Annotated in this window: 98 protein-coding genes and 1 riboswitch (2 of these 99 running past the window's edge); of the genes, 62 read left to right on the forward strand and 36 right to left on the reverse strand. The window is 73.5% G+C overall.

Translation table 11 applies throughout. The features are described from left to right. Window positions 1-457: the 5' portion of a response regulator transcription factor gene (locus tag Asera_RS23745; RefSeq protein ID WP_030447415.1), read on the reverse strand. Its footprint begins 245 nt before the window's first position; only the first 457 of its 702 coding nucleotides appear in the window; the start codon lies at window positions 455-457; its stop codon lies beyond the left edge, outside the window. Between the two features lie 278 nt (window positions 458-735). Here Asera_RS23745 and add point away from each other — a divergent pair, with 278 nt between their 5' ends. After that, window positions 736-1,758: an adenosine deaminase gene (add, locus tag Asera_RS23750; protein ID WP_030447416.1), complete on the forward strand. Its 1,023-nt coding sequence runs from the start codon at window positions 736-738 to the stop codon at window positions 1,756-1,758. Window positions 1,759-1,788: 30 nt separating this feature from the next. Here add and Asera_RS23755 read toward each other — a convergent pair whose 3' ends face one another. Beyond that, window positions 1,789-2,646, reverse strand: a complete 858-nt coding sequence (locus tag Asera_RS23755; RefSeq protein ID WP_030447417.1) for a spermidine synthase — start codon at window positions 2,644-2,646, stop codon at window positions 1,789-1,791. A 100-nt stretch (window positions 2,647-2,746) separates the two neighbouring features. Between Asera_RS23755 and Asera_RS23760 the strand changes: the two genes are divergently transcribed. From Asera_RS23760 to lon, 5 genes are all read left to right on the forward strand, one after another. After that, complete coding sequence (locus Asera_RS23760) at window positions 2,747-3,559, forward strand: TrmH family RNA methyltransferase (protein ID WP_030447418.1); 813 nt, start codon at window positions 2,747-2,749, stop codon at window positions 3,557-3,559. A 235-nt stretch (window positions 3,560-3,794) separates the two neighbouring features. Then, on the forward strand, window positions 3,795-5,915 hold the full coding sequence (locus Asera_RS23765) for a putative bifunctional diguanylate cyclase/phosphodiesterase (protein ID WP_051802517.1): 2,121 nt from the start codon (window positions 3,795-3,797) through the stop codon (window positions 5,913-5,915). 58 nt (window positions 5,916-5,973) lie between these two features. Beyond that, window positions 5,974-6,885, forward strand: coding sequence for a 2-hydroxyacid dehydrogenase (locus tag Asera_RS23770; RefSeq protein WP_030447420.1), 912 nt, complete (start codon window positions 5,974-5,976; stop codon window positions 6,883-6,885). A gap of 175 nt (window positions 6,886-7,060) precedes the next feature. Then, the gene (gene trxA / locus Asera_RS23775) at window positions 7,061-7,438 is read left to right on the forward strand and encodes a thioredoxin (protein ID WP_030447421.1); all 378 of its coding nucleotides are present in this window, start codon (window positions 7,061-7,063) and stop codon (window positions 7,436-7,438) included. Between the two features lie 257 nt (window positions 7,439-7,695). Then, complete coding sequence (gene lon / locus Asera_RS23780; protein ID WP_051802518.1) at window positions 7,696-10,056, forward strand: endopeptidase La; 2,361 nt, start codon at window positions 7,696-7,698, stop codon at window positions 10,054-10,056. Window positions 10,057-10,163: 107 nt separating this feature from the next. Here the strand turns inward: lon and Asera_RS23785 are convergent, their stop codons facing one another. Beyond that, window positions 10,164-10,598 carry a hypothetical protein gene (locus tag Asera_RS23785; protein WP_212804716.1) on the reverse strand — a complete coding sequence of 145 codons (435 nt, stop codon included), beginning with the start codon at window positions 10,596-10,598 and terminating at the stop codon, window positions 10,164-10,166. A gap of 209 nt (window positions 10,599-10,807) precedes the next feature. Here Asera_RS23785 and Asera_RS23790 point away from each other — a divergent pair, with 209 nt between their 5' ends. Together Asera_RS23790 and Asera_RS23795 are read left to right on the forward strand one after the other, a co-directional pair. After that, window positions 10,808-12,826 carry a family 20 glycosylhydrolase gene (locus Asera_RS23790; RefSeq protein WP_035297354.1) on the forward strand — a complete coding sequence of 673 codons (2,019 nt, stop codon included), beginning with the start codon at window positions 10,808-10,810 and terminating at the stop codon, window positions 12,824-12,826. Window positions 12,827-12,938: 112 nt separating this feature from the next. After that, window positions 12,939-14,216 carry an alpha/beta fold hydrolase gene (locus Asera_RS23795; RefSeq protein ID WP_211255641.1) on the forward strand — a complete coding sequence of 426 codons (1,278 nt, stop codon included), beginning with the start codon at window positions 12,939-12,941 and terminating at the stop codon, window positions 14,214-14,216. 49 nt (window positions 14,217-14,265) lie between these two features. Here the strand turns inward: Asera_RS23795 and Asera_RS23800 are convergent, their stop codons facing one another. Both Asera_RS23800 and Asera_RS23805 read right to left on the reverse strand, forming a co-directional pair. Further along, window positions 14,266-15,303: an alpha-hydroxy acid oxidase gene (locus tag Asera_RS23800; RefSeq protein ID WP_035297356.1), complete on the reverse strand. Its 1,038-nt coding sequence runs from the start codon at window positions 15,301-15,303 to the stop codon at window positions 14,266-14,268. A 71-nt stretch (window positions 15,304-15,374) separates the two neighbouring features. Further along, entirely contained in the window at window positions 15,375-18,254 is a 2,880-nt protein-coding gene (locus Asera_RS23805) for a glycoside hydrolase family 2 TIM barrel-domain containing protein (RefSeq protein ID WP_030447427.1), read from the reverse strand. A 133-nt stretch (window positions 18,255-18,387) separates the two neighbouring features. On the opposite strand from Asera_RS23805, the gene Asera_RS23810 reads away from it, so the two are divergent. Continuing rightward, entirely contained in the window at window positions 18,388-19,416 is a 1,029-nt protein-coding gene (locus Asera_RS23810; RefSeq protein WP_030447428.1) for a S66 family peptidase, read from the forward strand. 112 nt (window positions 19,417-19,528) lie between these two features. Here Asera_RS23810 and Asera_RS23815 read toward each other — a convergent pair whose 3' ends face one another. Beyond that, window positions 19,529-21,634, reverse strand: coding sequence for a transglycosylase domain-containing protein (locus tag Asera_RS23815; protein ID WP_084132044.1), 2,106 nt, complete (start codon window positions 21,632-21,634; stop codon window positions 19,529-19,531). Between the two features lie 302 nt (window positions 21,635-21,936). On the opposite strand from Asera_RS23815, the gene Asera_RS23820 reads away from it, so the two are divergent. From Asera_RS23820 to Asera_RS23840, 5 genes are all read left to right on the forward strand, one after another. After that, the gene (locus Asera_RS23820) at window positions 21,937-23,562 is read left to right on the forward strand and encodes a glycoside hydrolase family 10-like protein (RefSeq protein ID WP_051802522.1); all 1,626 of its coding nucleotides are present in this window, start codon (window positions 21,937-21,939) and stop codon (window positions 23,560-23,562) included. Between the two features lie 207 nt (window positions 23,563-23,769). Beyond that, a complete protein-coding gene (locus Asera_RS23825; protein ID WP_030447431.1) occupies window positions 23,770-24,276 on the forward strand; it encodes a SigE family RNA polymerase sigma factor in 507 nt (168 codons plus the stop codon). Beyond that, complete coding sequence (locus Asera_RS23830; protein ID WP_035297358.1) at window positions 24,273-25,112, forward strand: hypothetical protein; 840 nt, start codon at window positions 24,273-24,275, stop codon at window positions 25,110-25,112. The genes Asera_RS23825 and Asera_RS23830 overlap by 4 nt, the downstream gene beginning before the upstream one ends. Window positions 25,113-25,155: 43 nt before the next feature. After that, window positions 25,156-26,214 (forward strand): LCP family protein, encoded by a 1,059-nt coding sequence (locus Asera_RS23835; protein WP_030447432.1) that lies wholly within the window; start codon window positions 25,156-25,158, stop codon window positions 26,212-26,214. 231 nt (window positions 26,215-26,445) lie between these two features. Next, entirely contained in the window at window positions 26,446-27,519 is a 1,074-nt protein-coding gene (locus tag Asera_RS23840; protein WP_084131976.1) for an LCP family protein, read from the forward strand. A 72-nt stretch (window positions 27,520-27,591) separates the two neighbouring features. On the opposite strand, the gene Asera_RS23845 is transcribed toward Asera_RS23840, so the two are convergent. Genes Asera_RS23845 through Asera_RS23855 form a run of 3 tightly spaced genes read right to left on the reverse strand, consistent with a single transcriptional unit; the run spans window position 27,592 to window position 30,356 of the window. Beyond that, window positions 27,592-28,638, reverse strand: a complete 1,047-nt coding sequence (locus Asera_RS23845; RefSeq protein ID WP_030447434.1) for an ABC transporter substrate-binding protein — start codon at window positions 28,636-28,638, stop codon at window positions 27,592-27,594. A gap of 37 nt (window positions 28,639-28,675) precedes the next feature. Further along, window positions 28,676-29,563 carry an ABC transporter permease gene (locus Asera_RS23850; RefSeq protein WP_244844002.1) on the reverse strand — a complete coding sequence of 296 codons (888 nt, stop codon included), beginning with the start codon at window positions 29,561-29,563 and terminating at the stop codon, window positions 28,676-28,678. After that, window positions 29,553-30,356, reverse strand: coding sequence for an ABC transporter ATP-binding protein (locus tag Asera_RS23855; protein ID WP_030447436.1), 804 nt, complete (start codon window positions 30,354-30,356; stop codon window positions 29,553-29,555). The genes Asera_RS23850 and Asera_RS23855 overlap by 11 nt, the downstream gene beginning before the upstream one ends. 207 nt (window positions 30,357-30,563) lie before the next feature. Here Asera_RS23855 and Asera_RS23860 point away from each other — a divergent pair, with 207 nt between their 5' ends. From Asera_RS23860 to Asera_RS23875, 4 genes are all read left to right on the forward strand, one after another. Beyond that, a complete protein-coding gene (locus tag Asera_RS23860; protein WP_244844003.1) occupies window positions 30,564-32,231 on the forward strand; it encodes a sensor histidine kinase in 1,668 nt (555 codons plus the stop codon). Next, entirely contained in the window at window positions 32,225-32,884 is a 660-nt protein-coding gene (locus Asera_RS23865; RefSeq protein WP_030447438.1) for a response regulator, read from the forward strand. Before Asera_RS23860 ends, Asera_RS23865 begins: the two co-directional genes overlap by 7 nt. A 163-nt stretch (window positions 32,885-33,047) precedes the next feature. Then, a complete protein-coding gene (locus Asera_RS23870; RefSeq protein ID WP_157034942.1) occupies window positions 33,048-33,620 on the forward strand; it encodes a hypothetical protein in 573 nt (190 codons plus the stop codon). Between the two features lie 98 nt (window positions 33,621-33,718). Then, the gene (locus tag Asera_RS23875) at window positions 33,719-34,720 is read left to right on the forward strand and encodes a phosphotransferase family protein (RefSeq protein WP_035297360.1); all 1,002 of its coding nucleotides are present in this window, start codon (window positions 33,719-33,721) and stop codon (window positions 34,718-34,720) included. 3 nt (window positions 34,721-34,723) lie between these two features. On the opposite strand, the gene Asera_RS23880 is transcribed toward Asera_RS23875, so the two are convergent. Next, the gene (locus tag Asera_RS23880; RefSeq protein WP_030447441.1) at window positions 34,724-35,422 is read right to left on the reverse strand and encodes a TetR/AcrR family transcriptional regulator; all 699 of its coding nucleotides are present in this window, start codon (window positions 35,420-35,422) and stop codon (window positions 34,724-34,726) included. Between the two features lie 112 nt (window positions 35,423-35,534). On the opposite strand from Asera_RS23880, the gene Asera_RS23885 reads away from it, so the two are divergent. Next, window positions 35,535-36,431 carry an NAD-dependent epimerase/dehydratase family protein gene (locus tag Asera_RS23885; RefSeq protein ID WP_035297362.1) on the forward strand — a complete coding sequence of 299 codons (897 nt, stop codon included), beginning with the start codon at window positions 35,535-35,537 and terminating at the stop codon, window positions 36,429-36,431. A gap of 114 nt (window positions 36,432-36,545) precedes the next feature. Next, window positions 36,546-37,445, forward strand: coding sequence for a UTP--glucose-1-phosphate uridylyltransferase (locus Asera_RS23890; protein ID WP_030447443.1), 900 nt, complete (start codon window positions 36,546-36,548; stop codon window positions 37,443-37,445). Window positions 37,446-37,527: 82 nt separating this feature from the next. Here the strand turns inward: Asera_RS23890 and Asera_RS23895 are convergent, their stop codons facing one another. Both Asera_RS23895 and Asera_RS23900 read right to left on the reverse strand, forming a co-directional pair. Beyond that, window positions 37,528-38,319: a class I SAM-dependent methyltransferase gene (locus tag Asera_RS23895; protein WP_211255650.1), complete on the reverse strand. Its 792-nt coding sequence runs from the start codon at window positions 38,317-38,319 to the stop codon at window positions 37,528-37,530. Between the two features lie 69 nt (window positions 38,320-38,388). Further along, window positions 38,389-38,982 carry a DUF4396 domain-containing protein gene (locus Asera_RS23900; protein ID WP_084131979.1) on the reverse strand — a complete coding sequence of 198 codons (594 nt, stop codon included), beginning with the start codon at window positions 38,980-38,982 and terminating at the stop codon, window positions 38,389-38,391. Window positions 38,983-39,201: 219 nt separating this feature from the next. Here Asera_RS23900 and Asera_RS23905 point away from each other — a divergent pair, with 219 nt between their 5' ends. Both Asera_RS23905 and Asera_RS23910 read left to right on the forward strand, forming a co-directional pair. Continuing rightward, window positions 39,202-39,798: a TetR/AcrR family transcriptional regulator gene (locus Asera_RS23905; RefSeq protein ID WP_030447446.1), complete on the forward strand. Its 597-nt coding sequence runs from the start codon at window positions 39,202-39,204 to the stop codon at window positions 39,796-39,798. Window positions 39,799-39,915: 117 nt separating this feature from the next. Further along, window positions 39,916-40,755 (forward strand): alpha/beta hydrolase, encoded by an 840-nt coding sequence (locus Asera_RS23910; protein WP_035297364.1) that lies wholly within the window; start codon window positions 39,916-39,918, stop codon window positions 40,753-40,755. Between the two features lie 23 nt (window positions 40,756-40,778). On the opposite strand, the gene Asera_RS23915 is transcribed toward Asera_RS23910, so the two are convergent. Continuing rightward, window positions 40,779-41,513 (reverse strand): SDR family oxidoreductase, encoded by a 735-nt coding sequence (locus Asera_RS23915; protein ID WP_030447448.1) that lies wholly within the window; start codon window positions 41,511-41,513, stop codon window positions 40,779-40,781. 89 nt (window positions 41,514-41,602) lie between these two features. Between Asera_RS23915 and Asera_RS23920 the strand changes: the two genes are divergently transcribed. The 7 genes from Asera_RS23920 (at window position 41,603) to Asera_RS23950 (ending at window position 48,260) form a co-directional block, all read left to right on the forward strand. Further along, window positions 41,603-42,199, forward strand: a complete 597-nt coding sequence (locus Asera_RS23920) for a TetR/AcrR family transcriptional regulator (RefSeq protein ID WP_030447449.1) — start codon at window positions 41,603-41,605, stop codon at window positions 42,197-42,199. A 121-nt stretch (window positions 42,200-42,320) separates the two neighbouring features. Further along, complete coding sequence (locus Asera_RS23925; protein ID WP_030447450.1) at window positions 42,321-43,595, forward strand: ABC transporter substrate-binding protein; 1,275 nt, start codon at window positions 42,321-42,323, stop codon at window positions 43,593-43,595. Then, on the forward strand, window positions 43,592-44,560 hold the full coding sequence (locus Asera_RS23930) for a carbohydrate ABC transporter permease (protein ID WP_212804718.1): 969 nt from the start codon (window positions 43,592-43,594) through the stop codon (window positions 44,558-44,560). Before Asera_RS23925 ends, Asera_RS23930 begins: the two co-directional genes overlap by 4 nt. Before the next feature lie 61 nt (window positions 44,561-44,621). Next, window positions 44,622-45,485 (forward strand): carbohydrate ABC transporter permease, encoded by an 864-nt coding sequence (locus Asera_RS23935; protein WP_030447452.1) that lies wholly within the window; start codon window positions 44,622-44,624, stop codon window positions 45,483-45,485. Window positions 45,486-45,663: 178 nt separating this feature from the next. Continuing rightward, window positions 45,664-46,083, forward strand: a complete 420-nt coding sequence (locus Asera_RS23940) for a hypothetical protein (RefSeq protein ID WP_030447453.1) — start codon at window positions 45,664-45,666, stop codon at window positions 46,081-46,083. An 83-nt stretch (window positions 46,084-46,166) separates the two neighbouring features. Further along, complete coding sequence (locus tag Asera_RS23945) at window positions 46,167-47,426, forward strand: sensor histidine kinase (protein ID WP_244844004.1); 1,260 nt, start codon at window positions 46,167-46,169, stop codon at window positions 47,424-47,426. A gap of 183 nt (window positions 47,427-47,609) precedes the next feature. After that, complete coding sequence (locus Asera_RS23950; protein ID WP_030447455.1) at window positions 47,610-48,260, forward strand: response regulator; 651 nt, start codon at window positions 47,610-47,612, stop codon at window positions 48,258-48,260. A 129-nt stretch (window positions 48,261-48,389) separates the two neighbouring features. On the opposite strand, the gene Asera_RS23955 is transcribed toward Asera_RS23950, so the two are convergent. The 3 genes from Asera_RS23955 to Asera_RS23965 all read right to left on the reverse strand — a co-directional run bounded on the left by Asera_RS23955 (window position 48,390) and on the right by Asera_RS23965 (window position 53,511). Next, a complete protein-coding gene (locus tag Asera_RS23955; RefSeq protein WP_030447456.1) occupies window positions 48,390-50,351 on the reverse strand; it encodes an ABC transporter ATP-binding protein in 1,962 nt (653 codons plus the stop codon). Then, window positions 50,348-52,081: an ABC transporter ATP-binding protein gene (locus tag Asera_RS23960; RefSeq protein WP_030447457.1), complete on the reverse strand. Its 1,734-nt coding sequence runs from the start codon at window positions 52,079-52,081 to the stop codon at window positions 50,348-50,350. The genes Asera_RS23955 and Asera_RS23960 overlap by 4 nt, the downstream gene beginning before the upstream one ends. Before the next feature lie 239 nt (window positions 52,082-52,320). Then, complete coding sequence (locus tag Asera_RS23965; RefSeq protein WP_244844005.1) at window positions 52,321-53,511, reverse strand: MalY/PatB family protein; 1,191 nt, start codon at window positions 53,509-53,511, stop codon at window positions 52,321-52,323. Window positions 53,512-53,630: 119 nt separating this feature from the next. Between Asera_RS23965 and Asera_RS23970 the strand changes: the two genes are divergently transcribed. Continuing rightward, the gene (locus tag Asera_RS23970; RefSeq protein ID WP_030447459.1) at window positions 53,631-56,459 is read left to right on the forward strand and encodes a DEAD/DEAH box helicase family protein; all 2,829 of its coding nucleotides are present in this window, start codon (window positions 53,631-53,633) and stop codon (window positions 56,457-56,459) included. 142 nt (window positions 56,460-56,601) lie between these two features. Beyond that, a riboswitch (ZMP/ZTP riboswitch) is annotated at window positions 56,602-56,682 on the forward strand. Between the two features lie 32 nt (window positions 56,683-56,714). Further along, window positions 56,715-57,965 carry a serine hydroxymethyltransferase gene (locus Asera_RS23975; RefSeq protein ID WP_030447460.1) on the forward strand — a complete coding sequence of 417 codons (1,251 nt, stop codon included), beginning with the start codon at window positions 56,715-56,717 and terminating at the stop codon, window positions 57,963-57,965. A gap of 31 nt (window positions 57,966-57,996) precedes the next feature. Here the strand turns inward: Asera_RS23975 and Asera_RS23980 are convergent, their stop codons facing one another. Continuing rightward, a complete protein-coding gene (locus Asera_RS23980; protein ID WP_030447461.1) occupies window positions 57,997-59,280 on the reverse strand; it encodes an ABC transporter ATP-binding protein in 1,284 nt (427 codons plus the stop codon). A gap of 173 nt (window positions 59,281-59,453) precedes the next feature. On the opposite strand from Asera_RS23980, the gene Asera_RS23985 reads away from it, so the two are divergent. The 3 genes from Asera_RS23985 to lysS all read left to right on the forward strand — a co-directional run bounded on the left by Asera_RS23985 (window position 59,454) and on the right by lysS (window position 62,947). After that, window positions 59,454-60,191, forward strand: coding sequence for a YaaA family protein (locus tag Asera_RS23985; protein ID WP_030447462.1), 738 nt, complete (start codon window positions 59,454-59,456; stop codon window positions 60,189-60,191). A gap of 89 nt (window positions 60,192-60,280) precedes the next feature. After that, on the forward strand, window positions 60,281-60,616 hold the full coding sequence (locus Asera_RS23990) for a rhodanese-like domain-containing protein (RefSeq protein ID WP_030447463.1): 336 nt from the start codon (window positions 60,281-60,283) through the stop codon (window positions 60,614-60,616). Between the two features lie 525 nt (window positions 60,617-61,141). Further along, window positions 61,142-62,947: a lysine--tRNA ligase gene (lysS, locus tag Asera_RS23995; protein WP_084131985.1), complete on the forward strand. Its 1,806-nt coding sequence runs from the start codon at window positions 61,142-61,144 to the stop codon at window positions 62,945-62,947. A gap of 128 nt (window positions 62,948-63,075) precedes the next feature. Here the strand turns inward: lysS and Asera_RS24000 are convergent, their stop codons facing one another. Further along, window positions 63,076-64,032, reverse strand: a complete 957-nt coding sequence (locus tag Asera_RS24000) for a GlxA family transcriptional regulator (protein ID WP_030447465.1) — start codon at window positions 64,030-64,032, stop codon at window positions 63,076-63,078. 121 nt (window positions 64,033-64,153) lie between these two features. Between Asera_RS24000 and Asera_RS24005 the strand changes: the two genes are divergently transcribed. From Asera_RS24005 to Asera_RS24020, 4 genes are all read left to right on the forward strand, one after another. Then, the gene (locus tag Asera_RS24005; RefSeq protein ID WP_030447466.1) at window positions 64,154-65,053 is read left to right on the forward strand and encodes an NAD-dependent epimerase/dehydratase family protein; all 900 of its coding nucleotides are present in this window, start codon (window positions 64,154-64,156) and stop codon (window positions 65,051-65,053) included. 82 nt (window positions 65,054-65,135) lie between these two features. Then, window positions 65,136-65,462, forward strand: a complete 327-nt coding sequence (locus tag Asera_RS24010) for an antibiotic biosynthesis monooxygenase (RefSeq protein ID WP_030447467.1) — start codon at window positions 65,136-65,138, stop codon at window positions 65,460-65,462. Then, the gene (locus Asera_RS24015) at window positions 65,459-66,205 is read left to right on the forward strand and encodes a pyrimidine reductase family protein (RefSeq protein WP_030447468.1); all 747 of its coding nucleotides are present in this window, start codon (window positions 65,459-65,461) and stop codon (window positions 66,203-66,205) included. The genes Asera_RS24010 and Asera_RS24015 overlap by 4 nt, the downstream gene beginning before the upstream one ends. Before the next feature lie 106 nt (window positions 66,206-66,311). After that, window positions 66,312-68,120, forward strand: a complete 1,809-nt coding sequence (locus Asera_RS24020; protein WP_244844007.1) for an ATP-binding protein — start codon at window positions 66,312-66,314, stop codon at window positions 68,118-68,120. A 76-nt stretch (window positions 68,121-68,196) separates the two neighbouring features. On the opposite strand, the gene Asera_RS24025 is transcribed toward Asera_RS24020, so the two are convergent. The 3 genes from Asera_RS24025 to Asera_RS24035 are packed head-to-tail and all read right to left on the reverse strand — an operon-like array spanning window position 68,197 to window position 70,402. Further along, on the reverse strand, window positions 68,197-68,892 hold the full coding sequence (locus Asera_RS24025; RefSeq protein WP_030447470.1) for a GntR family transcriptional regulator: 696 nt from the start codon (window positions 68,890-68,892) through the stop codon (window positions 68,197-68,199). After that, the gene (locus Asera_RS24030) at window positions 68,883-69,641 is read right to left on the reverse strand and encodes a maleate cis-trans isomerase family protein (protein WP_030447471.1); all 759 of its coding nucleotides are present in this window, start codon (window positions 69,639-69,641) and stop codon (window positions 68,883-68,885) included. The genes Asera_RS24025 and Asera_RS24030 overlap by 10 nt, the downstream gene beginning before the upstream one ends. A 41-nt stretch (window positions 69,642-69,682) precedes the next feature. Continuing rightward, entirely contained in the window at window positions 69,683-70,402 is a 720-nt protein-coding gene (locus tag Asera_RS24035) for a maleate cis-trans isomerase family protein (RefSeq protein ID WP_212804720.1), read from the reverse strand. Window positions 70,403-70,500: 98 nt separating this feature from the next. Between Asera_RS24035 and Asera_RS24040 the strand changes: the two genes are divergently transcribed. Genes Asera_RS24040 through Asera_RS24050 form a run of 3 tightly spaced genes read left to right on the forward strand, consistent with a single transcriptional unit; the run spans window position 70,501 to window position 73,600 of the window. Next, window positions 70,501-71,589, forward strand: coding sequence for a D-2-hydroxyacid dehydrogenase (locus Asera_RS24040; protein ID WP_084131989.1), 1,089 nt, complete (start codon window positions 70,501-70,503; stop codon window positions 71,587-71,589). Continuing rightward, complete coding sequence (locus tag Asera_RS24045) at window positions 71,586-73,058, forward strand: amidase (RefSeq protein WP_084132048.1); 1,473 nt, start codon at window positions 71,586-71,588, stop codon at window positions 73,056-73,058. Before Asera_RS24040 ends, Asera_RS24045 begins: the two co-directional genes overlap by 4 nt. A 35-nt stretch (window positions 73,059-73,093) precedes the next feature. Then, window positions 73,094-73,600, forward strand: coding sequence for a DUF3830 family protein (locus Asera_RS24050; protein WP_212804722.1), 507 nt, complete (start codon window positions 73,094-73,096; stop codon window positions 73,598-73,600). 247 nt (window positions 73,601-73,847) lie between these two features. Here Asera_RS24050 and Asera_RS24055 read toward each other — a convergent pair whose 3' ends face one another. Continuing rightward, complete coding sequence (locus Asera_RS24055) at window positions 73,848-75,101, reverse strand: aspartate aminotransferase family protein (RefSeq protein ID WP_030447476.1); 1,254 nt, start codon at window positions 75,099-75,101, stop codon at window positions 73,848-73,850. A 153-nt stretch (window positions 75,102-75,254) separates the two neighbouring features. On the opposite strand from Asera_RS24055, the gene Asera_RS24060 reads away from it, so the two are divergent. Then, window positions 75,255-76,760: an NAD-dependent succinate-semialdehyde dehydrogenase gene (locus Asera_RS24060; protein ID WP_051802524.1), complete on the forward strand. Its 1,506-nt coding sequence runs from the start codon at window positions 75,255-75,257 to the stop codon at window positions 76,758-76,760. A 3-nt stretch (window positions 76,761-76,763) separates the two neighbouring features. Here Asera_RS24060 and Asera_RS24065 read toward each other — a convergent pair whose 3' ends face one another. Continuing rightward, entirely contained in the window at window positions 76,764-77,531 is a 768-nt protein-coding gene (locus tag Asera_RS24065; protein WP_051802525.1) for an ACT domain-containing protein, read from the reverse strand. Between the two features lie 226 nt (window positions 77,532-77,757). Between Asera_RS24065 and Asera_RS24070 the strand changes: the two genes are divergently transcribed. From Asera_RS24070 to Asera_RS24085, 4 genes are read left to right on the forward strand one after another with little or no spacing between them, the layout of a single operon-like run. Continuing rightward, the gene (locus Asera_RS24070; protein ID WP_030447479.1) at window positions 77,758-78,900 is read left to right on the forward strand and encodes an exonuclease SbcCD subunit D; all 1,143 of its coding nucleotides are present in this window, start codon (window positions 77,758-77,760) and stop codon (window positions 78,898-78,900) included. Further along, the gene (locus Asera_RS24075; protein ID WP_030447480.1) at window positions 78,900-81,350 is read left to right on the forward strand and encodes an AAA family ATPase; all 2,451 of its coding nucleotides are present in this window, start codon (window positions 78,900-78,902) and stop codon (window positions 81,348-81,350) included. The genes Asera_RS24070 and Asera_RS24075 overlap by 1 nt, the downstream gene beginning before the upstream one ends. Window positions 81,351-81,389: 39 nt before the next feature. Then, window positions 81,390-82,436: a hypothetical protein gene (locus tag Asera_RS24080; protein WP_035297371.1), complete on the forward strand. Its 1,047-nt coding sequence runs from the start codon at window positions 81,390-81,392 to the stop codon at window positions 82,434-82,436. Then, on the forward strand, window positions 82,433-83,344 hold the full coding sequence (locus Asera_RS24085; RefSeq protein ID WP_030447482.1) for a DNA-3-methyladenine glycosylase family protein: 912 nt from the start codon (window positions 82,433-82,435) through the stop codon (window positions 83,342-83,344). Before Asera_RS24080 ends, Asera_RS24085 begins: the two co-directional genes overlap by 4 nt. Before the next feature lie 33 nt (window positions 83,345-83,377). Here Asera_RS24085 and Asera_RS24090 read toward each other — a convergent pair whose 3' ends face one another. Continuing rightward, window positions 83,378-83,746: a hypothetical protein gene (locus Asera_RS24090; RefSeq protein ID WP_030447483.1), complete on the reverse strand. Its 369-nt coding sequence runs from the start codon at window positions 83,744-83,746 to the stop codon at window positions 83,378-83,380. Next, on the reverse strand, window positions 83,743-84,723 hold the full coding sequence (locus Asera_RS24095; RefSeq protein WP_030447484.1) for an SseB family protein: 981 nt from the start codon (window positions 84,721-84,723) through the stop codon (window positions 83,743-83,745). Before Asera_RS24095 ends, Asera_RS24090 begins: the two co-directional genes overlap by 4 nt. Before the next feature lie 300 nt (window positions 84,724-85,023). On the opposite strand from Asera_RS24095, the gene Asera_RS24100 reads away from it, so the two are divergent. Further along, window positions 85,024-86,097 (forward strand): ATP-dependent DNA ligase, encoded by a 1,074-nt coding sequence (locus tag Asera_RS24100; RefSeq protein ID WP_030447485.1) that lies wholly within the window; start codon window positions 85,024-85,026, stop codon window positions 86,095-86,097. A gap of 52 nt (window positions 86,098-86,149) precedes the next feature. Here the strand turns inward: Asera_RS24100 and Asera_RS24105 are convergent, their stop codons facing one another. Next, window positions 86,150-86,908: an SDR family NAD(P)-dependent oxidoreductase gene (locus Asera_RS24105; RefSeq protein ID WP_030447486.1), complete on the reverse strand. Its 759-nt coding sequence runs from the start codon at window positions 86,906-86,908 to the stop codon at window positions 86,150-86,152. 171 nt (window positions 86,909-87,079) lie between these two features. On the opposite strand from Asera_RS24105, the gene Asera_RS24110 reads away from it, so the two are divergent. Beyond that, complete coding sequence (locus tag Asera_RS24110; protein ID WP_030447487.1) at window positions 87,080-88,060, forward strand: malate dehydrogenase; 981 nt, start codon at window positions 87,080-87,082, stop codon at window positions 88,058-88,060. Window positions 88,061-88,112: 52 nt separating this feature from the next. On the opposite strand, the gene Asera_RS24115 is transcribed toward Asera_RS24110, so the two are convergent. The 4 genes from Asera_RS24115 to Asera_RS24130 are packed head-to-tail and all read right to left on the reverse strand — an operon-like array spanning window position 88,113 to window position 95,276. Continuing rightward, window positions 88,113-89,102, reverse strand: a complete 990-nt coding sequence (locus Asera_RS24115; protein ID WP_030447488.1) for a LacI family DNA-binding transcriptional regulator — start codon at window positions 89,100-89,102, stop codon at window positions 88,113-88,115. A gap of 7 nt (window positions 89,103-89,109) precedes the next feature. After that, window positions 89,110-91,911: a GH116 family glycosyl-hydrolase gene (locus Asera_RS24120; protein WP_051802526.1), complete on the reverse strand. Its 2,802-nt coding sequence runs from the start codon at window positions 91,909-91,911 to the stop codon at window positions 89,110-89,112. Further along, entirely contained in the window at window positions 91,908-93,563 is a 1,656-nt protein-coding gene (locus tag Asera_RS24125) for a fucose isomerase (RefSeq protein WP_030447490.1), read from the reverse strand. Before Asera_RS24125 ends, Asera_RS24120 begins: the two co-directional genes overlap by 4 nt. 45 nt (window positions 93,564-93,608) lie before the next feature. After that, window positions 93,609-95,276, reverse strand: a complete 1,668-nt coding sequence (locus tag Asera_RS24130) for an FGGY-family carbohydrate kinase (protein WP_084131991.1) — start codon at window positions 95,274-95,276, stop codon at window positions 93,609-93,611. A gap of 456 nt (window positions 95,277-95,732) precedes the next feature. On the opposite strand from Asera_RS24130, the gene Asera_RS24135 reads away from it, so the two are divergent. Genes Asera_RS24135 through Asera_RS24150 form a run of 4 tightly spaced genes read left to right on the forward strand, consistent with a single transcriptional unit; the run spans window position 95,733 to window position 99,505 of the window. Beyond that, entirely contained in the window at window positions 95,733-97,025 is a 1,293-nt protein-coding gene (locus tag Asera_RS24135) for an ABC transporter substrate-binding protein (RefSeq protein WP_211255642.1), read from the forward strand. After that, window positions 97,022-97,960, forward strand: coding sequence for a carbohydrate ABC transporter permease (locus tag Asera_RS24140; protein WP_030447493.1), 939 nt, complete (start codon window positions 97,022-97,024; stop codon window positions 97,958-97,960). Before Asera_RS24135 ends, Asera_RS24140 begins: the two co-directional genes overlap by 4 nt. Continuing rightward, window positions 97,945-98,811: a carbohydrate ABC transporter permease gene (locus Asera_RS24145; protein WP_051802527.1), complete on the forward strand. Its 867-nt coding sequence runs from the start codon at window positions 97,945-97,947 to the stop codon at window positions 98,809-98,811. The genes Asera_RS24140 and Asera_RS24145 overlap by 16 nt, the downstream gene beginning before the upstream one ends. 46 nt (window positions 98,812-98,857) lie before the next feature. Next, complete coding sequence (locus Asera_RS24150; RefSeq protein WP_051802528.1) at window positions 98,858-99,505, forward strand: hypothetical protein; 648 nt, start codon at window positions 98,858-98,860, stop codon at window positions 99,503-99,505. A gap of 143 nt (window positions 99,506-99,648) precedes the next feature. Here Asera_RS24150 and Asera_RS24155 read toward each other — a convergent pair whose 3' ends face one another. Next, window positions 99,649-100,077 carry an OsmC family protein gene (locus Asera_RS24155; RefSeq protein ID WP_030447496.1) on the reverse strand — a complete coding sequence of 143 codons (429 nt, stop codon included), beginning with the start codon at window positions 100,075-100,077 and terminating at the stop codon, window positions 99,649-99,651. Window positions 100,078-100,296: 219 nt separating this feature from the next. On the opposite strand from Asera_RS24155, the gene Asera_RS24160 reads away from it, so the two are divergent. The 3 genes from Asera_RS24160 (at window position 100,297) to Asera_RS24170 (ending at window position 103,565) form a co-directional block, all read left to right on the forward strand. Then, window positions 100,297-100,716 (forward strand): YciI family protein, encoded by a 420-nt coding sequence (locus tag Asera_RS24160; RefSeq protein ID WP_030447497.1) that lies wholly within the window; start codon window positions 100,297-100,299, stop codon window positions 100,714-100,716. 28 nt (window positions 100,717-100,744) lie between these two features. Beyond that, window positions 100,745-102,010, forward strand: coding sequence for an RNA polymerase sigma factor (locus Asera_RS24165; RefSeq protein ID WP_030447498.1), 1,266 nt, complete (start codon window positions 100,745-100,747; stop codon window positions 102,008-102,010). A gap of 262 nt (window positions 102,011-102,272) precedes the next feature. Continuing rightward, window positions 102,273-103,565, forward strand: a complete 1,293-nt coding sequence (locus tag Asera_RS24170) for a citrate synthase (RefSeq protein ID WP_030447499.1) — start codon at window positions 102,273-102,275, stop codon at window positions 103,563-103,565. 97 nt (window positions 103,566-103,662) lie between these two features. Here the strand turns inward: Asera_RS24170 and Asera_RS24175 are convergent, their stop codons facing one another. Beyond that, complete coding sequence (locus Asera_RS24175) at window positions 103,663-104,547, reverse strand: carbon-nitrogen hydrolase family protein (protein WP_051802555.1); 885 nt, start codon at window positions 104,545-104,547, stop codon at window positions 103,663-103,665. A 108-nt stretch (window positions 104,548-104,655) separates the two neighbouring features. On the opposite strand from Asera_RS24175, the gene Asera_RS24180 reads away from it, so the two are divergent. From Asera_RS24180 to Asera_RS24200, 5 genes are all read left to right on the forward strand, one after another. Continuing rightward, a complete protein-coding gene (locus Asera_RS24180) occupies window positions 104,656-105,798 on the forward strand; it encodes a CaiB/BaiF CoA transferase family protein (protein WP_030447501.1) in 1,143 nt (380 codons plus the stop codon). Between the two features lie 66 nt (window positions 105,799-105,864). After that, on the forward strand, window positions 105,865-106,470 hold the full coding sequence (locus Asera_RS24185; RefSeq protein WP_030447502.1) for a DUF1707 SHOCT-like domain-containing protein: 606 nt from the start codon (window positions 105,865-105,867) through the stop codon (window positions 106,468-106,470). Window positions 106,471-106,542: 72 nt separating this feature from the next. After that, on the forward strand, window positions 106,543-107,115 hold the full coding sequence (locus Asera_RS24190) for a TetR/AcrR family transcriptional regulator (RefSeq protein WP_030447503.1): 573 nt from the start codon (window positions 106,543-106,545) through the stop codon (window positions 107,113-107,115). Between the two features lie 100 nt (window positions 107,116-107,215). Further along, window positions 107,216-108,427, forward strand: a complete 1,212-nt coding sequence (locus Asera_RS24195) for a hypothetical protein (protein WP_084132050.1) — start codon at window positions 107,216-107,218, stop codon at window positions 108,425-108,427. 76 nt (window positions 108,428-108,503) lie between these two features. After that, window positions 108,504-109,238, forward strand: a complete 735-nt coding sequence (locus Asera_RS24200; protein ID WP_030447505.1) for an SDR family oxidoreductase — start codon at window positions 108,504-108,506, stop codon at window positions 109,236-109,238. 181 nt (window positions 109,239-109,419) lie between these two features. Here Asera_RS24200 and Asera_RS24205 read toward each other — a convergent pair whose 3' ends face one another. The 3 genes from Asera_RS24205 to Asera_RS24215 all read right to left on the reverse strand — a co-directional run bounded on the left by Asera_RS24205 (window position 109,420) and on the right by Asera_RS24215 (window position 112,374). Next, window positions 109,420-110,742, reverse strand: a complete 1,323-nt coding sequence (locus Asera_RS24205; protein ID WP_211255643.1) for a GAF domain-containing protein — start codon at window positions 110,740-110,742, stop codon at window positions 109,420-109,422. Window positions 110,743-110,992: 250 nt separating this feature from the next. Then, entirely contained in the window at window positions 110,993-111,781 is a 789-nt protein-coding gene (locus Asera_RS24210) for an enoyl-CoA hydratase/isomerase family protein (RefSeq protein WP_084131993.1), read from the reverse strand. A gap of 365 nt (window positions 111,782-112,146) precedes the next feature. Beyond that, window positions 112,147-112,374 (reverse strand): helix-turn-helix domain-containing protein, encoded by a 228-nt coding sequence (locus tag Asera_RS24215; RefSeq protein WP_030447508.1) that lies wholly within the window; start codon window positions 112,372-112,374, stop codon window positions 112,147-112,149. A gap of 132 nt (window positions 112,375-112,506) precedes the next feature. On the opposite strand from Asera_RS24215, the gene Asera_RS24220 reads away from it, so the two are divergent. Further along, the gene (locus Asera_RS24220) at window positions 112,507-113,730 is read left to right on the forward strand and encodes a hypothetical protein (RefSeq protein ID WP_084132052.1); all 1,224 of its coding nucleotides are present in this window, start codon (window positions 112,507-112,509) and stop codon (window positions 113,728-113,730) included. 84 nt (window positions 113,731-113,814) lie between these two features. Here Asera_RS24220 and Asera_RS24225 read toward each other — a convergent pair whose 3' ends face one another. Continuing rightward, window positions 113,815-114,810 (reverse strand): ArsR/SmtB family transcription factor, encoded by a 996-nt coding sequence (locus tag Asera_RS24225; RefSeq protein ID WP_030447510.1) that lies wholly within the window; start codon window positions 114,808-114,810, stop codon window positions 113,815-113,817. 55 nt (window positions 114,811-114,865) lie between these two features. Here Asera_RS24225 and Asera_RS24230 point away from each other — a divergent pair, with 55 nt between their 5' ends. After that, window positions 114,866-115,343, forward strand: partial view of an MFS transporter gene (locus tag Asera_RS24230; RefSeq protein WP_051802530.1) — the 5' portion only. The gene runs 800 nt beyond the window's last position; only the first 478 of its 1,278 coding nucleotides appear in the window; its start codon is at window positions 114,866-114,868; the stop codon falls past the right edge of the window.

The raw sequence follows: 115,343 nt of genomic DNA on the forward strand, positions 1-115,343 counted from the left end.
GCGACACCTCCACCCCGCCGAGGGTGCAGCGCCGGGCCGAGGAGTCCACCACCAGCTCGCCGACCCGCAGCGCCTGCTGGTGCGGCGGTGCCGGGGCACCGCGGCGCAGGTGGGCCCGGATCCGGGCGAGCAGCTCGGCGAACCGGAACGGCTTCGTCAGGTAGTCGTCGGCGCCGGCCTCGAGGCCGACGACGACGTCCATCTCCTCGCGCCGCGCGGTCAGGATCACCAGCACGCACCCGGGCTGGGCGGCGCGCAGCCGCCGGCACACCTCGACCCCGTCCAGGTCCGGCAGCCCGAGATCCAGCAGCACCAGGTCGAACTCGCCGCTCGCCGCGGCACCCAGCGCGTCCCGCCCGGAGCGCACCCAGCGGACGTCGTGCCCGTGCGCCCGCAGGCCCGGCTCCAACAACCCACCGATCGTGGCGTCGTCCTCCACCACGAGCAACCGCGCCATGCTGGCCACCCTACCGGCCGGCCCCGCCTCGCTGGTCGCGGTCGACCCGGGCGGCGAACCCTCCCCGCCCATCACCGCTCCGGTCACCGGTGCAGCACCTCCTGGCGTCGTGCTCGTGTGCCGTCAACGCTAGGTGCCCGAAGGCAAGGGAACGGTTATCCGGCCGCAAGAGCCACGACGGCCACGGGATCCGGTCATCCGGCGGTGAAGCGCCGATATCGCCGCTGCGGGCGGCAATCCGGTCGCGCCCCGGCGCGGCCGGCCGTACCGTCCGGCGGGTGAGCGCCCTGACCCGACTGCCCAAGGCCGAACTGCACGTCCACCTGGAGAGCACGCTGCGCCGGGACACGCTGCTGGAGCTCGCCGCACGCAACGGGGTGCGGGTACCGGCCGACACCAGCGGGCACCGGTTCACCGGCTTCCGCGACTTCGGCGACCACGGCACCGCGGTACGGGCCTGCCTCGTCACCGCGGCCGACTTCCACCGGATGGCGGTCGAGTTCTGCGCCGACGCGCTGGCCCAGTCCATCCGGTACGCCGAGGTCACGTTCACCGCCGCCGCGCACGAGGAACGGCTGCACGCACCCGGCATGCCGCTCGCCGCGGTACTGGACGGGCTGGCCGAGGGCCGCGACCGGTACGGCGTGGTGACCCGGCTGATCCTGGACCACTCCCGCCGGCGGGGCGTCGACCGGCTGCGCCGCACCGTCACGCTGGCCCGTACCCACGCGCCGGCGGTGGCGGCGGTCGGGCTGGCCGGCGACGAGTCGTACCCGCTGGCCCCGTTCGCCGAGGTCCTCGACGAGGCGGCCGACGCCGGCGTGGCGCTGGTGCACCACGCCGGGGAGACCGCCGGGATCGCGAGCATCGCCGAGGCGGTCCGGCGCGGGCACGCGGCCCGGCTCGGTCACGGCGTCCGGATCCTGGACGACGACCCCGCGCACGCCGACCTGCTCGCCGAGGTACGCGAGCGGGGCATCGCGCTGGAGGTCTGCCCGTCGTCGAACGTCGCGTTGGGCGTCGTCGACTCGTTCGCCGCGCACCCGCTGCCGGCGCTGTGTGCGGCCGGCCTGGCCGTCACCGTCAACACCGACATCCCGGCGGTCGTCGGCACCACGCTGAGCAGCGAGTACCGGCGGATCGCGGACGCGTTCGGGTTCGCCCCGGCGCGGCTGGCCGACCTGGCGCGGGCCGGCGTCGACGCCTCCTTCGCGCCGCAGCCACTGCGCGCGACGCTGCACCGCGACATCGACGCCTGGTGTGCCGCGTACGCCCCCGCCGCGCCGCAGCCCGCCGGGTGACGCCGACGCTCCACTGTGGACCGGATGCGGTCAGCGGCGGGCGAAGGGGGCGGCGGGCGGGGCGGGGCTGTCGGTGGCGGTGGCGTCGGTGACCGGCCGGGTCCGGCCCACGAACCGGTCCAGCTGCTCGCCGGCCATCACCCGGGCCGGGAACGCCGCGCCGGCGCCGCGCCGGGTCAGCTCGGCCACCGGCAGCGGCCCGTCGGCCGCCGCGAGCACCAGGTTGCCGAACCGGCGGCCGCGCAGTACCGAGGCGTCGGAGACCAGCAGCGTCTCGGCGAACACCGCGCGCTGCGTCGCGACCTGGCCGCGGGTGAAGGCGCAGCCGGCACCGTCGGCCACGTTCTGCAGGTAGCAGCCGCCGGGACGCAGCACCCGCGCCACCGCGGTCAGGAACTCCACCGTGGTCAGCCCGACCGGGATCGCGGTGCCGGCGAAGACGTCGGCGATCACCACGTCGAAGCTGCCGGCCCGCATCGTCTCGACGGCCTCGCGGGCGTCGCCGATGCGGATCCGCGGCCGGCACTCGCGCGCCAGCGGCAGCTCCCGGCGTACCAGCTCGACCAGCGCGCCGTCGCGCTCCACCACCCGCTGGGCGGAGCGGGGCCGGGTCGCCGCGACGTAGCGCGGCAGCGTCAGGCCGCCGCCGCCCAGGTGCAGCACGCCGATCGGCGCGCCCGGCTCGGCGACCAGGTCGAGCAGGTCACCCAGCCACCGCACGTACTCGAACTCCAGCCGGGTCGGGTCGGCCAGGTCCACGTGCGACTGCGGCGCCGCATCCAGCAGCAGGGTGTACGCGTCCGGCCGGTCCGGGTCCGCCACCAGCTCCGCCGTACCGGTGTCCACCGCGGCGCGCACCACCGCGCCACCCCGCCGTCTGCCCGCCATCCGGCCAGTATCGCCACCGGTCCCGGACGGGTACCGCCGGGGCGATGCGCCGGAGCCGGTAGGTTGCAGGACCGAACCCGGACCCACCCGAAGGAGCGGTATGGCCCACCGTGCGGTCACCAGCCGCGACGCCCGCTTCCAGCAGTGGCAGGCGCTCCTGCACAACCGCACCAAACGCACCCGTGCTGGCCTGTTCCTCGTGCAGGGGGTACGCCCGATCACCCTCGCGGTCCGGCACGGCTGGCGGCTCGCCACACTGCTGCGGCCCTACGGGGGGCGGCTGTCCGGCTGGGCCGCCGACCTGGTGGCGAGCTGCCCGACGACCGAGCTGGTCGAGGTCGCCGGCGACCTGCTGGCCGAGCTGGGCGGCAAGGACGCGCCGGAACTGGTCGCGATCGCCCACCAGCGACCCGACCGGCTGGACCGGCTGCGCGCCGCACCGGACCTGCTCGCGGTGGTGTTCGACCGGGCGGCGAGCCCCGGCAACATCGGCACCCTGACCCGCTCGGCCGACGCGTTCGGCGCCGCCGGCGTGGTCGTCACCGGGCACGCGGCCGACCCGTACGAGCCGCGGGCGGTGCGGGCCTCGACCGGCTCGCTGTTCGCCGTACCGGTGGTACGGGCGGAGCGCCGGGACGTGCTCGACTGGGTCGAGCGGCTGCGGGCCGGTGGCCTGCCGGTGCGGCTGGTGGGTACCGACGAGACCGGCGCCACCGATCTTCCGGCCACCGACCTGTCCGGGCCGACCGTCCTGGTGGTGGGCAACGAGACGACCGGTCTGTCCAGCGCCTGGCGGCAGGCGTGCGATGCGATGGTACGGATCCCGATGGGCGGCTCGGCCAGCTCGCTCAACGCCGCGGTCGCCGGCAGCCTGGTGCTCTACCACGCCGCCCAGCAGCGGGCAGCGGGCTGACCCGCGCCGGTACCGCGGTGTCGCCCGACCGTGATCATCACGGTGGGCCCGGCACAACCGAGGCGGATTATGATCGATCAGGCAGTTGGGACACCACACGGCGACGCCGGATCGGCGGACGCCGACAGCCGGGGGGCAGAGGCGTGACAGGGCCGGGCCGAGCACCGGGCCAGCAACTGGTCGGGCGTGCCGTCGATGCACCCAGCACGCGGTTCGGGCGGATCGGATCCGCGCGTTGAGCGGGCAGACCGGCCGCCGGACGGCAACCGGAACCAGGGCGGGGAGCCGGGCCGAGCGGGTCGCCGCAAGCTGGGCGGCGGCGATCTGGCAGACCAGCGTGGTGCCGGTGGCCCGGGGCGCACTCGCCGACCGGCTCCGGCCACTGGTCGACCAGCTGCTCGCGGCCGAAGCGCAGCCCGACGGCGGCTACGCCGCCGGCACCGAGGTGGGCGGCCAGCTCGTCGCCGAGCACTTCACCGACCCGGAGGCGCTGGCCCGCACGCTGATCGTGCTGGACGCGGCGGTGCCGGCCGAGCAGCGCGGCGAGCTGATCGCCGGCCTGGCCGCCGGGTACACCGCGGCGCTGCGCGGCCGCACCCTGGCCGAGCAGGAGACGATCCGGCTGGCCGCGATGCAGGCGCAGGCCCGCGCGGAGCGCGCGCTGAGTGCGGCGGAGGCCCGGTTCCACGCGGTGTACGCGGACTCCGCCATGGGCATCGCGCTGACCGACCTGGACGGCCGGGTGGTGGCGGCCAACGACGCCCTGCACACGATGCTGCGCACCGCACCCGGCGGCCTCGCCGACCGTGACCTGCTCGGGCTGGTCCATCCGGACGACCGGGACAGCCTGCGGGACATGGTCTCCGACCGGCTGGCCACCGGCACCATCGGCCGGATCCGCACCGAGCGCCGGCTGGTCGCCGACGACGGCGAGCTGCTGTGGGCCATGCTCGCGGTGTCGGTGGTGCGCGACCAGGCCGGCCGGCCCACCTATCTGGTGGTGATGGGCGAGGACAACACCCGCCGCCACCACCTGGCCGACACGCTGTCCTGGCAGGCCACCCACGACACGCTGACCGGCCTGGCCAACCGCACCCTGTTCACCGAACGGCTGCAGCGGCTGTTCGCCCGGGGTACCGGTCGGCTCGGGCTCTGCTTCCTCGACCTGGACGGCTTCAAGATCATCAACGACAGCCTCGGCCACCATGTCGGGGACGAGCTGCTGCGGCACGTGGCCGACCGGATCGCCGCCGCGGCCGGGTCGGACAGCCTGGTCGCCCGGCTCGGCGGGGACGAGTTCATGGTGCTGCGGGCCGATTCGGCCGGCGAGGCGGAGCTGGTCGCGCTGGCCGACCGGATTCTCGCGGCGCTGGACGAACCGATCACCGTGGCCGGCCACGAGCTGTCGGTGTCCGCCAGCATCGGCGTGATCGAACGCGCCACCCTCGGTACCGACGCCGCCGAGCTGATGCGCGCCGCCGACATCACGCTGTACTGGGCGAAGGCGGCCGGGAAGGGCTGCTGGGCGACGTTCGACCCGGAGCGCGACGCGCAGCAGGCGGCCCGGCAGCTGCTCGCCGAGGCGCTGCCCGGCGCGCTGCGCGAGGAGCAGTTCACCCTGTCCTACCAGCCGGTCGTGGACCTCGCCGACCACCGGGTGACCGAGCTCGAGGCGCTGGTGCGCTGGCGTCACCCGCGGCTCGGAGAGCTCGGCCCGGAGGCGTTTCTGGGCATCGCCGAGGAGACCGGGCTGGTCGTGCCGCTCGGCCGGTGGGTCCTGCAGGCCGCCTGCGCGCAGGCCCGTCGCTGGATCGACCGGTACGGCTGGGCGCCGGTGGTGTCGGTCAACCTCACCGTGCGCCAGGTGTGCGCGGCCGACCTGGTCGACGACGTCCGGCAGGCGCTGGCCGCGGCCGACCTGCCCGCCGAGGCGCTGCAGCTGGAGGTGACCGAGCGCGCGCTGATCGGCGCGGAGCCGGTCGCGGCGCTGCGCACCCTGTACGAGTCGGGGGTGCGGATCGTCATCGACGACTTCGGCACCGGCTACTCCAACCTGGTGTACCTGCGGCAGGCACCGGTGCACGGCATCAAGCTGGCCCGGTCGTTCACCGAGAGCTTCAACTCGCCCAGCCATCCGGACCGGGCCGACGTGGCGATCGTGCGGGCGCTGGTGTCGCTCGCGCACACGCTGAACCTGACGGTGACCGCCGGCGGGGTCGAGACCGCCCGGCAGGAGTCCCGGCTGCGCGCGCTGGGCTGCGAGTGGGGCCAGGGCTTCCGGTACGGGCGGCCCGCCGTCGCGGCGCACATCGACCACGTGCTCGCCGCCGGCCGCACCGTGGCACCACACGGCTGACGCGCGCGGGTGCCGGGCGACGGCGCTGCCGGCCGGCCGACCTTCTATGATCGGCAGAATGGCGGAGCACGTACTGGTCCCGTGGCAGATCACCGACGGCGACGGGGGCTGGCCGACCACCCTGCGCGTCGACGTGTGGGACGGGCAGGGCACGCCGCCGGACGTCTCCGACATCTCCTTCTACGTCCTGCCGTACGCGGTGCCCAGCGCCCGCGGCCTGATCACCGCGATGCCCCGGCTGCGGGTGGTGCAGGCGCTGACCGCCGGGTACGAGCAGATCATCCCGCTGCTGCGGCCCGGCGTGACGCTGTGCAACGGGCGGGGGCTGCACGACGCCAGTACCGCCGAGCACGCGCTCGGGCTGATCCTCGCCGCCCAGCGCGACCTGCCGAGGTGGGTGGACGACCAGCGCGAGCACCGCTGGGAACCGCACTACACCCGGTCGCTGGCCGACAGCCGGGTGCTGATCCTCGGCTACGGCTCGATCGGTACCGCGCTGGAGCGCCGCCTGCTGGCCTGCGAGGCGAGCGTGGTCCGGGTGGCGCGGTCGGCCCGGCCGGAGGCGCGGGTGCACGGGGTGAGCGAGCTGCCGGCGCTGCTGCCGCACGTCGACATCGTGGTACTGGTCCTGCCGGACAACGAGTCGACCGAGCGGCTGTTCGACGCCACCGCGATGGCCGCGCTGCCGGACGGCGCGCTGGTGGTCAACGTGGGCAGGGGGCGCACCCTGGACACCGACGCGCTCGCGGCCGAGACCGGGCGGGGCCGACTGCGGGCGGCGCTGGATGTCACCGATCCGGAGCCGCTGCCGGCCGAGAATCCGCTGTGGTCGCATCCGGGTGTGCTGATCACACCGCACGTGGCCGGCGGCTCGGCGACCTTCTACCCGCGGGCGCGCCGGCTGGTCGGCGACCAGTTGCACCGGTTCGTCACCGGTGCCCCGTTGCGCAACGTCGTCCGCGAGGGCTGACCTCCGGGTACGGCGTGCACCGCCGGCCGCCGGCGCCGGAGCCGGCGGGCGTCACGGTCCGCGACGCCTGGCGCCCGGTTCGCGCTACGGTGGACCGACGGCCGCCCGCGCGGGAATGCGCGGGGGCAGGCCACCGTTGTTACCCCCGAGGGGTATCGATCCGGAAGGGGAAACCGTGCCGACCGTCGAGTTGACCAAGGACAACTTCAACAGCACGTTGGAGAGCAACGACACCGTGCTGATCGATTTCTGGGCCAGCTGGTGCGGCCCGTGCAAGATGTTCGCACCGGTGTACGAGAAGGCCGCGGAGAGCAACCCGGACCTGGTGTTCGGCAAGGTCGACACCGAGGCACAGCAGGAGCTAGCGGCCGCGTTCGACATCCGTTCGATCCCGACGCTGATGATCGTTCGGGACAAGATCGTGGTGTTCTCGCAGCCCGGCGCGCTGCCCGAGTCGGCGCTGACCGACGTCATCGACCAGGCCCGCAAGCTGGACATGGACGAGGTCCGGGCCAGCGTCGCGGACCAGCAGGCCAGCGAGACGCAGGCCTGACCTCGAGCCGGCCGACCGCCGGCCACCGCAGCCACCCTCGACGGCGCGGACCCGACTGATCGGGTCCGCGCCGTCGTCGTCTGCACCGCGACGCGCCGAACCCGCACCGGACCGGGGCGAACCGGCTACGAGTTCCGGTTCTGGGCGCCCGGAATGTTCCCCGGCGCACTTGTTCGCTGACGGTGAAACCACCCGGGGAATGAGTCGGGTCGGCTCAAGGTTGACCCGGTCGAGTACGAGGAATGGAGCCCCAACACATGGCTGACCAGACTGCTGACCGCAAGGCCGATTACGAGCTGCCCGTACTGCCGCTGTCCGACACCGTGGTCCTGCCCGGCATGGTCGTCCCGGTCACGCTGGACTCGGAGCGCCAGGCCGCGGTCGACGCCGCCCGGACGGCGACGAAGGCACCCGCCACCCCGGGTCTGCTGCTCGTCCCCCGCATCGACGGGCACTACGCCCCCATCGGCGTCGTCGCCCAGATCGTCAAGGTCGGCCGGCTGCCCGGTGGCGAACCCGCCGTAGTCGTCCGGGCGATGAGCCGGGCCCGCATCGGTACCGGCGTCAACGGCCCCGGCGCCGCGCTCTGGGTGCAGGCCGACAAGATCACCGACCCCGCGCCGAGCGCCCGCACCACCGAGCTCGCCACCGAGTACAAGTCGGTGCTGACCTCGATCCTGCAGCAGCGGGGCGCGTGGGAGGTCATCGACCGGATCGGCGCGATGAGCGACGCCGGTGAGCTCGCCGACACCGCCGGCTACACCAGCTGGCTGGACACCGAGCAGAAGCTCGACCTGCTGTCCACGGTGGACCCAGCCGACCGGCTGGAGAAGCTGCTGGAGTGGGCGAGGACCCACCTGGCCGAGTCCGAGGTCGCTGAGAAGATCCGCGACGACGTGCAGCAGAACATGGACAAGACGCAGCGGGAGTTCCTGCTGCGCCAGCAGCTCGCGGCGATCCGCAAGGAGCTGGGCGAGAACGAGCCGGACGGCGCGGACGACTACCGGTCCCGGGTCGAGGCGGCCGAGCTGCCGGAGAAGGTGCGCACCGCCGCGCTGCGCGAGGTGGGCAAGCTGGAGCGCGCCTCCGACCAGTCGCCGGAGGCCGGCTGGATCCGTACCTGGCTGGACACGGTGCTGGAGCTGCCGTGGACGACCCGCACCACCGACTCGACCGACGTACCGGCGGCGCGCGAGGTGCTCGACACCGACCACGCCGGGCTCGACGACGTCAAGGACCGCATCGTGGAGTACCTGGCGGTACGGTCGCGGCGGGCGCAGCGCGGCCTGTCGGTCGTCGGCGGTCGCGGTTCCGGCGCGGTACTCGCGCTGGTCGGACCGCCCGGGGTCGGCAAGACGTCGCTGGGCGAGTCGGTCGCGCGGGCGCTCGGGCGCAAGTTCGTCCGGGTGGCGCTCGGCGGTGTCCGGGACGAGGCGGAGATCCGCGGCCACCGGCGCACCTACGTCGGCGCGCTGCCGGGCCGCATCGTCCGGGCGATCTCCGAGGCCGGTTCGATGAACCCGGTGGTACTGCTGGACGAGGTCGACAAGGTCGGCGCGGACTACCGCGGTGACCCGGCCGCGGCGCTGCTGGAGGTGCTGGACCCGGCGCAGAACCACACGTTCACCGACCACTACCTGGAGGTCGAGCTGGACCTGTCGGACGTGCTGTTCCTGGCCACCGCCAACGTCGCCGACACCATCCCGCCGGCGCTGCTGGACCGGATGGAGCTGATCCGGCTGGACGGCTACACCGAGGACGAGAAGGTCACGATCGCGCGCGACCACCTGCTGCCCCGGCAGCTGGAGCGGGCCGCGCTGTCCGCCGACGAGGTGGCGCTGACCGACGACGCGCTGCGCCGCATCGCCGGCGAGTACACCCGGGAGCCCGGGGTGCGGCAGCTCGACCAGCTGCTCGCCCGCGCGCTGCGCAAGGTGGCCACCAAGCTCGCGACCGAGGCCGCCGAGCCGCCGCTGACGATCGGCGACGAGGACCTGCGCGAGTTCCTCGGCCGGCCCCGGTTCACGCCGGAGGCCGCGGACCGCACCGCGGCACCGGGCGTGGCCACCGGCCTCGCGGTCACCGGCGCGGGCGGCGAAGTGCTGTTCATCGAGGCGGCGCTGCTGTCCGGAGAGCCGGGCCTGACGCTGACCGGCCAGCTCGGCGACGTGATGAAGGAGTCGACCCAGATCGCCCTGTCGTACCTGCGGGCCAACGCCGACACGCTGGGCGTGCCGACCGGGCCGCTGGCCGACCACCGCGTGCACGTGCACGTACCGGCCGGCGCGGTGCCCAAGGACGGCCCGTCCGCCGGGGTCACGATGACCACCGCGCTCGCGTCGCTGCTGTCCGGACGGCCGGTCCGGTCGGAGGTCGGGATGACCGGCGAGGTGTCGCTGACCGGCCGGGTGCTGCCGATCGGCGGGGCCAAGCAGAAGCTGCTGGCCGCGCACCGGGCTGGGCTGACCGAGGTGATCCTGCCCCGGCGCAACGAGCCCGACCTGGACGACGTGCCGGCGGCGGTGCGCGACGCGCTGCGGATCCACCTGGTCGACACGGTCGACGAGGTGTTGAAGCTGGCGCTGTCGGAGCCGGTCGCGGCGCAGGCCGCCGCCTGACCCCGGGACGACCGGCGGGCGCCGATCCAGCACGGATCGGCGCCCGCCGTCGTCTCTGCCACCCGGAGCCCGGCACCCGCCGCGAGAGCGTGGTGGGCCGCGCCGGGTCAGCGGTTGCGGTGCCGGCGGTCGGCGACGGCCTCGACCAGGAACCCGACCGCCATCCCGAGCAGCCAGAAGTCCTTCGCCAGCGGTACGCCCTGCTCGGTGGGCACCGGGCTGCCCGGTTTGTGCACCCCGGGCGTCCGCAGGTACATGCCGACCAGGCCGGCGGAGAACCCGGCGAGGCCGAGCCCGGCCACCGCGGTCGGCACCACCGGGTTGAGCAGCGCGATGCCCAGCGCGATCTCCGCCTTGGACAGCAGCTTGACGAACCGCTGCGGCTCGATGCCCTTCAGGAACGGGTAGGCGCCGGCGGCCGTGCCGTGGACCGACGCGGCGGTCTGCTCGTCGGCGTTGCGTTTGCTCAGGCCGGAGTTGAGCAGGAAGCCGCCGGCGGCCATCCGGGCCGGCAGGTGCGCGAGCTTGACCGGAAGTCCCATCTGCCTTTCGTACCACCGCGGCCCGGTCGCGGACGGCCAAACGGCGTATCGCCCGACCGGGTTCCCACCGTCCACAGCGGACCGGCAAGCCCGAACGGACCAATCACGCACACCGGTTGACAGCGAACCATGTACTGCGCGAACATGCTGCAAAATCCGCATCACGGCGCAGCTGTGCGCACCAGATGCGAATGGCGACGGGAGGCCGCATGTCCCGCTGGTCCGCTCTCGGTGCCGTCGCTGCGGCGACGGTACTGCTCACCCCGCTGTTGCCGGCACTCGCCGCACCGGCGGCCGGCAGTCCCGCCGAACCGGCCGGCGCCGGCGGTACCACCACCGGGAACGCCGCTCCGGTCACCGTGCCGGCGCTGCGGTCCTGGCGCGGCGGCAGCGGGCGGTGGCGCTGGACCGACCGCAGCCGGATCGTGCTCGCGCCGGGTACCGCACCGCGGCTGCGCGACACCGCGACCACGCTGGCCGGCGAACTCGCCGAGGCGACCGGGCACCGTCCGGTCGTGGTCGGCGGGCCGGCCCGCACCGGCGACGTGGTACTCGCGCTGACGGGCGCGGACGCCACCGTCGGCGACCAGGGGTACCGGATGACGGTCGGCTCGGCGCTGCGGATCGCGGCGCCGAGCGTCACCGGCGACTTCTACGGCACCCGTACCGTGCTACAGGCGATGCGCACCAGCGCGGACCGGCGCAGCGTGCCCCGCGGAACCGCGGTCGACTCGCCGAGCGTCGGCACCCGCGGCGAGATGATCGACGTGGGCCGCAAGTACTACCCGGTCGGCTACCTGAAGCAGCAGATCCGGCAGCTCGCCTGGTACAAGGAGAACACGCTGCACCTGCACCTGTCGGACTGGCGCGGGTTCCGGCTGCGGCTGCCGCAGTACCCGGGCCTCGCCTCCGACGAGGCCTACAGCGTGGCCGACGTGCGGGAGCTGACCGCCTACGCCCGGCGCTACCACGTCACGATCATCCCGGAGATCGACCTGCCCGGGCACGCCACGGCGATCAGCGCGTACCGGCCCGACCTCGCGTTCACCTGCCCGTCGATGTCACGGCCGGACCGGTGGACCGGATCGGACACCGACGGCTGGACCCTGGATGTCACCAAGCCGGAGACGGTCGCGTTCCTGCGCGGGCTGGTGCAGGCGGTCGGTGCCCTGTTCCCCGGCCCGTACCTGAGCATCGGCGGCGACGAGCTGCCGGGCACGGCGAACCAGAACGACTGCCCGGAACTGGTCGACTACCAGCACCGGATGGGCTTCGCGTACCCGGGCGACGTGTTCGTGCACTTCATCGACCAGCTCGACGAGACGGTACGGGCGATGCACAAGTCGACGGTCGTCTGGCAGTGGTGGGACTACCAGCAAACGGTGAGCATCGTGCCGAACCACGACGTGATCGTGGACGAGTGGTTGAGCGAGCCGACCGGTCGCGCGCAGCAGGGCTACCGCACCATCGGCACCCGCGAGTCGACGCTCTACGTCAGTCCTGGGTTCGGCACCCATCCGGGCCAGTACGGCTACTTCGATCCGCGCAGCGTCTACCGCGACTACCCGTTCACCGCGGCGGACAACATCCTCGGCTACCAGATCTCGCGCTGGTCGGACAACGCCGAGGGCCAGCCGGTGTCCTGGTTCGACTTCTGGGCCCGGCGGCCGCTCGCCGTGGTCGCCGACCGCACCTGGGCCGCGCCGACCGGCGGCGACGTGCGCGCCTTCTTCGACCGGTACGACCGGGTCGGGGACGCCGACGTGACCCGCACCGACCTGGCCGCGAACCCGGGCATGCTGTCGTCGGGCGGGTGGCAGGCGAGCGCGACGAGCGCGGAGACCGGCGCCGAGGACGGGGGCGCGGCCAACGCCGTGGACAACGACCCGTACACCATCTGGCACTCCGACTACAGCGACGGCACGCCGAGCCTGCCCCAGCGGTTGACGATCGACACCGGTGCGGCGCAACCGATCTCCGGGTTCCGGTACCTGCCCCGGCAGGACGGCGGGGTCAACGGCCGGGTCGCCGGCTACCGGCTGCTCACCTCGACCGACGGCACCCACTGGACGGTGGCGAGCAGCGGTACGTTGCCGGACTCGCCGACCGAGACCGTGGTGTCGTTCGCGCCGACCACCGCCCGCTACGTGGCCCTGGACGTGCAGTCCGAACACGGGCCGAACGACCGGTACGCCTCGGTCGCCGAGCTGGACCTGGTCCGCGGCTGACCGGTCGGCGCCTCGCCCGCCGGCGACGGTGTGCGACCGGTCACCGGCGGGAGTACCGGGCTTCCCAAACGCCTCTGTTGGTCCGACGGAGACGTTCGGGAGGGGATGCACGATGCGCAGAAGGACGATGCTCGGGCTGGCGGCGGCCGTCGGTGCGGCGGCGGCGACCCCGGCACTGCTGAGCGCCGGCGCGGCGGAGGCGGCGCACCGACCGGTGCGGGAGCAGTACGGATCGGTGGGCGGGGGCCAGCATCCGGTGCACGTCCTGCGGGTCGGCGCGCCTGCCGCCCGCCAGGTGCTGGTGCTGGTGGCCGGGCAGTTCGGGGCGGCCGGCAGCCTGCGCGTGCTGGCCCGGGAGCTGGCCGGCCGGCTGCCCGGTACCCAGGTGTGGGCGGTCGACCGCCGGGAGACGAACCTCGCCGACCTGTCCGAGCTGCGCGGCGGCGACCCGGACCGGGCCGCGGACCGGTACCTGAACGGCCGGTACCGGTCGGTGCGGCCGGCGAGCGCGCCGTACGTCGCCGAGTGGGGCCTGGCCACCGCGCTGTGCGACCTGCGGCGGGTGGTGCGCGCCGCCGGCACCGGCGGCCGGCGGGTCGTGCTCGGCGGCCATTCCTGGGGCGCCACCACGGCACTGGCCTACGCGGCGTGGGACTTCGCCGGCCAGCCCGGGCACCGCCACCTCGCGGGGCTGGTGCTGATCGACGGCGGGGTGCACGACGCGTTCGCCGGCGAGGGCGACGTGTACCGGGTGACGCCGGAGCAGGCCCGGGCCGGGCTCGCCGACATCGCCGCCGGCGCCGTGTTCGACCCGTCGCTGACGCTGGGCCGCACCGAAACCTACGCGATCCTGCAGGTACTCGCCGGCCGGTACGCGCTCGCCGCACCGGACGCGCCGTCCACCCTGGCCGAGCGGCTGCCGGTACCGCTGCGGCCGCCGGGGCCGGTCAGCAACACCGGGCTGCTGCGGTCGGAGTACGTCGACGCGCCGCTGGTGCCGGATCTGAGCGTGAACCCGGCGTACACGTCGATCGAGACGGTGGCGGGCACCCTGGCGGTGGTGCGGCCCGGCGCGTTCGAGTGGTACTGGCCGCAGCGGTTGACGCTCGACCTGTCCGCGGCGGATCCGTTCGCGCGCACCGCGACGACCGAGCTGCTCGGCCTGCGGCTGTGGCACCCGACGACGATCGACGTGCCGCTCTACTCGTTCCAGAGCGGGCTCACCCACGGCACCGCGAACGCGGCGGCCCGCTGGGTCGTCGCGCACTCCCGGATCCCGTCGGCCAGCTACGACGGGGACGAGGCGATGACCCACCTGGACGCACTGTGGGCCGGCCGCAACCCGATGCTTGACACCCTCGTCCCGTTCCTGCGCCGGCTCGAGCACTGACCGGCAGCGGGGCGAGCGCCCACCGTCCGCCGAGGGCGCGGTGGAGATCTCAGCTGGCCGGGGTGACGAGGTCGGCGGTGATGTCGGCGAGGGTGGGGCAGCCGGCGAGGGTCATGGTCTCGCGCAGTTCGGCGGTGAGGGTGTCGAGCACGGTGGTGACGCCGGCGGCGCCGGCGGCGGCGAGACCCCACAGGTACGGCCGGCCGATCAGGACCGCGGCGGCGCCGAGCGCGAGCGCCCGGAACACCGCACCACCGGTCCGGATCCCGCCGTCGACCAGCACCGGGACGTCGATCGCCGCGGCCACCTCGGCCAGCGCGACCGCGGTCGGTACGGCGCCGTCGAGCTGCCGGCCGCCGTGGTTGGAGACGATCACGCTGTCCGCACCGTACTCGACCGCGCGGAGCGCGTCGTCGGCCCGCAGCACGCCCTTGACCGTCAGCGGCAGGCCGAGCTCGGTCAGCCGGGCCAGGTCGGTCCAGGTGAGCGTGCGGTCCCACCGGCTCGCGACGTGCGCCCGGGTGGAGCCGTCGCCGAGATGGGTGGTGACCGCGGCGCCGGGTGGCAGCGGACCGAGGGTGCCGTGCCGGCGGGAGCGTGGCCGGGTCGCCTCGATCGGGCGGTCCAGGGTGAGCACGATCCGCTCGTACCCGGCGGCGGCCGCGTTGCCGACGACCCGGTGGGTGTGCGCGCGGTCCTCGCTGACGTACAGCTGCAGCCAGCGGCGGCCCGGTCCGGTCAGGTCGTGCAGGTCGGTGGTGGCGCTGGTGGCGAGGCAGTACACCGTACCGGCGGCGGCCGCCGCGGCCGCCGCGGCGGTCTCGCCGTCCGGGTGCAGGGCGCGCTGCCGACCGGCCGGGCCGAGCAGCACCGGGGTGGAGACCGGGCCGTCCAGCAGGGTGCCGGTCGTGTCGACGGTGCCGACGCCGACCATCATCCGGGGCCGCAGCCACCAGCGGTCCCAGGCGGCCTCGTTGCCGGTCACGGTGGTCTCGCGGCCGGCGCCGGCGGCCAGGAAATCGCGCGTGGCGGGCGGCAGCAGCCGCTCGGCGCGGTCCCGCAGTTCGGCGATGCTGGCGTCAGGCATGCCGCTAGCATAACGCCCGTACTGCTAGAAGCGGACCGGGGCGCACCCGGCCCGCCCCCGACACCGGGTGGTCAGATCGCGCGCAGCCGTACCTCGAAGGTGACCGGCTCGGCGCGCAGCTCGTAGCGCGGCAGGACGGCGGGTCCGCACGAACCCGAGCCGAGCCCGTGCTGGGCGTGGTCCAGGTTGAGGTGGATCGCGTCGTCGGCGACCAGGTCGACGGTGTGCCGGGCCGCCGCGAGCCGCTCGCTGGTCCAGCGCCGCGCGGTCAGCTCGACGGTCGGGGCGCCCTCGACCCGCAGCCCGTGGCCGGCGTCGTCCAGCAGCGTCGCCCACCGCACCGCGGTGCGGTTGCCGTTCTCCTGCGGGAACACGTACGGGGTCTGCAGCTCGTCCACCGTCGCGCTGAACCGGTCGATCCGCGCCGCCTGCCGGCTGTCCGCGTAGGCCTCGCCCGGCCCGCCGCCGAACCAGGTGACGCGCGCCAGCGCTGCGGGCAGCGCGAGCCGCAAACCCAGCCGCGGCAACGGAAAGGGCCACTCCCCCTCCGGTACCACCGACACCACGACCCGGAGCAGGTCGTCGTGGGCGGTCCACCGGTACTGCACCGCGAGGCCGCGGTCGCGGCTCGCCGCGGCCACCCGGGTACGCACCAGCAGGCCGGCGGCGGTCGCCCGCACCTCGGCGGTGCGGTGGTGCATCCGGTGCAGGCCGGCGGCGGACCAGTCGGCCCGGTACGGCTTGTCGTTGTCGATCGGCGCCCGCCACACGTCCAGCCGCGGCCCGGACAGGGACAGGTCCCCGAGGCCGCGCAGCACGCCGTCGGTGGGATCGAACCGACCCGCACCGAGCTCGATCACCTCGCCCGCCCGGGGCGCCACCGGCGCCACCAGCACCGGCCGGTGCGCCGGGGCGAGCTGGGTCTGACCGTCGCCGAGCACGTGCCCGGCCGCCGCCCACGCGGTGTCGGTACCGGACTCCACCGACACCGTCAGCCAGCACTCGCCGGCGCCGGTCGGCGCCGGCAGGTCCGTCAGCGCCAGCTCGACGCTGCCGCCGGCAGGGATCGGCGGCACCGGAGTCTCGCCGGCCCCGAGCTGCTCGCCGTCCACCGCCACCCGCCAGCGCAGCACCGCTCCCGCAAGCGTCGCATGGTCGTACGTGCTGTGCAGCCGCACCGTGCGCGAACCCGGTGCGGTGCCGGCGAACCCGATCCGTACCGGCTCGATGATCTTGGCGAACTCGACCAGGCCGGGCGAGGGCGTGCGGTCCGGGAACACCAGGCCGTCGACGATGAAGTTGCCGTCGTGCAGTTCCTCGCCGAAGTCGCCGCCGTAGCGAAAGTACTCCCGGCCGTCGGCGGTGTGGCTGCGGATGCCGTGGTCCAGCCACTCCCAGATGAACCCGCCCTGGCAGCGCGGGTGGCGCTCGAACAGCTCCCGGTACTCCAGCAGCCCGCCGGGGCCGTTGCCCATCGCGTGCCCGTACTCGCAGAGCACGAACGGCATGCCGCGGCGCCGGGCGTCCAGGGCGTCGTCGGCGTCCGGATGCCGCGGTTCGGCGTGCCGGCCGATCGCGTCCACCTCGGCGTGCGAGGCGTACATCCGCGAGTACACGTCGACGTGACGGCAGGCGTGGTCGCCCTCGTAGTGGATCGGCCGGGACGGGTCGCGGTGCCGGGTCCACTGCGCCATCGCGCCGTGGTTGACACCGATGCCCGACTCGTTGCCCAGCGACCACAGGATGATGCTCGGGTGGTTCTTGTCCCGCTCCACCATCCGGCGCATCCGATCCAGGTACGCATCCGTCCACTGTGGATCGTCACTGGGGTTGCGCCGCCAGCCGTCGACGCCGAACCCGTGGGTCTCCAGGTCGCACTCGTCGACCACCCAGAAGCCGAGCTCGTCGGCGAGCGCGAGCATCCGCGAGTCCGGCGGGTAGTGGCTGGTGCGGATCGCGTTGACGTGACAGCGCTTCATCAGCAACAGCTCGGCCCGCAGCGTCTCCTCCGGTACCACCCGGCCGAGATCGGGGTGGAACTCGTGCCGGTTGACGCCGCGCAGCAGGATGCGCCGACCGTTGACCAGCAGCACACCGTCCACGATGGACACTGTCCGGAAGCCGATCCGGATCGCGACCTGCTCGGTGTCGGTGGCCAGCGTCGCGGCGTAGAGCCGGGGCTGCTCCGCGGTCCAGCCGGTGACGCAGCCGATGTCGACCGGCTCGCCGGCCGGGTGGTCGGTGATACCGAGCTCCGGCACCGACAGCCGGGCCGGCACGTCGGTGTCGATCCGCAGCAGGCCGGTACCGACGGTGTGGTCGGACTCGCTCGGCTCGAAGTCGGCGTGCACGAAGAAGTCGGTCAGCCCGCCGTCGGGCCGGTGAAGGAGCGTGACGTCCCGGAAGATGCCCGGCAGCCACCACATGTCCTGGTCTTCCAGGTAGCTCGCCGCCGACCACTGGTGCACCCGCACCGCGAGCACGTTGGCCCCGGCGCGCAGCAGGTGGCCCACCTCGTACTCGACGGGCAGCCGGCTGCCGGTGGACCAGCCCAGCTCGGTGCCGTTGAGCCAGACCCGGGCGTGGGAGTCCACCCCGTCGAACCGCAGCACGGTACGCCCCACCGGCCGGTCGCCGGGCAGGTCGAAGGTCAGGCGGTGATCGCCGGTCGGGTTCTCGTCCGGCACGCGCGGCGGGTCGACCGGGAACGGGTATTTGACGTTGGTGTAGCTCGGCTTGCCGTGACCGTGCATCGGCCAGCTGGACGGCACGGGAAGGGTGGCCCAGTCCGAGTCGTCCAGGTCCACCGCACCGGGCTCGGGTGCGTCGATCGTCGGGGAGAGCCGGAACTTCCAGTCGCCGTTGAGCGACAGCGACCAGGCCGTCGAGGCGAAGGCGGCTCGCGGTGGCAGGCTGCCCACGCGGGGTGCCAGGTCCTCGACGTACGACATCGCGCATCCTCCGACACGATCGATCATGTTCCGACGTGGGCCTACGGTAACCGATGACCTGCCGCGGCCACACCGCGACGACCGGCACATCCCGCGCACCGGTACCGGCCGGCACGGCTGCCAGACTGGTGCCATGATCGTCCGCTACCCCCGTCCGCTGCAGCCCGGCGACCGGATCGGCGTCACCGCGCCGTCCGCCGGCGTCGCCGACCCGCTGCGCCCCCGGCTCGACTTCTGCTGCTCGGTGCTGCGCGACCGCGGCTACCAGGTCGTCGTCGGCGACTGCATCCGAGCCGACCGGTACGTCAGCGCGCCGGTCGCCGACCGGGCCGCCGAGCTGACCGGGATGCTCGCCGATCCGACGATCCGGGCCGTCGTGCCCCCGTGGGGCGGTGAACTGGCCGTCGACCTGCTCCCGCTACTGGACTTCACGGCGATCGGGGCGGCCGAACCGACCTGGCTGGTCGGGTTCTCCGACATCTCCACGCTGCTCACCCCGCTGACGCTGCGCACCGGCGTCGCCACCGTGCACGGCAACAACCTGATGGACACTCCGTACGAGACGCCGGCCGGGCTGGTGAACTGGCTGGAGCTCGTCACGCTGCCGGCCGGCGGGTCGATCGAGCAGGTGTCCCCCGGCCGGTACCGGCGGCCCGGCTTCGACGACTGGACGAAGGACCCGACGGTCACCGCGATGCCGCTGACCGAGCCGGGCGCCTGGCGCCGGCTGGACGGCGACGGTCCGGTCGAGGTCTCCGGGCGGTTGATCGGCGGCTGCGTCGAGACGATGTCCGCGGTGGCCGGCAGCGTGTACGGGGACCTCACCGGCTTCGCCCGGCAGTACGCGCCGGACGGGCTGCTGGTGTACGTCGAAGCGGTCGAGGACAACGCGTTCTCGATCGCCCGGCAGTTGCACGGGATGCGGCTGTCCGGCTTCTTCGACGCCGCCAACGCCGTGCTGGTCGGCCGGACCCGCGCGCCGGATGCACCGGGCTTCAGCCAGGGCGACGCGGTGCTCGATGCGCTCGGCGGCCTGGGCGTACCGATCCTCGCCGACGTCGAGTGCGGCCACGTGGCGCCGTACCTGCCGCTGGTCAACGGCGCCCGGGCCACCGTGCGGTACGCCGCCGGCAGCGGCCGGATCGAGCAGACCCTGGATTGAGACCGCGGTCCCGCGCACCGACATGCGGCGCGGCCCCAACGATCCAGGGGCCGACCGGTGGCACACCGGTCGGGCTACCGCGGCGACGAGGCCGCCGGTGCCTGCGGAGCCGTCAGTCGCCGGTGAGCCTGGCCGGTGGGGCGGGCAGTTCGGTCGAGGTGGTGCCCCGCAGGGCGGTACGCATGGTCTGCGCCACCGCCCGGTCGACCGCGGCGGACACGCCGGAGCCGACGTAGTCGGACGGGTCGGACGGGTTCGCGGCGATGCCGGCGGCCGCGATCTGCGGGGTGAACCCGACGAACGTCTCCGTGGCGTTGTTCTCCGAGGAGCCGGTCTTGCCGCCGACCGAGCGGCCGGACAGGATGCTGCCCACCTCGGTCGCGGTACCGCCGTCGCAGTGGCCGCCGGCCGCCTGCTGGCCGACCGGGCAGCGCGCCGCGTCGGCCGCGGCCGCGGCGACCCCCTTGCTCACCGCCCGGTGGCAGTCCGGTCCACCGGCGGAGACCCTGTCGCCGTGCGCGTCGGTGATCGAGACGATCGGCGTCGGCGCGCAGTACTTCCCCTGCGCGGCAACGGTCGCGTACGCGTTGGCCAGGTCCAGCGGGGTGGTGTCCGCGACGCCGAGGGTGAACGAGCCCCACGAGTCGGCCTCGTGCGCGGCCCGCTGGGCGTCGGAGTCGGCGCGGAAGGTGATGCCGAGCTTCTTCGCCATCGCCACCGCCTTGTCGGCCCCGATCTGTTCCTCCAGCCAGACGAAGTAGGTGTTGACCGACCGGCCGAAGCCGGTCCACATGGTGCGGTAGCCGTCCATCCAGGACGGGTTGTCGTTGCCCGGGCAGTAGTAGCCGCCGCAGCTCGCCGGCCCCGAGTCCGGCCACTTCGTCTGCAGCCGGCCGGGCGCGTCGAACCCGGTGGACAGCGGCTTGCCCGCGCTCAGCGCCGCCAGCATGGTGAACATCTTGAACGTCGACCCGGCCTGGTACCCGTCGACGCCACCGCCGCCGGCGATCAGCTGCGCCGTGGTGTTCGGGTACCCGTTCTGGCCGTCCGGGTTCTTCGCCAGGCTGAAGTGCCGGTTGACCGCGAGCGCGCTGACCTTCCCGGTACCGGGCTGCACGACCGCGATCGGCAGCGCGCGGGCGTTGTCGTAGTCGTACACCGACAGCGACTGGTCCAGCGCCTCGCGCTGGGTGTCTGGGTCCAGCGAGGTGACGATCTTGTACCCGCCCTGCCGGAGCGCCTGCTCGCGCTGGGCGACGGTCCGGCCGAACGCGGGCTGCGCGTCCCACCACTGCTTGACGTAGTCGCAGAAGAACCCCCAGTCGTTGTGGTTCGCCGGCACCGACACGCAGTCGTTCGGCGTGGCACTGGGGTTCAGCGCGAGCGGCGACGCCTTCGCCTTCCGCGCCTGGCCGCGGGTGATGTCGCCGGCCTTGGCCATCGAGTCGAGCACGTAGCTGCGACGTTGCAGCGCGGCCTTGCGGTCGCCGGTGACCGGGTTGTCGGCGTCGGGCGACTGCACCAGCCCGGCGAGCAGCGCCGCCTGCCGCAGCGTGAGCCGGTTCGGCGGTACCGAGAAGTAGGTGCGGCTGGCCGCGTAGATGCCGTACGCGCCGTGGCCGAAGTAGGCGATGTTGAGGTAGCGGCGCAGGATCTCGTCCTTGGACAGCCGCTGCTCCAGCGCCGTCGCGTACTGCATCTCCTGGATCTTGCGGCCGACGGTGTCCTTGGTGGCGTCGGCGCGCTCCTGCGGGGTCAGGCTCGGATCGGTCTTGAGCACGTTGCGCACGTACTGCATGGTCAGCGTGGAGGCGCCCTGGCTGACCGCGCCGGACGAGCCGTTCGCCACCAGCGCCCGCAGCACGCCGCGGGGATCGACCCCGCCGTGCTGGTAGAACCGGGTGTCCTCGGCGGCCACGATCGCCTTGCGCATCACCGGCGCGATCGCCGACAGCGACACCGCCTTGCGGTTCTCGTCGTAGAAGGTGGTGATCAGCGTCGTGCCGTCGTTGGCGTAGAGGTAGGACGCCTGGAGGGTGGGCGGTGACTTGAGCGCGGCGGGCAGGTCGTCCCAGGAGCCGCCCGCGGCACGCAGCGCGAGGCCGGACAGCGCGCTGGCCGGGAACGCCACCGCCGCGACGACCAGGCCGGCCGCCACGCCGCACAGCAGCAGGGTCATCAGGCTGGTCAGGCCGGACCGTCGTGCCGTGCTCGGCATCGCCACCTCCGTCGCATCGCGCGTACCTCCCGCAACCCTCTGCCGGCCGCGCCGCCGGCGGCCAGTACTTCACCGGATCGGGAGCTGATTCACTGCCCGGTACCGGCCAGTACTCAGTAACCGGCCCGGCACGGCCGGTTTAGCCGACTCACCCGATTCACCCTCCTGAACCGGTTATGCCGGGCTTGGGGCGTGCCGGACCCGACCCGTTCGGTGTCGAGCCGTGCGGATCGTTGCGTTCCGGGCCGCCGGGCGTGAAACTTCCTTACGAACGTCACCTCAAGGCTTGAAGGGAACTTCAGATGCCCCCGTCAGGTCCCGACCTGCCCGAGCGGTTGCTCGGCACCCCGCTGACCCGCCGCCGGCTCGGTACGCTCGCCGCCGGCACCGCCCTCGCCGCCGGCGTCGCCGCCATCCCCGGCATGCTGCTGCCCACCGCCGCCCGGGCCCAACCGCCCGCCCCGGCCGGCGCCACCGTCGACCCCGACGCGCCGCTGCGGCAGCTGCGCGCGATGTGGATCGCCAGCGTCGTCAACATCGACTGGCCGTCCGCGACCGGGCTGCCCGCCGCCGAACAACGCGCCCAGCTCACCGCCTGGTTCGACCTCGCCGTACGGCTGCGCTTCAACGCGGTGGTGCTGCAGGTGCGGCCGACCGCCGACGCGTTCTGGCCCTCCCCGTACGAACCGTGGTCGCAGTACCTGACCGGCGCCCAGGGCGTCGACCCCGGCTACGACCCGCTGGCGTTCGCGGTCGAGGAGGCACACAAGCGCAACCTGCAGCTGCACGCCTGGTTCAACCCGTACCGGGTGAGCATGCAGACCGACCCGAGCAAGCTGGTGGAGTCGCATCCGGCCCGCCGCCACCCGGACTGGGTCTTCGCCTACGGCCCCAAGCTCTACTACAACCCCGGCATCCCCGAGGTACGGCGGTTCGTCGAGGACGCGATCCTCGACGCGCTGCGCTACGACATCGACGCCGTGCACTTCGACGACTACTTCTACCCGTACCCGGTGGCCGGGCAGGAGCTGCCGGACGCCGACACGTTCGCCACCTACGGCGCGGGCTTCGACGACATCGGCGACTGGCGCCGGCACAACATCGACCTGCTGATCAGCGAGATGTACCAGCGCATCCACGCCCGCAAGCCGCACGTGCAGTTCGGGGTGAGCCCGTTCGGCATCTGGCGCAACGCCGCCAGCGACCCGGCCGGCTCGGACACCGGCGGCACCGAGTCGTACAACGCCAACTACGCCGACACCCGCAAGTGGGTCAAGCAGGGCTGGCTGGACTACATCAACCCGCAGATCTACTGGAACATCGGGCTGGCGGTCGCCGACTACGCGAAGCTCACCCCGTGGTGGGCCGAACAGGTGCGCGACACCCCGGTCAAGCTCTACATCGGCGAGGCGACCTACAAGGTCGGCGCCGCCGGTCAGCCGGCCGCCTGGCAGGACCAGGCCGAGCTGTCCCGCCACCTCGACCTCGACGCGCAGTACCCGGAGGTGGCCGGAAACGTCTACTTCTCCGCGACCGAGGTGCGTGCCGACACGCTCGGCGCGACCAGCCGGCTGGTCGCCGACCACTACCAGCACCCGGCGCTGCCGCCGGCGATGCCGCGGCTGGACCCGCGCGCGCCGGGACGCCCGCAGCTGACCCACGCGGTACGCACCGGCGACGGGGTGAGCCTGCGGTTCCACCCGACCGGGTCGCTGCGCCCCATCAGCTACGCGATCTTCCGGTTCGACGGCCGCGGTGCGCGACCGGTCGTCGACGCCGGCAACCTGATCGCGACGGTACGGGCCACCGGGCACGCGCAGCGCTGGACCGACACCACCGCCGGTACCGGCACGCACAGCTACGCGGTACTGGCACTGAGCCCCACCGAGGTGGCGAGCCCGCTGTCCGCCACCCGTACGGTGCACTGACACCGAGGTCGAACGACTGCCGGGGCGGCCACCAAGCCACCCCGGCAGTGTCGTACCCGGCCAATCCCGGCAGTCCGGCTGGCGATTCTGGCCCGGCCGGTCGAGCGCGCAGCATCGAGCTTGGCGTTTTTTCGGCCCGACGATGACAACCCGCGGCGCGGGCCGGCCCGTGTCTAACCCACACGGGCACGGAGGGAGCACCGCCGGATGGGCCGACGCGACGACGCGTTCACCGCGTACTACCAGGCGCGCGCGGCGTCGATGCGGCGCACCGCGTACCTGCTGTGCGGCGACTGGCACACCGCCGAGGACCTGGTCCAGACCGCGTACACGAAGCTCTACCTCGCCTGGCACCGGGTGTCGGCGCACGACCGGCTCGACCAGTACGTGCGGCGCATCGTGGTGCGCTCCTTCCTGGACGAGAAGCGCCGCGGGTCGCGCCGCGAGTACCCGACCGACGCGGTACCCGACGTCGCGATCGACGCCTCCGCGCCGGAGGAGCGGATGGTGCTCGCGGCGGCGCTCGGCCGGGTGGCGAGCCGGCAGCGGGCCGTGCTGGTGCTGCGGTTCTGGGAGGACCTGTCGGTGGCGGAGACCGCCGAGCTGCTCGGTATCACCGAGGGCACGGTGAAGAGCCACACCGCACGCGGGCTGGAGACCCTGCGCCGGGCGCTGCCCGAGCGCTACTCGATCGGCGCGGGAGATCCGGCATGACCGACCACGAGGTCACCGACCTGTTCCAGCGGGCACTCGACACGCCCGAGCCACCGCTGCCCGATGTCAGCCGGGTGCTGACGGCCGGACGCGCCGCCCGGCGTCGCCGCACGGTCGGTGCGTCCGCCACCGCGCTGGCCGCCGTGCTGCTGGCCGCAGCCGGTACCGCCGGTGCCACCGGCCTGCTGTCCGCCGAACCGTCCGTGCCGCCGCAGCGCGGCATCGCCCGCGGGTACACGCCGCACCCGACGCCGAACGTGACGCACTTCCTGCCGTCCCGCCGACCGAACACGGCGGGGCCGGATCTGCTCTCCCGCGCCGCCCAGCTGCTCGACACCCTGACCCACGCCGTACCGCCGGGCTACACCGTGCCGAAGACGGATCTGGTGCGGTACGGGGGGTTCGGCTACGAGGTGCGCGGCTACACCGCCCCGGCCGGGCCCGCGCGGGCGGACGGGCGCTGGCGGATCGACGCGCACACCGACATCTACCGCGACGGCCGGGCCGGCTCGCTGTGGGTGACCTGGACGAACGGAGTGCGGTACCCGCCCGCTGGCTCGGCGTGCGACGCGACGATCCCGCTGCGGCACACCGGTACGGCAACGCGGTGCTCGATGACGTCGGTGCGCGGCGTGGCGGTCCGGCTGGACGTGCAGGACCTGCCCGACGGCAGCACCGTGCGGTACGCGACCGCGTTCGATGCCGGCCACTGGGTCACGGTCAGCGCCGACCAGCAAGGCGTCCACCCGGGGAAGGCTCCGCTGCCGGCGCCGCCGATGTCCGGCACCGACCTGGCCCGGCTGGTGACCGGGCCGAGTCTGGTCAGCGGTGACTGACCTGCCCGCAGCCGTGCACACCCCTACCGATCGAGGAGTCCCGATGGCCAGCCGACGCCGCATCCGCAGCCCGTGGTGGGCCAGGCTCTGCCTGGTCGCCGGGATCATTCTGGTCCTGGTCAGCGGCGTGAGCTACGCCGGCACCGTGCTGGTGACCGACCGGGTCGACCGGGCCGTTCCGCAGGCGGACCTGCTCGGCGACCACCGCAGGCACACCCCGCACGGCAGCCGGGTCAGCGGGCCGCTGGACATCCTGTTGGCCGGATCGGACCTGCGGCGGTCGTGGCACCGCCACAAGACGGAAAACCCGCGGACCGACACCATCATGTGGTTGCACGTGCCCGCGTCGCACGACCACGCCTACCTGCTGTCGATTCCGCGGGACCTGGAGGTACCGATCCCGTACGACGCGAAGACCGGCATGGGCGGCGTCAGCACCAAGGTCAACGCGGCGTTCGCGTGGGGCATGACCAGCGTCGACGACGTGACCGGTGGCATGCAGAACCTGCACGCCACGCTGCGGAAGCTGACCGGCGCGAGCTTCTCGATGGCGGCATTGGTGAACTGGGACGGGTTCAAGGCGATCGTGGCCGAACTCGGTGGTGTGACGCTGTGCGTGGACAGGACGTTCACCTCGACCCAGCCCACAGTCGGCCACCACACCTTCCGGAAGGGCTGCCACCACTACGACGCCGACCTGGCGCTGGCCCTGGTCCGGGAACGGTACGCCTACGCCGACTCCGACTACGGCCGGCAGCGGATGCAGCAGCAGTTCATCAAGCAGATCCTCAAGCGGGCGACCAGCGCGGGCGTGCTCACCGACCCCACCAAGATCAACAGAGTGATCGGCGCCGCCGGCAAGGCACTGACCACCGACCTCAACGGGTACAAGATGGTCGACCTGGTGCTGGCGCTACGCAAGATCAGCCCGGACAGCATCACCAGCCTGCAGATCGCCCACACCACGCTGCCCAACTACAACGAGAAGCTGGTCGAACCGATCGATGGTGAGCTGTTCCGGGCGATGCGGACCGACAACATGGACGAGTTCGTGCCGACCCACCCGGAGCTGGTGGCACACGGCCGGGGGCTCGGCCGGTGACTCCCTGTACCGTGCCGTCGGCGGTACCCGAACGGAGCGCAACCAGCGGCTCGCCACACGCGTGGTGTGCCGGGTCGCCCCGCGCGGCCGCCGATCCGTACGGCAAGGTAGGAGGCGAACAAAGCGGCACGTCCCGGAGACGGCGACAATGCCGCGTCGCGTGACAACGTGGTCACCCCCCGAAACACCTGACCACGACTCCCCCCACCGCGATGAACAAGGAGTGACCTGATGAGCCGACGCCGCCGGAACCGCAGGCGCAGTCCCTGGTGGACGAAACTGTGCCTGATCGCCGGACTGGTACTGATGATCACCAGTACCGGCGTCTACGCGGGCACCGTCGCCGTGGCCGACAAGGTCAACAACTCGGTCGCCCAGGATGACCTGCTGGGCGACGGCGACAACCGCAACACCCAGCACGACAGCCGGGTGACCGGACCGATCGACATGCTGATGGCCGGCTCGGACATGCGCAAGAGCTGGAAATCCTCCGGCGAGCTGCCCCGGACCGACTCGATCATGTGGCTGCACATCCCGGCCTCGCTCGACCACGCCTACCTGCTGTCGATCCCGCGGGATCTGGAGGTCACGATCCCGGTCGACAAGCGCACCGGCAAGGGCGGGGAGACCACCAAGATCAACGCCGCCTTCCCGAACGGGATGAAGGACGTCAACGACATCAAGGGCGGTATGCAGGAGCTGCACACCACGGTGCAGCAGCTCACCGGCGCCCACTTCAACATGGCCGCGCTGGTCAACTGGGACGGGTTCAAGGCGATCGTGGCCGAACTCGGTGGCGTGACGCTGTGCGTGGACAAGACGTTCACCTCGACCCAGCCGTCACTGGGCCACCACACGTTCCAGAAAGGCTGCCATCACTACAACGCCGACCTGGCGCTCGCGCTGGTCCGCGAGCGGTACGCCTACTCCGACTCCGACTACGGCCGGCAGCGGATGCAGCAACAGTTCATCAAGCAGATCCTCAAGCGCGCCACCAGCGCCGGCGTGCTGACCAATCCCACCAAGATCAACAGCGTCATCGGCGCCGCCGGCAAGGCACTGACCACCGACCTCAACGGGTACAAGGTGGTCGACCTGGTGCTGGCACTCCGCAAGATCAGCCCGGACAAGATCACCACCCTGCAGATCGCACACACCACGCTGGCCGACGGCAACGAGGGCGTCGTCCAGCCGTTGGACGACCAGCTGTTCCAGGCGCTGCGCACCGACAAGGTGGACGACCTGCTGCTGTCGCACCCCGAGCTGGTCAGCAAGGGCGAGGGCACCGGCAAGTCGGCCGGCTGACCGGCCGCGGTGACCCGGCGGCGGCCACCCCGGTGGTACCGGAGTGGCCGCCGCCGGGTCACCGGGCCGTCGTCACTTGGCCTTGTCGACGAACTGGGTGGTGTAGGTCTTCGACAGGTCGACCGTGTCCTGCTTGCCCTTGACGTTCGGCGAGAACGAGCCGAGTACCTTCAGCGAGTTGCGCGCGGCGCTCGGGTCCATCCGGCCGTCGGAATTGAACATGCCGATCGTGCTCTTGACCGACTGGACGTAGAGCTGCTTGCCGCCGTTGGCGTAGTCGGCCGGCATCTTCGCCGCGATCTGCTCGGCGGAGTGCGCGTGGATCCACTTCAGCGTCTTGACCATCGCGTTGGCGAGCTTCTGCACCGTCTGCGGATGCGCCTTGACGTACGCGCAGTCCATGTACAGCGAGCTGGACGGGTAGAGCCCGCCGAGCGCCGCCCGGGTGCCCTGCTCGGTGCGCATGTCCAGCAGCACCTTGCCCTTGCCGGTACTGACCAGTTGCGCCACCGTGGGGTCGGTGGTCATGCCGGCGTCGATCCCGCCGTTCTCCATGGCCGCGATGAACGTCTGCCCGGCGCCGGCCTTGACCGTGGTGTAGTCCGCCGCGGTCAGCCCCTGCTTGCTCGCCAGGTACTGGGTGAGGAAGTCGGTGGACGAGCCGGGGCTGGTGACGCCCATCTTGCGGCCCCTGAAGTCCTTCGGCGAGCGGATCTGACCGGCCTTGTCACTCGCCACCATCTCCACCTCGCCCGGCACGTCGGCCATCTGTACCACCGACTCGACGCACTTGTGCTTGGTCTGCAGGTCGATGGTGTGGTCGTAGAAGCCGACCACGCCCTGCACGTCGCCGGAGATCAGGACGTTCTCGGCCTGCGCGCCGGCCGGCTCGGTGAGCAGCTTGACGTCCAGGCCCTCCTGCTTGAAGTAGCCGAGCTGGTCGGTCAGCTTGGCCGGCAGGTAGATGACCTTGTCGATGCCGCCGACCATGATCGAGACGTGGTCGTCGGCGCCGGCGGCGCCGGCCTGGTCGCCGGTACGCGAGTCGCGGCAGCCGGCCGCCGCGGTGAGGGTGAGCGCCGCCGCCAGCACGGCGCAGACGATGGACCGTGTTCTCATCGAAACTCCTTGCGGGGTAAGGGAACGAGTGTCGCCGTCAGGTCTGCAGCTCGGCGCTCGCGGTCGGGGGGCGCCAGCGCAGCAGCCGCTTCTCGGCGGTGGAGATCAGCCACTCGGCGACCAGCGCGAGCACGGTCACCACGATCATTCCGGCGTAGATGCCGGCCGAGTCGAACGTGCCCTGTGCGTTGTTGATGAGCAGCCCGAGGCCCTTGTCGGCGCCGGTGAACTCGCCGACCACCGCACCGATCAACGCGAAACCGAACGCCGAGTGCAGCGAGGCGAAGATCCACGAGGTGGCCGAGGGCACCACGATGGTGCGCAGTACCGCGATCCGGCTGGCACCGAGGATCCGGGCGTTGTCGACCAGGTTGCGGTCGACCTCGCGGGCGCCCTGGAAGGCGTTGAAGAACACCGCGAAGAACACCAGCACCATCGCGGTGGCGACCTTCGAGGACATGCCCAGGCCGAACCAGATGATGAACAGCGACGCCAGCACGATGCGCGGCACCGCGTTCGCCGCCTTGATGAACGGGGCCGCCACCTCGGCGAGGAACCGGGCCCGGCCCAGCACGATGCCGAGCACGACGCCGGCCACCGCGCCGATCGCGAACCCGAACACCGCCTCCTGCAGGGTCACCGCGATCTGGGTCCAGATCGAGCCGAACGCGGTGCCGTGGCTGAACCAGCCGACCAGCCGGGACCAGATCGCCGTGGGCTTGGAGTAGTAGAACGGGTCGATCCAGTACGTCGCGGTCAGCTGCCAGCCGACCAGCCACACCACCACCGCGGCGAGCCGGACCGCCCAGACCGCGCCGCGCCGCCGGCGGCGGCGAGCCACCAGGTCCGGTACCCCGGCGTCGCGTTGCTCGGCGGCCATGACCACCGCCCCGTCGTCCACTGTGGACAGATGCTCACCCGACACGGCTGGCCTCCTCGCGGGCCCGGGCCACCTCGACCCGCAGGCTCTCCCACACCTCGCGGTAGATCTCCAGGAACTCGGCGGTCAGCCGTACGTCCTCGACGTTGCGGGGGCGCGACAGCGGCACCGCGAACACGTCCTTGACCGTGGCCGGGCTCGCGGTCATCACCACCACCCGGTCGGCCAGCGCGATGGCCTCCTCCAGGTCGTGCGTGACGAACACGACGGCCGCGCCGGTACCGGCCCACAGCCGCAGCAGTTCGTCCTGCATCAGCGACCGGGTCTGCACGTCCAGCGCGCTGAACGGCTCGTCCATCAGCATGATCTCGGGCTCGTTGACGAGCGTCTGGGCCAGCGCCACCCGCTTGCGCATGCCGCCGGACAGCTGGTGCGGGTAGTACTTCGCGAAGCCGGCGAGGCCGACCCGCTCCACCCACGTCGCCGCCGTCGCCCGGGCCGCCGACCTGCTCGCGCCCCGGTACCGGGGCCCGGCCGCCACGTTGTCCAGCACCGAGCGCCACGGCAGGATCGCGTCGTTCTGGAACATGTACCCGACGCCGCGCGGGATCGAGCGCACCCGCTCGCCGCGCACGTACACCTCGCCCTCGCTGGCCGGCTCCAGCCCGGACACCAGCGACAGGGTGGTCGACTTGCCGCAGCCGGTCGGGCCGACCACGGCGACGAACTCCCCGGCGGACACCTGCATGGTCAACTCGCGCACGGCGGTGTGCGCCTGGCCGGTCCCGCTCGGGAACCGTTTGGTGGCACCCCGGAGTTCGATCACGGGGTCGTTCATGGACTTCCCTCCCTGCCGGACCGGTCGCTCTCGTGACCTCGACGACGCCGCCGGCGAGACCGGTGGGCTCGCTCGCCGGGACCGATCGCCGCGCGACTCTTGCCTCGGCGCGGAACGTTAGGTGAACTGGCTCACGTGCGGAACCTTCTCGAAATTGTTCGTTCAAGCAGCGTTAATGCCGTTTCGCGCATTACGCGCGCGCGGCCGGTGCGCCGGCTGGCGCGCATCCGGTTCGCCCGGCAGATCCTGCTGTTCCAGATCTGCGTCGTCCTGCTCGTGGTCGGGGTCGGCTTCGCACTCGTCGGCTGGCTGATGGACCGCCAGCTCACCGACCAGTACGAGCGGCGCGCGCTCGCCGTGGCTCACGCGGTCGCCGCCGACCCGGACATCGCCGACGCCGTCGCGGCCGGTGACGTGCCGGTCGTCAGTACCGATGCCGAACGGGTACGGCACGCCACACACGCACTGTTCGTCGTGGTCACCGACACCCGCGGGATCCGGCTCGCGCACCCGAACCCGGCCGAGATCGGCCACCACGTGTCGACCGACCCGTCCGAGGCGCTCGCCGGGCACGACGTGGTCGACGTGCAGCGCGGCACGCTCGGCTGGTCGGCCCGCGGCAAGGTACCGGTCTTCGCGGCCGACCACCGGGTCGTGGGCGAGGTCAGCGTCGGGTTCGCGGCCGACGACGTGCGGGCCAACTGGTTGCGGGTGCTCGCCGACGCGGCGCTGTTCGCGGGCGGCGCGCTGCTGCTCGGCGTCGCCGGCTCGGCGCTGCTGTCCCGCCGGCTCAAGACCCAGACGCTCGGGCTGGAACCGCGCGAGCTGGCCGAACTGGTCCAGGAGCGCGAGGCGGTGCTGCACGGCGTCGGCGAGGGGGTGGTCGCCACCGACGCCGGCGGGCGGATCACCGTGTGCAACGACGAGGCGGCCCGCCTGCTCGGCAGCCGGCCCCCGGTCGGTGCCCGCGCCGCCGCGCTGGCCCTGCCGATCCGGGTCCGCGCCGCGCTGTCGCGCCGCACCGACCAGGAACGGATGATCGCCATCGCCGGCGACCGGGTGCTCGTCGCCACCAGCCGCCAGGTGCATCGCGACGGCCACGATCTGGGCACCGTGCTGACGCTGCGGGACCGGACCGACATCGAGACGCTGACCCGCGAGCTGGACACGGTGCGGTCGCTGTCCGGCGCGGTCCGGGCGCAGCGGCACGAGTTCGCGAACCGGCTGCACACCCTCGCCGGCCTGCTGCAGACCGGCCACCACGCCGAGGCGGTCGAGTACCTGCACGCGCTGCAGGACGCGCCGACCGAGCTCGGGCCGGCGCCGGACGGGATCCGCGACCCGTACCTGCACGCGTTCCTGTCCGCGAAGGCCGCCGAGGCCGGCGAGGCCGACGTGCGGCTGGGGGTCGCCGACGTCAGCTGGGTACCCGGCCGGGTCACCGCGCCGGTCGCGGTCACCACGGTGGTCGGCAACCTCGTCGACAACGCCGTCCGGGCCGCCCGCCTGGGCACCCGGCAACCCGCGTACGTCGAGGTCACCCTGCTCGCCGACGGGGCCGCGCTGCACGTGTCGGTCGCCGACTCCGGCGACGGGGTACCGGCCGGGCTACGGGCGCAGATCTTCGCCGAGGGGTTCACCACCCGGATCAGCACCGGGCACGGGCTCGGGCTCGCGCTCGCCCGGCAGGCCGCCCGCAGCCTCGGCGGCGACGTCCGCCTCGCCGACGCCGGCGCCGCGGACGCCGGGGTGGGCGGCGAGGCCGGACACGGCGCGGTGTTCGTCGCGCAGCTGCCGGCGACCCTCGACAGCCCCGGCGCAGCTGGTGTACTGGTCGACGGCCGGCAGGCGGGACCGGAGGAGGCGGGGTGCTGAAGGTACTGGTGGTGGAGGACGACTTCCGGGTCGCGGAGGTGCACGTCGCCTTCACCGAGCAGCTCGACGGGTTCACCGTGGTCGGCACCGCCCGTACCGTTGCGGAGGGGCGCCGGCTGATCGCCGAGACCCGGCCCGACCTGCTGCTGCTCGACCGGTACCTGCCGGACGCCTCCGGGCTGACGCTGCTGCACGACGTGCCGGTCGACACGATCATGCTCACCGCGGCCGGCGATGCCGAGACGGTACGCGCCGCGTACGCCCTCGGTGCGCTCAACTACCTGGTCAAACCGTTCACCGCGGAGCAGTTGGCGGACCGGCTGCGCGGCTACGCCCGGTACCGGGCGACGCTGGCGGCGGCCGGCCCGCTGAGCCAGGCCGACATCGACCGGGCGGTCCGGCTGCTGCACGAGGGCGACCGGACGGCCGCACCGAAGGGCCACTCCCCCGTGACCGCCCGGCTGGTCGCCGACGCGCTGCAGGCGGCCACCGAACCGCGCTCGGCCGCCGCCGTCGCGGCCGAGCTCGGGATCGCCCGCGCCACCGCGCAGCGCTACCTCGCCTCGCTCGCCGAGTCCGGTCGCGCCACGATGACGCTGCGGTACGGCACCACCGGACGGCCGGAGCACCTGTACGTCTGGCTGCCCGGCTAAACGGCGGGTTCGAGCCGCGGTCACCGCCGCGCGCCGACCAGCTGCGGCGCCGGTGGGCACAACATGTCGTACCCCCCGCCTAGCCTCTCCCCCATCGGTGCCGCCGTCGGCGGCCGATCGATCCACCGGTGCGAGAGATCGGGGGCGGGCGATGAGGCGATTCGTGGCGACAGTCGAGCAGCGTGACGACGGCTGGGTGGCAACGGTGCCGGACGGCGAGCAGGTGCTGGTGCACGATCCGCGGTCGATCACCTGGGAGCTGCGCGAGCAGCTCGGGGCCCGGCTGGGGTGGTCGAGATCCGGTGCACGGCACGACATCCGCGTCGACCTGGCGGATCCGTCGGGGCGAGCCGTGCACGGTTTCGTGCTGCTGTTCGTGCCGCTGGGGCCGGCTGGCGACTACCGTGCGGTGCGCTCGTCGCCGCCGAGCGGCTGCCGGTGGTTCGGCGCCGAGCTGCCCGGGCTGCGTTGCGTGCGGCCGGGCCCGACCCGGCTCGCCGCGATCGCCGACACGGTGGCGGAGCTGCGGGCGGGCTACGGGCTCGCCGCCGAGGCGAGCGATCTCGGCTTCGAGAAGCTCTGGGAGTGGTCGTCGGATCCCGAGCACGGCACCGACCTGGTCGCCCAGCTGCTGCTGATGGCCGCGCAGCGGGCCGGTCAGCTCGGCATCGGGCCGGGCGAGTTGACCGACTTCCTGCAGGCCGCGCACCCCGGGCCCGCCCCGGCGAACCGGTGACGACGGCCGGCGCGGCGCGCGTCCGCATCGTCCGAAACCTCCTTGGCGCGGTGGTGCGGCCGGTGTCATGATCGCCGTCCGCGAAGAGAGGTGACGGCATGCGCCGGACGGCAGACCTGACCGAGCTCACGCCGCTGGTGCGGGCCGCGACCGGTCGCCGACCGGTGGCGATCCGGCGGCTGGCCGGTGGCTCGAAGAAGGGCGTCTACCGGGTCCGGCTCGACAACGCCGGCGCGGTCGTGGTCTACCTGTGGCGACCCGACGAGGACTTCTGGCCGGCGACGGCACGCCGGAATTGTGGCCCGGCCGACCCGTTCGCGCACGCCAGCGGGTGCCGGCTGTTTCTGGACGCGCACCGCCGGCTGTCCGCGCTCGGCGTCGGGGTGCCGGAGATCCTGTTCCGCGACGAGCGGCGGCGGTGGGTCGACGCCGACGCGGTGGTCGTCGGCGATCTTCCCGGCCCGTCGCTGGAGACGCTGCTGCGGCAGGGTCCGCAACCGGCCACGATGGACGCTCTCGCGGCCGCGTTGGACCGAATGCGCTGCTGCCCGGCGCCGGCGATCGGCAAGGTGGGCCCGGTCGACTCCGGCGTTCGGATCGACGAGACGCGCTGCGAGCGCCTCGTCTACGAGCGCGCACTGGCCGACCTGGCCGACGCGGCGCGGCGCGAGCCGCGCCTCGCCGCCGCCGAGGACCGGCTGGCCGCAACGCTGCGCACGCTGTACGAGAGGGTGGCGCCGCGGCCGCTGGTGGGGCTGGTGCACGGCGAGCTCGGCGGCGACCACGTACTGGTGCGGCCGGACGGCACGCCGGTGCTGATCGACATCGAGGGCGCGATGTACTTCGACCCGGAGTGGGAGCACGCGTTCGCCCGGATCCGGTTCGGCGCGCACCATCCCGATCTGGTGCGCGGGCCGCTCGACGAGGCCAGGCTTCGCTGCTACACCCTCGCCGAACACCTGTCGCTGGTGGCCGGGCCGCTGCGGTTGCTCGACGGCGACGTCCCGAACCGCGCCGCCTTCACCGCGATCGCCGAGTACAACCTGGGCGCCGCGCTGGCCTTCGATCCGGACCGGCCGATGTCGGTGACGCGCGGCTGACGGTCAGCTCAGGCCGATCTGGCCGGCCATGCTGCGGGCCTGGAAGTCGAACCACTCGGCCCGGCGGTCGATCAAGCTGTTGAGCTGGCCGAACAGTTCGAAGCTGATCGCGCCGTAGAGCTGGGACCAGGCGAGCAGGGTGCGCGCCAGGAGGTGCTCGTCCAGGTCGGTCTCGACCCGACGGGCCACGTCGGCGAGCTCGGACCGCAGCGGGGCCGGGAGCGGCGGCTCGGTGACCGGCGCCAGCCGACCGGCGTCGCGCGCCTCGCCGACGATGCCGACCAGCACGTACGGGGTGCGGCTGGCCGGCGCGGTGGTGTCCAGCGGCGCCCGGTAGCCGGGTACCGGACTGCCGAGCACCAGCGCGTACTCGCTGGGCGCGGCCAGCGCCCACCCGCGTAGCGCCCGCGCCACCGCGAGCCACCGGCCGGCGAAGTCGCTGCGTCGCCGGTACTGCGCGTCGGCGGTCTCGGCGGCCTCGCCGAGACCGTTGTACGCGTCGATGATCAGCGCGGTCAGCAGGTCGTCCCGGCTGCCGAAGTACCGGTACAGCGCGGACGAGGCCATACCCAGCTCGCGAGCGATCGCGCGCAGCGACAGGTTCGCGCCCTCGACCGCGAGCTGCGCCCGGGCCGCCTTCTTGATCTCCTCGGTCAACTCGGCCCGGACCCGGGCCCGAATCGACGTGCCACGCTCCACCATGTTGCGAGTATCGCACACAACCGAGAGCAGTGCTCTTGACAGCGAGCAGGAGTTGAGCGAATAGTGGTCTCAAACGAGAGCATCGCTCTCCCTTGTGAACGGAGGAAACATCATGGCTCTGCACGTGATCGTCGGCGGCGGCCCCGTCGGTACCGCCACCGCCCGGGTCCTGCTCGAGCGCGGCGAACAGGTACGCGTCGTCACCCGCCGCGGGTCCGGCCCGGCCGAGGTCGAACGGGTCGCCGCCGACGCGACCGACGCCGACCGGCTCACCGAGCTGGCCACGGGTGCCGTCGCCCTCTACAACTGCGCGAACCCGCAGTACCACCAGTGGCTGACCGACTGGCCACCGCTCGCCTCCGCGCTGCGGGTCGCCGCCGCGCGCACCGGCGCCGTGCTCGCCACCGCGAGCTGCCTGTACGGGTACGGACCGGTCGACGGGCCGATCACGCCGACCACCCCGCTCGCCGCCACCCACCCGAAGCTGCGGATCCGGGCGGACATGTGGCGCGACGCGCTGGCCGATCACGAGGCCGGTCGGATCCGCACCACCGAGGTCCGGGCCGGCGACTACATCGAGGCCAACTCGGTGTTCAGCGCCGTGCTCGGCGCACCGATCCGGGCCGGGAAACGGTGCTTTTCGGTGCTGCCGGTCGACGTGCCGCACACCTTCACCGCCATCACCGACATGGCCCGCACCCTGGTCACCGCGGCGACCACGGAGGCCGCCTGGGGCCGCGCCTGGCTGGTGCCGAGCGCCGCGCCGCTGACCGTCCGCGAACTCGCCGACCGGTACGCGGCGGTCATCGGCGCGCCGCAGCCCCGCATCACCGCACTGCCCTACCCGGTGTTGTGGAGCACCGGGCTGGCCAACTCGTTCCTGCGCGAGATGCGTACCACCTATTACCAGTGGGCGCGGCCGTTCACCATGGACAGCAGCACCACCGAGGCCGCCCTCGCGCTCACCGCCACCCCGCTTTCCACCGTCCTCGCCTCGGTACCGGCCTGATCGGCCCGGGCGGTGCCGCGCGAATCGGGTGGGGCTGGCCGCCGCGGTCGAAACCGGCGGTTGGTAGCGTCTGCGAGCACTCGCGCGTAGTCATCACCGTCGACGAGGAGAACCATGGCAACCACGATTCGTCGGGCAGTCATTCCGGCCGCGGGTCTGGGGTCGCGGCTGCTGCCGCTGACCAAGGCGACGCCGAAGGAGATGCTGCCGGTCGGCGACAAGCCGGTGATCGAGCACACCGTCCGGGAGCTGATCGCATCCGGCATCACCGACATCACGATCGTGGTGTCCGAGGGCAAGTCGCTGATCCTGGACCACTTCCGGCCCAACCCGGCGCTGGTGGCGCGGCTGCGCGAGGACGGCAAGACCGCCTACGCCGACGCGGTGGAGGAGGTCGGCGAGCTGTCCTGGCAGGGCCACATCACCTACCTGGACCAGCACGGGCCGTACGGCAACGGCACGCCGGTGCTGAACGCGGCCCGCAACTTCGGTGACGAGCCGGTGCTGGTGCTGTGGCCCGACGACGTGTTCGTCGCCGCCGTGCCGCGGGCGCAGCAGCTGATCGCGGCGTACGAGAAGACCGGCTGCCCGGTGCTCGCCCTGATGCCGATGGAACCCGCCGACTCGGTCCGGTACGGGGTGCCCACCGTCAACGAGGATCTCGGCTCCGGCCTGCTGCGCATCGGTGGCCTGGTGGAGAAGCCGAACCCGGCCGACGCCCCGTCCAACTACGCCGCGATCGGCGGCTACGTGATCACGCCGGGAATCGTGGACGAGCTGGCCGAGCAGACCCGGCGCTGGTACGAGCACCGGAGCGGCGAGATCTACCTGACCGACGCGATCAACGCCTACGCCGCGCACCACGCGGTCTACGGCAAGGTCATCCAGGGCCAGTGGTACGACACGGGCAACCCGCTGGCCTACCTGACCGCGCAGTTCGCCGCCGCGCTGGCCGATCCCGAGTACGGCCCGCACCTGCGGCGCCTCGCCGCCGAGGCGCCCGACCAGCCCTGACCGGCCGCCCCGTTCGGATCCCGCATCGGCGCGCCAGCCACGTCGCCGGGCTCACCCGACGACGCCCGAGCGGTGCGAGAGCTCAGGCGCGGCAGCGGATCTCGCCGTGCAGCAGGCTCAGCCAGCCGTCCTCGTCGTCGGTCCAGGCACGCCAGGCGGCGGCGATCCGGTCCAGGTCGGCTCGCGTGGCGGCGCCCGAGTCGACCAGCTGGTGGGCCAGGTCGGAGGCGACGATCCGCTCGGCCCACATGCCGCCCCAGTACCGGCGGTCGGCCGGCTCGGCGTGGCACCAGACGCTGGCGCTCGGGGTGATGTCGGTGAACCCGGCGGCTCGGGCCCAGGCGAGCAGGCGCCGCCCGGCGTCCGGTTCGCCGCCGTTGGCGCGGGCGGCGGCCCGGTACAGCGCGAGCCACTCGTCCAGCTCGGGCAGCTGCGGGTACCAGGCGAAGGCGGCGTAGTCGGCGTCTCGCGCGGCGACGATGCCGCCCCGCCGGCAGACCCGGCGCATCTCGCGCAGCGCCAGGACCGGGTCGGCGACGTGTTGCAGCACCTGGTGGGCGTGCACCACGTCGAAGCTGTCGTCGCCGAAGCGCAGGTGTTGGACGTCGTCGACGACGAAGTCGACGTTGTCCAGCCCGCGCCGGCGGATCTCGGCCCGGGCCAGGTCGAGCGCCGGGCCGGTCCGCTCCAGCGCGGTGACCCGGCCGGGCGCGACCAGCTCGGCCAGGTCGGCGGTGATGGTGCCGGGGCCGCAACCGACGTCGAGCACCGACATCCCCGCAGCGAGGTCTGGCAGCAGGTAGCCGGCCGAGTTCGCCGCCGTCCGCCACCGGTGCGAGCGCAGCACCGACTCGTGATGGCCATGCGTGTACACGTTGCTCGTCATGCCCCGACCGTAGTCTCGCGTCCCGCAATACGGAACAGTGCTCTTGTATCTTGAGACTCAGGCGCCATGCCCGTGGTGGTACCGGTGGGCGACGGCGTGGCCGCGACCGCGCGAGATCAGCCACCGGTTGACCGGTGTGGCCACCACGAACGCCAGCGCCAGCGCGATCAGCAGCGACGACCAGAACAGCACCGAGGCGAGCCCGGCGTCCATCGCGCCCGGGATGGCCAGCACGGTGAGGTTGTCGATGATCTCCATGACCACGATCGACACCGTGTCCGCGGCGAGCGCGACCCGCAGCGCGGCACCGACGCCCAGACCGGCGCGCACCATCCCGCGCATCGTCAAGGCGTACCCGAACACGAATGCCAGCGCGATCGACAGCACCACCGTCACGCCGTTGGACAGCCCGAACGCGGTCCCCAGCACCATGCCGAGCACCTCACCGATGGCGCAGCCGGTCAGGCAGTGCAGGGTCGCCTGCGCGGCCGACCGCCAACTGACCGACCGCCATCCGGTCGCCCCGTGCCCAGCAGTCCCGTGCCCCGCAGCCCCGTGCCCCGCGTGACCGGCCGCGGGTTCGTGCATGGCGTGGCCAGTGGCACCGGGGCGAGCCGCCGCCCGGGACGCGCCGCCATGTTCGTCACTCATCTCGAGCTCCCTCACCACGTCGCCGCGCTGGTCCGCGGCACTCCGTGACTATACCCCCCAGGGGTATAGCAGCGACAGGGTTTCCGGGAGACCGTGCTCACGTCCGGCCCGCCGCCGCCGGTGGCCCGTGGCCACGAAGGAGCGAACGTCGGTGCCGAGACACGCATCGGTCGGCGCGAGCGGTGGACAGCAACCGTACGACCGTGCGATTCTGTGCTGATGGCGAAAGGTGCGCAGACCCGGGAGGCGATCGTCGACACTGCCGTCGAGCTCGCCTTCCGGGTGGGACTCGGCGGGCTGACCATCGGCGAGCTCGCCCGGGCCCAACAGATGTCCAAGAGCGGGCTGTTCGCACACTTCCGATCCAAGGAGGCGCTGCAGCTCGCCGCGCTGGCGCGGGCCCGCGAGACGTTCGTCGACCTGGTCGTTCGCCCGGCGCTGACCGCGCCCCGCGGCCTGCCCCGCATCCGCGAGCTGTTCGAGCGGTGGCTCGACTGCGGCCGCGGCGGCGTGCCCGGCGGCTGCCTGTTCGTCAAGGCGGCCACCGAGTTCGACGGCCAGCCGGGGGCGCTGCGCGACCAGCTCGCGCAGGACCACCAGGACCTGTTCGACACGATCGGCCAGATCTGCCGCAGCGGCATCTCGGTGCACCAGGTGCGCCCCGACGTCGACGCCGAGCAGTTCGCGCACGACCTGTACGGCGTGATGCTGGTCTTCTACCTGACCCACCGGCTGCTGGCCGACCCGGCGGCCGAGACGCGCGCCCGGGCGTCGTTCGAGACCCTGGTCGCCGCCGTGCGCACCGAGGCCACCTGACCACGGACGCGAGCCGACTGCGGCACCACACCACCACACCGACCGAGGAGAGCGGCCATGACCACCACGATGTCGCCACAAAAAAGCACGATCGTTCGTACTCACACCGACCTGCGCATGCGAGGTATCCGACTGGCGTTCGGCGCGGCGGAGCGGTTCGCACCGGCACTCGGCGGCCGGCGGGCGGCACTGCTGTGGTGCACCCCGCCGCACGGCCGGGGCCGGCGCCGGGACGACCGGCCGGCGCTGCCGAGCCGGCACGACACGCTGTCGACCGGACACGGCCGCCGGCTCGCCGTGCAGAGCTGGGGTCCGGAGCGCGCCGCACCGGTGTACCTGGTGCACGGTTGGGGCGGCTGGCGCGGCCAGCTCGGGCGCCACGTCGAACCGCTGGTCGCCACCGGCCACCGGGTCGTCGCGTTCGACAGCCCGAGCCACGGTGACTCCGGGCCCGGTGTACTGGGGCCGCACCGCAGTACCGCCCCCGAGATGGTCGACGCGCTCACCGACGTGGTGGCGCACTACGGCGCACCCGCCGGCATCCTCGCGCACTCGCTCGGCTGCGCGACGAGCCTGGTGGCACTGTCCGACGGCCTGCCGGCGGCGCCGCTGGCGTTCGTCGCGCCGGCGGCCGATCCGCTCGCCCGGATCGGCGAGTTCACCGCCGCGCTCGGCGCCGGCGAGCGGGTCGAGGCGGCGCTGCGGCGGCGGCTGGAGGCTCTCGGCGGGCGGCCGCTGGCCGACTTCGCGGTCACCGAGTGGGCCGCACCGCAGCGTCCGCCACTGCTCGTGGTGCACGACCGGGACGACCGCGAGACGTCGTACGAGCAGGGCCGACAGCTCGCCGAGCGGTGGCCGGGCGGCGAGCTGACGACCACGACCGGCCTCGGCCACCTGCGGATCCTGCGGGACGCCGCGGTGATCGACCGGGTCACCGGGTTCCTCACGTCCCGGTGACGCCGGTGCGCCACGCGAACGCCTCAGGCCATGCCGCCGTTGGCGTAGAGCACCTGTCCGTTGATCCAACGTCCCGGGCCGGCCAGGAACGCGACCAGCTCGGCGATGTCGTCCGGGGTACCGAGGCGGCCGAACGGGTTGGCCCCGGCGATCTGGTCGATCAGCTGCTGCGGCTTGCCCTCGAAGAACAGCGGCGTGGCGGTCGGTCCGGGCGCGACGGCGTTGACCGTCACGTCCCGGCCGGCCAGCTCGCGGGCGAGGATCAGGGTCAGCGCCTCGACCGCGCCCTTCGACGCCGCGTACGCGGCATAGCCGGGGGTCGCCAGCTTGGTGATCGAGGTCGAGAAGTTGACGATCGCGCCGCCCGGGCGCAGCCGGCGGGCGGCGAGCTGGTCGACCACCATGGTGCCGCGCACGTTGGTGCGCTGCACCCGGTCGAACACCGCCAGGTCGAGCTTCTCGACCGGGGCGAGCGGCATGATGCCGGCGGTGTGCACCAGCACGTCCACGCCGCCGAACCGCTGCTGCGCGCGGTCGAACAGCGCGGTCATCTGCGCCTCGTCGGCGACGTCGCCGCCGTCGGCCACCGCGGTACCGCCGGCCTCGGTGATCGCCCGGACCGCCTGGTCGGCCGGGGCCTGGTTGTGGGCGTAGTGCACCACGACCGCCAGCCCGTCGGCCGCCAGCCGAGTCGCGGTCGCCTGGCCGATGCCGCCGGACCCGCCGGTCACGATCGCCACCCGTTGCGTTGTCTGCATGATCGCCTCCGCTGTTGTGGACTGTACGTCCACTAATTTGAATGTAGACGCGTTGTCCATATACTGCAAGCACACGTGCGGGAGGCGACATGAGCGAGCAGGCAGCGCTGCGACCGGGGCGAGGGCGGCGACCGGCCGCAGCGGTACGGCAGGCGATCCTCGCCGCCGCCACCGAGCTGCTGTTCGAGCACGGGCTCGCCGCGGTGACGTTCGAGAAGGTCGCCGCGCGCGCCGGTGCCAGCAAGATGACCCTGTACAAGTGGTGGCCCTCCCCCGGCGCGCTCGCCCTGGACGGGTACTTCACCGCGGTCGAGCAGACGCTGGCGTTCCCCGACACCGGCGACATCGAACGCGACCTCACCAGCCAGCTGCACGCCTTCGTCCGGCTGCTCACCGAACGGCCCGCCGGCCGGGTCATCGCCGAGCTGGTCGGCGCCGCCCAGACCGACCCCGATCTCGCCGCGGCGATCGCGCAGCGCTACACCAGGCCCCGGCGGGCGCTCGCGGTCGACCGGCTGACCCGCGCCCAGCGCGCCGGACAGGTGCGCGCCGAGCTCGACCCCGAGGTGGTGGTCGACCAGCTGTGGGGCGCCTGCTACCACCGGCTGCTGCTGCCGGACCTGCCGATCGACGCCGGCTTCGCCGATGCGCTGGTGCGCAACCTGATCACCGGCATCCGGCCGTGACAACCGTCCCACGCATCGAGGATCGGTAACGGCCGGCGCGCACCGGCCGGCCGGTCGAATACAGTCCGGGGGTCGCCACCGTTCCGCCGTGGAGCGGTGGATACAGCGGAGGGGTTGGCCGATGCGGAAGCCGAACGGATTGTCCAGGCGCGGTGTGCTCGCCGGCGCGGCGGGGCTGGTGGCCACCGGCGCACTCGCCGCCTGTGGCTCCAACACCGGCCGCGGCTCGTCCGGCGGTGGCTCGGGACCGACGATCGCCCAGTGGTACCACCAGTACGGCGAGGCCGGCGTCGAGCAGGCGGTCAAGCGGTACGCCAAGGCGTACTCGAAGGCGAACGTGCAGGTGCAGTGGACCGCCGGCGACTACGACACCAAGCTCGCCACCGCGCTGGTCGGCAGCGGCGGGCCGGACGTGTTCGAGCAGTCGGTGGCGAAGGTCGACCAGGTCCGGGCGCACCAGCTGGCCGACCTGACCGACGTGTTCGGTGCGGCGAAGGACGACTTCACCCCGGCGGTGCTGGACGCACAGACCGTCGACGGCAAGATCTACGGCATCCCGCAGGCGATCGACATGCAGATGCTGTTCTACCGCAAGAGCTGGCTGGCCAAGGCGGGCGTGTCGGCGCCGACCACGCTGGCGGAGCTCGCCAGCGCGGCGAAGAAGCTGACCAACAAGAAGGTCAAGGGGCTGTTTTTGGGCAACGACGGCGGTGCCGGGGTGCTCGGTGCGGTACCGCTGTGGTCGATCGGGCAGGGCTACCTGTCCGAGGACCAGCGCAAGGTCGGGTTCGAGGCGGAGGCCGCCGCGCCGGTGTTCGCGGCGCTGCGCACCATGTACAGCTCAGGCAGCCTGCTGCTCGGCGCGCCGGCCGACTGGTCCGACCCGTCGGCGTTCACCCAGGGGCTGACCGCGATGCAGTGGTCCGGGCTGTGGGCGGTACCGGTGGTGCAGAAGGCGCTCGGCAACGACTTCGGCGTGGTCGCCTGGCCGAAGGGCGACGACAGCGGGAAGCCGTCCGTGCCGATCGGCGCGTACGCCTCGACGGTCAACGCGAAGAGCAGGCACGTCGACGCGGCGAAGGCGTTCGCGAAGTGGCTGTGGATCGACAAGACCGGCTACCAGCGCGACTTCGACCTGTCGTACGGGTTCCACATCCCGGCGCGCACGTCGATCGCGGCGAAGGCCGACAAGCTGTCGTCCGGCGCCGGCAAGGACGCCGTCGACCTGGTCCAGCGGTACGGGAAGGTGCAGGCGACACCGGGCTGGACCTCGCCGATGAACACCGCCTACACCGACGCGCTGAACAACATCATCCGCAAGGGATCCAACCCGGAGAGCGAGCTGAAGACCGCGATCGGCAAGATCGACAAGCAGCTGCGCACGCTGTACAAGTGAGCGGCCGCGACGTGACCGGCGGAGACGTGGCGCACGCCTCGGCGCGGGACCGGCGGCGGGCCAGGCGGCACGGCCGGCAGCGCACCTGGCCGGCGTTCTGGGTGTTCGTCGGCCCGTTTCTGGCCGGGCTGATCCTCTTCACGTTCCTACCGATCGTGTGGAGCGCGGTGCTCAGCTTCTTCGACGCGCACAACACGGTCACCCCGACGCGGTTCGTCGGGCTGGCCAACTACGTCGACATGCTGACCAACTCCGACTTCCTCGCGAGCCTCGGCACGTTCAGCGTGTTCGCGGTGTTCATCGTGCCCACCACGGTGGCGATCTCGCTCGGGCTGGCGCTGCTGGTGCACCGGCTCCGGTTCGCCCGGGCGTTCTTCCGGTCGGTGTTCTTCCTGCCGGCGGCCTGCTCGTACGTGGTGGCCGCGCTGATCTGGAAGCTGTCGATCTTCAACGGCGTCCGGTTCGGCCTGGCCAACACGGTGCTCGGGCTGTTCGACGTCGACCAGGTGCCGTGGCTGTCGTCGGCCAGCCCGCCCTGGTACTGGGTGGCGCTGGTGACGCTGCGGCTGTGGCTGCAGGTCGGGTTCTACATGGTGCTGTTCCTCGCCGGCCTGCAACGCATCCCGGGCGAGCTGTACGAGGCGGCGTACGTGGACGGCGCGAAGCCGGGCTGGCAGGTGTTCCGGTACATCACGCTGCCGCAGCTGCGGGCCACCACGGTGGCGGTGGTGCTGCTCAACCTGATCGCCGCGTACCAGGCGTTCGACGAGTTCTACAACCTGATGAGCTCGGCCCGCGGGTACCCGCCGTTCGCCCGGCCGCCGCTGGTCTACCTGTACTTCACCGCGCTCGGCCAGGGCCAGGACTTCGGCCACGGCAGCGCGGGCGCGGTGATCCTCGCGCTGCTGATCGGGATCGTGACGGTGTTGCAGGGCAAGCTGTTCGGCTTCGGCCGGCGGGACTGACGGTCCGGCGTTCGGGGTGGCCAGCAGGCCAAGGCGAGGCCGCCAGGACAGGGAGGGGACGATGGACGGTCCACACGCGGTCGGGTACGCGCGCAGCGCCCGCGGCCGCATCGGCGCGATCGCCCGGTACTCGGCGCTGGTGCTCGCGGCGCTGCTGTTCCTGCTCCCGTTCTACCTGCTGGTACGCAACGGGCTCGCCTCCGACGCCGAGATCACGGCGCCGGACTGGACGTTCTTCCCCACCACCCTGCACTGGGGCAACATCGGCGAGCTGTTCGACGATCCCTCGGTACCGATGGCGCACTCGCTGCTCAACTCGGTACTGGTCAGCGTGGTGCAGACGATCGGGCAGGTGGCGCTGTCGTCGATGGCCGGGTACGGACTGGCCCGGATCCCGTTCCGGCACGCGAATCTGGTGCTCGCGGCGATCGTGGCGACGTTGATGATCCCGGCCGCGGTCACGTTCGTTCCGACGTTCGTGGTGGTCTCCTCGCTGGGCTGGGTGTCGACGCTGCGCGGGCTGATCGTGCCGGGCCTGTTCAGCGGGTTCACCGCGTTCCTGTTCCGGCAGTACTTCCTGAGCTTCCCGAAGGAGCTGGAGGAGGCGGCGCGGGTGGACGGCCTGGGCCACTGGGGCGCGTACTGGCGGATCGTGGTGCCCAACTCGACCGGCTTCATCGCCGCGATCGGCGTCATCACGTTCCTCGGCTCGTGGAACGCGTTCCTGTGGCCGCTGGTGATCGGCCAGGACTCGTCGTCGTGGACGGTGCAGGTGGCGCTGTCGTCGTTCATGACCGCGCAGACGATCAACCTGCACGAGCTGTTCGTCGCGGCCGCGGTGTCCATCCTGCCGCTGCTGCTGGTGTTCGTGTTCCTGCAGCGCTACCTGGTCCAGGGGGTCGCCGAGTCCGGCATCAAGGGCTGAACCGGGCCGTTGTTCGCATCTCGATCAGCCGATCGGTGGAGTGCACCCGCCGATCGGCGGGGCCCGCGGGCCCGCCGCAGCACCGGGTTTCCGGGTGGCTTCGGCGGATGTGGCCGAGCGTTCCCGCTGGGAGCGTTGTGGTGTCCGACATCGAGGTGACGACGGGAGACCCACCACCATGGACACCCAGCAGGCGCTCACCGAACGCCGCACCGCCACCGCCGGGCTCCGGGCCGCCCGCACGCTGGTCGGCGCGTACCTGGCCGTGAGCGCGCTCGCGGTCGCCGCGCTCGTGGCGCTGCACGACCATCCCAGCCTGGTCAACTCCGCCTCGTGGGTACGGGCCAGCATCGTGCTGGTCACCGCCGTACTGATGTTCCTGTTCGCCCGCGGCGCGGTCCGCGGGTCGCGCCGGGCCTGGCTGCGGCTGCGGATCGCCTCCGCGGTGATGCTCGTCGCGATCGCGGTGATCGTGTCGCTGCCCGGCTTCCTGCCCGCGTGGTTGCGCATCGAACAGGGCCTCTGCGGCCTGCTGCTCCTGGCCGTCGTAGTGCTCGTCAACCGGCGCGCCGTGCGTACCGGGTTCGCGGCGAGCTGACCGTGGCCGCGCCCCGCTCGACCACGACCCTGGAGCCCGCCCGCCCGGCTAGATTGGCCCCGGGGGGCGTCGAGGGGGGCAGCGTGGTCGCCGGACGGGTACGGTCCTGGCTGGTCCGCCGGGCGGGCGGGACACCGGTGCTGACCGTGCTGCCGTACCTGCTGCTGGCGTTCCTCGCCGCGATCAGCGTGCCGATCCGGCACGCCGGCGGCCGCTCGCCGGCCGCCGAGCTGGTGCTCGCCGCGGTCCTGGCCGGCTGGATGCTCTGCCTGTTCACCCTGCGGCCGGCCTGGCGGAACCGGCCCGCGGTGATGGCCGTCTTCCTTGCCGGCGTGGTGCTGGTGACCCTGCTGCTGGTGCTGCGGGCGCCCTGGTTCGGCTTCTTCACCCCCGCCGCCTACCTGTACGCCTACCGGCTCGTGCCCTGGCCCGGGCAGCTCGCCGCCGTCGCCGCGGTGGCGGTGGTCGCCGGCACCGCGCAGGCGTACGCGGTGCCGCTGCACGACGCCGCCGGTATCGCCACCTACCTCGCCATCGTGGTGGCCAACGCGCTGCCGATGTGCGGATACGCCTGGCTGCGGCAGAACCTCGACCGCCAGGACCGGCAGCGCCGGCAGGCGCTCGCCGAGGTGAGCGCGGCCAACGAACGGCTCGCGGCGAGCCTCGCCGACAACGCGGCGCTGCACCGGGCGCTGCTCGACCAGGCCCACCAAGCCGGCGTCGCCGCCGAACGCCAGCGGCTGGCCCGCGAGATCCACGACACCATGGCACAGGGACTGACCGGCATCGTCACCCAGCTGCAGGCCGCCGAGCAGGCCGCGGACGAGCCGGCCCGCTGGCGCCGGCACTTCGCCGCGGCGACCGCGCTGGCCCGGGAGAGCCTGACCGAGGCCCGCCGGTCGGTACACGAGCTGCGTCCCGAACCGCTGAGGACCGGCCGGCTGTCCGAGGCGCTGGCCGAGGTCGCCAGCCGCTGGTCGGCCCGCAGCGGGATCGACGCCCGGGTCACCACCACCGGTACGGTCCGGCCGATGGCCACCGACGCCGAGGTGACGCTGCTGCGGGTGGCGCAGGAGGCGCTCGCCAACATCGCGAAGCACGCCGGCGCCAGCCGCGTCGGGGTGACCCTGTCGTACCTGGCGCACGAGGTCGCGCTGGACGTGCGGGACGACGGCCGCGGCTTCGATCCCACCGCGCCGTCGGTACGACGTACCGACGGCGGGTTCGGATTGGTGGCGATGCGGCAGCGGGTCGAGGCGAGGGCCGGCAGCCTCACCATCGAGTCCGAGCCCGGCCTCGGTACCACCATCAGCGCGCGGATCCCCACGGAGCCGGACGCATGACCGACGACGCACTTTCCGCCGCGGAGGAGGCACGATGACCGACGACGCGCTCGCCGCAGCGCAGGAGACGGGATGACCGACGACGCGCTCGCCGCAGCGCAGGAGCCGGCATGAGCGACGACGCGCTCGCCGCGCAGGAGGCAGGATGACCGACGACGCACTTTCCGCCGCGGGGGAGGCAGGATGGCTGCTCCGGTACGGCTGCTGATCGCCGACGATCACCCCGTCGTACGGGACGGGCTGAGCGGCATGTTCGCCGCCGATCCCGGGTTCGAGGTGGTCGGCGAGGCCGCGGACGGCGCCGAGGCGGTACGCCGGGCCGAGGCGCTGCGCCCCGACGTGATCCTGCTCGACCTGCGGATGCCCGGCATGGACGGGGTCACCGCGATCACCGAGCTGGCCCGGCGGCACATCGAGTCGCGGGTGCTGGTGCTCACCACGTACGACACGGACGGGTACGTGCTGCCGGCGATCGAGGCCGGCGCCACCGGGTACCTGCTCAAGGACGCGCCGCGCGAGGAGCTGCTGCGCGCCGTGCGGGCCGCCGCGGCGGGCCGCTCGGTGCTGGCGCCGTCGGTCGCCTCGCGGCTGATGCACCGGGTCCGCACCCCGGCGGCGGAACCGTTGAGCCGGCGCGAGATCGAGGTGCTGGAGCTGGTCGCGGCCGGCACCACCAACCGGGAGCTCGCCGCCCGGCTGTTCATCAGCGAGGCGACGGTCAAGAGCCACCTGCTGAACATCTACACCAAGCTCGGCGTCAACGACCGGGCCGCCGCGGTCGCCGAGGCATTCCGCCGCGGCCTCCTCACCATCACCCCCGACGACCCACCCTGACCGCCAGCCCCCGGCGAAGGTTGATCAAGGGATCGGGTCATCGCGTCCAGGCGCGATGTGCCCCGATCCCTTGATCAACGTCAGGATCTCTTGAGCGAGGTCGAGATTCCTCGATCAACCCATCCGGGGTCAGACCGGGTCGGGGTCGGCGACCGCCTCGGCGAACTGCGCCGCGTACAGCCGGGCGTAGGCGCCGTCGGCCGTGAGCAGCTGGTCGTGCGTGCCCTGCTCGACGATGTCGCCGTGCTCCATCACCAGGATCACGTCGGCGTCGCGGATGGTCGACAGCCGGTGCGCGATGACGAAGCTGGTGCGGCCCGACCGCAACGCGGTCATGCCGTGCTGGATCAGCACCTCGGTACGGGTGTCCACCGAGCTGGTCGCCTCGTCCAGCACCAGGATCGTCGGCTCGGTGATGAACGCGCGGGCGATGGTGAGCAGTTGCTTCTCGCCCGCGCTGACGTTGGAGCTCTCCTCGTCGAGCACCGTGTCGTACCCGTCCGGCAGGGTGCGTACGAACCGGTCGACGTGCGTGGCTCGGGCCGCCTCGACGATCCGCTCCCGAGTCACCCCGTCCACGCCGTAGCCGATGTTCTCGGCGATCGTGCCGCCGAACAGCCAGGTGTCCTGCAACACCATGCCGATCCGGCGGCGCAGCTCGTCCCGGGACATCGTGCGGGTGTCGACGCCGTCGAGCGCGATCCGGCCGGAGTCCACCTCGTAGAACCGCATCAGCAGGTTGACCAGGGTGGTCTTGCCGGCCCCGGTCGGTCCGACGATGGCCACCGTCTGCCCCGGCTCCACCGCGAGCGACAGGTCGGAGATCAGCGGCTTGTCCTTGTCGTACGAGAAGGACACGTGCTCGAACGCGACCCGCCCGGTCAGCTGCTCCGGTCGCTGCGGCTGGGCCGGGTCGGCGACCTGCTCGTCCGCGTCCAGCAGCTCGAAGACCCGCTCCGCGGAGGCCACCCCGGACTGCAGCAGGTTCGCCATCGCCGCCACCTGGGTGATCGGCTGGGTGAACTGCCGGGAGTACTGGATGAACGCCTGCACGTCGCCGAGCGACAGGTTGCCGGACGCGACCCGCAGACCGCCGATGACGGCGACCAGCACGTAGTTGAGGTTGCCGATGAACATCATCGCCGGCTGCATGATGCCGGAGATGAACTGCGCCTTGAACGCCGAGGAGTACAGCGCGTCGTTGTGCTCGGCGAACGTGTCGGAGGCCTGCCGCTGCCGCCCGAACACCTTCACCAGCGCGTGCCCGGTGTACATCTCCTCGATGTGCGCGTTGAGCCGGCCGGTGCTGGCCCACTGCTTGAGGAACTGCGGTTGGGCCCGCTTGCCGATGACCATCGCGACCACGAGCGACACCGGCACCGTCACCACTGCGACCAGCGCCAGCAGCGGCGAGATGTACAGCATCATGATCAGCACACCGACGATCGTCAGCAGCGAGGTGACCAACTGACTGAGCGCCTGCTGCAGGGTCTGCGAGATGTTGTCGATGTCGTTGGTGGTGCGCGACAGCACCTCGCCGCGCGGCTGCGAGTCGAAGTAGCTCAACGGCAGCCGGGCCAGCTTCTCCTCGGTCATCTGCCGCAACCGGAACGCCAGCCGCTGCACCACCGTCGCGGTCAGCCGGCCCTGGCAGACACCGAGCGCGGCGGCCACCGCGAAGGCAAGCGCGGCGAACAGCAGCACCCGGCCGACCGCACCGAAGTCGATGCCCTGCCCGGGCACGAAGTGCATCGCGCCGAGCATGTCGGCGATCTTGCCGTCGCCCCGGGCCCGCAGGCCGTCGACGACCTGCTGCTTGGTCACGGTAGCCGGGAACCGGCCGCCGATCACGCCGCTGAAGATCACGTCGGTGGCATGGCCGAGGATCTTCGGCCCGATCACCTGCAGCGCCACGCTGACCAGCCCGAGCGCCAGGATGCCGAACGCGCGGGCGCGGTCGGGCCGCATCATCCGGATCAGCCGCTTGCTGGAGGCGCCGAAGTGCATCGACTTCTCGGCCGGCATCATCCCGGCCATGGGTCCGTGCCCGCCGCCGGCCGGACGACGGGGAACTGCTCGTTGGTCGCTCATGCCGCCTCCTGCTCGGTGAGCTGAGACAGCACGATCTCGCGGTAGGTCTCGTTGCCGGCCATCAGTTCCTCGTGCGTACCGGTACCGACGACGCGGCCCTCGTCGAGCACGACGATGCGGTCGGCGTGCCGGATGGTCGCGACCCGCTGCGCCACGATCACCACCGTCGCCTCCCGGGTCTCGCCGACCAGCGCGGCGCGCAGCGCGGCGTCGGTCGCGTAGTCCAGCGCCGAGAACGAGTCGTCGAACAGGTAGATCTCCGGTCGCTGGACGAGCATCCGGGCGATCGCGAGGCGCTGCCGCTGGCCGCCGGAGACGTTCGACCCGCCCTGGCCGATCGGTGCGGCCAGGCCCTCCTGCATCGCCTCGACGAAGTCGCGGGCCTGTGCCACCTCCAGCGCGTGCCACAGCTCGTCGTCGGTGGCGTCCGGGTTGCCGTAGCGCAGGTTGCTCGCCACGGTGCCGGCGAACAGGTACGGCTTCTGCGGCACCATGCCGACCGTGCGAGACAGCAGCACCGGGTCGAGCTGCCGCACATCGACACCGTCGATCAGCACCTGCCCGCCGGTGGCGTCGAACAGCCGCGGCACCAGGTTGAGCAGGGTGGTCTTGCCGCTGCCGGTGGAGCCGATGATCGCGGTGGTCTCGCCGGGCCGGGCGGTCAGGTCGATGCCGGACAGTACCGGTTGCTCGGCACCCGGGTAGCCGAACGCGACGTTGCGCAGCTCCAGCTCGCCGTGCACGGTCAGCTCGGTGACCGGGTCGGCCGCGATGGTGACCGTGGTCTCGGTGTCGAGCACCTCCTCGATGCGCTCGGCACACACCTCGGCCCGCGGCACCATGATGAACATGAAGGTCGCCATCATCACCGACATCAGGATCTGCATCAGGTAGCTCAGGAACGCGGTGAGCGCGCCGATCTCCATCCCGTTGTCGGCGATGCGGTGCCCGCCGAACCACAGCACCGCGACGCTGGACAGGTTCATGATCAGCATGACCGCCGGGAACATGATCGCCATCAGCCGGCCGACCGCGAGCGAGACGTCCATCAGCTGGCCGTTGGCCTCGGCGAACCGGCGCTGCTCGTACCCGTCGCGGACGAACGCGCGGATCACCCGGATGCCGGTGATCTGCTCGCGCATCACCCGGTTGACGGTGTCGATGCGCTTCTGCACGGTGCGAAACAGCGGCCGCATCTGGCGGATCACCAGCGTCACGACGACCACCAGGACCGGGACGATCACCAGCAGCAGCGCGGACAGCGGCACGTCCTGGTTGAGCGCCATCAGGATGCCGCCGACACACATGATCGGCGCCGACACCATCAGGGTCAGCGTGATCACCACGAGCAGCTGCACCTGCTGGACGTCGTTGGTGGTGCGGGTGATCAGCGACGGCGCGCCGAACTGGCCGACCTCGCGCACCGAGAAGCTCTGCACCCGGTCGAAGATCGCGGCGCGCACGTCCCGGCCGACCCCCATCGCGGTCTTCGCCCCGAAGTAGACGGCGACCGCGGCGCAGACGATCTGGACCAGCGCGATGCCCAGCATGATCCCGCCGTAGCGCACGATGTAGCCGGTGTCGCCCTTGATCACGCCGTTGTTGATGATGTCGGCGTTCAGCGTCGGCAGGTAGAGCGTCGCGAGCGTCTGCACGAACTGGAACACCACCACCAGCACGATGTTCTTGGTGTGCGGGCGCAAGTAGACCCGCAGCAGTCTGAGAAGCACACCGACCTTCCCCGTAGAAGCTCTATCACGTTAGTCGGACGATATATCGTTAACTGGCCGGCCGGCAAGTCATCGAGTCGAAGAAGATTGCGAGATCGCCCGTCGACGGCTCGCCGCGGCGGCCGAGCCTACGTCGACACGACCGACATCGGCGACAACTTTCTCCCCGCGGCCAGGCAACCCTAGCTCCGGCCTCCGACACCTCGCGGCGCCCCGACACCGCGGCGCCGGAAACGGGTTCAGATCGGCCGTACCGGGCCGGAACCGGCCGGGGCGTGCGCCGCCGCGGCGGCACCCATCCGCCGCACGATCTCGGTCAGGATCGGCGCCGAGGTGGCGAAGTTGAGCCGGACGAAACCGCGGCCGACCGTGCCGAAGGCCGCGCCGTCGTTGACCAGGACCCGCGCCTCGGCGGCGAAGAAGGCGGCCGGGTCGGCGACACCCAGCCCGCGGCAGTCCAGCCAGGCGAGGTAGGTCGCCTCCGGTACCCGGTAGCGCACCGCTGGCAGGTGCTCGGCGAGCAGGTCGGCCAGCAGCCGGCGGTTACCGTCCAGATAGGACACCGTGTCGGCCAGCCAGCCGGAGCCGGCGGCGTACGCGGCGAGGTTGGCGACGATGCCGAGGCTGCTCGCGCCGAGGGTCTGCACGAGCGCCAGCGAGTCCCAGCGCTGCGCGTCGGCCTCGCTGGTCAGCACCACCTGGGCGCACTTGAGGCCGGGCAGGTTCCACCCCTTCGACGCCGACACCAGCGTCACCGAGTGACCCGCCGCCGCGGCCGACACGCTCGCGTACGGCACGTGCGCCGCGCCCGGGTGGACCAGCGGCGCGTGCACCTCGTCGGCGATCACCCGGGCACCCGGGTGCGCGTCGACCACCTCGGCGAGCGCGCGCAGCTCGGCGGCGCCGAACGTACGCCCCAGCGGGTTGTGCGGGTTGCACAGGATCAGCGTGCCGGCGCCGGCGGCGAACCCGGCGTCGATCGCGGCCAGGTCGTAGCCGGGCCCCGCCTCGGTCTCGACCATCGGCACCGGCACGATCGCTCGCCCACAGACGCTCGTCACCTCGAAGAACGGCGGGTACGACGGCGTCGGTACCAGCACCGGGCTGCCCGGCGCCGAGTAGAGCCCGATGGCGAGCTCGATGCCGCGCAGGATGTCCGGCAGCACCCGGATCCGCTCCGCCGGTACGGCCAGCCCCCGCCGGGCGAGGGCCCCGGCGGTCGCGGCCGGCAGCCCGGTGCTCGCGTCGTCCGGCGGATAACCGGTGTAGCCGCGGGCCACCGCGTCGTGCAGGGCCGCGGCGATCGCCGGAGCCAGCGGGTAGTCCATCTCGGCCACCCAGGCGGCCAGCACGTCGGGATCCGCCCGAGCCCACTTGATGCTTCCGCTCTGCCGGAGCTCGTCGATCCGCACGGTGTCGTAGCTGTGCACGATGCCCCTCCCCGCCGCCGGGCGCGGCCGATCCGCCGGGCCGCCGGGGCGGCCGCCCGCCCCGCCGACGGTATCCGCGGCGACCGGGACGGCGCGATGGGACATGTCATACTCCCGGCGTGTCCGACGCCGCCGACGAACTGCGCGCCCGGCGGTTCGGCGGCTCCTGGCGGCGCTACCAGCAGCAGGCGCTGGACGCGTTCGAGGCGGACCGGGCCGGCGGCGACCACCGGTTCTTCGCGGTGCTGCCGCCGGGTGCCGGCAAGACGCTGATCGGCCTGGAGGTGGCCCGCCGCCTCGGCCGCCGGACTCTGGTACTCGCCCCCAACACCGCGGTCGCCGGGCAGTGGGCCGCCACCTGGGACCGGCGGTTCGTGCCCGGCGGGGCACCGTGCGGCACCGACCGCGACCTCACCGGAGCGGTCAACGTCCTGACGTACCAGTCGATCGCGGTGCTGCGGCCCGGCACCGGGGCACCACACCGGCGCGCCACGCTGCGCGGCGGCAGCCACGACGAGCTGCTCGACCTGCTGCACCCCAACGGCCGCGCGGTGATCGAGACGGCCCGCGGGCTCGGCCCGTGGACCCTGGTGTTGGACGAGTGCCACCACCTGCTGTCCACCTGGGGCGCGCTGGTGCGCGCGGTCGTCGACGCGCTCGGCGAGCGCACCGCACTGGTGGGCCTGACCGCCACCCCGCGCCGCTCGCTCACCGGGTGGCAGGCGGAGCTGCACGACGACCTGTTCGGGCCGGCCGACCTGGAGGTACCGGCACCGGCACTGGTCAAGGCCGGCACCCTCGCGCCGTACCAGGAGCTGGTCTACCTGACCCGACCGACCCCGGCCGAGGACACCTGGCTTGCCAGCGAGACCGCCCGGTTCGCGCAGCTGCGGTTCCAGCTGATCGACCACGCCCTCGGTACGGTGCCGCTGCTGGCCTGGCTGTCGGCCCGCGCCGACCGGGCGCACGCCCCGACCGGCGCGCACCGCAACCGGGCCGCGGGCGAGCCGCCTGCCGACGGGCCACGGTTGAGCTGGGCCGCCTTCGAGGCGGCCGAACCGGCGCTGGCCCGGGCGGCGTTGCGGTTCGCGCACGCCGGGATGATCGCGCTGCCGGCCGGCGCGCGGCTGCGCGAGATGCACCGCACCGCACCGGACGCCGACGACTGGGTGGCCGTACTGGGCGACTTCTGCACCGGTCACCTGCAGGCCAGCGAGGACGACCGGGACGTCGCGGCGCTCGCCGCGATCAAGCGGGTACTGCCCGGCCTCGGCTACCGGCTGACCAGCCGCGGCCTGCGGGCCGGACCGTCGCCGGTGGACCGGCTGTGCGGCCTGTCCGAGGCGAAGATCGCCGCCACCACGCACATCCTGGCAACGGAGTCCGCGGCGCGCGGCGACCGGCTGCGCGCGTTGGTGCTCTGCGACTTCGAGCAGCTGCCCGGCCGACCGTCCGACCGGCTCACCTCGGTCCCGCTGAACACGCTGTCCGGGTCGGCCCGGCTGGCGTTCGCCACGCTGGCCGCGGCCGACGTCGACGGCCCGGGCGGGCTGCGGCCGCTGCTGGTCACCGGGGCCACCTTCGCCGCACCGCGGGCGCTCGCGGCGGAGCTGGTCGCGGCGGCGAACCGAGCCGGGCGCCGGGTGGGCACCGAGCCGCTGGACGAGACGAGCGTGCTGCTGACCGGCCTGCCGACCCGGGCGGCGGTCGCCCTCGCCACCGAGTTCTTCGCCGCCGGCCGGGCCCGGGTGCTGATCGGCACCCGGGCCCTGCTCGGCGAGGGCTGGGACTGCCCGCAGGTGTGCGTCACCGTCGATCTGACCACCGCGACCACGGCGACCGCGGTGACCCAGATGCGCGGTCGGGGCCTGCGGCGCGACCCGGCCGATCCGGCGAAGCTGACCGACAACTGGACGGTGTGCTGCGTGGCGGCCGAGCATCCCCGGGGCGACGCCGACTACCTGCGGCTGGTGCGCAAGCACGACGCGTACTTCGCACTCGGTTCGGGTGGGGAGGTCGAGTCCGGCGTGACGCACTGCGACACCGCGCTGTCCCCGTACGTGCCGCCGGACGCCGCGACCGCCGCCGCGGTCACCGCCCGGGCGCTCGCCGCGCCCGCCCGGCTGGCCCGGGTGCGAGACGAGTGGCGGATCGGCGCACCGTTCGCCGGCGTCGAGGCGGCCAGCCTGCGGGTCCGGTCCGAGCGCCCGCTGGGCCGGTCCGCGCCGTGGTTGCCCGGTGCACTCCTGGCGCCCACGGCGCCGGCCGAGCACGGTCCGCGGATCGCGCCGGCGTACCTGGTGGCCGGCGCGGTGGCGGTGCTGCTCGCCGCATCGTCGCTGCTGCTCGGACCGGTCGCGGCGCTGGCCGGCGGCGCTCTCGCCGTCGCCGCCGGACTCGCCGGCATCGCCGTGGGGCTGGTCCGGCGCCACCGGATCCGTACCGGGCCGGACGCGCTGGAGCAGCTCGCCGCGGCGGTGGCGGACGCGCTGCACACCGCCGGCGGTACCGAGCGGGGCGCCGAGGCACTGCGCGTCTCGCCCACCGTGGACGGCGCGCTGCGGTGCGAGCTGACCGGCGTACCTGCGGAGCAGTCGGCCCGCTTCGCCGCCGCCCTGGACGAACTGCTCGCGCCGCTCGCCGAACCGCGCTACCTGGTCGGCCGGCGGGTACTGGTGGCCCCGGCCGGGGCGCGGGGTGCCGTGGCGCTCGCCCTACGCTCGATGGCACGGCGGCCGCTGCCGGGCGCGGTGGCGTGGCACGCACTACCGCGCTGGTGCGCGCGCAACGCGGTGCGCCGCGAGTCGTTCGCCGCCGCGTGGGAGCGGCACGTCGGCCCGGCCCGGCTGCTGGCCGCCGACTCCGTCGAGGGCGCCGCGGTCTGCGAGCTGATGCGCGGCGAGGACCCGTTCGCGATCACCGCCCAGCTGCGCACCGTCTGGCACTGAACCCGTCCGGGCGCCGGCGCCATGCCGGCGGGCACGTCCTCGCGACACCGGTCGAACCCCGGTGCCGCCCGCGGGAGCGCCGGGGCCCGACCGTGGGACCCGCGTGACGGGGGTGCCGCCGGGTGGCGGCGTGGCGCCTATGCTGGCCGTACGCGACTGGCGCGGCAAGGTGGGGCACCACCGGGGAGCGACGTCGGCCGCACCGCGCGCCTGGGTGTGGCAACCACGATCGTCCTTGCCCTCCTGGAGGTGGCAATGTCCGCGTTGCACGACACCGATCCGCAGCTCGCCAGCCTGGTCGACGCCGAGCGGCGGCGCCAGTTCGACGTGTTGCGGCTGATCCCGTCGGAGAACTACGTCTCGCCCGCCGTGCTCGCGGCGACCGGCACGGTGCTGACCAACAAGTACTCCGAGGGGTACCCACACCGCCGCTACTACGAGGGCCAGCAGGTCATCGACCAGGTCGAGGACCTGGCCAACGAGCGCGCCCGGCAGCTGTTCGGGGTCGAACACGCGAACGTGCAGCCCTACTCCGGCTCGCCCGCGAACCTCGCCGTCTACCTGGCGTTCCTGGCGCCCGGCGACCCGGTGCTCGCGATGGGACTGCCGGCCGGTGGGCACCTGACCCATGGCGCGCCGCCGTCGGCCACCGGCCGCTGGTTCGACGCGGTGCACTACGGGGTACGCCGGGACACCGGCCGGATCGACCTGGACGAGGTCCGAGACCTGGCCCGCTCGCACCGGCCGAAGCTGATCATCTGCGGTGGTACCGCGATCCCGCGCACCATCGACTTCGCCGCGTTCGGCGAGATCGCCCGCGAGGTCGGCGCGATCCTGCTGGCCGACATCGCGCACATCGCCGGTCTGGTGGTCGGCGGCGCGCACCCCAGCCCGGTCGGGCACGCCGACGTCATCTCCACCACCACCCACAAGACGCTGCGCGGCCCGCGCGGGGCGATGCTGATGTCCACCGCCGAGCATGCCAAGGCGCTGGACAAGGCGGTCTTTCCGGGCCTGCAGGGCGGGCCGCACAACCACACCACGGCCGCCATCGCGGTGGCGCTGCGGGAGGCCGCGCAGCCGGACTTCGCGCAGTACGCGCACCAGATCGTGGCGAACGCGCAGGCGCTGGCCACCGCGCTGACCGACCGCGGCTACCGGCTGGTGTCCGGCGGCACCGACAACCACCTGCTACTGGTCGACTTGACCAACAAGGGCGTCACCGGCAAGGTGGCGGCGAAGGCACTGGACGCCGCCGGGGTCGAGCTGAACTTCAACACGGTGCCGTTCGACCCGCGCCGGCCGTTCGACCCGTCCGGGATCCGGCTCGGCACCCCGGCGATCACCACCCGCGGCCTCGCCCCGCAGCACATGCCGCAGGTGGCGGAGTGGATCGACCGGACGGTCCGGGCCGCGGCCGACGGCGACGAGTCCGGCTACGCCGACACCGCCGCCCAGGTCCGCGAGTTCCTCGCCGACTTCCCGATCTTCGGCGAGACCGCCTGACGCCACGATCGGCGCGCGCTGGCGGGCGGCGTCAGCGCGACAGCGCGCCGCGGGTGTTGATGCGGTGGCCGTTGCGGTCGAACACGTGCAACTGGGACAGGTCGGCGCGCATCGAGACGACCTCACCGACCTTGGCCGCCGCGTACGGCGGGAGCCGCAACGCGAACTCCGCGACGTGCTGTTCGTGCCGGCCCGGATCGGTCTCGGCCGGTTCGGCGTCCACCGCCGGCTCGGCCGGACCGCCCCGGCGCGCGCGCCACCACCGCCGCAGCGAGCTCTCCACCGGCATGACGGCCTCATGGCCGGCGCCGGTCAACTCGTCCAGGCCGGCGGCCGCGCCACCGACGTCCAGGTACGCGATCGTCTCGTGGCCGAGGTGTTCGGCGTAGCGCACGATCCCGCGCAGCGCCCCCGGTCGGTCCGCGCCGACCGGGGTGACCGCCTCGGCCCGCAACCCGACGATGACCTGCTCGCCGTGGTAGCGAACCAGGTCGCGCACCCGCGGGTCCGCCCAGGGCAGGGCGATGTGCTGGTGGCCCAGATCCAGCAACAGCCGGTCGTCGAGGTAGGCGTACACGGTGGCCCAGAGCAGGTTCATCCGCGGGGTACCGAGGAACGCGGCGACGAACAGCGACTCCGGCGCGCGGTAGGCGCCGTGAGGGGTACTGAGCTGTTCGATCCGGCCGTCACGCAGGATGGCGACCCGGTCGGCCATGGTCAGCGCCTCCGTCTGGTCGTGCGTGACGTAGATGGTCGTCACCCCGATGCCCCGGACCAGGCTGGAGATCTCGGCGCGCAACCCCTGCCGCAGCGCGCTGTCCAGGTTGGACAGCGGCTCGTCGAGCAGGAAGATGCGCGGCTCCCGGATGATCGCCCGGCCCATCGCCACCCGCTGCTTCTGGCCACCGGACAGCTGGCCCGGCCGGCGCTCCAGGGTGTCGGCGACACCGAGCGCGGCGGCGAGGTCGGCGACCCGTTCGGAGACCGCCTCGGGCGCCTGCCGGGCGAGCTTCAGCGGGAAGCCGAGGTTGCCGCGCACCGACATGTGCGGGTACAGGGCGAAGTCCTGGAACGCCATCGCGACCCGGCGCTGCCGGGGCGACCAGCCGTTCGCGATTTCGCCGTCGAATCGGATCAGTCCGTCGGTCGGGTCCTCCAGCCCGGCCACCATCCGCAGGATGGTGGACTTCCCACAGCCGGAGGGGCCGAGCAGCACCATCACCTCACCGTCGGACACCGACAGGTCCAGTGCGTCGACCGCCACGGTCCCGCTCGGGAACGTCTTGGACACTGACTCAAGAGCCAGCGCTGTCATCGGGCCTCCAATACCGCATGGGAACGGCAAAAGCCGCCGAACATACTGTGGCCGCTCTCACAGCACATACAATCAGCCGAACGTGTAGAAGCGAAGTCGTCACTTGCAGCGCGCAAGGTGCACGAATTGGGCGATGGCGGCGACACTCATCGTCGCCGGTAACGTCCACTCCCGTGTTCGTGTTGTTGCCGCCCTCCGAGACGAAGGCGCCCGGCGGTCAGGGCGCCCCGCTGCAACTGGCCCGGCTGTCGTTCCCGTCGCTGGGATCGACCCGCTCCCGGATCATCGCCGCGGTCCAGGCCGCATCGACCGACGTCGACCTGGCCCGGACCGTACTGCGGCTCTCCGCACGCCAGGACGCCGAACTCGCCGCGAACCGGGCGCTCTGGCACTCCCCCACGACACCGGCACTGCTGCGCTACAGCGGCGTGCTGTACGAAGCGCTCGACTACCCGGCACTGCCGGCTCCCGACCGGCGCCGGGCGGACGAGCGGCTGATCGTCGGATCCGCCCTGTTCGGCGCGGTTCGGGCAAGCGACCCGATCCCGGCGTACCGGCTCTCGGCCGGCGTCCGGTTGCCCGGCCTCGGCTCGCTGCGCTCGGTCTGGCGGCCGGTGCTGACCGCCGCGCTGGCCGGCGGGCCCGTCCTGGACCTGCGTTCCTCGGTGTACCAGGCGCTCGGTCCGGTGCCCGACGCGATCACCGTCCGGGTCGTCTCGCCCCGCCCGGACGGCCGGCTCGTCGTCGTCAGCCACCACAACAAGGCGTACAAGGGGCGGCTCGCCCGGGCGATGTGCGCCGCCGACCGGCTCGACGGCATCGAGGACGTCATCCTCGCCGCGAAGACCGCCGAACTGGACGTGACCCGTACCGGCGACAGTGAGCTGCAGCTGCGCACCGAGACCGGCTGACCTGCGTACCGGCGGGTACCCGGACGTCGGCGAAAAGTTCGGCGCAACCGAGGTGTCGCCACGACCCGGCTGGGTACGGTGGCTGTGTGATGCCACAACCCCCGAGCGTCCCCGCCATCGACGTCGACGCGGTCGCCGAGGACACGCTGATCCTCGATGTCCGCGAACCGGACGAGTATGCCGCGGGACACATCGCCAACGCCCTGCACATGCCGATGGGATCCGTGCCGGAGCGGATTCCCGAGTTACCGGACGGACAGCGCATCGTCGTGGTCTGCCGGTCCGGTGGCCGGTCCGCTCGGGTCACCGGCTATCTCCGCCAGGAGGGACTGTCCGCGGTCAACCTGGACGGCGGGATGCGCGCCTGGGTCGCCGCCGGGCGGCCGATGACCACCGACACCGACGCCGAGCCCACCCTGATCTGACCGCGTCGCACCGACGCGGACCCGCGGCGCACGCCGGTCACCGGCGTGCGCCGCACTCGTACCCGGGCTGCGGGCCGCCGCGAGGCGTCTGCCTCGGGACCGACGTGCCGTCGTGCGATTCCGGCCGGGTGACGCGGCCGGGTGACGGCGGCCGACCGGGCTGCGCGGACCGGCCCGAGGTGGGTTACTACAGGCATGATCTGTGCGGCCTGCCGCGAGCGGCGGCACCAGGACTGCAAGGGCCGTGCCTGGTGCGACTGCCAGCACCAGACGACCCCGCCACCGCAGGAACCCGCCACCGGGGCGCCCGGCGAGTGAGCCGGCCGGAGCGTTCTCGTCGTAGGATGGCCGGGATGATCCGAGGCAGCCAGCGCAAACTGCGCCGGGCCCGCGCCCAGGGGAGCTGAGCCAGCACCCTGCACGGCGGTCCGGCGTCCGGTGCTGCCACAGTCACCACCGACACGCCTGCTCGCGGGTCCGGAGCGAACCGCCGGCCCTGCCCGTTCCGGCACCCGCGAGGTCATCGTGTCCCACCCTGCTTCCTCCCCTTTCCCGCCCGCCACCTTCCCGCCTGGCACGCGGTCCGGCCCGGCGGCATCGTCACCCGCGACCGCGACGTCCCCGCCGGACGCCGCCCCGTCGCGTCCGGCCGGCGCGCCGGCGGGCAGCTCCGCCACACCCTCCCCCGGCGACTCCGCCACACCCTCCCGCGGCAGCTCCACCGACTGGGTCGCGCGCGCCGCCGACGACGCGCTGGCCGAGCATCGGCGGCGCGGCGGCGACGGGCTGCTGGTCTGCGCCTCCGGGATCAGCCCGTCCGGCCCGATCCATCTGGGCAACCTGCGCGAGCTGCTCACCCCGCACCTGGTCGCGGCGGAGCTCGCGGCGCGCGGCGTACCGGTGGAGCACGTGCTGTTCCTGGACGACCACGACCGCCTGCGGCGGGTGCCGGCCGGCGTACCGGCGCACTTCGCCGCGCACCTCGGCCGGCCGCTCGCCGAGGTGCCCGACCCGTCCGGCGAGCTGGACAGTTGGGCGGAGCGGTTCACCGCACCGCTGCACGCCGCGCTGGCGGCACTGGGCATCCGGGTGCGCGTCGTCAGCCAGTCCGCCCGGTACGCCGCCGGGCACTACACCGGCGCCGTGCTGGCCGCGATGGCCCGGCGGCAGCGCATCGCCGCGATCCTCGCCGCCGCCCGCGGTACCGACGCCCGTGGTGCCGGCGACGCGGCGAGCGGCGAGCCGGCGGAGAGCTGGCCGTACCGGGTGTACTGCCGGCGCTGCGGCGCCGACGACACCCGGATCACCGGCTACCGGGAGGACAGCACCGCGCTCCGGTACGAGTGCGCGCGGTGCGGCGCCGACGGCTTCCGGCTCGCCGAGGCCAACCACGGCAAGCTCGCCTGGAAGGTCGACTGGCCGATGCGCTGGGCGGCCGAACCGGTCGCGTTCGAGGCCGCCGGCGCCGACCACGCGGCACCGTCCTCGTCGTTCGGCGTCGGCCGGCGGATCTGCGCCGAGGTGTTCGGCGCGCGGCCGCCCTCGTTGCTCGGGTACGGCTTCGTCGGCACCCGCGGCGCCGCCAAGCTGTCGTCGTCCACCGGCACCGCACCGACGCCGGCGGACGCGCTCGCCATCCTGGAGCCGGCGATGCTGCGCTGGCTGTACGCGCGGCGCCGGCCGCAGCAGGCGATCACCATCGACTTCGGTACCGAGGTCACCCGGCTGTACGACGAGTGGGACCGGCTCGCCGCCCGGGTCGCCGCCGGCACGGCGGGCGCCGCCGACGCCACCGCGTACCGCCGGGCCAGCGCACCGGGGCTCGCCGGGCCGCGGCGGGCGGTGCCGTGGCGGCTGCTCACCTCGGTACTGGACGTGACGGCGGGCGATCCGCGCTCCACCGAGCGGATCCTCGGACAGGCGGAGGGGGCGCGGCTGCGGCTGGCCGACGTCGAACCGCGCCGCACGCTCGCGGCCACCTGGCTGGCCCGGCACGTACCGCCGGAGCGGCGCACCCGGGTCCGCGCGGAGCCGGACACCGCGCTGCTCGCCACCCTCACCGACCGCCAGCGGGAGGGCCTCACCCTGCTCACCGCCGAACTCCCGGGTTGCCGCGACCTCGCCGCACTGACCGCACTGGTGTACGGGATACCCAAGCGGCTCAACGGGTTGGCGGCGGACGCAGCGGCCGACGAGGCGGTCCGCGCGGCGCAGCGGTCGTACTTCACCCTGCTGTACCGGCTGCTCGTCGGTGCGGACGCCGGGCCCCGGTTGCCGACCCTGCTGCTGGCGCTCGGCCCGGACCGAGCCCGCCGCCTCCTGACGCCCTAACGTCCCGGCGACCGCGGTCGCGGCGGTCCGGCGACTCCCGGCCGGTCGCCGGACCGCGCGGGCTCCCACCCGGGCCGGGTGCGGCCGGGCGGCTCCGGCGACGTGTGTACCTGCCCGCGCACCCGGGCTCAGGAAGTCGTCGTGGCTGGGGCGGTGCGGTAGCCGGCGCGGTACGAGCTGGGCGTGCGGCCCAGCTCCCGGTGGAAATGCGCCCGCAACGAGTCGGCGGTGCCCAGGCCGGCGCGCCGGGCGACCGCCTCCACCGGCAGGTCGGCGCACTCCAACAGCCGCCGGGCCTCGTCGAGCCGCCGGGCCAGTAGCCAGCGCAGCGGGCTCGACCCGGTCTCGGCGCGGAACCGGCGGGTGAGGGTGCGCACGCTGGTGTTGGCGTGCCGGGCGAGGTCGGTGAGCTGGACCGGCTCACCGAGCCGGGTCAGCATCCACTCCCGGGTGCGGGCGAGCGACGTGGCGGCCAGCACGGCGACCGGCTCCGCCGGCGGTGTCGCCGAGGCCGGACGCGGTGACGCCACCGCCAAGCTGCGAGCCACCGCGCCCGCCACCGCCGCACCGTGGTCACGGCCGACGAGGTGCAGGCACAGGTCGATCGCGGCGGCATGACCGGCGCAGGTGTACACGCCGGCATCGTCGACGAACAGCGCGTCGGTCACCGTGACGTCCGGATGGCGGCGCCGGAACCGGTCGGCCAGCTGCGGGCCGATGGCGACCCGCCGGCCGCTCAGCAGGCCGCAACCGGCCAGCAGGAACGCCCCGGCGCAGGACGGCGCCACCAGCCGGGCGCCGGCGGCATGCGCGGCGGTCAGGGCGGCAGCGACCCGGGGTTCCGGCGACGCGAGGTCGACGCCGCCGGCCACCAGCACCGTGTCGGCGCCGGCCAGCGCGTCCAGGCCCCGGTCGACGGTGAGCCCGAGACCACCGATGCCGTCCACCGGCCCCGGGTCGGCGGCGCAGCAGACCACCTCGTACGCGGCGGCGTCGCCGACCCGGGCCTGGCCGAACACGATGTCGGGAATCGACAGCTCGAAGCTCGTCACCGGCGGAACGGCGACGACGGCGAGACGGTGCATGGCCGGATCCTCCGGGTGGCTGGCCGGCCGACCCGTGGTTGCCGCCGGGTCCGGGCCGGAGTCTGGAAAGGCGTTCGTACCAAGCGAACCACGACCATCCGACATTCGTTCCGGAGGCACCATGTCCATGCACGTCATCGTCGGTGGCGGCGCCACCGCCCTCGCCACGGCCCGGCTGCTGGCCACCGACGGGGACAAGGTCCGCGTCGTGCACCGGCGCGGCGGCCCCGACGAGCCCGGTGTCGAACACGTCGCACTCGACGCCACCGACACCGACGCGCTGACCCGGCTCGCCGACGGCGCCGCGACCGTGTTCAACTGCGCAGCCACCGCCTACCACACCTGGCCGCAGACGATCCCGCCGCTGTTCGGCTCGATCCGCACCGCCGCCGAGCGCACCGGCGCCGGCTACGTCATGCTCGGCAACCTGTACGGCTACGGGCCGGTCGACGGTCCCGTCACCGCCGCCACGCCGCAACGCGCGACCGGGCCGAAGGGCGCGACCCGGGCCGCGATGTGGCGGGAGGCGAAGCAGGCACACGACGCGGGCCGGCTGCGGGCCACCGAGGTGCGCGCCGGCCAGTTCCTCGGCGCCGGCGCCGTGTCGCTGTTCTCCCTGCTGGTCGCCGCCCCGGGGCGGGTCGGCCGGCCGGTGCTGGTGCCCGCCGAGCTGGACCACCCGCACTCGTTCAGCGCGATCGGCGACGTGGCACGCACGCTGGTCGCGGTCGCCCGCGCCGACAGCTCCTGGGGCCGGCCGTGGCTGGCACCCACCATCACGGCGACGATGCGCGAGCTGGCGACCCGGTTCGCGACGCTCGCCGGAGCGCCGCGGCCGCAGCTCGCCACCATGACCGACCGGGAGATCACGCTGCTCGGGCTCACCGACCCGTTCTGGCCCGAACTGATCGAGACCCGGTTCATGGACACCGGCCGGTTCCTGGTCGACGCCGGCGAGACCGAGCGCGCCTTCGGCCTGGCCACCTCCGAGGTCGAGGAGGTGTTGCGCGAGATGCTCTGACCCGCAGCCGCCGCGGCGGCACGGAGACCGGCGCGACCGGGCTCACCGGCGGATGTCGGTCCCCGCCGTTAGGGTGCCGGTCATGGTGATCGAACTGGCGGCGTTCCGGGTGGCGGCGGGCGCCGAGGAGCGGCTGGTGGCGGAGCGCCCGGCAATGCTCGCCGCACTGCGGGCACGGTTCCCGGCCTGCCTCGCCGCGTACCTGACCAGGGAGAACGACGGTTCCTTCCTGGACGTGATCGTCTGGCGGGACCGGGCCGCGGCCGAGGAGGCCGCCCGGCTGGTGCACACCGTGCCGGAGTGTGCCGCGTGGTTCACCCACATCGCGTCGTCGGGCGGGCTGCGGCACGTGGAGGTCGTCGACGCCTGGCCCGGCGCACCGGGCAGCGAGGTCGATGCGCGATCATGACCGGCATGTACCGACTGTGGCCGGAGCCCGACGCGGCGCCGCTGACCGACGATCAGGTGCTCGACTGCTACCTGCCGGCCGACCGGAGCCGCCCGCAGGTCCGGGTCAACTTCGTCGCCAGTGCCGACGGCGCGGTCACCGTCGGCGGCTACTCGGCGGGGTTGTCCGGCGCGGCCGACAAGCGGGTGTTCGGGCTGCTGCGGATGGTGTGCGACGCGGTCATGGTCGGCGCCGGCACGCTCCGGCACGAGGGCTACGGCGCGATGCGGCTGGACGAGCGGCGCCGGGCCTGGCGAAGCGCCGCCGGTCTGCCCGAGTCCCCGCCGCTGGTGCTGGTGTCCAGCCGGCTGGAGCTCGATCCGGGCAGCGAGATGTTCACGGGTGCGCCGACCCGCCCGATCGTGCTGACGCACGGTGGGTCCCCCGCCGACCGGCGACGAGCGTTGTCGCAGGTCGCGGACGTGCTGGTGCACGGCGACGCGGAAGTCGACCTGGCTGCCGCGCTGGTCGAGCTGGCCGACCGGGGGCTGCGCCAGGTGCTGTGCGAGGGTGGCCCGCACCTGCTCGGCAGCCTGACCGAGGCCGATGCGGTGGACGAGCTGTGCCTGACCGTCGCGCCGCAGCTGACCGGGCCGGGGGCGGGCCGCATCACCGCCGGCCCGCCGGCGGCGGCCCGGGCGCTGCGGCTGGGCCACGTGCTCACCGCCGACGACAACCTGCTGCTGCGCTACGTCCGGGCATGACCGGGCGCTTTCTCCCGGCACCGTGCGGGCGGTTCGGCGCGGCGCGGCAGGCGCGGTGCGGCACCATGGGGCGGTACCGCCGGACGAGCAGGGAGTGTCGAGGGTCATGACCCAGGTCCAGCCGAGAGCCGAGGCGGACGACGAGGTGGCGTGGGAGGAGCTGTCGGTCGACGAGCCGGAGATCGATCCCGGCGCGGTCGTCGGCCGCGTTCTGGGTACCGCCGACGCGACGCCGCTGAGCTTCTGGGTCGCCGTCCGGCCGGGCGCCTACCTGCAGCTCGACGACGTGGTGGTGACCGACCGGCAGGTGCCGGGGCGCGATCCGGTGACGATCGCCGGGGTGGTCACCCAGGTGCGGGCCCGGCACGAGGGCGCCCAGTTCGACTCGGACGTGTTCCTGATCTCCGAGGGCACCCTGCCGGCACAGGTGCAGGAGGCGGCCGAGATCACCACCACCCGGCTGGAGCCGGAGATTTACGTGCCGCCGATGCCCGGCGCCGAGGTGCGCCGCGCCGCCGCGGACGAGCGGGCGACCGCGCTGTACTTCGACCGGATGGAGCGCCGGATCGCGCTCGGTACCGGCCGCGACGGCGAGCCGATCTACCTCAACGCCGACTTCCTGGACGGCACCCGGGGCGCCCACGTGTCCATCTCCGGCATCTCCGGCGTCGCCACCAAGACCTCGTTCGCCACCTGGCTGCTCTACTCGGTGTTCGGCTCCGACGTGCTCGGCCCCGAGTCGACGAACACCAAGGCGCTGATCTTCAACGTCAAGGGCGAGGACCTGCTGCTGCTCGACCACACCAACACCCGGCTGGACGACGACCAGCGCGCCGCGTACGCGCGGCTCGGCCTGCCGGCCGGCGCGTTCGCCTCGGTCTCGGTGTTCGCGCCGGCCCGGGCCGGTGACCCGGACGGCACGCCGGACGTGGTCGCCCGGACCACCGGCGTGGACGCCTTCTACTGGAGCATCTACGAGTTCTGCCACGACCGGCTGCTGCCGTACGTGTTCGCCGACGCCGACGACGACCGGCAGCAGTACACGATGGTGGTGCACCAGGTGGCGGCCCGGCTGGCGCGGGACGCGATCGAGGCCGAGGACGGCGCCGCGGTCATCTCCGGCACCGTGGTGCGCAGCTACGACGCGCTGGTGGATCTGCTGGTCGACCAGCTCACCGACGACGACACCCGGTCGGAGTGGGCCGGTTCGGCGATCGGGCTGGGCACCGTCAACGCCTTCATCCGGCGGATGGTGGCGAGCAAGCGCGACCTCGGCCGGCTGGTGCGCGGCGACCTGCCGGCCCGGCGGCCACACCAGATCTCCACCGCCGATGCCGGCCAGCTCACCGTCGTCGACCTGCACAACCTGCCGGACCGGGCGCAGCGGTTCGTGGTCGGCGTGACGCTGCGCACCGAGTTCGAGCGCAAGGAGAAGGCCGGCACCGCCCGGCCGTTGCTGTTCGTGGTGCTCGACGAGCTCAACAAGTACGCGCCGCGGGACGGCACCAGCCCGATCAAGGACGTGCTGCTCGACATCGCCGAGCGCGGCCGCTCGCTCGGGGTGATCCTCATCGGCGCGCAGCAGACCGCGAGCGAGATCGAGCGTCGGATCGTGGCGAACTCGGCCATCCGGGTGGTCGGCCGGCTCGACGCGGCCGAAGCCGGCCGACCCGAGTACGGCTACCTGCCCACCGCGCAGCGCCAGCGCGCGACTCTGGCCAAACCAGGGACGATGTTCGTCGCGCAGCCCGACATTCCGGTCCCGCTGGTGGTGGAGTTCCCGTTCCCGGCCTGGGCGACGCGGCCGTCCGAGGCGGGCGACGCGCCGGCCACGGCCACCCGCTCGGTGGTGCAGCGGGCCGACCCGTTCGCGGTGGTCGGAGCCACGGACGACGAGGACGACATCCCGTTCTGAGCGCCGTGCGGGGCGTTCGCGTGGGCGAGCCGGTGGCGAGCACGCCGTGGTCGACGCGCGTGCTCACCCGGCCCGGTCAGTCGACCAGGTCGGTGAACGGGCTGTGCAGGTCGCGGTCGGGCGCGAGCCGCTGCACCGCGTCGGCCATGTGCGCGTCGATCAGCCCGAGCACCAGCGCCTCGGTACCGTCGCGCAGCGCCGCCGCGATCGCGGTGTGCTCGGTGACCCGGTCGGCCGGGCTGGCGTAGGTGCGGGACAGCTCCCGGATGCACATCCGGGTCTCGATCAGCAGAGTGCGCGCCATCCGGCTCAGCCGGCTGCTGCCGGACGCGGTGACCAGCGCCTCGTGGAACGCGGCGTCGGCGCGACCGACCGCGGGCTGGTCGTCGGCCTCGATCGCGGCCCGCAGCTGCTCGCAGATCGCGTCCAGTTGATCGGCGACCGCGGCCCGGTCGCCGCGGCGCAGGATCAGCCGCGCCGCCGCCTGCTCGATCGCGTTGCGGGTGACGTACACGTCCTGCACGTCGTCGGGCGACAGCTCGCAGACGAACAGCCCGCGGTACCGCTCGGACCGCAGCAAGCCCTCCTCCACCAGCCGCTGCATCGCCTCGCGCAGCGTCCCGCGGCTCACCTCGAACCGGCCGGCCAGATCCGCTTCGCCGAGCTGGTCGCCGGGCGCGAGGTCACCGTCCATGATCGCCAGGCGCAACCGGTCGGCGATGATCGCCGACGTCGACTCGTGGTTGACCGGTTCGACCCGGGTCAGGCCCACCGTGCTTCCCCTCCCCCGGCCCCGGCGTCGCCGGGGTCCGCCTCGAACAGCCGGCCGAGCCGGGCGGCCCGCGGGGTCGCGCCGATCAGCCGGAGCCCGGCCCAGATCGTCACCTGGTTCGCCGTCAGTACCGGCTTGCCGAGGTGCCGCTCCAGTTCGGGCACGAGCGACACGGTACGCATCGCCGTGTCCGGCACCAGGATCGCCTCCGCGTCCGGCCGGTCGTGCGCCACCACCAGCTCCCGTACCGCCTCGTCGGTGAGCCGGCCGACCTCGGCCGCGGTGGTGATCCCGTGGCTGTCGAGGCCGACCACCCGCAGCTCGGCGTCGGCCAGGAACTCACCGAACAGCCGGGCCACCGGTTCCGGGTAGCTCGCCGCCACCGCGACCCGCCGGACGCCCAGGGCCCGGGCGGCGTCGACGAACGCGAACGAGGTACTGGTCGCCGGCACGCCGGCGACCGCCGCCAGCTCCTTCACCTGCCGGGTGGCCCCGTCGGTACCGAACACGAAGCTGCCGCTGGTGCAGGCCCACACCACCGCAGCCGGTTCGTACCGGGCGAGCCGGGCGGCGCCGGCCGCGAGCCGGTGCCCGCCGCCGAGGTCCAGCAGCGCCTCGACGGTGTGCAGGTCCTCGCCGTCGGTGTGTTCCACCGCGAGCCGCCACCGGTCGCCGAGCAGCCGCTGCGCCCGCGGGTAGTCGTCCTCCGCGGCATGGCCCGGGTACAGGAATCCGACGGTGTCGCTCACGGCCGTTCCTCCTCGACTCGACGCTACATTGTCGACAATCGCTAGATGTCGGTCAGCCACCGGCCGGGGCCGACGACCGGTAGCCCCATCCGGCGCAGGCACGCCCACATGGTCAGCTGGTTGGCCGTCAGGATCGGCTTGCCCAGCTCGGCCTCCAGCGGCTCGATCAGGTCGTAGGTGGGCAGGTTGGTGCAGGCCACGAAGATCGCCTCGGCGTCGGGCCGGTCCACCCGCAGCATGTGCTCGGCGATGGTGCGGTAGCTGACCTTCCAGATCCCGCTGCCCAGGCCGAGGTTCTCGCCGGCCACGGTGCGCACCCCGATCTCGGCCAGGAACTCGTGCAGCCGCGCGGTCAGGTCCGCGTCGTACGGCGTGACCACCGAGATGCGGCGCAACCCCAGCGCGCTGAGCACCTCGGCCAGCGCTCCGGAGGTGGTCACCGCATCCGGCGCGCCGGCATCGATGATCACCTTGCGCAGCGCCTGCTCGGCGGCGAGCCCGCTGACGAAGCTTCCCGATGTGCACAGGTAGGCCACCACTTCCGGTTCGACCGGCAGCACGTCGTGGGTCGCGGCGACCACGTGCCGCGCCGTGCTCACCAGCTCCGCCATCCGCAGGCTGACCGGAACCGGCTCGTACGGTGTGCGAGCCAGGTGTAACGACACCTCGGCGGGCACCCACCGCCACAGCTCCCGCTCCAGCGCGAGATCGAAAGGGGCGATCACCCCGATCCCGCGCTGGGCCAGCGGACCATCGAACATCAGCATGTCCAAGGCCGACCCCCGAACGCGCAGCACAGTCCTCCGGGGCTGATCCGCGGATTGTTGACAATCATACGATCCGTTTCTACCGTGTCAATATGGTTCGACCAGCCGATTCGTCGCTCGCTCGGGTGCCTCCTCGGGTGGTCGTGCTCTGCGGAGCCGGCCGGCCGCCCGGCCTGGCCCCGGTGGAGCGCGCCGCCGACGTGCGGTACGTGCCGGCCGACCGGCTGGCCGCCGAACTGCCCGGCGCCGACGTGCTGTTCGTCTGGGACTTCGCCTCCCGCGCGGTGCCGGCCGCCTGGCCGGCGCCCGACGCCGTGCCGGGCTGGGTGCACATCGCCAGCGCCGGTGTGGACAGCCTCGCCTTCGATGCGCTGCGCAACGGCGACACCGTGCTCACCAACTCCCGCGGCGTGTTCGACGCCGCGATCGCCGAGTACGTGCTCGGCCTCGTGCTCGCCTACGCCAAGGACCTGCCCGCCACCCTGGACGCGCAGCGCCGGCGCGACTGGCGGCACCGCGAGACCGAGACGATCGCGGGGCGTAGCGCCCTGGTCGTCGGTACCGGTCCGATCGGCCGCGCGATCGCCCGGCTGCTGTCGGCGGCCGGGCTGCGGGTCTGCGGTGTCGGGCGCAGCGCCCGCCGCGACGACCCCGACCTCGGGACCGTGCACGCCGCCGCCGACCTGCTCGGCGTGCTGCCCGACGCCGACTTCGTGGTGCTCGCCGCGCCGCTGACCGCGCAGACCACCGGGATGATCGACGCCGCCGCGCTGGCCACGATGCGGCCCGGCGCGCGGCTGATCAACGTCGGCCGTAGCGCGCTGGTGCGCACCGACGACCTGGTCGCGGCGCTGCGGTCCGGCGCGATCGCCGGCGCCGCGCTCGACGTGTTCGACACCGAGCCGCTGCCGGCGGACTCTGCACTGTGGACGCTGCCGGGGCTGCTCGTCTCGCCGCACATGGCGGGCGACTTCGTCGGCTCGCTCGAGGAGCTTGCGCGGCTGTTCGTGGCGAACTTCGACCGGTGGCGGCAGGGGCAGCCACTGCAGAATGTCGTCGACAAGCATCTCGGCTACGTGCCCAGCCGTGCCACCGAGCCGGCTGGGGCCGGCCGTCGGGCGGGCGAGGCGGCCGCCGACGGCCCCGGACAGGAAGGGCTCCCGACATGGACCCGGACATGACCGAACCGTCCCGTGCCAACCCGTCCGGCGCCGACCCGGCCGGGCCCACCCCGGCCGGACTGGCCGCCGAGGACGTGCTCGCCCGTACGGCGTCCGAGCTGGTCGCCGGGTACTCCACCGGTGAGCTGTCGCCGGTGGCGGTGACCACCGCGACGCTGCGCCGGATCGAGAAGCGCGACCCCGAACTCAACGCGTACTGCCTGGTCGACGCGGACGGCGCGCTGGACCAGGCCGAACTGGCCGAGCAGCGGTGGGGGCAGGGCAATCCGATCGGGCTGCTGGACGGCGTACCCGTGGCGGTGAAGGATCTGTTGCTGCTCGCCGGCGCGCCGACCCGCCGCGGCTCGCGCACGATCGAGCCGGACCAGCCGTGGCCGGACGACTCGCCGGCCACCGCACGGCTGCGCGAACACGGCGCGGTGCTCGTCGGCAAGACCACCACGCCGGAGTTCGGCTGGAAGGGGGTGACCGACAGCCCGCTGACCGGGGTGACCCGCAACCCGTGGGCGCCGGACCGGACCCCGGGCGGCTCCAGCGGCGGAAGTGCCGCGGCGGCGGCGGCCGGCCTGTGCGCGCTCGCGATCGGTACCGACGGCGGCGGCTCGATCCGGATCCCCGCCGCGTTCTGCGGGATCGTCGGGTTCAAGCCGACGTACGGGCGGGTGCCGGCCTGGCCGGCGAGCCCGTTCGGGCTGCTGTCGCACGTCGGGCCGATGGCCCGGTCGGTCGACGACGTGGCGCTCGCGCTGGACGTGCTGTCGCTGCGCGACTCGCGCGACCCGGCCGCGCTCGCCCCGCCGGTCGGCTCGTACCGGGAGGCGGTGCGCCGGCCGGTGCGCGGGCTGGTCGCCGCGTACAGCGCCACGCTCGGGCATGCGGAGGTGGACACCGAGGTCACCGACCTGGTCGAGCAGGCGGTGGACGCGCTGTCGGTCGAGGTGGGGCTGCGGGTGGAGCTCGCCGACCCCGGCTTCGACGACCCACTCGAGGTGTTCGAGACGCTCTGGTCGGCCGGGGCCGCGCACGCCGTCGCGGCCGTTCCCCCCGAGCGCCGCGAGCAGCTCGACCCGGGTCTGCGCCGGCTCGGCGAGGCCGGCGGCCGGCTGTCGTTGGAGGCCTACCAGACCGCGCTCGACGCCCGCAACGTGCTCGGCGTGACGCTCGGCGTGTTCCACGAGAGCTACGACGTGCTGCTCACCCCGACGGTGCCGGTTCCGGCGTTCGAGGCCGGGCACGACGTGCCGCCCGGTGGCGAGTGGACCCGATGGCCGCAGTGGACACCGTTCAGCTATCCGTTCAACCTCACCGGCCAGCCGGCCGCGACCGTTCCGGTCGGGCTGACCGCCGACGGCCGGCCGGTGGGGCTGCAGGTGGTCGGGCCGCGGCACTCCGACGACCTGGTACTGGCGGTGTGCCGCGCGCTGGAGGCGGTCCGCCCGTGGCCGCTGACGGCACCCGACGCCGGCTGACCGGCGTTTCAGGTATCCATCGACGAGAGGTGGCGATGATGGCGCGGTTCGTGGAGATCAGCCTGGCCAAGCGGGGCGCGGTGTGCGTGGCCCGGTTGCTGGACGCCGAGGCGCCGGCGACCTGCGCCGCGGTGTGGGACGCGCTGCCGGTGGACGGCCCGGCGTACCACGCCAAGTACGCCCGGAACGAGATCTACGCACTGCTGCCGGCGCTCGCGACCAGCCCGCCGATGGAGCATCCGACGGTGACGCCACTGCCCGGTGACGTGTGCTTCTTCGCCTTCGAGGGCACCGAGATCGGCTCCCCGGCGTACGGCTACGACGCCGGCAGCGCGGCACACGGCGGCCCGCAGGTGATCGACCTGGCGCTGTTCTACGGTCGCAACAACCTGCTGATCAACGGCGACCGCGGGTTCGTGCCGGGATCGGTGTTCGCCACCGTCGAGCAGGGCCTGCCGGCGATGGCCGAGGCCGCGCAGGACATGTGGCTGCGCGGCGTCGAGGGAGAACGCCTCCAGTTCCGCCGCCTGGACGACCGGTAGGTCGGTTCCGCCGCCTGGACGACCGGTAGGTCGGTTCCGCCGCCTGGACGACCGGTAGGTCGGTTCCGCCGCCTGGACGACCGGTAGGTCGGTTCCGCCGCCTGGACGACCGGTAGGTCGGTTCCGCCGCCTGGACGACCGGTAGGTCGGTTCCGCCGCCTGGACGACCGGTAGGTCGGTTCCGCCGCCTGGAAGAACGATAGGTCGCCGTCCGTGGCCGGTACGCGCCGGCCACGGACGGCGATCGTCAGCTGGTCGCGTCCGTGACGGCCGCGGACCACAGCTCCAGCGCCTCGTCGATCTCGTCGGCGGTGACCACCAGCGGCGGGATCATCCGGACCACGTTGGAGTAGGCGCCGCAGGTCAGCAGCAGCAGGCCGCGCGCCGCCGCGGCCTGCTGGGCGCGCTGGGCGGTGGCGGTGTCCGGTTCACCGTCGGCGGTGGTGAACTCGCTGCCGACCATCAGCCCCAACCCGCGCACGTCGCCGATCACCGGATGCGCGGCCGCCACCTTGCGGGCGCCGTCGATCAGCCGGCGGCCCTGCTCGGCGGCGTTGTCGACGAGCTTCTCGTCCTCGATCACCGACAGGGTGGCGAGCGCGGCGGCGCAGGCCACCGCGTTGCCCCCGTAGGTGCCACCCTGCGAGCCAGGCCAGGCCTTCGTCATCAGCTCTTCCGACGCGGCGATGCCCGACAGCGGGAACCCGCTCGCCAGCCCCTTCGCGATGACCTGCACGTCGGGCCGGATCCCGAAGTGCTCGTGCCCCCAGTACCGCCCGGTGCGGCCGAACCCGGTCTGCACCTCGTCGAGCACCAGCACGATCCCGTACCGGTCGGCGCGTTCGCGCACGCCCGCGAGGAACCGCTCGTTCGCCGGCACGTACCCGCCCTCGCCGAGCACCGGCTCGACGAAGATCGCCGCGGTGTCGTTGGGTGCCGTACCGGTGGCGAACAGGTAGTCCAGCTCGCGCAGGGCGAAGTCGGTGGCCGTGTCCTCGTCCCACCCGTAGTGGTACGCGTACGGGAACGGGGCGGTGTGCACGCCGGCCATCAGCGGCGCGAACCCGGCGGAGAACCGGGTCCCGGAGCGGGTCAGCGACGCCGCACCGATGGTGCGGCCGTGGAACGAACCGTCGAACACCACGATGTTGGGCCGCCCGGTGGCCTGCCGGGCCAGCCGCAGCGCGGCCTCCACCGCCTCGGAGCCGGAGTTGGCGTAGAACAGCGCGTCCAGCCCGGCCGGCAGCACGGTGCCGAGCCGCTCGGTGAGCTCCAGCAGCGGCCGGTGCATGACGGTCGTGTACTGCCCGTGGATGAGCCGGCCGGCCTGCTCGCGCACCGCCGCCACCACGCGCGGGTGACAGTGGCCGGTGCTGGTGACGCCGATGCCCGCGGTGAAGTCGAGGAAGCCGCGGCCGTCCGGGTCGAACACCCGGACGCCCTCGGCCCGGTCGACGAGCACCGGGGTGGCCTGCTTGAGCAGCGGTGACAGGTGCGCCATGAGTTCCTCCCGAACGAGCCGACGAGCGTATCGTTGGATTGTCGACAATCCCTCTGCCGCCTAGCATGGTCCCCGGACGCGCCGTCGGCAACCGGTCGGGCAGATCCGGCAGTGGTCGACGCGCGCACACCGCGACGACGAAGGGCGAAAGCGATGACAGGCAGCACCATCACCCCGCAGACGACCGCGCACGCCCTCACCGAGCGCGAACGGGAGGTGCTTGCCGCGGTGCCCGGCGAGCTGTTCATCGCCGGGCGCTGGCTGCCCGCCGCCGGCGGCGCCCGCTTCCCGGTACTGGATCCGGCCACCGGCGACGTGCTCTGCGAGGTCGCCGACGCCGGCCGGGACGACGCGCTGGACGCGCTCACCGCCGCCCACGAGGCGCAGGCCGCCTGGCAGGCCACCCCGCCGCGAGAGCGCAGCGAGATCCTGCGCCGGGCGTACCAGCTGCTGGTCGACCGGAGCAACGAGCTGGCGCTGCTGATGACGATGGAGATGGGCAAGCCACTCGCCGAGGCAGCCGGCGAGATCGCCTACGCGGCCGAGTTCTTCCGTTGGTTCGCCGAGGAGGCGGTCCGCATCGACGGTGGGTACGCGACCGCGCCGGACGGGGCCAGCCGGTTCCTGGTGCTGCACCAGCCGGTCGGCCCGTGCGTGCTCGTCACCCCGTGGAACTTCCCGATGGCCATGGGCACCCGCAAGATCGGCCCGGCGATCGCCGCCGGCTGCACCATGGTGCTCAAGCCGGCCGAGCAGACCCCGCTGTGCGCGCTGGCACTCGCCGACATCCTGGCGCAGGCCGGGCTACCGGACGGGGTGCTCAACGTGGTGACCACCAGCCGCCCGGGCGAGGTGGTCGAGCCGATGCTGCGCGACGGCCGGGCCCGCAAGCTGTCGTTCACCGGCTCCACCCAGGTCGGCCGGCTGCTGCTGGCGCAGGCCGCGGACAAGGTGCTGCGCACCTCGATGGAGCTCGGCGGCAACGCACCGTTCCTGGTGTTCGACGACGCCGACCTGGACGCCGCGGTCGAGGGGGCGATGGCGGCCAAGATGCGCAACATCGGCGAGGCGTGCACCGCGGCGAACCGGTTCCTGGTGCAGCGCGGGGTGGCCGACGAGTTCGCCCGCCGGCTCGCCGAGCGGATGGCCGCGCTGAAGATGGGCCGCGGCACCGAACCGGGGGTGGTGGTCGGCCCGCTGATCGACGCCGCCGGCCGGGACAAGGTCACCGAGCTGGTCGCGGACGCCGTCGCCGGCGGCGCGACCGTGCTGACCGGCGGTACCGCGCTCGACGGGCCGGGCACGTTCTACCCGGCGACCGTGCTGACCGGGGTGCCGGCCGGCGCGCGGATCGGGCGCGAGGAGATCTTCGGCCCGGTGGCCGCGATCTCGGCGTTCGACACCGAGGACGAGGCGATCACCGCCGCCAACGACACCGAGTACGGCCTGGTGTCGTACGTGTACACCCGCGACCTGGCCCGGTCGCTGCGGCTCGCCGAGCGGCTGGACGCCGGCATGATCGGGCTGAACAAGGGCGTGGTGTCCAACCCGGCCGCGCCGTTCGGCGGGGTGAAGCAGTCCGGCCTCGGCCGGGAGGGCGGCCGGGTTGGTATCGACGAGTTCCTGGAGACCAAGTACGTGGCGATCCCGGCGCCCTGAGGGTCACCCGGCGCGGTCCAGCCGGCCCGCGACCGGAGTCGACGGGCCGGCGCCGGTGTCCGCGGGCGCCGACGACGCGCCGGCAGCCGGGGACGAGGACGGCCCGCTGCCCATGGCCGGGGCCGGCGGCGCGCCGGTGCCGGCGGCGGGGCCCAGCGGCGCGCCGGTGCCGGCGAGCACCGCGGCGGCGGCTCGGGCCAGCTGGTCGAGGCGGTCGATCTCGGTGCGGTGGAACGCCGGCCCGGTGGTGCGCGCCACGACCAGCACCGCGTCGTCGGTCAGCGGGGCCAGCGCCGCCCGGGTACCGTCCGCCAGCGGGTAGGCGCGGGGCCGGGCCGGGCTGATCGGGCCGAGCGCGGGCGCGACCGGCGCTCGCACGCTGGTCAGTACCGTCGTCGGCGTCGCACCGGTGCTCACCACCGCGGCCCAGTCGGCACCGAACAGGTCGGGTACCGCGTCCACCAGCGTCGCGGCGGCCCGCGGCGGGTCGGCGGCGAGCTGCCCCAGTACCGCGAGCCCGGCCGCGGGCGCCATCTCCCGGGGCCGCCAGGCCGCGAGCACCCGTACCCCCGGGATCGTCTCGACCCGCTCGGTGAGCTGCTCGACGGTCAGCGACCCGAGCCGCAGCGACAGTTCGTCGATGGCCCGGCCCGAGCCGGTCTCCAGCACGCCGACCTGCAGGATGTCGGCGCCGATCACGCCCAGCGTCCAGGCCAGCCGGCCCAGCGACCCGGGCGAGTCGGGCAGCACGACCCGCACCCGTACCAGCATCTCGTCCTCCGCTCCGTCTCCGGTACGGAGTGTGGCCGACGGCTGTTGCCGGTGTGTTGCCGAGCGATGTCCGGCATCGGCCGGCCAGACGCGAGCGGTGGCGGTGGGTGCTGGCGGGAACACGGTCCGGCGCACACCCCGGCATGCCTGCCCGGCCGTGTCGGTGGGTGGGCCTACAGTGCTGGTGCCGGAAGCCGGTACCGGAGCCGCGAGGGGGGCTGTGGCCGTGAAGATCCTGCACACCTCCGACTGGCACGTCGGAAAGGTGCTCAAGGGACGTCCACGCATCGACGAGCACATCCGGGTGCTCGCCGAGCTGGTGCGCATCGCCGAGGCGGAGCGACCCGACCTGGTGATCGTCGCCGGTGACCTGTACGAGACGGCGGCGCCGAGCCCGGAGGCGACCCGGGTGGTGGTGCGCGCGCTGACCGCGCTGCGGCGCACCGGCGCGCAGGTGGTGGCGGTCGCCGGCAACCACGACAACGGCGCGGCGCTCGACGCGCTGCGCGGCTGGGCGGACGCGGCCGGCATCGCGCTGCGCGGCACGATCCGCTCGGCCGACGACCCGGTGGTGACCGGCACGACGGCCGGCGGCGAGGACTTCACGCTGGTGGCGCTGCCGTTCGTCTCGCAGCGCTACGCGGTGCGGGCGAGTGAGATGTTCCAGCTCACCGGCGCGGAGGCGAACCAGACCTACGCCGACCACCTGAGCCGGCTGCTGGACGCGCTGACCGGCTCGTTCCGGGCCGACTCGGTCAACCTGATCACCGGGCACCTGACCGTGGTGGGCGCGACCGCCGGTGGCGGCGAGCGCGAGGCGCACACCATCCAGGCGTACGCGGTGCCCGCCACCCTGTTCCCCAGCTCGGCGCACTACGTGGCGCTCGGCCACCTGCACCGACAGCAGGCGGTGCCCGGTCCGTGCCCGGTGCACTACTCGGGCAGCCCGCTCGCGATCGACTTCGGCGAGCAGGACAACTCCCCCGGGGTGCTGATCGTGCAGGCGTCCCCGGGCACGCCGGCCACCGTGCGCCCGGTGCCGATCACCTCGGCCCGCCGGCTGCGCACGGTCACCGGCACGCTGGACGAGCTGGCCGCGCTGAGCGTCGACGACGACACCTGGCTGCGGGTGTACGTGCGGGAGAAGCCGCGGGCCGGGCTGCGCGAGCGGGTGCAGGAGCTGCTGCCCGGCGCGCTGGAGGTGCGCATCGACCCGGAGCTGCTGGCGCAGGTGGGCGGCACCGCCCAGCGGGTCGGCCGGGCCGGGCAGAGCCCGCGCCGGCTGTTCGCCGACTACCTGACCGAGGTCGGCCACGACGACGCCGCGGTGCGCGAGCTGTTCGACCGGCTGCACGAGGAGGTGGGCTGATGCGCCCGGTCCGGCTGGACGTGGCCGGCTTCACGGTGTTCCGGGACGAGACCACGATCGACTTCACCGGCGCTGAGTTCTTCGTGCTGCTCGGCCCGACCGGTTCGGGCAAGTCGACGGTCCTGGATGCGATCTGCTTCGCGCTGTACGGCACCGTCCCGCGCTGGGACCACCTGCGTTCGGTGGAGAACGCGCTGTCCCCGTCGGCGTCCGAGGCCCGGGTGCGGCTGGTGTTCGAGTCCGCCGGCGTGCGCTACGTGGCGACCCGGGTGTTGCGACGCAGCGCCCGCGGCAAGGTGAACACCGTCCGGGCCGGGCTGGAGCGGCTGCCCGCCGGCCTCGATCTGTCCACCTTGGACGACACCGGGCGAGACGAGCTCGGCGAGGTGCTCGCCGGCACGCCGTCGGAGATGGTCGAGGCGGTCGCCGCCACGGTCGGCATGCCGTACGAGCAGTTCACCACCTGCGTGGTGCTGCCGCAGGGCGAGTTCGCCGAGTTCCTGCACGCCAAGCCGGCGAAGCGGCAGGAGATCCTGGTCAACCTGCTGGGGCTGCGGGTCTACCAGCGGGTCGCGGAGCGGGCCCGGCTCGCCGCCAAGGAGGCCGACAGCGACGTCCGGGCGGCCGAGGCGCTGCTCGCCGACCTGTCCGACGCGACCGAGCAGGCGGTCACCGAGGCGGCCGAGCGGGTGGCGCAGCTGCGGGAGCTGGACGCCCAGGTTGCCGCGCGGGTGCCGGAGCTGACCGATGCCGAGCGCCAGGCCGCCGACGCCCGCGAGGCGCTGGCGGAGCTGGACGCCGAGGGCCGGCTGCTCGCCGGGGTCACCGCACCGGCCGGCGTCGCCGAACTTGCAAGCGGTGCGGAGCGCGCCGCGGCCGCGGTCGGCACGGCGCTCGCCGCGGTCACCGACGCCGAGACCGCCGAGGAGCAGGCGGCACGCCGGCTGGAGGAGGCCGGCGACGCGGCAGCCCTGCGTGTCCTGCTCGACCGGCACCGCGAGCACGACCGGCTCGCCGCCGAGCTGACCGAGGTCGGCCGCCAGATCGAGATGCTGACGGCCGACCGGGACGCCGCCGCCGGGCGGCTGGCCGCCGCGGAGACCGCGCTCGCCGCCGCGGAGGCCGCCGTTGCCGCCGCCCAGACCGCGCAGACCGCGGCGGCGCTGCGGCCCGAGCTGCACGTCGGCGAGCCGTGCCCGGTGTGCGCGCAGCCGGTCGACACCCTGCCGCCGCCGATCGACGCGCCCGCGTTGTCAGCGGCCCGCAACACCGCGAGCAAGGCCCGGGCCGCGCGGGACACCGCGGACCGGGCGGCGCGGGACCGCTCCGGTGCCTGTACCGCCGCGACCCACCACCGCAGCCAGCTCGCCGGCCGGGTCGAGGTGCTCGCCGCCGAGCTGGCCGGCCAACCCACGCCGGACGAACTCACCGCCCGGCTGGCGGGGCTGGACGAGCTGCGTGCCGCACACGCCGCCGCCCGGACGGCGGTCGCGCAGGCCCGCCGCGAGCTGCAGCGGGCCCGGTCGGCGGCCGACGACGCCGACCGGCGGCTACGCACCGGCTGGCGGACCTACGACGAGGCACGGGACGCGGTGTCCCGGTTCGGCCCACCGGCCGCCGACCGGGACGACCTGGCCGGCGCATGGTCGGCGCTGGTCGTCTGGTGCGCCGCGGCCGCCGACGAGCGGCGCGCGGCCCGGGCCGACCGGCTCGCCGCCGCCAAGCGGGCCGCGGCGGCCGCCGACGCGGTTCGCGGCAAGGTCGGCGCGCTGCTGGCCGAGTGCGGGGTCGCCGGCCCGGGCGAGCAGGGCGCCGACGCGGCGGCGTACCAGCTGGTGACGGCGCTGGCGGTGCAGCAGGCCGAGGCCGAGCACCGGCGCGCGGCCGAGCGCGGCGAGCAGTCGGCGGCGCTGCGGGCCCGGCGGGCCGAGCACGTCCGGTCCGCCGAGGTGGCACGGGCGCTGGCCGGACACCTCGCCGCGGACCGGTTCCAGCGCTGGCTGCTGACCGAGGCGATGGACCTGCTCGTCGACGGCGCCTCGACGATCCTGCGCGAGCTGTCCGCCGGGCAGTACTCGCTGGCCTACGACGGCGGGGAGTTCTTCGTCGTCGACCACCACGACGCGGAGCTGCGCCGGGCGGTGCGCACGCTGTCCGGCGGGGAGACGTTCCAGGCGTCGCTGGCGCTCGCGCTGGCGCTGTCCGAGCAGCTCGCCGGGCTGTCCACCACCGCGACCAGTCTGGAGTCGATCATGCTGGACGAGGGGTTCGGCACCCTCGACCCGGGCACCCTGGACACCGTCGCCGCGACGCTGGAGAATCTCGCCGCGCACGGCGACCGGATGGTCGGCCTGGTCACTCACGTGGCCGAGCTGGCCGAGCGGATCCCGGTGCGGTTCGTGGTGCGCAAGGACGCCCGCGGCGCGCACGTCACCCGGGAGAGCACATGAGCATGCGGCGTGATCGCCGGTGAGCGCGGGGGGTGTGCGGTGAGAGTGCACGTCGACGCCTGGGACCCGTCGTACGGGCGGTCCTTCGAGGCGGACGCCGGTGGCGCGGCCGGCCCGGCGGCGGCGAGCAGCGCGCCGGTCGACGCCGCGGTGGAGCGACCGACCGGCGCCTGGGCGCCGCTGACACCGCCCGGTGAGGTCCGCTCCCCGCACACGGTGCTGCTGGTCGACGGGGTCCGCCGGATCGACGCGCGGGTCTGGGTGGAGGACGACGAGGGGGTCGCCCGCCCCGGCGTCTGCGCGTCGTACGCGGCGGGTGCGGTGCGCTGCGATCTCGCCGCCGGCGCGGCCGAGCTGGCGCTGTCGGCGGTGACGCACGGGCTGTTCGCGCCCGGCCCGTCGGTGGCGCCGCTGCGCGCCCACGACCGCGCGGTGTACGTGCCGCACCGGGTCGTCGGCGACGACCCCAGCCAGGTCGACGCGGAGCTGCAGGGCCGGTTGTACGAGCTGGAGGTGCAGGTCTCCCAGCGGGTCCGGGCCGAGGCCGGCAGCAAGGACGACCTGCTCGTGGTGGACGGTCCGCTGCGCGGCCGCACCGGCATGCCGCGCACCCTCGGCTACGCCAAGACGCACCACAAGCAGTACCTCGACGGCGACCTGACCCGGGTGGTCACCGCGCTCGCGCCGGGTCAGCGCACCCCGCTGTTCCTGCTCGGCGGCCAGTGGCACCGCTACTCCTGGTACCTGCGGCTGCCGGCCGGCGCGAGCTCGGCGCCGACCCGCTCGGCACCGATCGGCTCGCCGTGGTCGGGCATCGTCCGGCTGGAGTGTCCGGCCGACTGGTCGCTGCCGGACGCGATCGGCTGGGCGGATCTGTCCGCGGTGACGCTGCCCCGGTTCGCCTCCACCCCGTACAAGGACCCGCGGGCGCCGCAGAACCTGGTGCCGATCGCCGGGCTGGAGCGCCGGCTGCGCGGCCTGCTCGGCGACCCGCGGCTGCTGCTGCGCGGCCTGCGCACCGCGGCCGCCCGCACATCGGCGGCACCGGCCGGGGCGGGCGCCGTACCGGCAAGGACGACGGCGTGACCGCGGCCGACCGCGTCCTCGCCGCACCCGCCCGGTACGACTTCGGCCGCACCGTCGCCGTGCTGCGCACCGGCCGGCACGATCCCACCACGCGGCTGGCTCGTGGCGAGCTGTGGAAGGCGAGCCGCACGCCGGACGGGCCGGGCACCGTGCACCTGTCGTACCGGCAGCCGGCGGTGACGGCGACCGGGTACGGGCCGGGCGCCGGCTGGCTGCTGGAGCGCGCGGATGCGCTGGCCGGGCTGCGCGACGACCCGGCCGGGTTCCTGCCGCTGGCCCGGCAGCATCCGGTGGTCGCCGTGCTCGCCGACGGGATGCCGGGGCTGCGGCTGGCCCGGACCGAGCGGGTGTTCGACGAGCTGGTCCGGGTGGTGCTGGCGCAGAAGGTGACCACCATCGAGGCGACCCGGTCGTACGCGGCGCTGGTCCGGCGGTTCGGTGAGCCGGCGCCGGGGCCGGTGCCGTTGCTGCTGCCGCCGGCCGCCGAGACGATCGCCGCGGCGCCGTACTGGATGTTCCACCCGCTCGGGATCGAGCAGCGCCGGGCCGACACGCTGCGCCGGCTCGCCGCGGTCGCCGACCGGCTGGAGTGCACCGTGCACGAGCCGCCGGACCAGGCCCGCAGGCTGCTGATGACCCGCCCCGGGGTCGGCCCGTGGACCGCCGCCGAGGTGGCGGCGGTGGCGTACGGCGACCCGGACGCGGTCAGCGTCGGCGACTACCACGTGCCCCACCAGGTGGCGTACGCGCTGGCCGGCGAGCAGCGCGGCACCGACCAGCGGATGCTGGAGCTGCTCGCCCCGTTCGGCGGGCACCGGGCCCGGGTGATCCGGCTGGTGGTGCACGCCGGGGTGCAGGAGCCACGCCGCGCGCCGCGGGCAGCGCTGCGCTCCTTCGCCCGGTTCTGAGCGGGCCCCGACGGCCTGACCGCGCCGGTCGGCTCAGAGGTACTCCTCGTGCAGGTCGGCGACCTCGTCGCGGGGCACCCAGGACTGGTAGACGCCGCGGTCGAACCGGTCCAGGCCGAGCCGTTCGGCCTGCGGTGCCCGACCGCCGGTGTACTCGATGCGCAGCCACTGCTCGTGCTCGGCGAGCACCTTGACCGGCTCGTCGCGGTAGCTGCCGGTGGTGATCACGTAGCCGAACTCGTCGAGGTCGGAGAACGGCACGACCCGGCGGTACCGGCCGGCGGTGATCGCCTCGAAGCCGACCCGGTCGGCGCGCTCGGAGTACAGGTGGGCGCCGGCGCTGCTCGGCGCGGCGTCGAACTCGTCGCCCTGCCAGCGGGCGTAGTAGCCGTCCCGGATCACTGCTCCCCCACCAGTTCACGGTTGACCAGCCAGCGCCGCTCGTCCGCGTCGTACACCGCGACGAAGGTGTGTTCGCCGGCGGCGTCGATGCGCCACATCTCCGCCTGGTGCGGCAGCCGCATGCTGTGGATCTTGTACTCGGGGATGGTCAGCCGGGACCCGGCGACCTGCCCGTCGCCGGCGAACGGCGGATGCTCCACCACCCAGCCGCCCGGCACCTCGGCGAGCCGCTCGTCGTCGGTCGCGCCGAGCGGCGGGCGGTACAGCTCGGCCCGGTACGCGGTCCAGCGCAGCAGGAACAGCGACTCGTCGGTCACCGCGAACGGCGAACCCGGGTATCCCAGGCCCAGGTTGCGCACGATGTCCGGGACGGTCTCCAACTCGGCGGTGTCCTGCCAGCGGTGCACGTAGCCGGCCACCCAGTCGTACCCCTTGTCCAGGTAGAACCGGACCTGGTTGGGCGGCACCGCCTTCTGCATCACGGTCGGCACCGTCGTCTCGTCGTGCTCGTCCTCGGCCGGCTCGGCGTTCGGCGGCCAGTCGCGCGCCGCCGCCGGCGCCCACGGATCGTGGGCCGGCTCGTCGGCCGGTGGCTCCGGCTCGGTGACGCCGAACTCCCCGCCGGCGATCTGCCGGATCAGGCTCGCCGGCAGGTGCGCGGCGAGCACCAGCCCCGGGTCGACCACCAGCGACCAGCCCGGGTCGGGCCACTGGTCGACCAGGTCGCGGAACCGCACCGGCCGCCCCTGCTCGTACTGGCCGACGGTGGAGACCGCCATCGCCGCCGGCGAGGTGTACGCGGCGACGAACGTGCGCTCGTCGGCGACCATCGTCGGCCACACCGTCCGGTCGTCGTCGCCGACCGGCAGCACCAACTCGGCGCCGGACAGCAGCCGCAGGTACTGCTCCTGGTCGCCGGCGGCGAGCGCCTCTCGCATCTGCCGTTCCAGGTCGTTCACCGGCTCGAACTCGGCCACCCGCGGCCCCTCCCCGCCTCGTGCTGCACCGGCCCGTACGGCCGCGGTCTGCGCGGCGTCGGGCCCCCGGCAGGGACAACGACCCGCCGCGCGACGAGGTTGCGACACCGTCTCGTGCCGATCGCGCGCCGCCGTCACGGATGGACGGTCCGGCCCCACCGGCGACCCGGCCGTGCCGCGCCGATCGCGCCGCGACGGGAGTGTCGCGACCCGACGACCCGGGTCTCGACGCTCGCACCGAGGCACGCCGGATCGGCGCCGAAGGGCGCGGCGAGCGCCGCGACCGGGAACAATGGCGCCATGCGACTGCCTGTGATGCCCCCGGTGGCGCCGATGCTGGCGAAGGCCGTGAAGCAGATCCCGGAGGGCGAGCTGTGCTACGAGCCGAAGTGGGACGGGTTCCGGTCGATCTTCTTCCGGGACGGCGCCGAGGTGGAGATCGGTAGCCGCAACGAGCGCCCGATGACCAGGTACTTCCCCGAGCTCGTGGCCGCCGCGCTGGAGCAGCTGCCGGAGCGCTGCGTGATCGACGGGGAGATCATCCTGGTGGCCGCGAGCGGTGACCGGCTCGACTTCGACGCGCTGCAGCAGCGGATCCACCCGGCCCAGAGCCGGGTGACGCTGCTGTCGGAGACCACCCCGGCCCGGTTCGTCGCGTTCGACCTGCTCGCGCTCGGCGACACCGACTACACCGACCGCCCGTTCGAGCAGCGGCGCGCCGCACTGCGCGCGGCGTTGACGGGCGTGCGGGCGCCGATCCACGTCACCGCCGCGACCACCGAGCCGGCGGTGGCGCAGCGCTGGTTCGACCAGTTCGAGGGCGCCGGGCTGGACGGCGTGGTGGCCAAGCGGCTCGCCGGCAGGTACGAGCCGGACAAGCGGACCATGTTCAAGATCAAGCACGAGCGGACCGCGGACTGCGTGGTCGCCGGGTACCGGCTGCACAAGTCCGGCCCGGACCGGATCGGCTCGCTGCTGCTCGGCCTGTACGACGACGCCGGCGAGCTGGCGAGCGTCGGGGTGATCGGCGCGTTCCCGATGGCGCGCCGGGCGGAGCTGTTCACCGAGCTGCAGCCGCTGGTGACCGACTTCGACGACCACCCGTGGGCCTGGGCCAAGCAGGAGGAGGGCACCCGTACCCCCCGCAACGCGGAGGGCAGCCGGTGGTCCGGCGGCAAGGACCTGTCGTTCGTCCCGCTACGGCCCGAGCGGGTGGTCGAGGTGCGCTACGAGCACATGGAGGGTGTGCGGTTCCGGCACACCGCCCAGTTCGTCCGGTGGCGGCCGGACCGCGACCCGCGCTCCTGCACGTACGAGCAGCTGGACGAGCCGGCGCGCTACGACCTCAACGATGTGCTCGCCGAGCCGCTGTAGCGGTCAGCGGCCCGCCCGCACCGTGCGTGCCGGGGTAGGACGCCGGGCGGCGTCACACCATGACCGCGCCGCCGGCGACGTCCAGCACCGTACCGGTGATCCAGTCGGCGCCGTCGGCGACCAGGAAGGCGACCGCCCGGGCCACGTCGTCGGGGGTGCCGAGGCGGCGCAGCGGGTGCAGCTCGGTCAGCATGTCGAGCTGCTCGGCCGGGATCATCCGCTGGTTGCGCTCGGTCATGATCGTCTCGGGGGCGACGCAGTTGGCCCGGATCCCGTACGGCCCGGCCTGCGCGGCGACCTGCTGGGTGAGCAGCCCGATGCCGGCCTTGGCCGCGGCGTACGCCATCGGCGAGCGCGGGTGGGCCCGCCGACCGGCGGCGGACGAGATGGTGACGATGTCGCCCTCGCGGCGCTGCTTCATGCCGGGCAGGAAGCACTTGAGGGTCAGGAACGTGGCGAGCAGGTTGACATCGACGCCGGCCCGCCAGTCCTCTTCGGTGATGTCCTCCAGCACGGTGGGTGGGGTGGGGCTGCCGCCGGCGTTCGCCACCAGGATCCGCACCGGGCCGAGTTCGGCCTCGATCCGGGTCCGGATGGCCTCGATGTCGTCGAGTCGGGTCACGTCGCCGGTGACCCCGAGCGCGGTGCCGCCCGACTCCCGCAGCCGCGCCACCACGTCGGCGACGGCCGAGCCGTCCCTGCCGTGTACGGCGACGGCGGCGCCCTGCCGGGCGAGCTCGGCGGCGATGCCGGCGCCGATGCCCCGTGAGCTGCCGGTGACCAGTGCGATGCGTCCATCCAGGGTTCCCATGGCGATAACGTTAGATGTCTAATGATGAGACGTCAAGCGATTTGCCGAAAGCCGCCGGACGGCCCGCGGTGACCGGACGGACGGTGATCGCACGGCCCGGTTCGGCCGGGTTGCCGGGCGAGTAGCATCCGCGCTGAACACGGACTTGACATCCGAACGGAGTGAGCACACATGGCGCAGGCGCCTGTCAACGTGACCGTCACCGGAGCGGCCGGTGCGATCGGTTACGCCCTGCTGTTCCGCATCGCCTCCGGCCAACTGCTCGGCACGGACACGCCGGTGCGGCTGCGGCTGCTGGAGATCCCGCAGGCGGTCAAGGCGGCCGAGGGCACCGCGATGGAGCTCGACGACTGCGCCTTCCCGCTGCTCGCCGGCGTCGACATCACCGACAACCCGAAGCAGGCCTTCGACGGGGTGAACGTGGCGCTGCTGGTCGGTGCCCGGCCGCGCAGCAAGGGCATGGAGCGCGGCGACCTGCTGGAGGCCAACGGCGGCATCTTCAAGCCGCAGGGCGAGGCGATCAACGCCGGCGCCGCGGACGACGTGAAAGTGCTCGTGGTCGGCAACCCGGCCAACACCAACGCGCTGATCGCGCAGCAGCACGCGCCGGACGTGCCGGCCGAGCGGTTCACCGCGATGACCCGGCTCGACCACAACCGCGCGCTGTCCCAGCTCGCCACCAAGCTCGGCGTCTCCGTCACCGACATCAGCACGATGTCGATCTGGGGCAACCACTCCGCCACCCAGTACCCCGACCTGTTCCACGCCCAGGTCAACGGGCGCAGCGCGGCCGAGCAGGTCGACCACGCCTGGCTGGAGGAGACGTTCATCCCGACCGTCGCCAAGCGCGGCGCGGCGATCATCGAGGCGCGCGGCGCGTCGTCGGCCGCATCGGCCGCGAACGCCGCCATCGACCACGTGTACGACTGGGTGCACGGCACCGAGGACTGGACCTCCGCCGGCGTCGTCTCGGACGGGTCGTACGGGGTGCCCGAGGGGCTGATCTCCTCGTTCCCGGTCGTCGCCCGCGACGGGAAGTACGAGATCGTGCAAGGGCTCGACATCGACGAATTCTCCCGGGCCCGCATCGACGCCTCGGTGCGGGAACTGACCGAGGAGCGCGACGCGGTCGCCAAGCTCGGCCTGGTCTGAGCGAGACCACACCCGGCGCCGGTACCCGAGCGGGTGCCGGCGCCGCCGTCTGTCACGGGCGGACCGAGCTGCCCCGCAGGATCAGGTCGGTGCCGAGCACCACTCGGCGCGGCGCGGCATCCGCGGTACCGCCGATCCGGTCCACCAGCAGCGTCGCCGCCTGGGTACCGATCCGGTACGCGGGCTGCGCGACCACCGAGATCGGCGGGTCGATGAACGGCGCCCACGGCGCGTCGTCGAAGCAGATCAGCCCCACGTCGCGGCCCGGCCGCAGCCCCCGCGCGTGCAACTCCTGCAGTACGCCCAGCGCCAGCGCCGCGTTCGCGACGAAGAACGAGTCCGGCGGCCGGTCCCGGTCGAGCAGGCTCGCCGCGCCGGCCCGGCCGCCATCCAGGTGGAAGCTGCGGTGGGTGACCCGCCGGGTCCGGATGCCCGCCGCCCGCAGCGCGTCCTCGTACCCGAGCCGGCGCAGCATTGCCGTCTCGGCCGAGCGCGGGCCGGTCACGCAGGCGGGTCGCTGCCAGCCCTGCCGGATCAGGTGTTCGGTGGCGGCGAGCGCGCCGCCGCGCGAGTCGACCATCACCCAGTCCACCGGCGCGGCGATGCTGCGGTCGATGACCACCACCGGGATCGAGTCGGCGGCGAGCCGGTCGATCTGGGTCTGGGTGCTGTGCGGCGAGATGATCACGCCGGCCGCGTGCTCGGCGGCCGCGAGCTGGATGTACTGCGACTCCTTCGTCTCGTCCTCGTCGGCGTTGCACAGCACCACCGAGTAGCCGTTCGCGACGGCGATGTCCTCCACCCCGCGCGCCACCGAGGTGAAGAACGAGACCTCGATGTCGGAGATGATCAGCAGCCACAGGTTGGAGCGCTGCCGGCGCAGGCTGCGCGCCAGGTGGTTCGGCCGGTACCCGAGCTTCTCGGCCGCGGCCCGCACCCGCGCCGCGAGCTGCGGATCGACCCGGTCGTTGTTGTTGAGGGCGCGCGACACCGTGGCGACCGACGTACCCGCCTCGCGGGCCACGTCGACGATCTTCACCATCGGCGTCTCATCCCCTCGCCTGTCGCGCCGCGGTGAGCGTCAACGTGCTGCCCGCGGTGAGCCGCACCGGTACGCCGAACGTGTAGCGCACCCCGTCCGGCCCGTGCTGCCGGGCCGCCTCGACCCCGACCCCGTCGAGGGCGATACCGTACCCGTCGCCGTCCGGTCCGGTGCCGCCCGCCGGGGCGCCGCCGACCCGGTCGGCGCCGTCCGGCGATCCGGTGAGCCGCAGCTCGCGCAGGTGCAGGATGCCGCCGGTGCACTCGATCGACACCGAATCCGGGCCCGCGGACAGCAGGCCGTACCCGTCGGTGGTGAGGAACGGCAGCGTCGGCGTGGCCGGATCGGGCCGCCGGAAGGCGAACGCCCCGGCGACGTTGTCGTGCCGCAGCCCGCTCATCGCCTGCAGGGCCGACCAGCCCGACAGCGACCGGACGTAGTGGTCGCCGCACTCGACCTCGTTGTACGGGTTGCGCCGGCGCCCGTCGTAGCGCGCCCACAGCCCGGCGAGGATCGCCTCGCCCTGCTCGACCAGGCCCTCGGTCAGGCAGTGCGCGGCAACCTGCCACTCGGTACCGGTCCACACCTCGTCGGCGTACCGGGTGGGTACCTGCGGCCGGCCGCCGCGCGGCCAGCTGCACACCAGCAGGCCGGTGTCATCGCCGTCGGCGAACACCCGGTACGGATGCTCGAAGCCGGCGAAGCCGCGCCGCAGGTTGTGCCGGACCACCGCGGCGAGCGCGGTGCGTACGTGCTCGGCGGGCAGCAGGTGGCCCAGGTCGAGCTGGTGCGCCCACCACTGCCCGATCAGCTGGTCGGACAGGCAGCCGGTGACCCACTGGTACTCGGGCCGGTCGCCGGGCAGCAGCCGCTGCTCGTAGTACTCGCCGTTGAACAGCGCCGCGTCGTAGGCCGCGCTGCCGGCCTCGAACAGCTCCCGGTAACGGCGGGCGGCCGCGTTGTCGCCGACCAGGCCGGCCATCGTCTCGGCGGCGCGCAGCGCGGCGAGCCAGTAGGTACCCATGAAGGTGTTCAGGCCGCACAGGTCGATGTCGTGGGTGCTGGGCTGGATCCCGGTCAGCATCCCGGATCCGTCGGTGTGCCAGGTTTCCTCGACGTGGTCGAGCAGCCGGGTCAGGTTCGGCCAGTACCCGCGAAGCCAGTCCAGGCCGGCCGCCGCGTCGCCGGACGGGAAGGCAGTGCCGGCTTCGCCGGACGGGAAGGCAGTGCCGGCTTCGCCGGACGGGAAGGCCCGGTACTCGCGGTAGGTCTTGAGGACGGCGCCGAGCATGCCGTCCAGCGCCGGGGTGTCCGGGCCGCCGATCGGCTCGTCCCACAGCTGCCGCAGGTAGGTGGGCGCGACCAGCCGGTGCGGCAGGTAGCCGGCCGGCGCCTGCATCACCTCGAACTCGGTGCGGCGCATGTCGCGTTCCAGCTCGGGGAAGAACGCGGCGAGCGTCTGGGCGTAGTTCCACACGTGGTTGCAGTTGAGCGGGCAGGACCCGCCGTGGGCGCCGGACCACATGGTGGTGGAGGCGCCGAGTACCCCCTCGAAGCCGTAGAAGCGGCCGTCCGCGCCGCGGAAGCAGGTGGGGCTGCGCACGGTCGCCAGCTGCGCCGCGAACTGGGTGACCGCGTCGTCGGACAGGCTGGAGCGGGCCAGCGTGGCCGGCCAGGACAGCGAGGCGGTGCGCAGCGCGTCCCAGTCGCCGCGCACGTGATCGAGCGCCGCGACGGCGTCCGGGTAGACGGTCGCGTAGTGGTTGCCGAGCCAGAACCTGGACAGCCCCCACTCCGGCCGCGGCGGTCCGAACTGCTCGAAGTTGACGTACCTGTTGCCGAAGCGCCAGGTCAGCGCGATCCGCACGGTGCGCCGCTCCCCCGGCGCCAGCAGGAACCCCACGCCCAGGCCGGTGTTCCAGGTACGGCCGGGCGCGCTCGCGCCGAGCGCGGCGGCGGGCCCGTGTCGCTGCGGGTCGGGGTTCGCCGCGCCGGTGTTGGCCAGCCGACCGGTGCCGTCCGCGAGCGCCCGCGACCGCAGGAAGGTCAGGAACTCGTCCGGGTGCCGCCACTGCACCAGCGCGCTCGCCGCCGCGTCGTCGGCGGCGAGGACCAGCTGCCCGGCGCCCGGTGCGTCCGGTGCCAGGGTGTGGTTCTCCAGCGCGACACCGGTCCACCCGGCGTCGCGGAACAGCCGGTTGGTGTTGCCGCCGTAGCCGGCGCCGTCGACACCGTCGATCGGGCTCACCCCGTCCCACCCGACGCAGTTCTGCACGGCCGCGCCCAGCGTGCCGTGCACCGGGTACGCCGCCGTGTTGGTCAGGGTGAAGGTGAACAGCGCCGCCGGGATCGAACTGGCCGCGACGTCGCCCGGCACCAGCGGGGTGAACGCCTCCAGCGCCACGTCGAGGGGCAGCTCGGGGTCGCGGTAGTCCAGCCGGGCGAACGGGTACGTGCCGCCGAACTCCACCGCGGCCACGCCCGGGTGCCGGGCGAGCAGTTCGGCCTGCCAGCCGGCGACCTCGTCGTCGGTGACCAGCGGCGTGCGCGTCGACTGGCGTACCGGCGCCTGCAGCACCCGCACCGTGTCGAGCGGCGGCTCCCAGCAGGTGGCGCGGATGGCGAAGAACGAACCGGGCAGCGCGCCGGCGTGGTTGCCGATGTTGTGCAACTGCCACTGGCGCAACGAGCCGTCCGCGCAGATCGCCACGGTGCCGGTACCGATGCCGCCCAGCGGCATGGCGACGTGCGGGCGCTGCGCCGAGTCGTACGGCACGCACCGGTACCCGGCATCGGTGGCGGCGCTCATCGGGCCGCCGCCTCGGCGAGCTGGACGTCGCCGCACAGGTGGACGGTGACGCCCCACTCGGCGAACAGGGCCGCCTTGACCGTCAGCGCCCGGTCGGCGGTCTCGGCATCCGGCGCGTACGCGACCTGCACGTGGTTCGCCTTGTGCTTGGCCATGAACTGGTTGCGGGACACGCCGTGCAGCACCGCGTGCATGATCGGCCATTCCGGGTTGGTCAGCGCCAGCCGCCGCGTGGTCTCCGCCTCCGGCAGCGCCACCACGTGGGCCCGGCCGAGGTCGACGTGCAGCGCGCCGCCGTGCACGTACACCCGGGACCAGACGATCTCGCCGGGCTTGCTGCAGCCGGACAGGGTGCCGCCGCCGAGCGGGAAGAACATCGGCGGCTGGCGCCTGCTGTACGACCTGTCGTAGCCGCCGTGGTGCGAGGCCGGCACCGCGCCGGAGATCATGAACGTCCAGACGAACTCGCCGTCGTACTCCTCGCCCCAGCGCACGTCGTGCAGCGTGGTCGCCGGGTCGAGCCGCATCGCCGTCCAGATCCGGTTGGTGACCAGCGCGTCCACCGCAACGCCCTCGTCCACCTCGTTGAAGTGCGGCAGCGGCACGCCCGGGTACAGCTCGCGGGAGCCGTCCCGGCTGCGCACCGGCGGCCGCGACACGTTGTTCAGCAGCCCCTCGGCCAGGTCGCTGGCCGGCACGGTGTCCTTCAGCCCCTGCTGGTACTGGATGCCGACGGCGTCCAGGCCGAAGTCGTCGGCGATGCGCAGCGCCGCGACGTACAACTTCAGCTGGCTGTGCACCTGCGCGTCGGTCAGCTCGGTCGCCTCGTCGGTACCGAGGTGGAACCGCAGGCCGGCCTCGTCCAGCCAGGCGCGGACCGCGTCCGCCTCGCTGTCGTCGACCCGCGCCATCTCCGCCACCAGGCTCGACTGGGACAGCCGCTCCTTGTAGATGCCGAGCGGGTTGAGCAGCTCGTCGTCGATGATCGCGTTGTACATGCCCATGCAGCCCTCGTCGAAGACCCCGATGATCGCCTTGCGCCGCACCAGATCCGCCGCGAGCGCCCGGCCGAGTCGTACCTCCTCGGCGGCGTCGTCGAGCGCCGGTAGGTCGTGCACGTGGTCGGTGGGGTGCACCAGCTTCCCGGTGTCGAGCCAGGCCTTGAGTCCGGCCACCGCCCAGTCGTCGGTGAAGTCGGCGCTCCACAGCGACGAGTGGTCCACCCCGGCCTTGGTCAGGCTCGCGGTCAGGTTCAGCAGCCCGACCAGCCCCGGAAACCCACCGTCCCAGTTGGCGACGACCAGGATCGGGCCGCGGTGCGAGCGCAGCCCCGCCAGCAGGTGGTGGCTGTACTGCCACACCGCCTCGGCGACGAGCAGCGGGGCGTCCGGCGGTACGGTGCGAAACACCTCGATGCCGCGGCGCTGGCTGTCGATGAAGCCGTGCCCGGCCGCCTCGTCCACCTCGTGCGCGCGCCGGATCGTCCAGCCCAGCGCGGACACCGCGCGGGCAAGGTCCGCCTCCAGCCTGCGCTGTACCGGCCAGCAGGTGACGTTGGCGGCGGGCCGCAGATCGCCGTTGGCGACCAGGTACACCGTCCGCGGCGCCGCGGTGGGCGCGGGCACGGGCTCCGGGAAGCGGTAGCGGGTCATGGTCGGACCTTCCTGTGAGGGGTACGGGCGGCGGGACCGCTCCGGTCAGCCCGGTGGTCGAGGATCGCGCGCGCCGCGCTCGTCCGGCCCGCCGGTGGCCGGGTCGCCCCGCCCGCCGGTAGCCGGGGTGGCCAGCCCGCCGGTAGCCGGGGTGGCCACCCCGCGGGTAGGCGGGGCGTCCAGCCGGCGGGTGGTGCGGTCGGCGAGGGCGTGCGCGACGGGTGCGGTGCCGGCGGCCAGCTCGAGGTACAGCCGGTACAGCTCGTCGTAGTCGGCGCGCAGCTCGGCGCGCGGGGTCACCGTGCCGGCGACCGGGTTCCACGCCCGGATCGAGGCATCGCCGATCGCCCGGGCGGCGAGGTACGCGCTGCCGTAGCTCGCGCCGATGGTGTGCGTGTGCACCTGCTGGGCGAGCCCGGTGACGTCGGAGACGAGCTGGCTCCACAGCCCGCCGCGGGTGCCGCCGCCGACGGCGACCACCCGGTCGATCCGGGCGCCGGCGGCGGTGAACGCCTCGATGTTGTGCCGCACCCCGAACGCGGTCGCCTCCAGCGCCGCGCGGTACAGGTCGCCGGCGGTGTGCGACAGGGTCAGCCCGGTCAGCGTGCCGCGGGCCCGGGGGTCGTCGACCGGGGTGCGTTCGCCGGCGAAGTACGGCAGCATCAGCAGGCCGTTCGCACCGGGTCCGGACGCCTCCGCGGCGGCGGTGAGGGTGCCGAAGTCGCCGCCGACCAGCTCGCGCAGCCAGCCGGTGATCGCGCCGGAGGTCGCCATCCCGCCAGCCAGGTTGCGGCTGCCGCGGTACACCCCGACGGTGCCCCACAGCGGCGGCGCGGTCAGCGGCGGAGCACCGGCGTCCAGCGTGTCGATCAGGAACATCGTGGTGCCGTACATCAGCAGCAGGTCGCCCGGCTGGTGCGCGTCGACGCTGACCGCCTCGGCCCACGCGTCGATGGTGCCGGTGATCACCGGGATCCCGGCCGGCAGTCCGGTGACCCGGGCCGCCTCGGCGGTGACCGCGCCGGCGATCTCGTCCGACCAGCGCAGCGCCGGTGGCTCGATCCCGGCGGCGAGATCGCGCCAGGCCGGCGCCCACCAGGCGTGCCCGCGCGTGTCGTACAGCGGGACCGCCTGGCTCGCCGAGTGGTGGTCGAGCAGGTACTCGCCGGTGAGCCGCCAGACGAGGTACGAGCTGGGCATGAACAGCCGGCGGGCGGCGGCGACCGTGTCCGGTTCGTGCTCGGCCAGCCAGCGCAGCTTCGGCCCGACCGCCTGGCTGGTCAGCGCCGAGCCGGCACGCTCGAGGATCGCCTCGGCCCCGTACCGCCTCGTCAGCTCGGCGATCTGCGACTGCGCGCGGGTGTCGACCCCGTACAGGATGGCGGGCCGCAGCGGTTCGCCCGCGGCGTCGGCGAGCAGCGTGCACGGTCCCATCCCGCTCACCCCGACGGCGCCGACGGGTACGCCGGTGGCCAGCTCGCGGCACAACTCGACGAACTCGCGCCACCAGACCCGGCCGTCCATCTCCACGTGGCCGGGCCGCGGCCGGTCGACGCCGTGGTCGCGCTGCGCGCGGGCGAGGATGCGGCCGTCGGGGGCCACCAGCACGCCCTTGCTGCTGGAGGTGCCGATGTCGACGCCGAGTACCGCGACACCGGCCGGCGCGCGGTCCGGTCCGGCGTCGGTTGCCGCGGGCTGCCGGGTCGAGCTCATGGACTCCCCCTGGGGTGCACCGGATTTCGCGCCTGATCACGCCTGGTCGTCGGGCCGGCGGCAGGGTGGCCGCCGATGAGGTCACCGGCGCGACCAGCCGCCGCTCGGCCCGATCGTTCCGGCGGCGCGGCCCGAGCCTAGGTCCGAGAAACCGATTACGCAACCGGTTCCGCGTCATCGGGTGTCGCCGGTGGCGATCGGATGCTCACGCTGGATCTGTTGATTACCAACGGATCCAGCTCGCCGGACGGACGCGGGCGGGCGAGCCGTGACGGGGCGCCGGGCGGATCGCCCGCTATTGACAGCTGCCGTGGCCGGGGTTAGGTTCCGTGCACTCAAACGGCGAGTAATCGATTGCTCATCGGGCCGCCCGGCTGCCCCCACGGCACCGAACGGGCGGACCCGGAAGGAGGCATCGTGGTACCGCACACTCCCCCGCCCGTACCGCGTCGGCGCGTGCTGCAGCTGCTCGGTGGCGCGGCGGTACTGCCGGCCGTCGGCGGACTCGCCGGATGCGGCGGATCCGGCGGCGGCAACGGCGCCGAGGGCTCCGGCAAGGGCACGCTGACCCTCGCGTACCTGGGCGACGCGACGCAGCAGGCGGCGTTCAAGGCACTGTTCGCGGACTTCAACAAGGCGCACCCGGACATCAAGATCTCCGCGACCGGCATCGCGTCGGGCGACTGGGCCACCTTCGCCAGCACCATCTCCACCCGGCTCGCCGGCGGCACGCAGTACGACATCGTCGACGTGGCCACCGAGGGCCAGCTGCTGATGTCGTCGAAGAACGTGCTGGAACCGCTGGACCGCTACATCGCCAAGGACAAGGCGGTCGTCGACGCGTACTACGCCGGCATCGACCCGCACCTGAAGGAGTGGACGAAGAAGTACGGCTCGCCGGACGGCAGGACCTACTTCATCCCCGGCGGCTACAACTCGATGGTGCTGTACTGCAACACCGAGGTGTTCGCCAAGGCCGGTGTCGAGCTGTCCGACGACGGCCAGTGGACCTGGGAGCAGTTCAAGGCCGCCGGGGAGAAGATCAATGCCAGGACCGGCGCGTACCTGACGGCGTTGGGCGACGGCGCGTTCCCGTTCGGCGACATCATGCCGTGGCTGCTCACCAACGGCGCCAGCACCCTTTCCGCCGACTGGAAGCAGCCCACCTTCAACAGCCCGCAGGCGATCGAGGCGGCCACGTTCGTCAAGAGCCTGCTCGACGCCGGCCTCGCGCCGAAGCTCGGCGGTACCTTCGACGCCGCCGCGCAGCTGGCCAAGGGCAAGCTCGCCACCCTCGGCGGCGGCCGCTGGCCGACACTGGACATGCGCCGGCTCAAGATCGTCGACAAGGTGCGCATCATGAGCTGGCCGACCAAGACCGGCCCCGGCTCCCCGATCGGCTGGGACGGCTGGCCGATCCTGCGCGCGTCGAAGAACAAGGCGGCCGCCTGGACGTTCCTCAAGTGGCTGATGACCAAGGACGCGTCCGAGTTCTACGCCAAGGTCGGCGGCACCAACGTGCCGGCGCTGACCTCGGTCGCCGCCAGCTCGACCTTCCTCTCCGACGCCCCGAAGGGCTCCGAACTGCTGGCGGCGGCGATCGCGCACGGCACGCCGATCCCGTCGCCCAAGCAGGGCGCCGCGGTCCAGCGGGCCATCAGCGCCGGCTGGAAGAGCGCGTTGACCGGCCTCAAACCGGTCAAGCGGTCCCTGGATGCGGCGAACGAGCAGCTGAAACCGCTGCTATGACGATCAGCCTGACCCGCCGGCGGACGGCGTCTCGCCCGCCGGCCGTCCAGCCGTCCGGCAGCGCCGGCAGCCGGCAGTGGGTCGGCTACGCGTTCCTGAGCCCGGCGCTGCTGCTGTTCGTCGTGTTCGTCGCCGGCCCGTTCGTCGCGGCGATCGTGCTCAGCCTGTACCGCTGGGACATGCTCACGCCGGCGCAGTTCGCCGGGTTCGGCAACTTCACCGCGATGTTCGGCGATCCGCTGCTGTACCGGTCGCTGGCGAACACCTTCGTGTTCGCGAGCGCCTCGCTGATCACCCACCTGGTCGGCGGGCTGCTGCTCGCGCTGGGCGTCAACCGGCTCAAGAACAAGGTGCTGTCGTACTTCGTGCGCACCTCGCTGTTCTTCCCGTTCGTCATCTCCTGGGCGGCGGTCGCGCTGCTCTGGAAGTACGTGCTGGACCCGTCGTTCGGGCTGCTGACGTACTACCTGGGCCGGCTCGGTGTGGACACCCCGAACTGGTTCAACGACCCGTCCTGGGCGCTGCCGTCGATCATCGGCATCGACTTCTGGCACACCATCGGCTTCACCTTCGTGATCATGCTGGCCGGCCTGCAGACCGTGCCGAACACGCTGCTCGAGGCGGCCCGGCTGGACGGCGCCAACGCCCGGCAGACGCTGTGGCACGTCACGATCCCGATGATGTCGCCGACGATCTTCTTCGCCGCGGTCATCACGTTCCTCGGCGCGTTCCAGATCTTCGACCCGATCCAGATCATCACCCCGCAGGGCGGGCCGGACAACTCCACCATGAGCGTGGTGATGTACCTGTACCAGAAGGGGTTCCAGTCGTTCCAGGTCGGCTACGCCTCGGCGGTGTCGCTGCTGGTGTTCGCCGTGATGATGGTGGTCACGCTGTTGCAGTTCTGGGGGTCGCGCCGATGGGTGCACCAGTGACGGGGCCGGCCGCGCCGGCGCGGCGACGCCGCCCGGTCCGCCCGGCCCGGGTGGTTCTCGGGCTGGTCCTGCTGGTGGTCGGGGTGCTGATGGTCGCGCCGCTGGTGTGGTTGATCGTGCAGAGCCTCACCGCGGAGAAGGCGGCGTTCTCGCTGCCGCCCGGCTGGCTGCCGCGACCGTTCACCCTGGACAACTTCGCCGGCATCGACGGGCTCATCCCGTTCGGCCGGATGGCGCTCAACAGCCTGCAGGTCAGCCTGATCTCCACCGTCGGCTCGATGCTGGTCGGCGTGCTCGCCGGGTACGCGTTCTCTCGGCTGCGGTTCCGCGGCCGCCAGGCGATCCTGCTGGTGATGCTGTCCGCACTGATGGTGCCGGTGCAGACCACGGTGATCCCGGTGTTCGTGCTGATGCGCAACCTCGGCCTGGTCGACCATCTGGCCGCGGTGTGGCTGCCGGCACTGATCAACGTGTTCGCGGTCTTCTTCTTCCGGCAGTACTTCAACACCATCCCGCGGGAGCTGGACGAGGCGGCGCGGATCGACGGCGCGAGCCATCCGTGGATCCTGTTCCGCATCATCGTGCCGCTGTCCGGCCCGGCGATCGCGGCGATGACGATCCTCGCGTTCGAGACGTCGTGGAACAACTACTTCGGGCCGCTGATCTTCCTGTCCAGCCCGCAGCACATGACGCTGCCGATCGGGCTGGTGACGCTGCAGGCCGGCCAGGGCGGCTCGTCGGTCGTGGTGTTCGCCGCGATCACCGCCGTGGTGGTGCCGGTGATGGTGGTCTTCCTGGCGTTCCAGCGCAGCTTCGCGGCGAGCATCGCCTCGGCGGGTATCCGTGGTTAGCGCGACGCGACAGCGGCCAGGCGCCGCAGCGGTCGAGGCCGCCGCGGTGTCGCCGCGACGGCTGCTGCGCGGCGTGTGGCCGAACCTGCCGGCGCTGCTGTGCGCGAGCGTCGCGGTGTGTGTCGCGGCGACGGTGCCGGTGCTGGTCGCGCCCGGCGTCAACCCGGTCGCCGGCGCGCTGTACGCGCTGCTCGTGGCGCCCGCCGCGACGGCCCTGGCCGACACCGTGACCCGCATCGGCGGTACCGGTCGGGCGACGGTTCGCGGGTTCGCGGCCCGCCTGGTCCGGCTCTGGCCGTTCGCGGTCCGCCAGGCCCTGGTACCAGCGGTCGCCGCGGTGCTGCTGCTGGCCGCGCTGCGGGTGTGGACGGCGACCGGCAGCATGCTGCTGCTCCCGTCCGTCGCGCTGACCGGCGCGGCGACCGTGCTGGCGGTACCGGCCGCGATGGCCGCGCTGATCCTCGGCGCGGCCCGGCCGGCGCTGCGCGGTCGCCGGCTGTGGGTGACCGCGCTGCACCTGGTGGCGCGCCGGCCGGTGCGGTTCGCCGCCGCGCTGTGCCTGGTGCTGCTGGGCGTGTGGGCGGCGGCGAGCTGGTCGGCGTCGCTGCTGCTGCTCCTGCCCGCGCCGGCGGCCATCGTCGCGGTCGCGGCGGTCTGGACCACCGCCGCCGAACTGCCCACCCCCCACCACTGACCGCCCGCGGCACGCCTGGGCGACACACCGAGCCGCACGCACTCAGCGCACCGACCTGCCTCCGCGGCGGCCGGCGCCCCACGGACCCGGTACCGACACACCAACCACGGCGCACACCAGCCGGCGTGCGTGGCGGCCGGCGGTCAGCCGGCCGCCACGTTCATGGCGACGTCGGCACCGAGCTGGACGGTACGGCTGACCGTGCAGAGCCGCTCGTGCGAGGTGCGGATCGCCTCCGGCAACAGCGCCCGCGCCTTGTCGCCACCCTCGCCCTCCGGGAACGTGACCCGGAACGAGACCTCGATCCCGGTCATGTGGTTGCCCTGCTCGTCGCGCACCTTGTCCCCGCTGGACTCGATGTCGAACGAGGTCGGCTCGGCCCGCCGCGAGGTCAGGATGTCCACGTCGATGGCGGTGCACCCGGCGATCGCGGCAAGCAGCAGCTCCACCGGGGTGAAGTCGGTGTCACCCCCGGAGCCGATGCTGATCTGCCCGCCACGCTCGTTACGGACCTGGTAGGTCTTGCTGCCGGTCCGATGCAGGGACACGGCGCGCTTCGTCTCGTCTGCCACCCCGCCAGCCTGCCACGCACCGTGCGAGCCGTCGCGCGCGGCGGCCGGATCCGGCGAGGCGCCGGCCGGGCGGGCGGGACACCTCGCGGATCGGCCCCGATGCGCGAGGTGTCCGTGTTTTGCTGGGGACCTGGCAGGCGGATGTCCGGTCCGGGCGATCGGCTCCGACGTCTGCGGTGACGGCGGCCGACCGGGCCGCCACACACGGAGGAGACGGCGATGAAGTACATGATCCTGCTCTTCGGGTCGCAACGGGACTACGACGCGATGGCCGGCCGGCCCGGCGCCGAGCCCGCCTGGACCGGCGAGGACGTCGGCAAGCTGGCCGAGTTCATGCAGTCCTGGTGGGCCGAGGTGGTCGAGTCGGGCGAGGCGGTCGACGCGCAGGGGCTGACCGCGCCGGTGCACGCCCGCCGGGTGCGGCTGGTCGACGGCGTGCCGGTCGCGACCGACGGCCCGTACGCGGAAACCCAGGAGGTGCTCGCCGGCTACAACATCGTCGACTGCGCGAGCTTCGACCGGGCCGTCGAGATCGCCGCCCGGCTGGCCAAGGCACCGCACCCGGAGGGCATGCCCGACGACCGCTGGTACGTGGACGTGCGGCCGGTCGCCGACAACGCCGAGGAATCGCTGGCCTGACCGAGCCACGAGACCACCGATCCCGGCGGTGACCACCGTGCCCGACCACATCGAGGACCTGCTGCGCCACCAGGCGCCGCGGGTCCTCGGTGCGCTGGTCCGCCGGTACGGGCACTTCGACCTCGCCGAGGACGCCGTGCAGGAGGCGCTTGTCGCGGCGGCGACCCGGTGGCCGGCCGAGGGTGTGCCGCAGCGGCCGCGCGGCTGGCTGCTGACCGTCGCGTCGCGCCGGCTCACCGACCTGCTGCGGGCCGAGTCGGCCCGGCGCCGGCGGGAGGCCACCGTGGCGGCCCGGACAGCGCCGGACGAGTGGCTCGCACCGGCCGCGGACCGGCCGCCGGCCGCGTCCGACGACACGCTGGTGCTGCTGTTCCTGTGCTGCCATCCGGCGCTGACCCCGGCGGGGCAGATCGCGCTGACGCTGCGCGCGGTCGGCGGGCTGTCCACCGCCGAGATCGCCCGCGCGTTCCTGGTACCCGAGGCGACGATGACCCGCCGGATCAGCCGGGCGAAGCAGACCATCGCGGCGAGCGGTGTCCCGTTCGCCCCGCCGGTACGCGCCGAGTACGCCGCCCGCCTCGGCGCGGTGCTGCGCGTGCTGTACCTGATCTTCAACGAGGGCTATGCGAGCACCGCCGGCCCGCGACTGGCCCGTACCGAGCTGACCGGTGCGGCGATCCGGCTGACCCGGCTGGTGCACCGGCTGCTGCCGGCCGACGGCGAGGTGGCCGGGCTGCTCGCGCTGATGCTGCTCACCGACGCGCGGCGGCCGGCGCGCACCGGGCCGGACGGCGAGCTGGTACCGATGGCCGAGCAGGACCGGGGTCGCTGGGACGCCGCCGCGATCGCCGAGGGGATCGAGCTGGTCACCGCGGCGCTGCCGCGCGGGCCGACCGGCCCGTACCAGCTGCAGGCGGCGATCGCGGCGCTGCACGACGAGGCCGCGAGCCCCGCGGACACCGATTGGCCGCAGATCCTCGCCCTGTACGAGGTGCTGTTGCGCATCGACGACAGCCCGGTGGTGCGGCTCAACCACGCGGTCGCGGTGGCGATGGTGCGTGGCCCGCGGGCCGGGCTGGACCGGCTCGACGCGCTCGATGCGCAGGCCCGGCGCGGCGACCACCGGCCGGACGCGGTCCGGGCGCACCTGCTGGAGCTCGCCGGTGACCGGGACGCCGCGCGGCGGCACTACCTGGCCGCCGCGCAACGCGCCCTCAGCCTGCCGCAACAGCGGTACCTGCACGCCCGGGCGGCCCGCCTGCCGGCCCCGGACGAACCCGGTGCGCAGGCGTAGCGCGGCAGCCCGTGCGCCGTACGGTGGGGGTCTGGCGGGTGACGGATCTCGCCGGGAGCCGGCCCCGTGCGCAGCGTTTCGACAGGTCGCTAGATTGGGCAGAAGATCACACCGGACGTACCCGGCCAGCCGAGTAGCGTCGAAGTTACTGGCACGTAACAGCGATTCGGGGAGCGGACCCCAGCAGGACCTTTACCGCCACAAGTGGTAGAGAGCGGATCGACGGACGCACACTCCCCGTCTTGAGGACGAAAGGCCTTCCATGACTGACCAGAGCAGCACCGTCCTTCGGTACCCGGACGGCGAGCTCGACATGCCGATCATCCCGGCGACGGAGGGAAACTCCGGGATCGACTCCTCCAAACTCCTCGCCACGACCGGTCTGGTCACGCTCGACACGGGGTTTGTGAACACGGCGTCGTGTAAATCGGAGATCACCTACATCGACGGCGGCGCCGGCATCCTGCGCTACCGCGGTTACCCGATCGACCAGCTGGCCGAGCAGTCGAGCTTCCTCGAGGTGACCTACCTGCTGTTGCACGGCGAGCTGCCGACCGCCGAGCAGCTGGCCGAGCTGGACGGGCAGATCCGCCACCACACCCTGCTGGACGAGGACCTGAAGCGGTTCTTCGACGGCTTCCCGCGCAACGCCCACCCGATGGCGGTGCTGGCCTCCGCGATCAACGCGCTGTCCACCTTCTACCCGGACGACCTCGACCCGTTCGACGCCGACGCGGTGAACCTGTCCACGATCCGGCTGCTGGCCAAGCTGCCGACGATCGCGGCGTACACGTACAAGAAGTCGGTCGGCCAGCCGCTGCTGTACCCGGACAACTCGCTGGACATGGTCTCCAACTTCCTGCGGATGACCTTCGGCGTGCCGGCCGAGCCGTACCAGGTGAACGAGACCGCGCGGGCCGCCCTCGACCTGCTGCTGATCCTGCACGCCGACCACGAGCAGAACTGCTCCGCGGCCACCGTGCGTACCGTCGGGTCGGCCCAGGCCAACCTGTTCGCCTCGATCGCCGCCGGTGTCAACGCACTCTCCGGCCCGTCGCACGGCGGCGCCAACCAGGCGGTGCTGGAGATGCTGCGGGGCATCCACGCCTCCGGCGACGACGTCGCGGCGTTCGTGCGCAAGGTGAAGAACAAGGAGGCCGGCGTCCGGCTGATGGGCTTCGGCCACCGGGTCTACAAGAACTACGACCCGCGCGCCGCCCTGGTCAAGAAGATGACCGACGACGTGCTGACCAAGCTCGGCGTCTCCGACCCGCTGCTTTCCATCGCGATCGAGCTGGAGCAGGTCGCGCTGTCCGACGACTACTTCGTCGAGCGCAAGCTGTACCCGAACGTCGACTTCTACACCGGCCTGATCTACAAGGCGCTGGGGTTCCCGGAGTCGATGTTCACTGTGCTGTTCGCGATCGGCCGGCTGCCCGGCTGGATCGCCCAGTGGCGCGAGATGATGAGCGACCCGAAGCTCAAGATCACCCGGCCGCGGCAGATCTACACCGGCCCGACCGCCCGCGACTACGTCGCGGTCGAGAAGCGCTGACCGCAGCAGACCTCGAATGCCCCGCTGGCCCTCGGCCGGCGGGGCATCGTCGGGTTCGGCGCCGCGTTGCCGGCGGGGGCGCCCGACTGCGGAGGTGTCAGCCGCGGTCGACGGTGAGCAGCCGGCGCTCGGCCGGCTCCTCCACCGCGGCATCGGACAGCATCGTCTGCGCGCCGCGCGTGGCCGCGAGCAGTACCGGATCCAGGTCCGCGACCAGGACCGTCTCGCCGGTGTCCGGCGCCCGCACCAGCGCCCGGCCCTCCGGGTCGTACACCGCCGAGCCCCCGTTGAACAGCCACGGGTCGCGGCCGCCGACCCCGTTGGAGAACACCACGAACATCGTGTTGTCCAGCGCCCGCGCCGGGTAGTAGAGGTCGCGCCGGTGCTCGCCACCCACCACGTACGCGGTCGGGTAGAGCATCGCGTGCGCACCGGCCCGGGCCGCCGCCCGGGCGTGCTCCGGGAAGCAGCCGTCGTAGCAGACACCGACGCCCAGCCGCCAGCCGTCCACGGTCAACGTGGTCGCCGCGGTACCGGCGACGAACAGGTCGGTCTCCTCCACCCCGCACAGGTGCCGCTTGTGGTACGCGTCCCGGATCGAGCCGTCCGGGCCGACCAGCAGCGCGGCCAGGTAGCGGGCGCCGTCCGCGGCCCGCACCGCCGCGCCGACCAGCACCGCCACCCGGTGCGTCGAGGCCGCGGTGGCCAGCCCGTCCAGCCGCGGGTCGGTGACCACACCGGCGTCGTCGGCGGCCACCTCGCACCGGCTCGGGTCGGCGGCGAGCGTCGGCGGGTGGTAACCGGGCAGGAACAGCTCCGGCAGCACCAGCAACCGCACCCGGTCCGCTGCCGCGGTCGCCACCAGCCGAGCTGCGGTGGCCGCGTTGCCGGCGATGTCGCCCGGCTCGGCGGCGGCCTGACCGGCCCCGACCCGCAGCACCGTCTCCGGCAGCGCCACCACCGGCTCGTTCGGCTCCGTCATCCGCACGCTCCTCTTCGCTCGCCCCCCGCCATGGTGCCAGCCGGTACGCGGCGCGGTCGCGGGCGGCGGGCAGGATGGCGGTCTGGACACCGATCGGGAGGCACTCGGATGCAGGGACCGTTGGCGGGATTCCGGATCGTGGAGCTGGCCGGGATCGGCCCGGCGCCGTTCGCCGGCATGATGCTGGCCGATCTCGGCGCGGACGTGGTGCGGGTCGACCGGCCCGGCGGCCAGCCGGTCCCGCTCGCGGCGGGCCACCGGGTGCTCGCCCGCAACCGGCGCTCGCTCGCGGTCGATCTCAAGCAGCCGGACGGGGTGGCCGTGGTGCACCGGCTGGTGGCCGGCGCCGACGCGCTGATCGAGGGGTACCGGCCGGGCGTCGCCGAGCGGCTCGGCCTCGGCCCGGACGAGTGCCTGGCCGCGAACCCGCGCCTGGTGTACGGGCGGATGACCGGCTGGGGCCAGACCGGCCCGCTGGCCCAGCGGGCCGGCCACGACATCGACTTCATCGCGCTGGCCGGGGCGCTCGGCCTGGTCGGGGACGCCGACGCCGCGCCGACCGTACCGCTGAACCTGATCGGCGACTTCGGTGGCGGCGGCATGCTGCTCGCGGTCGGCGTGCTCGCCGCGCTGCTTCGCGCCGGCCGTACCGGTCGCGGCCAGGTGGTCGACGCGGCGATGGTGGACGGTGCGGCGGTACTGCTGTCGATGATGCTGGGGATGCGCTCGGCCGGGATGTGGGGCGGCCGGCGCGGCCGCAACCTGCTCGACGGCGGCGCCCCGTTCTACGCCGTGTACCGCTGCGCGGACGGCGGCTACGTCGCGGTCGGTGCGTTGGAGGACCCGTTCTACGCGGCGCTGCTGGACGGACTGGGCCTGGCCGACGACGAGACCGTGCCGGACCGCACCGACCGGTCGGCGTGGCCGCAGCTGCGGGAACGGTTCGCCGCGGCGTTCGCCGGCCGCACCCGGGACGAGTGGGCCGACCGGTTCGCCGGTACCGACGCCTGCGTGGCGCCGGTGCTCGACCCGGACGAGGCCGCCGCACATCCGCACCTCGCCCGGCGCGGCACGTACCGCCGGGACGGCGGGATGCTGCAACCGGCGCCCGCGCCCCGGTTCTCGGCCACCCCCGCCGGCACCCCGACGCCGGCGCCGGCGGCCGGCGCGCACACCGACGAGATCCTCGCCGAGCTGGGCTACCCGGACGCCGAGCGGGCCGCGCTGCGCGCGGCCGGCGCCATCGCCTGACCCCGACGGCGGCCGGCCCGGCGGCCGGAACCCCCACCGTTGCGTCGCACCGCTTAGGCTGGGCGGATGCACGAGACGGGATCGCTGGTGCCCTCCGACGACGACGCGGCCATGGTGCAGCAACGGGCGTCGGACACCGACCGCAGCCAGTTCGCCGAGGTGGTTCAGGCGGCGGTCGGCGACGGCCGGCTGGACCTGGCCGAGGCCGACGATCGGCTGGCCCGGGTGTACGCCGCGCGCACCATCGCCGAGCTGACCCGCATCGTGGCCGATCTCGGCGTGACACCGGGCCCGACGGCATCCGGGCGGTCGGTGCTGGAGTTGCGCACCCGCAGCGCGCGGGTGCGCCAGGAGGGCGCCTGGGAGGTGCCGCCGCACGTGGTCGCCGAGGCGTCCAGCGGGCAGGTCCGGCTCGACTTCACCGACGCGGTGTGCCCGCATCGGGAGGTCCGGGTGGACGCGACCTGCCGGTCCGGCAGCATTCTGGTGATCGTGCCGCGCGGCTGGGCGGTCCGTGTCGAGCAGCAGGAGACCCGCAGCGGCAGGGTGCGCAACAAGGTCACCGAACCCGCCCGGCCGGGCACCCCGCTGATCCTGCTGTACGCCAGCACGACCTCGGGCCGGGTGGTGGCGCGCTACCCGTACGGGCGGAAGGGCCGCGTCGCCCGGTGACGGCGGCGAGCCGCGGCTAGCAATCCGTACGTACGGATTGCGAACGGCCGGATCGGCTGGCACGATCGACGGGTGCCCCGGGTCAGTCAAGAGCATCTCGACGCCCGCCGCCGGCAGATCCTCACCGGCGCGCGGACCTGCTTCGCCCGGCACGGGTACGAGGGCGCCACGGTGCGCCGTCTGGAGGACGCGATCGGGCTGTCCCGCGGCGCGATCTTCCACCACTTCCGGGACAAGGAGTCGCTGTTTCTCGCCGTCGCCGAGGACGACGCGGCGAACATGGTGGCCACGGTCGCCGACAACGGCCTGGTCCAGGTGATGCGGGACATGGCCGCGCACGCGCACGAGCCGGAGGTCAGCGGCTGGCTCGGCACCCAGCTGGAGGTCTCCCGGCGGCTGCGCACCGACCCGGAGTTCGCCCGCCGCTGGGCCCAGCGGTCCGAGGCGATCGCAGCGGCGACCCGCGACCGGCTGCTGCGCCAGCACGAGGCGGGCGTGCTGCGCGACGACGTCCCGATCGAGACGCTGCAGCGGTTCCTGGAGCTGGCGCACGACGGGCTGGTGCTCTACCTCGCGATGGGCAGCTCGGTCGACGACATCGAGCCGGTGCTCGATCTGGTCGAGGAGACCGTCCGCCGCCGCTGAGCACCGGCCGCCGGTGAAGGTTTCTGACATCGCATGCTGCGATGGGTGCATATTTCCGCGCGATTTCGCTAAGGTGCTCCCAACTCGCACGGAGGTGATCATGAACCACCCACCCCAGTGGTCTCGCCGGCACGTCCTGATCGGCGGCGCGGTGGCCACCGCCGCCACCGGGCTCGCCGCCCTCGGCGCACCCGGTGCCGCCGCGGCGGCGACCTACCCCGCCGCGGTACGGCTCGATCCGGACGCGTTCCGCCTCACCGCCGGGCCGCGCACCGACGCGCTGCTGCACGGCCTCGACCGCGACCTGCCCCGCGCCTCGGTCCGGGAGGTACTCGCCAGCGCCGACCGCCTCGGCGCCGCCGCCACCCCGCACGCCACCGGCCTGTCCGCCGCGTTCACCTGGAACGAGGAGGACGGCGCCACCGCGGACTGGTACCCGCAGGGCATCTCCACCAGCGGCGACGCCTCCCCCAGCGGCCGGTACGACGGTAAGCGGATGCTGTTCGCCAGCTGGTACTCCAAGAGCACCGCCCCGGACAAGGGCTCCCGGGTGTCGTTCATCGACTACACCGACCCGGCGGCCCCGCGCTACCGGCATGTGCTGCTGGTCGAGCCGTACGTCGACGACGACGGCCGGCCGAACTTCCGGGCGGTACCGGTGCACGCCGGCGGCATCGTCGTCTACGGCCACCTGCTCTACGTGGTCGACACCTGGAACGGCTTCCGGGTCTTCGACCTGCGGCACATCTGGCGGGTCGACGACTCCGACGACAACGCGGTCGGCCGCGCCGCGGACGGCAGCTACCAGGGCTTCGGCCACGCGTACGTGCTGCCGCAGTCGGTCGCGTACCTGTCCTCGACCACCGGCGACGTGGCCCAGCTGCGGTACTCCTGCTGCGGGCTGGACCGCAGCGGGCAGGCGCCGAGCATCGTGGTCGCCGAGTACAACGTGGACGGTGAGGACCCCACCGGCGCCGGTGCCCGGGTGGTGCGCTTCCCGCTGGACGGACCGACGTTCGCCACCGCCGACGACGGGCAGGTGCACGGCACCGAGGCGTACCAGGTGTTCGTGCGCAGCATCCAGGGCGGCGTCGCCCACGGCGACCGGTTCTTCCTGTCCCGCAGCAACGGCACCACGCACTACAGCGGGCTCGTCACGTTCACCACCGACAGCGCACCGGTGCTCGCGGACGAGTCGATGCCGATCGGCACCGAGGACCTGTCGTACTGGCCGGGCCGCGACGAGGTGTGGACCCTGTGCGAGCACCCCGGCCTGCGGTTCGTCCTCGCCGTCAAGGCTGCCGCTTTCTGACCCTTCGCCGGCCCGGCTGAGCACGGCCGGGCCGGCGGACCGGCACCGCGCGCCGTCCACGTTCTAGGCTCGGCGCATGGATCTCGGACTCTCCGACCGGGTGTACCTGGTCACCGGCGGCAGCGCCGGCCTCGGCTTCGCGACCGCACGCGCCCTGGTCGACGACGGCGCCCGCGTCGTCGTCTGCTCCCGCGCGCAGGACAAGGTGGACCGGGCGGTGGCCGACCTCGGCGCCGACCACGCCGTCGGGATCGCCGCCGACCTGGCCGACCCGGCCACCCCGCAACGGCTCATCGACACCGCCACCTCGACGTACGGCCGACTCGACGGCGCGCTGCTGTCGGTCGGCGGGCCACCACCCGCCACCGCCGCCGGCGCCACCGACGAGCAGTGGCGGCAGGCGTTCGAGACGGTCTTCCTCGGCGCGGTACGAGGCGCCCGCACGGTCGCCGCCGCGCTGCCCGACGGCGGCGCGATCGGCCTCGTGCTGTCCTCCTCGGTACGCTCCCCCATCACCGGCCTCGGCATCTCCAACGGGCTGCGGCCGGGGCTGGCCATGGTCACCAAGGACATGGCCGACGAGTACGGCCCGCGCGGGGTGCGGCTCGTCGGCCTGCTGCCCGGCCGGATCGCCACCGACCGGATCCTGGAGCTCGATCGCGGCACCCCGCAGTACGACGGGATCCCGCTGGGCCGCTACGGCGGGCCGGCGGAGTTCGGCGCGGTCGCCGCGTTCGTGCTCTCCCCCGCCGCGAGCTACCTGACCGGCAGCCTCATCGCCGTCGACGGCGGCGCCCTGCGCTGCCTCTGACCGACGGCCCCACACCGGCCCGACGCGACCGCCGAAGGCGGTGGGGTTGCACGACGACCGGACGCGGTGGCTTGCGCGACGACCGGAGGCGGCGGGTTGCGCGGCCACCCCGGCGGTACGGGCCGGGGCGGCCGCAGGCACCCGGGCACAGCCGGACAGGCACCCGGGTGCGTGGGTGAGGTTACGACCGCCACCGTTGCATCCGGGTTGCGCGCCCCCCGGCGCCGAGCTCCGCATCCAACCGGGCCAGCCGCACCGCGTACTCCCGGCGGCGCGGCGAGTCCGCCGGCAGCGCGGCGAGGGTGGCCCGGACCACCTCGGTGTCGCCGACGCCCAGCTCGCTGTCGGCGAACCGGGCCAGCGCCGTCGCATCCCGGCTGGCCAGTACGGCGGAACGCAGCTGCGCGGCGAGGTCGGCCCGCAGCGCCACCACCTCCGGCGCCTGCGACCGGGCCAGTACCGGCAGGCCGGCCAGCGCCAGGGCCCGCCGCCAGGAGCCGCGCGCGAGCAGCGCCCGGGCCTGCGCCAGGTCGGTACGAACCGGCCGGCCCAGCCGGTACGGCCGGGAGCGCAGCGCAAGCTCCGGCAGCAGCGCCCGCAACCGGGAGAGCTCCGCCCGGACCGTGACCGTTGCCGTGCTGTCGGGATACAGCGCGACCGCGAGCTGTTCGGCGCTGCGGCCGGCGGGATGCTCGCTGAGCACCAGCAGCAGCTCCGCGTGCCGCGGGCTCAACTCGACGCTGCGATGCGGCAGCCGCAGCCGGCCGAGGTCCCCGCACACGGTCAGCTGGGCCGGCTCCGGTGCCACCACCGGCCGCGGCCGGGCCAGCCGCTGCACCCGCAGCTCGGTCTCCACCGCCAGCGCGGTCGCCCGTACCAGGGCCAGCGCGTGCGGCGCCGCGACCTGGTCGCCGCCGGTGACGTCGACGAAACCGAGCACCTCGCCGGTGTCCGGGTCGTGCACCGGCGCGGCCGAACAGCTCCACGGCACGACCCGGCTGGCGAAGTGCTCGGCACCGAAGACCTGCACGCCGTGGTCGACCGCGAGCGCCATCCCGACCGCGTTGGTACCGGCGTGCCGCTCACCCCAGTTCGAGCCGGCCAGGAAGTGCATCGACTCGGCGCGGGCGCGCAGCTGCCGGTCGCCCTCCACCCACAACAGCCGACCGTCCGCGTCACCGACCGCGACGATCAGCCGGTCCAACCCGGCGGTCTCCACCAGCAACCGCCGCACGACCGGCATCGCCGCCGCGAGCTCATGGTCGGCCCGCAGCTCGCGCAGCGTGTCGTCGGTCAGCTCGACCGGTGTCTCGTGCCGGTCCGGGTCGATGCCGCTCGCCGCCGATCGTCGCCACGACTCGGCGACCACCCGCCGCACCGGTCCGCCGGCCGTACCGGTGCCGAGGAACCGGTCCCGGGCTCCGGCCAGCGCCCGGCTCAACACCCCCGGATCGCAACCCGTCGGCCACGCCAACCACTGCTCGACCATCCGCCGCTCACCCATCTGCGCCCCGCCCGCCGCATGAGCATCCCGTCGGCACGATCAACCAGCCGCGGCCCGGCCAGGACATGCCCCGAACAGGTGACCATGTCCGCAACGACCCGACAATGCCGGCCAGCCACACCGATACCTGCGCAGTGTCCGGTACGGGCAGGAACCGGTCAACACACCGTGACCCGTCCGAGTGCCGACGGATTCCCGCCACGCCGGCACCGCCACCCGAGCGGCGGGGGCGCACCACCCGGACCGGGCGTTACTCGCCGCGCCCGGCGAGGTCGGCGATCCGGCGCACCTGCGCCTCCCGTTCGGCCGCGAGCTGAGCGGGCAGGTCGTTGCCGACCGCGGCCCGCAGCAGCGCCTTCGTCTCCACCGAGGCGGCCCGCGGTGCGGCCCGCAGCGCTGCGACCAGATCGCCGGTGGCGGTGTCCAGTTCGGCCAGTGGCACGCTGAGCGTCGCGAGACCCAGCCGGTACGCCTCGGCGGCGCCGACCCGCCGGCCGGTCACGCAGATCTCCAGCGCGTGGCTGTAGCCGACCAGCTCCACCAGGTGTTTGGTGCCGCCGAGGTCGGGCACCAGCCCCAGGCTCGTCTCGGCCATCGTGAACTGGGCGTCGTCGGCGACGATCCGCAGATCGCAGGCCAGCGCGAGCTGGAAGCCGGCACCGACCGCGTGCCCCTGCACGGCGGCGACCGACAGCAGGTCGGGCCGGCGCAGCCAGTCGAACGCCTGCTGGAACTCCGCGATCACGTCCGCACACTGGTCGGCCGGCAGCTCCGCCAGGCCGAGCAGACCGGGATCGCCGGGACCGGAGCCGGCCAGTACGGCGGTGTCCAGGCCGGCGGAGAAGCCGCGGCCGGCGCCGCGCACCACCACGACCCGGACGTCACCGGCAAGCTCGCGACCGATCTCGCGCAGCTGCGCCCACATCTGCGGAGTCTGCGCGTTGTAGACCTCGGGGCGGTTCAGGGTCACGGTCGCCACGCCGTCGGTGACCGACCACAGCACGTCGCCTGACGTCGAGGGGTCCTGCTGCGCGGGCACGCTCGTCCTCCAGCCGTCGGGGGTGTGTCACGCTACCGGTCGGCCCGGCCGCCGAACACCGGGGTCGGTGCGCACGCTGTCGGCTCGCACGCCGCCGGCAGGCCGGAACGACGGCCGGCCGACCGGACCCGCTGGACGTCCGGACCCGCTCGGACGTCCGGACCGGAAGGGCGTCGGACGGCCGTCCAGGCTCAGGGCGGGGTTGCCGACCGGGTCCGCGAGTCGCGATCCCGCGCGGGCGGGTGCGAGTCGCAGACCCGGCCGGAGCTGCGAGCGCACGCTGCTGTTCGATGCGCTCGTGCCGACCGCGCGGGCAGCGTCGTGCCGAGTCCAACCGGCGCCGACATCCCCGTACGCCAGGGCTCTCAGGACTTCTTGCGGCGGCGGGCGCCGCCACGCTGACGCAACTGGACGCCGGACTCGGTCAGCACGCGATGGATGAATCCGTACGAACGGCCCGTCGAGGCCGCAAGAGAACGGATGCTCTCCCCGCCGTTGTAGCGCTTGACCAGGTCCTTCGCCAGCGTCTGACGTTCGGCGCCGACGATCCGCCGCCCCTTCTCCGTGCTCGTGCTGGTGCCGGTGGCAGCCATATCGATCCCTCACGTTTCACGGTGAGTGGTCCAACGGCCCCCGTTGGACCGTCACAACGATCATGCGGCACGACTACCACTCTCGCCAACCGAACAGCCACCACCTGTCGCCTACCCGATACCGTGTCGGCCGTGACGGACAGCGAACGCCCGGCCCGGCGAGACCGGACGGCGACGGATCTGGGCGGTTGGCTGCTGCTCGTCGCACTCGGGCTGGCCGCGGTAGCGCTCGCCGGTACCCCGGCCGGAGGTGCCGTGCCTCCCGTCCTGGCCGGGTACCGGTTCGCCCCGTCACCGTGGCTCGCCGCCGCGGCGGCGCTGGCCGCGGCGGCCATCGGCGGTCAGGCGGTGCTGGCCCGGCTCGCACGGCGGCCGCCGTTCATCGCGGTCCAGGCGGTCGCCTACCTCGCCGCGCTCGGCTGGGCACTCGCGCTCGGTGCGGGCCGGCGCCACGCGCCGGCCAACCCGGTCACCGGCGGCCCGCTGGACTACCTGCACGAGTTCGTCGACCGGCACGCCGTCGGCGGGCGACCGCCCGGTGCCGGGCTGTTGCTGTGGGCGATCGACGCGCTCGGCCTGCCCGGCACCCTGACGGTCACCGCGCTCGGCGCGCTGACGGTGCCACTGCTGCTCGGCGCCGCGCGCAACATCTGCGGCGACACGCCGGCCCGCGGGTTCGCGCCGGTACTGGTCCTCGCGCCGTACGGGGCGCTCGTCGCCGGCGCCACCGACGGCGTCGCGGCCGCGCTCGGCGCCGGGCTGGTCGCCGCCGGCGCGCGGGCGAGCGACCGGGGCCGGACCGGCTGGCCGGCGACCGGCTGGGCGCTGCTCGCCGGGCTGCTGCTCGGGCTGGCCGCGCTGTTCAGCTATCCGGCGGTCTGGCTCGGCGGCAGCGTGGTGCTGCTCTACTTCGCCCGCCGCCGCGCCTTCCTCAACCTGGCCACCGGCCTGGGCGCGCTGGTGCTGCCGGTGGTCGCGACCGCCGGCGGGTACGCCTGGACCGCGGGGTTGGTCGCCGCCCGGGGCAGCGCCGGACCGGCCCTGTGGTGGGGCGGCATCGGGCTGGTGACGCTGCTGATGCTGACCGGGCCGCCGGTGGTCGCGAGCCTGCGCAAGGTGCGCAACACGCCGGGGTGGCCGGGCTTGGTCGGCGCCGGCGTCGCGGTCGCGTTCACCGTGCTCGGCGGCTTCGCCGGCCCGGACGTGGCGACCGCCTGGCTACCCTTCTTCGGCTGGGCCACGATCGCGGTCACCGCGCCACGAACCCAGGCCGGACCGCCGGTGCCGGTACCGCTGCTGCTGACCGGTTCCGGCGCGCTGGTCGGCCTGCTCGTCGCCGCCGGCACCACGGCCTGAGCACCGGCGCTCTGCCGCCGAGCGATCGCCCGGGGTCTGGCCGAGCCTCGTCGGGCAGCGGCGCCGCGAACGGTGCGGCGGGCGTCAGGGTACGGTGCGGGCCGGTACCACCGGGTCGGCAAGCCGGTCGCCCAGCGTGGTGCGGGCGTACAGCACGCTGCGGCCGCTGCGGGCCCGGGTGACCAGCCCGGCGGCATGCAGTACCGACAGTTGCTGGCTGACCGCCGCCGCCGTGACCCCGAGCCGGTAGGCGAGCTCGGTCGTGCTGGCCGGGTGTCGCAGCAGCGCGAGCAGCCGGGCCCGGGGCGCGCCGATCAGCCGCGCGAGCGCCGCCTCGGTCGCCGGCTGCGCGGCCTCCCACAGCGTCGAGCGGCCGCGCGCCGGGTACGAGATGACCGGCGGCCCGGCGGGGTCGACGACGGTCATCGCGCCGCGCGCGAACACGCTCGGTACCAGGGCGAGGCCGCGGCCGGCGACCTCCACCGCGCTGTGCTGCAGCCGGCTGGTCTGGCGCACCGTGAGTACCCCGTCGGACCAGGACACCCGGTCGTGCAGGTCGGCGAACAGCGCCCGGGCACCGCCCACGGCGAGGCTTCGGCTGCGGTGAACGATGTCCGCGTCGAGCACCGCCCGCATCCGCGGCCACCACGGCCGCACGCAGCGCCGCCAGTACCGGTCCAGCACGGTGGCGATCTGCTCGATCAGCGCGTCCGGGTCCGCCTCGCCGGCGGCCAGTACCGGCGGCAGCCGGTCCGGACCGTAGGCGGCGAGGATGTCGTGCCACCCGAGAGCGCCCGGGGTGGCGCGGACGGTCGCGAGCTGCTCGGCGAACTTGGGGCCGGGCGCCTGCGGCCGGGGGGTGAGGAAGTCGGGCAGCCAGCGCCGGGGCGGCATCATCGCGTACAGCAGCTCGACGTCCTCGGGGTTGAGGTGCTCGGCGACGTCGTCGTGCCAGGGCAGCCGGGGCGCGTACATGCCGGGCAGCACCAGCGCGCGGACGCTGAACACGGTCTCCTGCAGCGGCGAGTACGCGAACCACATCGACGCGAGGTCGGTCACACCCAGTCGAAGCTCCAACATTAAGCGTCATTCTAAATCCATTGGCCGATCGCACGGCGTGACATGGACTGGAGGCATGTTCAGCACGGCACCGGACACCCCCCTCAGGACCACCGTCCGCAACCGGCTCGCCGGCCTCGTGCCGGAGGACACGGTGACCCGGCGGCTGGCCGTACAGACGCTGATCAACACGCTCGGCAACGGCCTGTTCATGACCGTCAGCGCGGTGTTCTTCACCCGCTCGGTCGGGTTGTCCGCGGTACAGGTCGGGCTCGGCCTCACCATCGCCGGCGCCTGCGGGGTCGCGGCCGGGATTCCGTTGGGCCAGCTGGCCGACCGGCTCGGCGCGAAGCGGCTGCTGATCGGGCTCTACCTGGCGCAGGCGGTCGGCCTGAGCTGCTACGCGCTGGTCGGCTCGTTCCCGGCCTTCCTGGTGGTGGCCTGCGTGGTGACCGCGCTGGACTCCGGCGGCCGGTCGGTCAAGAACGCGATGCTCGCGACCGCCCTACCGGCGCAGAGCCGGGTACGCAGCCGGGCCTACCTGCGCGCGGTCA

It is taken from the genome of Actinocatenispora sera, from assembly GCF_018324685.1.
GTDB lineage: Bacteria > Actinomycetota > Actinomycetes > Mycobacteriales > Micromonosporaceae > Actinocatenispora > Actinocatenispora sera.

Excerpts from the sequence above, each read along its gene's own strand:
- Asera_RS23755 (WP_030447417.1), bottom strand. The coding sequence starts at position 2,646 with ATGGCGGGCAGACGGCGGGGTGGCGCGGTGGTGCGCGCCGCGGTGGAC.
- Asera_RS23760 (WP_030447418.1), top strand. The coding sequence starts at position 2,747 with ATGGCCCACCGTGCGGTCACCAGCCGCGACGCCCGCTTCCAGCAGTGG.
- Asera_RS23770 (WP_030447420.1), top strand. The coding sequence starts at position 5,974 with ATGGCGGAGCACGTACTGGTCCCGTGGCAGATCACCGACGGCGACGGG.
- lon (WP_051802518.1), top strand. The coding sequence starts at position 7,696 with ATGGCTGACCAGACTGCTGACCGCAAGGCCGATTACGAGCTGCCCGTA.
- Asera_RS23785 (WP_212804716.1), bottom strand. The coding sequence starts at position 10,598 with ATGGGACTTCCGGTCAAGCTCGCGCACCTGCCGGCCCGGATGGCCGCC.
- Asera_RS23790 (WP_035297354.1), top strand. The coding sequence starts at position 10,808 with ATGTCCCGCTGGTCCGCTCTCGGTGCCGTCGCTGCGGCGACGGTACTG.
- Asera_RS23795 (WP_211255641.1), top strand. The coding sequence starts at position 12,939 with ATGCGCAGAAGGACGATGCTCGGGCTGGCGGCGGCCGTCGGTGCGGCG.
- Asera_RS23800 (WP_035297356.1), bottom strand. The coding sequence starts at position 15,303 with ATGCCTGACGCCAGCATCGCCGAACTGCGGGACCGCGCCGAGCGGCTG.
- Asera_RS23805 (WP_030447427.1), bottom strand. The coding sequence starts at position 18,254 with ATGTCGTACGTCGAGGACCTGGCACCCCGCGTGGGCAGCCTGCCACCG.
- Asera_RS23810 (WP_030447428.1), top strand. The coding sequence starts at position 18,388 with ATGATCGTCCGCTACCCCCGTCCGCTGCAGCCCGGCGACCGGATCGGC.
- Asera_RS23815 (WP_084132044.1), bottom strand. The coding sequence starts at position 21,634 with ATGCCGAGCACGGCACGACGGTCCGGCCTGACCAGCCTGATGACCCTG.
- Asera_RS23820 (WP_051802522.1), top strand. The coding sequence starts at position 21,937 with ATGCCCCCGTCAGGTCCCGACCTGCCCGAGCGGTTGCTCGGCACCCCG.
- Asera_RS23825 (WP_030447431.1), top strand. The coding sequence starts at position 23,770 with ATGGGCCGACGCGACGACGCGTTCACCGCGTACTACCAGGCGCGCGCG.
- Asera_RS23830 (WP_035297358.1), top strand. The coding sequence starts at position 24,273 with ATGACCGACCACGAGGTCACCGACCTGTTCCAGCGGGCACTCGACACG.
- Asera_RS23835 (WP_030447432.1), top strand. The coding sequence starts at position 25,156 with ATGGCCAGCCGACGCCGCATCCGCAGCCCGTGGTGGGCCAGGCTCTGC.
- Asera_RS23840 (WP_084131976.1), top strand. The coding sequence starts at position 26,446 with ATGAGCCGACGCCGCCGGAACCGCAGGCGCAGTCCCTGGTGGACGAAA.
- Asera_RS23845 (WP_030447434.1), bottom strand. The coding sequence starts at position 28,638 with ATGAGAACACGGTCCATCGTCTGCGCCGTGCTGGCGGCGGCGCTCACC.
- Asera_RS23855 (WP_030447436.1), bottom strand. The coding sequence starts at position 30,356 with ATGAACGACCCCGTGATCGAACTCCGGGGTGCCACCAAACGGTTCCCG.
- Asera_RS23875 (WP_035297360.1), top strand. The coding sequence starts at position 33,719 with ATGCGCCGGACGGCAGACCTGACCGAGCTCACGCCGCTGGTGCGGGCC.
- Asera_RS23880 (WP_030447441.1), bottom strand. The coding sequence starts at position 35,422 with ATGGTGGAGCGTGGCACGTCGATTCGGGCCCGGGTCCGGGCCGAGTTG.
- Asera_RS23885 (WP_035297362.1), top strand. The coding sequence starts at position 35,535 with ATGGCTCTGCACGTGATCGTCGGCGGCGGCCCCGTCGGTACCGCCACC.
- Asera_RS23890 (WP_030447443.1), top strand. The coding sequence starts at position 36,546 with ATGGCAACCACGATTCGTCGGGCAGTCATTCCGGCCGCGGGTCTGGGG.
- Asera_RS23900 (WP_084131979.1), bottom strand. The coding sequence starts at position 38,982 with ATGAGTGACGAACATGGCGGCGCGTCCCGGGCGGCGGCTCGCCCCGGT.
- Asera_RS23905 (WP_030447446.1), top strand. The coding sequence starts at position 39,202 with ATGGCGAAAGGTGCGCAGACCCGGGAGGCGATCGTCGACACTGCCGTC.
- Asera_RS23910 (WP_035297364.1), top strand. The coding sequence starts at position 39,916 with ATGCGAGGTATCCGACTGGCGTTCGGCGCGGCGGAGCGGTTCGCACCG.
- Asera_RS23915 (WP_030447448.1), bottom strand. The coding sequence starts at position 41,513 with ATGCAGACAACGCAACGGGTGGCGATCGTGACCGGCGGGTCCGGCGGC.
- Asera_RS23920 (WP_030447449.1), top strand. The coding sequence starts at position 41,603 with ATGAGCGAGCAGGCAGCGCTGCGACCGGGGCGAGGGCGGCGACCGGCC.
- Asera_RS23925 (WP_030447450.1), top strand. The coding sequence starts at position 42,321 with ATGCGGAAGCCGAACGGATTGTCCAGGCGCGGTGTGCTCGCCGGCGCG.
- Asera_RS23935 (WP_030447452.1), top strand. The coding sequence starts at position 44,622 with ATGGACGGTCCACACGCGGTCGGGTACGCGCGCAGCGCCCGCGGCCGC.
- Asera_RS23940 (WP_030447453.1), top strand. The coding sequence starts at position 45,664 with ATGGACACCCAGCAGGCGCTCACCGAACGCCGCACCGCCACCGCCGGG.
- Asera_RS23950 (WP_030447455.1), top strand. The coding sequence starts at position 47,610 with ATGGCTGCTCCGGTACGGCTGCTGATCGCCGACGATCACCCCGTCGTA.
- Asera_RS23955 (WP_030447456.1), bottom strand. The coding sequence starts at position 50,351 with ATGAGCGACCAACGAGCAGTTCCCCGTCGTCCGGCCGGCGGCGGGCAC.
- Asera_RS23975 (WP_030447460.1), top strand. The coding sequence starts at position 56,715 with ATGTCCGCGTTGCACGACACCGATCCGCAGCTCGCCAGCCTGGTCGAC.
- Asera_RS23980 (WP_030447461.1), bottom strand. The coding sequence starts at position 59,280 with ATGACAGCGCTGGCTCTTGAGTCAGTGTCCAAGACGTTCCCGAGCGGG.
- Asera_RS23990 (WP_030447463.1), top strand. The coding sequence starts at position 60,281 with ATGCCACAACCCCCGAGCGTCCCCGCCATCGACGTCGACGCGGTCGCC.
- Asera_RS24000 (WP_030447465.1), bottom strand. The coding sequence starts at position 64,032 with ATGCACCGTCTCGCCGTCGTCGCCGTTCCGCCGGTGACGAGCTTCGAG.
- Asera_RS24005 (WP_030447466.1), top strand. The coding sequence starts at position 64,154 with ATGTCCATGCACGTCATCGTCGGTGGCGGCGCCACCGCCCTCGCCACG.
- Asera_RS24010 (WP_030447467.1), top strand. The coding sequence starts at position 65,136 with ATGGTGATCGAACTGGCGGCGTTCCGGGTGGCGGCGGGCGCCGAGGAG.
- Asera_RS24015 (WP_030447468.1), top strand. The coding sequence starts at position 65,459 with ATGACCGGCATGTACCGACTGTGGCCGGAGCCCGACGCGGCGCCGCTG.
- Asera_RS24020 (WP_244844007.1), top strand. The coding sequence starts at position 66,312 with ATGACCCAGGTCCAGCCGAGAGCCGAGGCGGACGACGAGGTGGCGTGG.
- Asera_RS24035 (WP_212804720.1), bottom strand. The coding sequence starts at position 70,402 with ATGTTCGATGGTCCGCTGGCCCAGCGCGGGATCGGGGTGATCGCCCCT.
- Asera_RS24040 (WP_084131989.1), top strand. The coding sequence starts at position 70,501 with ATGGTTCGACCAGCCGATTCGTCGCTCGCTCGGGTGCCTCCTCGGGTG.
- Asera_RS24045 (WP_084132048.1), top strand. The coding sequence starts at position 71,586 with ATGACCGAACCGTCCCGTGCCAACCCGTCCGGCGCCGACCCGGCCGGG.
- Asera_RS24050 (WP_212804722.1), top strand. The coding sequence starts at position 73,094 with ATGATGGCGCGGTTCGTGGAGATCAGCCTGGCCAAGCGGGGCGCGGTG.
- Asera_RS24055 (WP_030447476.1), bottom strand. The coding sequence starts at position 75,101 with ATGGCGCACCTGTCACCGCTGCTCAAGCAGGCCACCCCGGTGCTCGTC.
- Asera_RS24060 (WP_051802524.1), top strand. The coding sequence starts at position 75,255 with ATGACAGGCAGCACCATCACCCCGCAGACGACCGCGCACGCCCTCACC.
- Asera_RS24065 (WP_051802525.1), bottom strand. The coding sequence starts at position 77,531 with ATGCTGGTACGGGTGCGGGTCGTGCTGCCCGACTCGCCCGGGTCGCTG.
- Asera_RS24075 (WP_030447480.1), top strand. The coding sequence starts at position 78,900 with ATGCGCCCGGTCCGGCTGGACGTGGCCGGCTTCACGGTGTTCCGGGAC.
- Asera_RS24100 (WP_030447485.1), top strand. The coding sequence starts at position 85,024 with ATGCGACTGCCTGTGATGCCCCCGGTGGCGCCGATGCTGGCGAAGGCC.
- Asera_RS24105 (WP_030447486.1), bottom strand. The coding sequence starts at position 86,908 with ATGGGAACCCTGGATGGACGCATCGCACTGGTCACCGGCAGCTCACGG.
- Asera_RS24110 (WP_030447487.1), top strand. The coding sequence starts at position 87,080 with ATGGCGCAGGCGCCTGTCAACGTGACCGTCACCGGAGCGGCCGGTGCG.
- Asera_RS24115 (WP_030447488.1), bottom strand. The coding sequence starts at position 89,102 with ATGGTGAAGATCGTCGACGTGGCCCGCGAGGCGGGTACGTCGGTCGCC.
- Asera_RS24120 (WP_051802526.1), bottom strand. The coding sequence starts at position 91,911 with ATGAGCGCCGCCACCGATGCCGGGTACCGGTGCGTGCCGTACGACTCG.
- Asera_RS24125 (WP_030447490.1), bottom strand. The coding sequence starts at position 93,563 with ATGACCCGCTACCGCTTCCCGGAGCCCGTGCCCGCGCCCACCGCGGCG.
- Asera_RS24130 (WP_084131991.1), bottom strand. The coding sequence starts at position 95,276 with ATGAGCTCGACCCGGCAGCCCGCGGCAACCGACGCCGGACCGGACCGC.
- Asera_RS24140 (WP_030447493.1), top strand. The coding sequence starts at position 97,022 with ATGACGATCAGCCTGACCCGCCGGCGGACGGCGTCTCGCCCGCCGGCC.
- Asera_RS24145 (WP_051802527.1), top strand. The coding sequence starts at position 97,945 with ATGGGTGCACCAGTGACGGGGCCGGCCGCGCCGGCGCGGCGACGCCGC.
- Asera_RS24160 (WP_030447497.1), top strand. The coding sequence starts at position 100,297 with ATGAAGTACATGATCCTGCTCTTCGGGTCGCAACGGGACTACGACGCG.
- Asera_RS24170 (WP_030447499.1), top strand. The coding sequence starts at position 102,273 with ATGACTGACCAGAGCAGCACCGTCCTTCGGTACCCGGACGGCGAGCTC.
- Asera_RS24175 (WP_051802555.1), bottom strand. The coding sequence starts at position 104,547 with ATGACGGAGCCGAACGAGCCGGTGGTGGCGCTGCCGGAGACGGTGCTG.
- Asera_RS24180 (WP_030447501.1), top strand. The coding sequence starts at position 104,656 with ATGCAGGGACCGTTGGCGGGATTCCGGATCGTGGAGCTGGCCGGGATC.
- Asera_RS24185 (WP_030447502.1), top strand. The coding sequence starts at position 105,865 with ATGCACGAGACGGGATCGCTGGTGCCCTCCGACGACGACGCGGCCATG.
- Asera_RS24195 (WP_084132050.1), top strand. The coding sequence starts at position 107,216 with ATGAACCACCCACCCCAGTGGTCTCGCCGGCACGTCCTGATCGGCGGC.
- Asera_RS24200 (WP_030447505.1), top strand. The coding sequence starts at position 108,504 with ATGGATCTCGGACTCTCCGACCGGGTGTACCTGGTCACCGGCGGCAGC.
- Asera_RS24205 (WP_211255643.1), bottom strand. The coding sequence starts at position 110,742 with ATGGGTGAGCGGCGGATGGTCGAGCAGTGGTTGGCGTGGCCGACGGGT.
- Asera_RS24215 (WP_030447508.1), bottom strand. The coding sequence starts at position 112,374 with ATGGCTGCCACCGGCACCAGCACGAGCACGGAGAAGGGGCGGCGGATC.
- Asera_RS24225 (WP_030447510.1), bottom strand. The coding sequence starts at position 114,810 with ATGTTGGAGCTTCGACTGGGTGTGACCGACCTCGCGTCGATGTGGTTC.